Source organism: Brachybacterium alimentarium, from assembly GCF_002332425.1.
In the GTDB taxonomy this organism is placed as follows: Bacteria; Actinomycetota; Actinomycetes; order Actinomycetales; family Dermabacteraceae; genus Brachybacterium; species Brachybacterium alimentarium.
Genome location: NZ_NRGS01000004.1, coordinates 1 through 115,343, shown reverse-complemented (window position 1 = coordinate 115,343; position 115,343 = coordinate 1). Strand labels below are relative to the sequence as shown.

The window sequence follows — 115,343 nt, the reverse complement described above, 5'->3', positions numbered from 1 at the left end:
CACGCGGGGCTCCTCGGGCGCACCAGACGGCGCGGATGCGGCATCGCCCGCGAGTCGCGCTGCCAGACCCGCGCGCAGCTTCGGGACCGCGAGCAGGGAGAACAGCATGCGGGCGCGGCCCAACGGGGCGGAGAGGTCGCGGGAAGCGGTCACGGTGCTCCTTGCATCGGTTGGTGGGTCGTCAGGGCACGTTCAGCATGGCACGTGCGGGGAACGAGATTCCGTGAGGGGTCTTGGGCGTTGGCGGGCAGCGGCCTCGAGGGGTGGACCAAGAGACCCTCCCTCGGGTCTGCGCTGCAGGCGATGATGGGAGGCGACGAGCGAGGCAGCTCGGAATCGACCACGGGAGGAGCACAGCATGGACTACGTGAAGCTGGGGAGCACGGGACTGGACGTCTCGCGGCTGTGCCTGGGCACGATGGGTTTCGGTGACCCGGAGCGCTGGATCCATTCCTGGGTGCTCGAGGAGGACGCCGCCCGACCGGTGATCAAGCATGCGCTGGACGCGGGCATCAACTTCTTCGACACCGCGAACGTCTACTCGATCGGGCGCAGCGAGGAGATCGTCGGCAAGGCGCTCGTGGACTACGCGAAGCGGGACGAGATCGTGCTGGCCACGAAGGTGCACGGCCGCATGCACGAGGGGCCGAACGGTGCCGGGCTCTCCCGCAAGGCGATCCTCGCCGAGGTCGACAAGAGCCTCGAGCGCCTCGGCACCGACTACATCGACCTGTACATCATCCATCGCTGGGACTACACGGTCCCGATCGAGGAGACGATGCGGGCGCTGAACGATGTGGTGCGTTCCGGCAAGGTCCGCTACATCGGCGCCTCCGCCATGTTCGCGTGGCAGTTCCTGCAGGCCCAGCACGTGGCCGAGGTGAACGGCTGGACGACGTTCATCTCCATGCAGAACCACTACAACCTCCTGTACCGCGAGGAGGAGCGGGAGATGATGCCGCTGCTGCGCGAGCTCGGCATCGCCTCCACCCCGTACAGCCCGCTGGCGGCCGGCCGTCTGACCCGCGACTGGGACGCGGACACCGATCGTGCGCGCACCGACTCCACCGCGAAGTCGAAGTACGACTCCACGCAGGAGACCGACAAGGCGATCGTGGAGCAGGTGGCCCGCATCGCCGCCGAGCGCGGCGTGGAACGGGTGCACGTGGCGCTGGCCTGGCTGCTCGCGAAGGATCCGGTGGTCTCCCCGATCATCGGCGCGACGAAGAACGGCCACATCGACGCAGCGCTCGGCGCCCTCGATCTCGAGCTCACGGCCGACGAGATCGCTGCGCTCGAGGGTCCGTACGTGCCCCATCGGGTGGTCGGTGCCCAGTGATCTCGGCGGTGCCCGATCCGGGGACGGTCAGCGCCGTGCCCGGATCAGGTGCCGCGTGGAATGGGCGACGAAGGAGCCGTCGCGTCGGATGATCTCGTCCATCGCGCGCAGGCGGTCCCGGTAACGGTCGACGGCGAAGTCCGGCACCCACCACACGCACTTGCGCAGGATCCACACCACGGCCCCGACGTCGAAGAACTCCATGCGCAGGCGTGCGGTCCGGAGGTCGACGACCTCGAGCCCCGCGGCCCGGGCCTCAGCGGTCTCGTCGTCGGGGTGGCGGCCCCGTCGCTGCTGCGCCGTCGTCGGCCCGATGAAGTGCTCGATGAGCTCGAAGGCGGAGGCCGGGCCGACATGTTGGGCGAGGTATTCACCGCCCGGGGCGAGCACGCGAGCGATCTCCGACCAGTCCGGCTGCACCGGATGCCGCGAGGTGACCAGGTCCGCGGTGCCGTCCGGCACGGGGATCGGTGCGCCGGGCGCGATCTCGTGCACCGTCACTCCGCGTGGACCGAGCAGATCCCGGACCTTCGCGGCGTTCGGCGGCCACGCCTCGGTGACGTGCTGCCGCGCGGCGAGGCGCGGGCACCGGCCGAGCACCTCCCCGCCACCGGTGTCCAGGTCGATCGCGACCTCCGTCGAGGCCACGGCGTCGGCGAGCAGACCGGCATAGCCCCAGCTCGGCCTCTCCTCGGTGGCGCGGCCGTCCAGGTACGCGAAGCCCCAGCCGCCCACATCGGCGACGGCGGCCTCAGCGATCAGGTCGTCGGCGGAGTGCATGGCGACCATGGTGCCGTGACGTGGTGGCGGGGGCCAGGAGAATGCGCGGAACGGCCGCATGCTCCGCTGCCCCGTGCGCTCTGCACCTGATCACCTGCGGTAATCTGGGGCGACGACGAGTCTGCGGCGATCTGCCGCATGATGATCATCCGGGCCTCCTGGCGGTGTCGTGCGCCGGTGTCGCCCCGACGTGGTCTGCGGGCCCGCCAGTGGCACTGAGCGGCATCAGCCGGCGCGCCACGAGGACGAGAAGGGGACCGACGATGTCTTCAGCGCTCTCCGTCGAGGCAGGTGCCCGATGAGCACCCTCACCTTCCTCCTGATCCTTCTCACGGCCCTCCTGACCCTCGCGACGATGATCTCGATCCACCTCACGGTGGTGACCGCGCGGAACAAGAGCATCCCGCGCTGGATCTTCGTGCTCGGCGGGCTCGACCTCGTCCTCGCCACGCTCGCCGTGTTCTCCCTGATCTGACGATCCGACGGCTCACGGCCCCGGACGGCTCGGGATCCGGACGCTGATCTGCACCGTGCCCTCATCGGGGTCCTGTCGCGCTGAGGTGCGGCCTCCCAGCTGCTCGGTCAGCGTCTGCACGATCGAGAGGCCCAGGCCGCTGGTGCGCCCGGTGCGGGAGCTGTCCGCGGTGTAGAAGCGGTCGAAGAGCCGTGCCGCATCGAGCTCGACGCCCGGCGCCACGCCGTTGGCGACGCGGAGCTCGAGGCCCCCGTCGGTGCGCAGCGCCTCGACCGTGAGCAGGCCGCGACCATGGTGCACCGCGTTGCGGGCGAGGTTCTGCACGATCCGGGTGACCTTCTCCCGGTCGGAGGCGACCACGAGACGTACGGGTGGATCGAACGCGACGTCGAGGCCCGCGCCCTCGATCTCGGTGGCCATCCCCAGCAGGAGCTCGCCGACGAGCACGCCGATGTCGAGGGGCTCGATGTCGAGGGCAGGCTCCTCATCGAGCAGGTACGCGTACTCGTAGAGACGGTCGACGAGGGCGCCCAGCTCCTCGGCCTGCCGGAGCGCCACCGCGAGCTGTGCGCGCTGTTCGTCGTCGAGGTCGGTGCGTCCGAGCAGCTGCAGGTATCCGCGCACCGTGGTCAACGGGGTGCGCAGGTCGTGCGAGATGTCGGCGATGAAGGACCGGATCCGACGCTCCTCCTCGCGGGTGCGCGTCGAGGCAGTCTGCGCCTGGCGCACGGTGGCGTTGACCTGCGCGGTCAGGGCCTCCAGCTGAGGCACCACGAGGGAGAGCGTCACAATGCGGGGGGAGTCCTGGCTGAGCTGTCGTTCCAGCTGGCGGCGCACGCCGTTGATCTGTTGCAGCACGATCACCAGGTAGACGGCGGTGACCAGCAGCAGCACACCGAGGATCACGGTGAGGGCGGTCATGGCACTCCCGAGGTCGCGGGTGATCGAGGCATCGCGTGGAACTGCTCGTGCCCGGGACGTGGGGCACGCTCTCCGCGAGAGTCTACGGAGTCCTCATGCCGTCGGGCGGGCGCTCAGGCCGCCGCACGGAGGCTCACGCTGCGTGCGGCGGCGCGGAGCGTTCTCACGGCGCGCTCCCACGGGCCGTGGTCACTTCACGTCGGCCCGACGGAAGATCGCCCATGCGACCGCACCCATGAGGACGATGAAGACGACCGACACCGCGACGGTGCTCCACAGCTCTCCGCCGGTCGACTCCGGCCCGGGCAGGTGCTCCGCGGCCAGCGGCGTGAGGCGCACCAGCGCGTCGAGGCCGCCGATGTCGGCCGCGGCAGTCGCCACCAGGTCCGCGACGAAGGACCACACGAATCCGATCGCCATCACCACCAGCGGCCGCTTCAGCCAGATCGCGAGCGGCAGGCACACCGACAGCTTCGCGGCCATCAGCAGCGCCCCGGTGATCGTCACCGCGAGGATCGTCCCGACCTCCGCGCCGGTGAGATCCCCTCCGGCGGAGAGCAGCTGCGAGAAGGTCGTGGGGATCGCAGGTGCGAACTCCGCGCCGGTCGCCCGGCCTACGAGCACGGCCAGCCCGTACGGCACTGACAGGCCCGTGACCAGCAGGGACGCGATCACCGTCTTGGAGGCGACGAAGGAGCCCCGCCCGGAGGCGAGCAGGGCGTCGTGCACGGACCGCGTCTCGAAAGGCTGGGAGACGACCACTCCGAACAGCAGCGGACCCAGCAGCGAGACCAGCAGGATGTCGCTGAGCCCCTGCACTCCCTGGGCCGAGGTGGCGCTGAGGTCCCCGACCGCCAGGCTGTGCTGCAGCCAGGTGTAGAGGATCGCCGCGATGGCGGCGGCGAGCAGGCACAGGGCCGCGGTGGCGCTGTGCCGCATGACGTAGAGGTCGGCGCGCAGCTGGTTGATCATGACCGGTCACCTCCGATGACGGACAGGAAGAAAGATTCGAGGCTCTCGCCCTCGCGGGCCAGCCGGGTGGGCCAGACGTCGGCATCGACCAGGGCGCGGAGCACCTGTTCGGCCTCGTCGGCGTGGTGGGGAAGGCGCACGGTGCGATCGGGCATCACGCGCGCGTCAGCCTCCGGGAACCGCTGTTCGAGCACGGTGACCAGGCGTTCGGTGTCCGCTGCGGAGACCTCCAGGGACTGCTGGGTCTGCGCCTCGAGCTCGTCGAGGGTGAGGGTCATCCGCAGCTCGCCGGCCTCGATGATGAGGTAGTCGGTCGCGGTCTGGAACAGTTCGGGCAGGTTATGGCTCGAGATCAGCACGGTGATGCCGCGCTCGGTGGCGAGGTCCCGCACCAGACGGCGCACCTCGACCACGCCGAGCGGGTCGAGTCCGTTGACGGGCTCATCGAGCACCAGCAGCTGCGGGTCGGCGATCAGTGCGAGCGCGATGCCGAGGCGCTGCCGCATCCCGAGGGAGAAGTCCCTGACACGCTTGCGCCCGGTGTCGCCGAGCCCCACGAGGTCCAGCAGGGTCTCCTCGATTGCCGCGTCCGGCACACCGCGCATCAGACGGTGCAGGTGCATGTTCTGCCGGGCGGTCATCGCACCGTGCAGGGTGGGCGACTCGATGAGGGTGCCGATGCGCGCGAGGTCCTGCTGCCGAGGGGCCTCGACGCCGGAGCCGAACAGGGTGATGCCGCCGCTGGACGGGATGCTGAGCCCGGAGATCAGGCGCATCAGGGTGGTCTTGCCGGCCCCGTTGCGGCCGATCAGCCCGTACACGCGCCCGCGCTGCAGCCGCAGATCCATCGACTGCACGGCGGCGTGGCTGCCGTAGCGTTTCGTGAGATCCCGGGTGACCAGGACGTCCTCGGACATGGCTGCTCCTCTCGTTCGATGGCTCGACGCTACGGAGCAGAAGTCGGGCCGAGGTCGGGATCCGGGGCGAGAAGGTCAGGAAAGTGTGAGGTCCGTGGTCGCCGCAGGGGCTCAGTCGCCCGCCGCGGGCAGTGCCCGAAGGCGGTAGCCGAGCCCCCAGACGGTCTCGATCGGGTCCGAGTCCGGTGCGGCGTCGCGCAGCTTGGTGCGCAGATTCGACAGGTGGGTCTTCACTGCGGCGTCCTCGCCTGCGAACGGTTCGTCCCAGACCCGCTCGTAGATCCGTGGCCGTGAGAGCACCTGGCCGGGCTGCTCGATGAGCAGGTGCAGGATGTGGAACTCGGTGGCGGTCAGCGGCACGTCGGTTCCCGCGATGCTCGCTCGCACCGTGGTCGGGTCGAGGGTGAGAGCGCCATGGGTGAGGACGCGCGGGGCGGGAGGCGTCGTGGAGGACCGGCGCAGGAGCGCCTGGATGCGGGCGGTGAGCTCGGTGAGGTCGAACGGCTTGGTCACGTAGTCGTCGGCGCCCAGACGCAGGATGTCCACCTTCGTGAACACCGCATCCTTCGCAGAGAGCACGAGGACCGGCAGATCATGGTCGCGGCGGATCTCCGCGAGCAGCACAGAACCGTCGACATGGGGGAGCATCAGATCGAGCACCACGAGATCGGGCAGCCCCGGCGATGCGTCCGTGGGGGTGCGCCGTTCCTGCCCGTCGGCCGACAGCGCTCGGCGGGCGGCGAGCCCGTCGTGCACCCCGCTGACCTCATGGCCCTCGGCGCGAAGCGTCTCCACCAGCAGGGCATGGACGTCCGGGGAGTCCTCGACGACGAGGATGCGGGCCATGGGATCCTCCAGGTGCGTGCGGTGCGGCCAGACTATGTCGAACTCAGCACGATGCGCCGCCGGACGCGGCTGGCTCCGCGCGGAGGCTGCGGGAAGCACTGGACGCGGGGCGCGCTCAGCCGCCCAGCTCGAGCACCCGGATCGCGAGCTGCACCCGGTTGGTGACCTGCAGCTTGTGATAGAGCCTGCCCAGGTGGGTCTTCACCGTCGCGACGGACATGAACAGCGCTTCGCCGACCTCCGGGTTCGCGAGCCCCTGGGCCACCAGTCGGCCCACTTCCCACTCGCGCTCGGTGATGCCCGGCGGGGCAGGGCTGCTGGTGCTGCCCTCCTCGCTCCCACCGGCGCTGGGCCCGGCCGGGCTTCCGTCGGCCCTCGACCGGGCGCCGCCTTCGGCGTCGGCACGGGATGCCGCCGAGCCAGCCGTACCGTCGGCCGAGGCGAGACGCACCAGGCGCGAGAGCACGTCGGGCGAGAACCGGGGGCGGTCGTCGGCCGCGTCGAGCACCGCGTCCACGACCTCCTGGGGCGGGGAGTCCTTGAGCAGGAAGGACACGGCGCCGGCGCGCAGCGCCTCCAGCAGGAACTCGTCGGTGTCGAAGGCGGTCAGCATGACCACCCGCATCTCGCTGTTCTCCTCGCGCAGCGCGCGCAGAGCCTCCAGGCCGGTCATGCGGGGCATCCGGATGTCCATCAGGACCACGTCGGGATCGAGAGCGCGGATCTGCTCGAGCGCCGTGCCCCCGTCAGCCGCCTCACCGATCACCTCGATGCCGTGCGTGCCGTCGATCATCAGCCGCAGGCCGGCGCGCATCAGCGCCTCGTCGTCCACGAGCAGCACCCGCACTCGGCCGTGCCCGGTCTCCGTCGCATGCTCGGTGGTCACCATGGCATCCATGCTGTCACCTCGAAGACGTCTCCGCGCGCCCCGTACTCCGCGTCGCCGCCCAGCAGCCGTGCGCGTTCCTGGACGCCCAGCAGCCCGTGCCCGGTGGAGGTGATCGACGCGGCGCGGCTCGGCGGCACGGGGTTGCAGGCGGTCAGCGAGACGTGCTCGTCGCTGTGGGAGAGCATGACCTCGAGCCTCTCGCCGGGAGCGTGCTTGGCGGCGTTGGTGGTGACCTCGGTGAGGATCCGGGCGAGGGTGACGACGGTGCTGCGATCGTGCTCCTCGAGGTCCTCCGGGGCGATGCCGTACCAGGTCAGCTCCACCTCCTGGCCCTCTTCGCGGCAGCGTCCCACGATGTCGGAGAGGGTGGGTGCGGTGGCGAGAGGCGCATCGCCGTCGGTGGTGCGCAGGGTCATCAGCACGGTGCGCAGCTCGCGGTTGGCCTGCTGGGCGGCGTCGCGCACGGTGCCGGCGGAGCGGCGCAGCTCCTCGGCCGGGAGGTCCTCGCGGTAGGTCATGGCACCGGCGTGCATGGCGATCGTGGCGAGATGGTGGGAGATGCTGTCGTGCATGTCCCGGGCCAGGGCCGAGCGCTCCTCGGCGCGCACCCGGGCGCTCTCGGCGTCGCGCTCGCGCACCAGGGCCGCGGCCTCGCCCTCGGCCGCGACGCGCTCCCGCTGAGCGGTCTCCCGTTCGCGGTCCGCCGACGCCGCGCGCTCCCGCAGGGATTCCAGCAGTTCCCGGCGGGTGCCCATCACATGGCCGATGAGCAGCGGGACCATGGTGACGACCACCATCGTCCCCATGCTGGTCAGCAGCAGTGGATCCGTCTCGTCGCCGCGGATCCGGGAGTCGAGGAGGAGGGAGACCAGGGACACGACGGAGACCAGCACCACCGCGGCGACGTCCAGCACCAGGCGTCGTCGCAGCCCCAGGCGGTACAGGGCGATCGCGGTGGCCGGCAGCCCCCAGATGCTGAGCCCGCTCACGCCGGCGACCAGCAGGTGCAGGAGGCTGTGCCAGCGGCCGGGCGGCACGAACCGCAGGGGCCCGATCACGAGGGTGGCGATCAGCCCCACCGGCGCATCGACGGAATACATCGCGATCAGACCCGAGGGCGGATCGTCGGAGAACTCCTCGAGCAGCATGCCGAAGCTGATGAGGAAGAGCAGCAGGCCCAGCGCCGTGGACACCAGGGTCTGGCCGAGCGCGATCGCCCAGTGCCGCAGGCTGCGCACGGACGGTGCGGCGGCAGGCGTCTGCGCGGTGGAGGTCATGAGGACAGCGTAGAGAGGCCGCGGCGGCCGAAGGATCGGCCGAGCGGCTGACGGCGCAGGGGCGGCATCGGCCGCGCGGCGGGTCCGCACGGCGGAGGGAGCGATGGGGACGGGAGACCGTCAGCTGATGCGGGAGCCCCGGCGCGGACGAGAGGATCGAGCCATGATCGACAGCGAGACCCTTCCCCAGCGGCCGCCGGAGCCGCAGCGACCGCAGGAGACTGAGCAGCCCGAGGCGCGGCCGGGGCCGGAGCCGCGACCGCAGGGCCGGTCGGCGCCGCAGCTCCCGCCGCCGTCCGAGCAGGCCTACCACCGCGCCGCGCGGGCGATCCCGCACCGGCGCTACTGGTGGCGCCCCCTGGTCGCGCTCGGGGTGACCGCGGTCGTGTTCGTCGTGTTGAACATTCAGGTGATGGCTCCGCTGATGATCCTCGGCGAGTACTGGCCAGCCGTGGCGACCAGCGTCTCGATGACCGACCCGCTGAACCCCGCCGATCAGTTCCTGGGCCTCGGGATGCTGGCGCTGCTGGTCCCTGCGGTGCTGGTGGGATCGCTCGTCGGGTACGGGCGCGCCGGGATCGCCCTCTCGGTCCTCGGGAGGTTCCGCTGGGGACTGTTGGGTCGCGTGGCAGTCGTCGTGGTCCCGGTGTATCTGCTGGTGAACCTCGTGCTCAACCTGATCCTGGAGCGGGATGCCGTCGTGGTGCCGCAGCTCGGAGCGGGCGTCATCGTGGCCTGGCTGCTGACCCTCGTGCTCGCCCCGCTGCAGTGCGCGGGCGAGGAGTTCGTGTTCCGGGCGCTGCCGATGCAGATGGTCGGCACCTGGCTGCGCTGGCCGCTCATCGGGATCCTGCTGCCTGTGCCGCTGTTCGTGCTGGGCCACGGGTACACGGGGCTGGGGATCATCGACATCGCCGCCTTCGCGATCGTGATGGGACTGCTGGCCTGGAAGACCGGCGGCCTCGAGATACCGATCCTGCTGCACACCGCCAACAACTGGACCCTGTTCGCGATCGCTCCGCTGATCCCGGGCTTCACCGAGCAGGGCGAGGTCACGGTGCTCGGGTTCCTGCTCGCGATGGTGCCGATGCTGCTGCTCGCCGCCGGGATCTGGTGGTGGTACTCACGGCGCGCCGGACTGGGCCTGTGGGAGCCGCAGCGCGGCTGGGGTCAGGCGCCCTCGTCGGCGCGCGCACCCGTCCCGGCGGCGACGGCCGCGCCGAGCGCCGCCCGCACCTCGCGGCCGCTCTCGGGCTGAGGGGAAACGGCGCAGGCGGCGCGGCAGTGCAGTGCAGTGCAGTGCAGTGCAGCGTAGTGCGGTGCAGAGATGCCGCCTCAGCCCTGCACGCCGGGCACGTCGATCTGCCAGAGCACGCCGAAGCGGTCCTTGACCTGACCGTAGTGATCGCCCCAGGGAGCTTCGGCGAAGGGCATCTCGATCCTCGCCCCGGTGGAGGTGAGCTGGTTGATGAGGGCTTCGGCATCCGCGACCGAGCCGGGCATCACCATGAGCGAGTAGGCGGAGCCGTCCAGCGGCACCGGGCTGTCGCCGATGTCGTCCCCGCCGGCGAGGGTGAGCAGGCCGCCCTGCAGCTGGGCATGCGCGACCGCCTCGGGCGGGGGAGTGAACGGCATGCCTTCCATGGGGTTGTCGCCATAGGTCATGAGATCCAGGGTGCCGCCGAAGATCTCCTGGTAGTAGGGCATGGCCTCGGCGGCGTTGCGGGGGAAGGAGATGTAGGGAGTGGAGCTGGGCATGGTTCCTCCTACGAGGTGCGAGGTCGCTTCGCGGCCTCTGGTGGGAACATCGTGCCACCGGGGGCCGACGGACGGAACGGGCACCGGTGGTCTCCTCGGGGTCGTCGGCATCACCGTGGGCTCCGTCTGCATGCCCGCCGTCGTCGCGACCGCACTCGTGCGCGACGGATCAGCATCGGACCCGTCCGTGGTGGTCGCCCTCACTGCGGCCACAGCCAGGGAGTTCTACAGTGGACAGGCCATGTGCCGACTCTTCGCCCTTCATTCCGACCAGCCCGTGACCGCCGATCTCTGGCTGCTCGATGCCCCGTACTCACTGCTGAACCAGTCCCGGTTCAACGCCGACGGGACCGGATTCGGCTGGGTCGACGAGACCGGGAGCGCGCGCCTGCGCAAGCGTCCCGTGGCCGCCTACGAGTCCGAGACGTTCGCGCAGTTCGCGACCACGCTGCGCTCGCGCTCGATGCTCGCCCACATCCGCCTCTCCTCGGGCACCGGCCATTGCGAGGAGAACACCCATCCGTTCCTGCAGGACGGCATCATCAGCGCCCATAACGGCGTCCTCGAGGTCACCGACGCGATGCGCGAGCGCGTGACGGAGCTCGGTGCCGCCCACCACGTGCAGGGCACCACCGACAGCGAGTGGATGGCCGCCCTGATCACCGGGGAGGTCGCCGCGCACGAGGGCGACCTGCGCGACGGCGTGGTCGCCGCCCTGTCGTGGATCGCGGCGAATGTGCCGGTCTACTCCGTGAACCTGCTGGTCATGAAGGGGGAGGAGCTCATCGCGGTGCGCCTTCCGGCCACCAACGAGCTCTGGGTGCTCGAGCGCACCGCCACCTCCGACGCGCCCCGCGAGGCGCTCGAGCAGTCCTCCGATTCGCTGACGGCCCGCAGCGCCGACCTCTCCGGGGTGCGCTCCGTGGTGATCGCGAGCGAGCCCATGGACGACGACCCTGCGTGGCGGCTCATGGATTCCGGCGAGCTCGTACGTCTCGGGGCCGACGGGACCATGAGCAGCGAGCATCCGTTCGGACCGCTCGCCCGGCCGCTGAGCATCGAGGACCTCGGCCTCTCGGCCGCGGCCTCGCAGGCCCACGCCGAGCAGGATCGAGCCCACGCGGAGCGTCGTCTGCGCCTCGCCGAGGGTCGCCCCGCCAGCACGGATACGACCGACACGACCGACACCACTGATACCGCTACCGGCTCCGCGACTGCGGGGCACGACGAGAGTGCAGACAGCGCCGCATGAGCATCCCTGACGTCGACCACAGCGGACGTCCCACTCCGTACCACCGCCTCGCGACGCTGCGCCCGGCGTGGTCCGCCTGGAGCAAGCCCCTGCTCACCGTGGCCGCGGCCTTCATCGCCTACGTGGTGCTGGCCTCCGTGCTGCTGGTCCTCACGATCCTCGTGCTCGCCCTCGCTCCCGGTGTGAACAGCGCGATCGACGTGACCAGCGGTGACCCGACCAGCCCGCTCGATGTGGGGATCGCGCTCGCGATGGGCGCGATGTGGCTGCCCGCGGGATTGGTGGGCGTGCGCATCGGCGGCTGGCGGCCGCTCGGACCGACCTGGTCGATCGCCGCCCGCTTCCGCCGCGATCTGCTGCGCTCCACGGGTGCCTGGGTGGTGCTCGGCGCCCTCGCGGTGGTCGGGATCGCCGCGCTCGCGGGAGGTATCGCGGTGCTCGTCGGGAGCGGTGCCGACGCCCCCGTGTCCGCTTCGGCCTCCTCCGATGAGGGAGCGTCGGTGCTCTCGCTGATCCTGGTGGTCGTTCTCGTGCTGGTCCTGGTGCCGATCCAGGCCGTCGGCCTCGAGCTGGCGCTGCGCGGGATGGTGCTCCAGGCCGTCGGCACCTGGCTGCGCAGCCCGGCGATCCCGATCCTCGCGGTCGCCGGGATCTCGCTGATCGGCCGCGAGACCACCACCGCCGTCGTCCTGCCCGCCCTGGCCGCCGCGCTCGCCGCCGCGATGCTCGCCTGGAAGACCGGCGGGCTCGAGGTGCCGATCCTGCTCACGGCCACCGCCACGGGATCCGCGCTGATCGTCTCCGCGTTCGCCGCGGGCACCGGGGCCGGAGCCGGCACGTCGGCCCTCACTGCGGCGATCTCTGCCCCCGGCACCTCCGCCGCCACGCTCGCGAGCACCGCGGCGGGTCCCGCGCATGCCGGGGCCGCGCTGGCCGGGGGAGCGGCTGCCGCGATCGCGCTGCTGGTCGTAGCCGCGGTGATCGTCGTGGTGGTGAGCAGGCGCAATGGCCTCCGCCTGCTCGAGCCCGTGGGCCGTGCCGCGAGCGACCCTGCGCCGGATCCCGTGCTGATCTGAGCACGCCCGAGGCGCCGTCCTGACCCCGACGGGTATGGCGACGGGTATGGACAGGCCACGAATTCTCACGTAGGAATATGAGCGGTCGGGCACCGCCGCCCGGCCGTCACTCCACGAAGGACGACGTCGATGACGCCTGTTGCCCGCATCTCCCGCCGCACCCTCTTCGCCTCCGGAGCTGTCTCCGTGGGCGTCGGTGCAGGCCTGCCCACCGCCCACGCCACCTCCGGATACACCAACCCCGTGATCGCCACCGACCAGCCGGATCCGGGGATCCTGCGCGTCGACCAGGGGTATTACCTGTACTCCACCGCAGGAGCTGCGGGGAACATGCCGGTGCTGAGATCCCCCGACCTCGTGACCTGGCGTCGCGTGGGGGACGGCCAGCCCGTGATCGCCCCCTGGGCGAACATCGGCCGGCACTGGGCACCCGAGGTCATCGAGGTCGACGGCAGGTACCACGCCTACTACACCGCCTGGGAGCGGGAGACGGATCGGCAGGCGATCGGCGTCGCGGTGGCGGAGCGGCCCGAGGGGCCGTTCGTCGACTCCGCGGATGCGCCGCTGCTGAGCACCCCGGAGGAGGGCGGATGCATCGACGCCTCACCGTTCCGGGACGAGGACGGCTCGCTCTGGCTGCTCTGGAAGAACGACGGCAACGCCGCGGACCAGGACTCCTCTCTGTTCGCACAGCGCCTCGCGGCCGACGGACTCTCCCTCGAGGGCGCACGCACCCGGATCCTCGAACGGGATCAGCCCTGGGAGATCTACACGATCGAGGGCCCGGCCGTGATCACCGACGGAGGTCGCTACTACCTCTTCTACTCCGCCGGCGAGTACTGGAACGAGACCTACGGAGTGGGCGTCGCGGTCGCCGACGCGATCGACGGGCCGTGGACGAAGCTCTCGGAGCAGCCCGTGCTCTCGGCCAACGAGGTCGCCGCGGGGCCGGGCCACGGCATGCCCGTGCGCACCGACGACGGGGTCTGGTACGTCTATCACGCCTGGCAGCCGGATCGCGTGGGGGAGGACCCCGGCCGCCAGACCTGGATCTCCAGGGTCGACATCGACGGCGAGAGCGTGAGTATCCAGGGGCCCTCGGTCAGCAACCCGCAGCGTCCCCGGACCATCTACCGGAGCTGATCGGGCCGCTGTCACACCTCTGCGACCGGCTGCGTCGGGAGAGCAGGAGCCCTCGGCGTCATGGCCGGCGGCGCGTAGGGAAGGATGCGGGCATGGACCCTCAGGAGAACGTGAGCGGCGACGCGGGAACCCTCGGCGGCGCGGGGGCCCGCGGCGATACGGTCATTCCCGCTGATGAGCTCGCACAGCGGTTCGAGCGGGAGCGCAATCGTCTGGTCGCGCTCGCCGCCAGGATCCTCGGCGATGCGCACGAGGCGCAGGACATCGTCCAGCAGGCGTGGCTGCGGCTGGACGGCACGGATCAGGGCATCGACAACATCGCCGCCTGGTTGACCACGGTGACCACCCGGCTGTGCCTGGACCGGCTCCGTCGCCGCATCCCCGTGCCCGAGGAGGAGCTCGAGGTGGAGGAGACCGCCCCGGACCCTGCCGAGGACGTCGCCCTCGCCGACACCGTGGGCGCTGCGCTGCAGCTGGTCCTGGACCGGCTCAGCCCGAACGAGCGCGTCGCCTTCGTGATGCACGACAGCTTCGGATTCGAGTTCACGACGATCGCCGCGGCGCTGGACACCACGCCGCAGGCCGCCCGCAAGCTCGCCTCGCGCGCCCGCGCCAAGATCGCCCAGCCCCGCCCCGAGGATGCGCTCGCGGACTGGGAAGTGGTCGACGCCTTCATGGCCGCTGCCCGAGAGGGCGACTTCACCCGGCTCGTGCAGCTCCTGGCTCCGGACGCCGTGGTGCGCGGCGATCAGCAGGCGATCGAGACCGGCACTCCGGCCGCGATCGACGGCCGTGAGGACATTGCGAGCTTCTTCAACGGCGCCGCCCACGCCGCACTGCCCACCAGCCTCGACGGACGGGCCGGCTCGGCCTGGTACCACCGCGGCCAGGCGATGGTCCTGTTCGACTTCACCATCGTCGGTGGTCGTGTGGCACGCATCGATTTCCGGGCGGAGCCCGGCGTCATCGCTCGCGTGGTGCGCCGAGACGGCGCCGATCCGCGGTGACCTCCGCTCCGGATCGCGGCGCACAGGTGCACTCGTCGCCCGACCGCGGTCGCCGCCCGGGCCGGCTGTCCGCGGCCACCTTCTCGGCTGGGCCGCGGTCACACGTGCGGCCGGTCGTGCGTCACCACGATGAGAGCAGTACCGGCAGCGGGATCCTCCGCCTGCCGTTCCCGCAGAAGAGGACGACCCGATGAAGACCATGACCTGCCAGCAGCTCGGCGGCCCCTGCGACCTCGCCCACCGCGGCGAGAGCGCGGACGACGTCATCCACGCTCAGGACCAGCATCTCAAGGAGGCCGTCAAGGCCGGCGATGACGCGCACCAGGCGGCCCGCAAAGAGATGAAGTTCCGCTGGCTGCATCCCAAGCAGTCCCTGGGCTGGTACAACGACATGAAATCGGCCTTCGCCGCGCTGCCGGAGGACTGACCGCCTCGCGTGACCTGCACGCGGGTTCGTCGGGGCCGTGCGGGGCCCTGCCTGCCGGATCCGCCCGACCGCGCCTCCGGTCTCGGCCTGCCCGCTCGCCCTCGGACCCAGCGTCTCAGCTGCGGATCGCGTCGATCACCTTGATGCGGGTGGCGATCAGCGCGGGCAGGGCACCGGCGAGCACGCCCACCGCGGTCGCGGCCAGCAGGCCCATCACCACGGCATCCACCGGGAACGGCGGAAGGTCCTGCAGCCCCTGCTCCCGGAAGAAGTCCGTGACGAAGGGGGCTTTGACCAGAGCGACCGCCGCTCCCACGCCGATCGCTCCGGCCAGGACGGTGGCCACCACGGACTCCATGAGCACACCGAAGAAGATGCGCCCACCGGTGGCGCCGTAGGAGCGTCGGATCCCGATCTCCCGCACCCGGTAGCGCACGGTGACCAGGGAGATGTTCACCAGTCCCAGCGCCCCCAGCAGCAGGATCACCACGGCGACGCCGGCCACCGCATAGCCGAACACCTTGTAGATCGACATCTCCTCGACCCCGAAGGAGGTTGGGTACACGTCGAACGCGCCGATGGGGGTGTCCGAGAGCGCCTGGCTGAGCTGCGCGCGCACGGAGTCGGCCTGCTCGGGCGGCACCCACACCAGGTACTCCGAGGTGGTGAGGCTGTTCTCGTCCATGCCGGGCAGCGTCGGCATGCCGTCGGCCGCCATATAGGCCTGCATCCCCCAATCGGTGTTGGGATCGGCGGGCAGGACACCGATGACGATCGCCTGCTCGGACTCCTGAGCCCCTGTCGTCCCGTAGAGCGTGATCGGCTCGGTGCCCAGATCGGGTGAGCCGAGGGCCTCGTACAGCGGCTGGTTCACCACGAGGGCGGGGGCCAGGCGGTGACGGTCCGAATCCGCGAGCCACCTGCCCTGCCCGACCTGCAGGCGGTACATCGTGGCGTAGGCGGGGTCCACACCGTTCACCGCGGTGGTCTGCACTCCCTGGGTGGTCTGGATACGCATGTCGGAGTAGACCTGGCGGGTGCGCTGGGTGATGCCGAGGCGATCGATCTGCTCGAGCACGAGGTCGTCCTGCTCGGCCGTGGTGAGGTCGTCCGACGGGGCAGAGGCACCGATCTCGTTGCCGAACTCGTCGACCTCGAAGGACATATCGCCCATGGGCTGCAGCGAGAGCACGGTGTCGCGGCCGCCGCTCTTCTCCATGGACTGCAGCAGGGCGCCGCCCAGCATGCCGCCCGCTCCCATCACGGCGGTGAGAGCGAACACCGAGAACGCGACCCCGATCAGGGACAGCAGGATCCGGCCCTTGTTCACGCGCAGCTCGCCGTAGGCCTCGACGATCGAGGCGAGCAGACCGGTCATGCCTGCACCTCCCGGAACTGCTCGGTCGCATCCCGTGATGCACCGGTCGGCGCGCCCGTCGAGGCGGCGACCGCCTCCCGACCGGCACGGATGCCCACCGTCGCTGAGAGCGCATCGTGCGCCTGGGAGGTGGTCACGTCGTGCAGGGTCCCCTCGTCCAGCAGGTACGAGCGCCGTGAAAGGGCGGCGACCTGCAGGTCGTGGGTGATCGTCACGAGCGCGGCGTCGGACTCCCGCGCGATCTCGTCCAGCAGTGCCATGACGGCCTCACCGGTGGTGACATCGAGCGCGCCGGTGGGCTCGTCGGCGAGGATCAGCCGCGGCCTGCGCACCAATGCCCGAGCCACCGCCACCCGCTGCTGCTCGCCGCCGGACAGACGTGAGGGCTGCTGCGGGGCGCGGTCGGCCAGGCCCACCCGGTCGAGCATCTCCATCGCCAGGCGCTCACGCCGCCAGAACTGCCCGGGGCTCCCGTACATCAGCGGCATCATCACGTTCTCGAGGGCGGTGCGGCGCTCGAGCAGGTTGAACTGCTGGAACACGAAACCGATCGACGCGCCGCGCAGTCGGGCGCGGCGGCGCTCGCCCAGCCGGGAGACATCGGTTCCGTCGAACAGCAGCTCCCCGCCCGTCTGCCGGTCGATCAGGCCCAGGAGATTCAGCAGGGTGGATTTGCCGGATCCGGAGCGGCCGACGATCGCCACGTGGTCCCCGGGCTCGACGGTCAGATCGATTCCGCGCAGGATGTGGAGTTCTTCGTGGCTGGGCAGACGCACCGAGCGGCGCAGGTCGCGCAGCTGCAGCAGCGGCGCGGTCACCAGCCGCCCATCCCGTCCATGCCCATTTGGTCCTCGGGATTGTCCACCCCGGGCACGAACTGAAGGATCTCCTGACCCTCCTCGAGGCCCTTGGTGATCTCGACGACGCCGTCCCCGCGCTTGCCGAGCGAGACCTCCACGGGCAGCGGCTCCCCGGTCTCCTCGTCCAGTGCGTAGGCGGTGCCCGCCTCGCCCTCGCCCTCGACGGCGGTGGTGGGCACGACGAGCACGCCCTCGGCGGTTCCGAGGTCCACCGCGACTTCGACCGACAGCCCCGGAACGATCCGGGTGCCCTCGGGGACGGGGCATTCGAGCTGGGCCACCGACGTGCCGGAGGAGGTCTCCTCACCGGTCATCGGATCGATCTGCGGCTCCGTGTCCTTCGCGGCGTCGTCGTCGGAGGAGCTGGACTGCTCGGTGATGTCCGGGGCATCGCAGGTGACCGGGTCAGGGGAGGTGGGCAGTGTGGCGGTGGCCTTGATGGTCGTGTCCAGCAGGGAGAGCTGCTGTTCGGGGGTCAGGTCCGCGACGATCGAGTAGGTGCCGGGGGAGATGCTGGCGACCACGTCGCCGACGGCGAGCGACTGCCATTCCTCGACGGCCAGCCCGGTGAGCTTCCCTGAAGCGCTGGCGACGAGGTCGACGTAGGTGTACTCGGTCGCGGCCTGCGGCGACGGCTGCTCGATGGTGTCGCCCGCTGTGCCCGGGGTCGCCTCGTCGGCGCCACCGGCCCCGGCCTTCCCGCCGGCCTGGGCGCTCTCGTCACTCGTGCCTTCGTTGCCGGTGCCGTCGCCACCCGTGCCGTCCGTGCCGGCGCCCTCGTCGATCGTGTCCTCGCCACCTGATGTGGTGCCGGGTAGGACGGGCTCGGGGCCCTGCGGGATGCGCACCTGGAGGATGCGCTGGCCCTTCTCAACGGTGTCGCCCTCGCGGGACCAGATCTTGTTGATCTCGCCCTCCTCGGTGGCCTTCAGATCGGTCCCGGGATCGGATTCCACGACGCCGGACAGCGCCAGCGCCGAGGCGATGTCCCCGGTCTCGACCGGCACGGTCGCGTACTCGTCGAACTCGACAGCGGGAACAGCGGGATCCTCACCATCTCCCGCCTGCGCATCGCCGGGGAAGAAGGCGAGGCGAGCGAGGGCGATCGCGATGATCGCGAAGATCAGCATCCAGATCAGCGGGAAGACGTAGCGACGTACGGCGGCCATGGGCGCCTTTCGGTCTGTTCGGCGGCGGTGCCGAGAGGAGCGTGGGGAAGTGGCGAATCGACGAAGTGCGGAAGCGGCGGACGAACACCTGAGCGTCCCGCGTCCAGGACATTCTCACCTGATGGCCAGAATTTTCCTAGTGGCATGGCGGGAAGTTCATTCCGCGGGACGGCATCCGTCCGCACCAGCCGCCCCTCGCCTGCCCGTCATCTGCGGCCGGCCGCCCGCGCCGTCAGCGGCTTGCGGCAGGGCCGCATGGCGGCAGCGACGACGGCCGGGGCAGCCCGGGGCGCGAGCCGCCGGGGACGCGCGTCGGAACATGGATACCCGGTGACGGGAGCGGGGGAGCGTCGTAGGGTCACGGGATGACCACTGCCGATGCCGCCAGCTCCGACCCCGCATCATCCGCCGCGCCGGCACCCGCCACGGCGGCGGTGCCCGACCACCTCCTCCTGCTGCCGCTTCGCCAGCGGATCGTCGAGCGCGACCTCGGTGTCCGCGCGCTCCACCTGCACCGAGCCGGACGCGACGATCTCTCCCACCGCTTCGGCGACGACACGGTCGAGAACATCTACTCCGTCTCCAAGACCGTCACCGCGCTCGCCGTGGGCACCGCCGCGCAGGAGGGCCTGCTCGACGTCGAGGACCTGCTCGTGGACCATCTCCCGGTTCCTGCCGGCGGGTACGGCGCCGGGATCGAGCAGGTGCGGCTGCGTCACCTGATCACGATGACCTCGGGGTCGCCGATCCTCGGCTTCCTCGACGAGCACCGAGACCACGAGGACCTCACCGGTCTGTTCCTCGGCACCGACCTGGTTGCGGCTCCGGGGGAGCATTGGGAGTACTCCAACGGGTCGATCTTCCTGCTCTCCCGCGTGATCTCCGAACGTTCCGGGCAGACGCTGCGGGATTGGCTCATGCCTCGCCTGTTCGAGCCGCTGGGCATCCTGAACCCGCAATGGCACACCACCCGCGACGGATATTCCTGGGGCGCGACGGGTCTGCACCTGAAGAGCGGTCAGCTGGCCCGTATCGGCCGTCTGCTGCTGCAGGGCGGCGAGTACGACGGGACGCAACTGGTGCCGAGCAGGTGGATCGACGAGATGCACGGCGATGCCGCCTGGGTCGCCACCGGGGATCCCGAACCCGAGGCCGCCCAGTACGGCTACGGGGTCTGGCAGTGCACGCCGGAGGGCGTGTGGCGAGCTGACGGGGCTCTGGGACAGATCATCCTCGTGATGCCACGGCAGCGTGCTGTCCTGACCATCACTTCTCGGCTCGAGGGGCGGAGTGCGGCCGAGACCCAGCGTGCTGTCTGGGAAGAGCTGCTCCCACTGCTGTGATCAGGCCGCCGTCACCAGGCGCGCTCACGGACTCTCGGACTGGCCCCGGATGCGGCGGTCGAAGGCGTCCTGCTCGCGCTTGAGCCGCAGTCCCGTGCGCCAGCCGTACACGGATCCGGCGAGGACCATGAGGGCGGTGATGACGGGAGCCATCGGATCCTCCTCTCGAGAGCACGGGGACGGCCAGTATGTCTCGGGAGCCGTGCTGTGTCTCGCGAACCATGCTGGGCGCGGGAAGCGTGCTGTCCCTCGTGAGCTGCGCGCCGACGCCACGGCCGGTGCTGCGCCGCCATCGCGATGTGGTGAAGCCGCTACGCGGTGATCGGTCCTGGAGCGGGGAGGGCCGGTAGCGTTGCCCCATGGATCCTGCCGTTCTGGTGAACATCGCCCTCGTGCTGCTCTTCGTGCTCATCGGCGGGGTGTTCGCCGGGACCGAGATGGCGATCGTCAACCTCCGCGAATCCCAGGTCAAGCAGCTCGAGGAGAGCGGGACGCGCGGGGAGCGCACCGCGGAGCTGGTGCGCGACCCCAACCAGTTCCTCTCCGCCGTGCAGATCGGCGTGACCGTCGCCGGCTTCTTCTCCTCCGCCTACGGCGCCTCGACGATCGCCCCGTCGCTGGCCCCGGTGCTCGAGGACGTCGGCGTTCCCGCGGGAACGGCCTCCACCGTCGCGCTGATCGGAATGACGCTGGTCATCGCCTATCTCTCCCTCGTCTTCGGTGAGCTGGTGCCCAAGCGTCTGGCGATGCAGAACGCGATGGGCATGGCGAAGGTGGTGGGCCCACCGCTGAGCCTGTTCGGCACGGCGATGCGCCCGGTGATCTGGCTGCTGTCGACCTCGACGAACCTCGTGGTGCGGATGCTGGGCGGTGACCCCCATGCGAACCGGGAGTCCGTCTCCGCCGAGGAGATCCGGTCGATGGTCCGCTCCTCCGATGCGCTGGATCAGGCGGAGTCCCGGGTGCTGGCGGACGTGTTCGACGCTTCCGAGCGCACCGTCGTCGAGGTCATGCGGCCCCGCCACCAGGTGCACTTCCTGGACGGACAGCAGACGGTCGCCCAGACCCGCGAGGAGATCCGTGCGACCGGCTACTCGCGCTATCCGGTGACGGGGGAAGACCTCGACGACATCCTCGGCTTCGCCCACGTGCGCGACCTGCTGCTGGTCGATGACCCGGGGTCCACCCGCATGGCCGATCTCGCCCGACCCATCGAGCACATCCCCGGCACCGTCGAGGTGCTGCAGGCGCTGAACCGGATGCGCGCCCACGCCGACCAGATCGCCGTGGTGGTCGACGAGTACGGCGGCACCGACGGCATCGTCACCCTCGAGGACCTGCTGGAAGAACTGGTGGGCGAGATCTACGACGAGTTCGACCTCGAGTCCTGGCCGGCGCCCGGTGGCCTGGACCGCATCCTCGAGGCCGACGGCACCTTCGACGGCGGCCTGATCCTGCAGGAGTTCGAGGCCGCGACCGAGATCGAACTGCCCGACACCGGCGGCTACGAGACCGTGGGCGGTTTCGTGATGGCCCGCCTGGGCCGCATCCCCGAGGCCGGGGACGTGGTCGCGATCGAGGGCGGCCGTCTCGAGGTGGTCGAGGTGGACGAGCGGCGTGTGCAGCGCGTGCGCCTGGTGAAGGACGAACCGGCGGCGACATCGCTCGACGCCGACGCCTGACCCGCGACCGAGGCTGTTCGGAGCTCCCGGCACCCGGCGGCGATTCGCTTTCGGTGAGAGGACCCGCCCGGTGCCCGACCCCCCTGTCCCACCTCAGCGGGACGGGCCGGTCGTCGGGCACCCGGCGAGCCCTCCACGGCGCCGCGGTCAGTCGTCCGTGGCGGAGCAGTCCGGAGCGTCCTCGGCCTCGCCGAGGTCCTCCACCCGCAGGTTGTCCAGCACCAGGTCGTTCTGCGGACCCTCGCCCTGGTTCTCGATCCCGACCCAGGTCGCCTCGCAGCCGCCGGCGGTGAACTCGTGCTCGAACCGGGCGTCGGCGCCCCGCGCCTCGGGGATCGCCTCGCGCTCGCGGATCGTCGTGGTCGGGTCCTCGCCGTCGGCCGCGAGGGAGTCCCCGCCGACGACCAGGCTGTACGAGCCGTCGAACCCGGTCTGGTGGTCGAACGAGACCCGGTAGCGGTGTCCGTCCTGCAGCGGCAGCGACCCGGTGGTGGTGCGCAGGATCAGCCCGGTGTTCTCCTCATGGGCCATCAGCGACCATTCACCGTCCAGCACGTTGTCCAGCAGCTTACCGCCCTCGACCACGTCGCCGTCGGCGTTCGGGCCGTACCAGCCGGCCTGCGAGTAGGGCGCGTGCAGCTCGGCCAACTGGGTACGAGCATCGCCGCCCATCCCCGCGGAGCCGGTCACGAAGGGCCAGTACCCGGTGTCGACGTTCTCGAAGTCCTCGAACAGCACGGTCTGCTCCGTGGCGTCAGGATCCTCGGGGGCCACGAACGGCACCACCCGCACGTCGTCGACGCGCACCTCGGCGTCGCCCTCGCCGGCGCGGACGGCGAAGGTCACCGGGGAGCCATCGGTGGTGAAGGTGACTCGCGCCCGCTGGAAGTACTGGCCGTGCTTGTCGTCCGACGCGGTCGCGTTCACCGCCATCGAGGAGTCGATGCTGGTGGTCGCCGCGCCGTTCTCGCCGGCCTGGTGGGCGGTGGGCCGGACCCCGTCACCGGTGGCTGAGATGCTCACCTCGCGGGCATCCGACGGGTCGATCTGCACGCTGGCCCAGGCGCTGTAGGTGCCGGCGGGCAGGTCAGCGCTCGGATCGGCCGGGTCGTGGAGCTGCTGCGAGATGCCCGCTGCGTCGGCGCCGAGCACCGCCTGCAGGTTGCGGTTCTCGTCGGTCTCGATGTCGGCCGCGCCCTCGGGGGCCCAGTCGTCGAGGGTGCCGGAGAAGAAGCCGGGATCGGCGACGGGGCTGCCCTCGCCCCACTGCGGATCGACCTTCTGCGGCATGTCGCGCGTGGGATGGAGGACGTAGGCCGTGCCTGCCTTCGCCTCGAGCGTGACCTTGCCCTGGCGCACCGGGACGGTGATGCGCCCGCCGCGGCCGGTGTCGGAGAGCTCGTACATGACCAGGGAGCCCTGATCGGCCCACTCGGGAGTCAGGGTCCAGGTGGTCGTGCCGCCCTCGGGGTTGTAGTGGTAGAGCCGGTCGACCTGCTCAGCGGCGTCCTGGTCGGCGGCGCCCTTCTCGGACCCCTCCTGCTCCGTATCCCCGTCGGCCTCCGCACTGCCGTCGGACCACGGCAGCAGGTACTTCCCGTCCTCGTAGACGGTCGCGCCGCCATGGGTGATGGTGCGATCGGTGGGGATCTCGGTGCCGGTCACGGAGTCGACGTCGGACGTCGCGACGGTGCCGTTCTCGAGCACCACCTGGCCGTCGCCCCACTGCATGATCGGTGCCTGCTGCAGGTACTTGGTGGGCAGGTTGCGCTGCCACACCGTGTCGAAGAAGGCGTTCGCGTCATGATGACCGGTCCAGCCCTCGAACTCCTGCACGTTCGCGTTGGACAGCAGCGGGTCCGGGTTCCAGATGTCCTTCTGATCATTGTCGAGGAACCGGATCACCTGGGAGTTCACGCCCTTGTTGGTGGAGCCGCCGTAGTTCTCGTCGTTCGCCCAGTGCGACCAGGTCGAGGCCCGCGGCATCTTGTCGGCCCACTCGGTGGAGACCGCCCAGCCCTGCGCCTGCAGCTCCTGGGCGAGGCGTTGGCCCTCCCAGCCGTTGGGGTAGTAGACGTCCATGTACAGGAAGGACAGGTTCTCGGGAGCTTCGTCCCGGAATTCCTGGAAGCGCTCGAGCACGTTCCCGGTGCCGAGGTCCTTCGGGCCGTCGATCGCATAGGACTGGTTCATCCAGCCCCAGGCGGGCTTCAGCGGCTGCTGCAGCAGGTCCTCGGAGAAGGCGTGCGCCTCGGAGTAGGACTCGGTGGCGTTGACGTGCACGCCGAACGTGGCGTTCCAGTCCTCCCCGGCGGCGGCAAGGGTCTCGAGATCGTCCAGCCCGCCGGCGGCCTCGTTGTAGTGGCCCGCGTAATCGGGGTGGGCGGAGTCGTGCCCCTCGGCCTGATAGCCCTTGAGCATGACCGACTGGCCGAGCCCCTCGGTGGCCAGCGAGACCCGCTTGGTGTCGTCCAGCGTGCGCAGGAAGGGATGCGTGGCCTGGGAAACGATGTTGAACGGGATCCGCTTGATCACCTCGTTCTTCACGGCGTCGCCCCCGGTCACCTCCTCCTCGATGGCGCGTGCGGCGATCGCGGCGTCCTGCCAGTCCACTGCGCCGTCGTCGTTCGCGTCGGCGGCGAGCCGGACCCGCACGAACGGGTCCGCATCGGCCCCGATGCCCTGATCGGCGGTGGAGCCGCGCACCACGAAGGTGCCCGGGGAGACCGTCCCGTAGGAGGCGCCGTCGCCCTGGGCGAGGGAGACGATGTAGCGGGAGTTGTCGTTCTGCACCCGTTCGGCGGTCTCGCCGCCGGCGGTGTTGTCCTCGACCGCGTTGGTCTCGAACCCGGCGGCGAGCTGGTCGTTGTGCAGCAGCGCCACGTGCGAGGGGTCCGTCAGCGACGTGCCGTCCTCGAGCGAGGCGAGGTCGTAGAAGTGGTCGCCGCTGCGGTCACGGTCCACGGAGAGATCCGCGCCGACCACCTGGGCGCCGCTCTCGGTGCCGTTGGCGGAGGCGAGGTCCAGGCGCGGCACGGAGATCCGGTGGATCGCGTCGGAGGGATCCACGAAGTGCGTGAGCTTCCAGGTGAACACACCCTCCTTCACGGAGAGCACGGCGTCGAAGCTCGTGCCCTCGAGCTCCGGGACCGTGAGGTGATAAGTGGCGGAGGCGCCGTCCTCGGAGAGCTCCGGGGCCGTGACCTCGACGTCGTAGGAGACGTCGTCGATCACCACGGCGGTGTGCGCTGCGCCGTAGCGGCCCGCGAGGGAGGACCCGCCCATGGAATAGTCCACGACCTGCGGGAAGTCGGGGTGCAGGCGCACCGAGAGGTCCCCGTCAGAGATCGTGGCGGTGCCCTCGGGCGGATCCACGACGATCGGGTCAGGGTCCGCCTCGTCCCCGATCACGTCCACGTTCAGCTCGGCGAGGGAGGCGACCTGCTCGGGCGGCGAGGTCTCGGGATCCGAGGCCTTCCCGCCCCAGGAGCTCAGCCACACCACCTTCACGCAGCTCGCCTCGACGGGGGAGTCCAGGGTGATGGTGCGCTCGGTGGTGGCGTCGGCCAGGGAGCCGTCGAAGCTGCCCTCGGCGGCCAGGGTGTACGCGTTCTCCGCGCATTCGGGGTCGGTGGAGGTGTGCACCTCGTAGTCGCCGATGCGGCCCGACCCGTTCGAGTCCTTGCGCGGATCCAGCCGCACACGTGCCACCTCGACGGGAGTCTCGGAGACCTGCACCGACAGCTGGTGCGGCAGCTCGTCGACCTCGTCCTTCCAGGCGGTGTGCCAGATGGTCGAGGTGTCGCCGTCCAGCACGTTCTGCGCGGGTGAGCCCTCCTCGGCGGAGTCCGCCTCCACCACGCTCATCGCGCTCTGCGGCAGCGGCACGTAGGAGGGGTCGGCGCTCGCCGGCACGGTGAGGGCGAGCGGCGCGACGAGCGCACCGGCCGCGATCAGGGGCAGGGCACGCAGCGGCCGACGTCCGGAGCGTCGTCGGTCCCGAGCGGAGCCGCTCGAAAATCCTTTTGCATTTTTCGGGGCGGACGGGGAGGCGGGGTGGCGCGTCATCGGGGCCTTTCGAGGAGGGTCCGGTGCGCGCAGAGCGCTCAGGGGAGACGGCGCGACTGTGCTTTCGTGATGAGCGTTCGTGCGCGATCTGTGACCTGCCGCTCACTACTATGCACGATTCAGGGCGCTGCGGGGGCGGGGTTCGCGCAAGAAGTCGGCGCCGCTTCGCGGCCGGTCGGGTCGGGCCGAGTCGGATCGAGTCGGATCGAGCCGCAGTATCGTGGCCCCATGGATCGGCGCATCGCGAAGAACCTCGTGGTCGGCACGCTCGTCGTGGCCGCCGGGGCGCTGTTCCTCGCGCTCGAGGATCCGCGCGAGGGGGCGGCTTTCGCGGTGGCCGGCGAGATCGCCGTCATCGCGATCTCCGTGTGGTCGGGTCGTCGCGGACGACACACCTCCTGGGCACGCGCACAGGAGCTGCTCGGCTCCGGTCACGCCGTGGTGCTCTGGAAACCGGGCTGCTTCTACTGCGAGCGGCTGATGCTGCAGATCGGCAAGGATGCCCGCGTGACCTGGGTGAACGTGTGGCGGGACGACGCTGCTCAGACGCGCGTCCGCGCCCTGAACGGCGGCGACGAGCTCACGCCGACCGTGCTGATCGGAGAGGAGGCGCTCCGCAACCCCTCGGCCCGCGAGCTGCGGAACAGGCTGGGCTCGGCGGAGCCCGGGCGGGCCGAACGGCCTGCGCAGTCGTAGAGCTGACCTGACGGTCGCCTCCACGCCGACCTGCCGGACTACTCTCGAGGCAACGGACTCGAGTCGGGTGCCAGGCCCGGCTGCCACAACCTCGGGAGGTCACCGATGCCCCGCACATCCTTCGCCCAGCTCCTCGTCACCCAGCTCCGCGACCTCGGGGTCGAGCGCATCTACGGGGTGGTCGGCGACTCCCTGAACCCCGTGGTCGACGCCGTGCGCTCTACCGAGGGCATCGACTGGGTGCACGTGCGCAACGAGGAGGCCGGAGCCTTCGCGGCCGGCGCCGAGGCCCGCCTGACCGGGAAGCTCGCCGTGTGCGCCGGCTCCTGCGGCCCGGGCAACACCCACCTGATCCAGGGCCTGTACGACGCCCACCGCGACGGGGCCCCCGTGCTCGCGATCGCCTCCCACGTCCCCTCTGCCAACATCGGCACCGGGTTCTTCCAGGAGACCCACCCGGAGATCCTGTTCCAGGAGTGCTCCCACTTCTGCGAGATGGTCAACTCCGGCCCCCACGGCGCGACCATGCTCCACATCGCCGTGCAGACCGCGATCGCCAAGAGCGGCGTCTCCGTGCTCGTGCTCCCCGGCGATGTCGCCGACCAGCAGGTGGACGGCCCGCTCACCAAGGAGCTCGCCACGGACCTCGGACGGGTCCAGCCCGCCGCGGGCCCCGTGGGACGCCTCGCCGAGCTGATCGACGAGGCGGACACCGTCACCCTGTTCACCGGGGCTGGCGTGCGCGACGCCCGCGAAGAGGTGCTCGAGCTCGCCGAGCGGGTCAAGGCACCGATCGGCCACGCCTTCGGCGGCAAGGAGTTCATGCAGTACGACAATCCGTACGACGTGGGCATGAGCGGTCTGCTCGGCTACGGCGCCTGCTACGACGCGATGCACGAGGCGGACCTCGTGATCCTGCTGGGCACCGACTTCCCCTACAGCGAGTTCCTGCCCGGCGAGGGCGGCAAGAACGCTCCGAAGATCGTGCAGATCGACGCCGACGCCTCGCGGCTGGGCCGACGGGTGGGCCTGGACCTCGCCCTCCACGGCGACGTGGCACTCACCCTGCAGGCCGTGCTCCCGCTGCTGACCAGCTCCAAGAGCCACCGCTTCCTGCACCGCATGCTCAAGGCGCATCACAAGGCCCTCACCGGCGTGGTCGCCGCGTACACCAAGAACGTGGAGCGAATGAAGCCCATCCACCCCGAGTTCGTCGCCGCCACGCTCGACGACCTCGCGGACGACGACGCCGTGTTCACCGTGGACACCGGCATGTGCAACGTGTGGGGCGCCCGCTACATCACGCCCAACGGCAGGCGCCGACTGTTCGGCTCCTGGCACCACGGCACGATGGCCAACGCCCTGCCGCAGGCCATCGGCGCCTCGAAGGCGTTCCCGGATCGCCAGGTGATCTCGATGAGCGGCGACGGCGGCCTCGGCATGCTGATGGGCGAGCTGCTCACCGTGAAGCTCCACCAGCTGAACACCAAGATCCTCGTGTTCAACAACTCCAGCCTCGGCATGGTCAAGCTCGAGATGCTCGTGGAGGGCCTGCCGGACTACGGCACCGACCATGAGGATGTCGACTTCGCGGCGATCGCGAAGGGCGTGGGCATCGGCTCCGTGCGGATCACCGAGCCCAAGAAGCTCAAGAAGCAGCTGGCCGACGCCCTCGCCACTCCGGGGCCGATGCTGATCGACGTGGTCACCGACCCCGACGCCCTGTCCATGCCCCCGAAGATCACCGCCCAGCAGATCCGTGGCTTCGCTCAGGCTTCGACGAAGATCGTGCTCGGCGGCGGCGTCGGCAAGATGGTCGACATGGCGGCGACGAACATCCGCAATATGCCGCGGTGAGTCCGGGCGGGCCTGCTCCACCGCGCACCTGGTGGATTTTCTCCGTGCATGAGGCTCCGCCACGACTCGTGGGGAGGCCCTCACTCGTCGCTCGAGGTCTCCTGCCCCGCACGTCTCCCGTGGGGCACAGCTCGCATGTGGAATGCTGAGGCGCGGGGTCCGTCGTCGTACGTGGAGGGTTGCACCATGCCGTTGATTCATCCGCACAGCCTGGAACGCTGGGAGGAATGGCGTGCGACGCGTCGTCGTCCCGCCGCACTGCGCGGTGCCGCTGCCCGCGTTCTTCGCCGCTCCGGCTCCGCGGAGGCGAGCACTCCGACCTTCACGCTGCACACGCGCGACGGGGAGGACCGGTCCCGAGTGCTTCTCGGCGTCGACTCAGCCTCGTCGGCGAGTCAGGACAGCCTGCTGTCCGTGCTGACCTACTTGCACGGCACCGTGGACGTGCTCACGCCGGCGGATGTCGATCTGCCGGTGCTGAGCGGACCGGAGTGGGCGCACCGTCCGGTGTTCGAGCCGCGCGCCGCGCTCGCGGGTCGCGGCATCACCGCGGTGCTCACCACGGGCTGGGAACGGCGGGTGGGCCGTGAGGTCCATGCCTGGGCGCAGTACGCCGACGTGCCGAACGCCGTCGTCCAGCACGAGACCGTGACCCCGTTCAGCGCGCCCTTGCCCCCACGCACGACCCTGCTGGCCTGGAACGAGCTGGACGGCGAATTCCGCCGCTCGGGCCGGCGGGAGATCGAAGTGCGCACGGTCGGATCCCAGCGTCTCTGGCAGGCCGCCCATGACGGTTCCGTCGCAGAGAGCGAGCAGGATGAGCAGCCGCTGTTCCTGGGCCAGCTCAGCGCGATCGAGCTCCCGCGACGTCTCACGGCCGGCGCCGCGCAGTCCTTCTGCCGCTCCACGGGGGCGCTCTACCAGCCGAGCCCGGAGGACACTGACAGCCTCTCCCGCGCCACACAGGCGCTGATGCATCGTCGCGGGGTCACCTTCCAGGACCCGCCGATTGCGCCGCGAGAGCTTCGCAGCCCCGTCGTCTCGGTGATGTCCGCCGACATCCTCGAGGCGGCGGTGCGCGGCCTGCCCGCTTGGGTGCACTGCCCGCGCGCCCCGGACTGGCTGCACGAGTACTGGGAGCGCTACGGCATGCGGCAGGTCGGAGGGCCTGCGACGTCGGCTCCTCCGGTGGCGGCCGACGAACCTGCTCGGCTGGTCGCGCAGATCCTCGAGGGTGACGTCTGAGCATGCTCGAGCTGGAGGGGCATCCGCAGCATTACTCCTGGGGGTCGACGACAGAGATCCCCGACCTCCTGGGCCGCCCAGCCGACGGCACCCCGTGGGCCGAGCTCTGGTTCGGTGCCCACCCGCTCGGCTCGGCGACGACGCCCGGCGGGGAGCGACTCGATGACCTGATCGCGGCCGCTCCCGCCGAGATGCTGGGGGAGGGCGTGGGGAGAGCGTTCCAGAATCGTCTGCCCTTCCTGCTGAAGGTGATCGCGGCGGAACGGCCGCTGTCGCTGCAGGTCCATCCCACGAAGGAACAGGCGGTGGAGTCCTTCGCCGCGGAGAGCGCTGCCGGAATCGCCCTGGATTCGGCCCGGCGGAACTATCGCGATCCGAACCACAAGCCCGAGCTGCTGTTCGCGCTGACCCCGTTCACGGCGCTGTGCGGCTTCCGCACTCCGCGGCGGGCGGCGGTGATCCTCGAGGGACTCGGCACGGAGCTGACCGATCGGCTGCACGATCTGCTGGTCTCGAACCCCACGGCCCACGGGATGCGCGCGGCTTTCCGCACCCTCGTCTCGACCTCGATGCGCCCGTCCCAGGCTGCGGTGCTCGAGGTGGTGGCAGCCTGTCGGGCACGATCCCGGGCGGGGTCCTCTCCCTCCCCTCGCATCGACGCGTTCGTGTCGCTGCTGGCAGAGCATCACCCCGGTGATCCTGGCGTGGTCGCCGCGCTGCTGCTGAACCCCGTCACGCTGCAGCCAGGGGAGACGCTGTTCGTGCCGGCCGGAGCTCTGCACGCCTATCTGCACGGCACGGGCCTGGAGATCATGGCGACCGGCGACAACGTGCTGCGTGCCGGGCTGACATCGAAGAAGATCCACGTGGACGAGGTGCTCCAGAGCGTGAGCGTCACCGCCACGCCTCCACTCCGGGTAGCCCCCGAACGGCAGAACGCCACTTCGGTCGCGTACTACGCACCCGTCGACGACTTCGAGCTCGCGATCACGCAGCTTGCGGACGAAGGCGGGCCCCCTCAGAAGCTGCATCCGGTGCCGGGAACCGGTCCCCGGATCGTGCTCGGGCTCGACGGCGAGACCACTCTGATGACGGAGACAGGGACCCACACGCTCACGGCCGGCCGCGCAGTGTTCGTCCCGGCCGCTGACGGGGCGCTCCGCGCTGGCGGGGTGGGCCGGTTCGCTCAAGCGAGCGTTCCCTGAGGCGGGCTCGACAGCCACTGGGTCTGCGCGCAGCATCGTGCCGCCAGCGTTGCCGTGACCAGGTCGCGACGGCCCCACGAGGTTACTTCTGGGTTACATAATCGCAGGTCAGCGCATGGTAAGCGGCAAATCGGACATTGTCATAACGTTCGTGCAACAGGTCGGTCGTTTGTGTCGGCGCCGCACACTTCCCGAACGTTGTCTGAGAACCTCACAGGGGTCACTTCTGTGACTTCGTCGCGTCGCTTGTGCCCTCTGCTCGTGTGCGCGACCCACCACCCCTCTCACACGATGGAGCGAATGTGGAACGCCTGCATATACCGCCTCTGTCCGTGACTCGGCGTCGATCGACCTTGTTCAAGGGTCTCGTCGCGTCGGTAGCCACGGCGGGTTTGACTCTTATGTCCGTACCTCCGGCCCTCGCTGCCGAGACTGATCAGTCTGAAGCACTCGGCCGAGTCATCAACACCGACGTGCTCGCTCTGGACCTGGCCAACGCCGGGACCAGTCAGTCGGGCAACCTGAGCGACCCGGGCCCCAACAGCCAGCCGCTCAATGTCGATCTCCTCAACGAGAACCTGGCTCTCGATCTCGGCTCGCTGACCCTTCCGCTGCTCGGCACCGCCGAGGAGCGAGGCCTGCTCGATCTCGGTGAGGCTGGTGCGCTCTCGAGCTACACGGAGTCGCTCGACGCCACGACCTCGACGGCCAGTGCCGGTGCGGTCGGCGACGGCGGCGGTCTGGATCTCGACGGGATCGAGAACGGCACCTACGGCAGCGCGAACGTCGATTTGACGGATCTGCTCGCTCAGGCCGGCGTCGACGGGCTCACGGACGACATCGTCGACGAGCTCTCCCTGCAGCTCGGCGCTCTCGGCTCCACCGCGACCGCCAACGGTGAAGAGGTCACCTCTGAGTACGTGGTCGCGGATGGCCAGCTGGTCATCAGCTCGCCGCTCGTGGGCGACCTCTCGACCGAGCTCAACTCGGCGCTGACCGATGTCGGCACCGTGCTGAACGGCGCGGTGGGGGCGGACGGTGCGCTGGGTCAGGTCACCGAAGCTATCGCTATTGATACCGACCTCGGCGTCGCGAGTGTCAAGGCTGGCGGCGGGACGATCGGTCTCATCGGACTCGACGCTGCTCTCGACGAAGCCAGCACCTCGCTTCTTGCTGAGCCCCTCGAGGATTCGAACGGCCTCGTGAAGATCGACCTGGTCAATGGCACGATCGCCGTGGACCTGCAGGCACTCGGCGGCCCGGACGGCCTGAACGGTCTGCCCGCCAACACGGAGCTGCTGGATTCGGAGACCATCGGGCTCATCACCGGTGCGGTCACCGAGGCTCTCGGCACCGTGACCACCAAGGTCGGCGAGATCCTCGTGGACGACGTGTTCAACAACGTCGGCCTCAGGATTGAGCTCCCCGCGGAGATTCGTGCACTGATCGCGACGGCTAACGTCGATATCGTCGTGGAGACCACGCTTGGTCAGCTTGCCGGCACCGACGACAGCGACCCGACGATCGAGATCGACGGCAACCTGCTCGGCATCCCGCTCGGCTCCCTGCTCAGCGCGCTTGAACCGGTCGTGGAGACTGCGGTGATCACTCCGCTGCAGGGCGTGATCGGTGGTGTCGTGGACACTGCGACCACCGGCCTGACCAGCACTCTCGACGGACTCATCCAGCCCGTCCTGGACACCCTGTCCCCGGTGCTCTCCGGTGTGCTGACCCAGGTTGTCTCCGTGACGATCAACGAGCAGCCCGAGCCCGGCTACCTCGGTGAGGACTCCTTCACGGTCAACGCCCTGAGCCTGGAGCTGCTGCCGAACCTGGCCGCAGTGAATGTTGACCTGGCCTCTTCCACGGTGCGCGTGAGCGACGTCGTGGCCGAAGATCCGGCGCTTTCCGTGGATCCGGGGACAGTCAACGATGGTGACACCACTGAGGTGACCGGCGAGAACTACCCGCCGAACACTGATGTCGATGTCCAGCTGGTTGATCCTGACGGCAATCCCGTCGGCGATCCGGTCACGGTGACCACTGATGAGAACGGCGGCTTCACCGCCGAGCTCCTGGTCCCTGAGGGCAGCGACGCCGGCGACTACACGGTCGAGGGGACTGCTACCACTGGCGAGACCGCCACCACGGATCTTGGTGTGACCAACGATTCCGACGACGACAACGCTGCCGAGAACGGTGACGACAACGATGGCGTGAACGGTGACGACAACGGTGACGTGAACGGTGACGACAACGATGGCGTGAACGGTGACGACAACGCTGCCGACGGTGACGACAACGCTGCGGTCAACGGTGGCGACAATGCTGCGGTTAACGGTGGCGACAATGCTGCGGTTAATGGTGGCGACAACGCCGCTGAGGACGGTACGACCGACCCCACCATCACGGTGGACCCGGACACCGCCGCACCCGGTGACTCGATCACGGTTGACGGCGAGAACTTCCCGCCCAACTCCGAGGTCGAGCTGCAGCTGACCGACTCCGACGGCAACCCCGTCGGCGACCCGGTCACTGTGGTCACTGATGACGATGGCGCCTTCTCCACGGAGCTCGAGGTGCTCGAGGGCACCGAGCCCGGCGACTACACCATCGTCGCTACTGACGAGGACGGAAACTCCGCAACTGCGGATCTCACCGTTACCGGCAGTGGCTCGGGAGCCGATAACTCGGCGACCAATTCCGGCGAGTCATCCACCGGGGGCAGCGGCCTCAGCGGCGGCGGCTCGAACGGTAGTGGGTCGACCGTCAGCGGCTCGTCCGGTGGCTCCGGCAGCCTCGCCCAGACGGGCGCGGCCGGAACCGCTGCGATGGTCGGGCTGGCTGCCCTGCTCGTCGTCGCAGGTGCAGCGGGACTGCTCGTGTCCCGTCGCTCCGCACTCTGAGTGACGCGTAACCATCACTGATGGCCGTCGGGTCGACACTTCGGTGTCGGCCCGGCGGCCATCGGCTCGTCCTACCCCTCCCGGCACACTGCGCAGATCGGACCCCCTCGCATGGCCAAGCCCCGCATCCACCGCCTTCCCGCCGTCGTACTGACCATCGTCGGACTCCTCGCGGCTGGCCACATCGGCGCGACCCTCGCCTTCACCGGCCCCAACACTCCGCTGAAGGAGTCCCTGCAGCCGACGTTGAACAGCTATTTCCGCGGCCCGCTTGACCAGGGCTGGAGCCTCTTCGCGCCTGCCCCCTACTCAAAAGATGAGTACATGGTGGTGAGGGCCTGCCTCAGTGAGTACGACGTGTGTGCCGGGGGAGCCGACGCGGGCGCTGAACTCACCCCGTGGCGCAACGTCACCGAGGATGAGTTCGCGGAGATCGACTACAACATCTTCGCAGACCGCGGAGCCCGCCAGTCGAAGGTCATGCACGGGCGGTTCTGGTCCGCAGCCTCCAATCTCACCGGTGAGCAGCAGACCACAGCTGAGGGGAACCACATCGACGGTGAGCCCGTGTTCGGAGTTGATCTCTACTCCTCCGAGGCGGAGGAAACCTACAGCTCGTCCCAGCTGAGCAACTTGCGGCGCTATCAGCGACTTGAGGACTCGGCCGTGGGCCTCGGCAGCCTCTATATGTACGAAGACTACGGCGACGATGTCACCTTGGTCGAGGTGCGCATGCTCCGTGAAGCTGTTCCCCCTTTCAGCAAGCGCCATGATCCCTCTGCGGAACTATCCCAGTCGTGGCTCAACATCGGATGGCGTCCCGCCACGGAGTTCGATGAGGAGGTGTACGCGGCATGGTCGTGACCGACACGCGCAACTCCACCCCGATTCGCACCTGGGCACGTGGCAATCGTGACCTGCCCGGTCGCCTGCTGGACCGCATCGTGGGATGGTTCGTCACCGACCGGCACGCCGACCACGGGCTTGCGGTCATGCGCATCGCCTCCGGCAGTTTCCTGCTCGGCTGGCTGCTGGTGAACCTTCCGATCGCCTCCCGCATCTGGGGGCCGGGCTCCGCGTACTGGCAACCCTACCGGGGGAATCTCGGTTACAAATTCCCCTTCGACCTGCTGCAGCAGGCCGGGAGCGGGTTCTTCTGGCTCTGGTACGTCGTCACGATCGCGCTCGTCGTCGCCTTCGTGCTGGGTTGGCGCACCCGTATCGTCACGCCGCTGCTGTTCATCGCGTACACCGCGCTGAACGGGCAGAACACGCCGATCTCCGACGGCGGCAACTACTTCATCCGGATCATGCTCATCTACTTGATCCTGGTGGATGTCTCCCGGCGCTGGTCGCTGGACTCGCGTCGCCGTGCGAAGAAGAGCAGCCCCGAGACGCAGACGGGCTCCGTGCTGCACAACATCGGGCTGTGCCTCGTCGTCGCGCAGATCTGCATCGTCTACCTCGAGGCCGGCCTGTACAAGGTCCAGGGCACGCTGTGGCAGAACGGCACCGCCGTCTACTACCCCCTGCAGTCCGAGGCGTACGGGGTGTTCCCACCGCTTGCGGATTTCATGACCCACTGGACGTTCCCGGTGGTCATCGCTACCTACGTCACGGTGCTCGCGCAGATCGCGTTCCCGTTCCTGTTGTTCAACAAGATCACCCGCCGTATCGCCCTGATCGTGCTGCTCGGCATGCACGTGAGCATCGCGATCGCGATGGGCCTGCCGTTCTTCTCCGGGATCATGGCTTCGGCGGATGCAGTGCTCGTCTCCGGCGCCACGTGGATCGCGATCGTCACCTGGCTGCGCACCACGCTCACCGGGAACCGGGCCGCGCAGGCCATCGGCGTCCGTGTCACCGCTATGCGTCGCCGCAGTGGCAAGAAGTCTGCAGGCGCCGACGGTTCCGACTCGGCGGCGGACGGTGGCAGGACGGCCGAGTCCTCGACAGTCGATTCGGAGTCCGAGTTCCCGGTCGCGGACGACACGGATAACTCGACGCAGAGCGCTGACGACTCCGCGACCTCCGACAGCGACGTGACGTCTGACGGCGTGGACGCGTGGTCCGATCCCGCTGAGACGGCAGAAGGGTCGGCATCATCGGTACCTGCAGACGAGCAGAACCTCGTCGACGCGGCGGCCACCGCGCAGAAGACCCCGCGGGGACGGCGCCGAGCCGGCGGAGCCGCTTCGACGATCAGGAAGAAGTGAAATCGGCAGTGACGGCCTTCCCGCCGATCTGATCGCTCGCCACGCATCCTGACGTGGCTTCTCTCGCCGGAGGGAGTGCGCTCAGCGAGTCCTTCGAGGGGGCGCCCATCCTCGGATGGGCGCCCCAACGTTGTCCGGACCTGGAGCGGACGGCCGGTGATCAGTCCTCGGCGACCGGAAGCTCGCCCTCGGCCTGCGCCTGCTGCAGCTGCTCCCAGATCTCGTCGACGAACTCGATCACGGTGCTGCCCCCGCTCACCGGGCCACCGGCCAGGAGCCCGTCGGCCCCCAGGAGCACGGCGCTGGGGGCGCCCCGCCCGCCGAGCGCTTCACGGGCGCTGAACTGGACATCATGCAGGGCATGCTCGCCCACGCGCCCCGTGGTGCGCTCGCGCAGCTGATCCACCGGACGGGACAGCACGGCCTTCACCTGCAGGAAGGGGGAGAGGTCCTCGATCCACCGCGGCATCTGGTCGAGCACCCGTTCGCACGGCCCGCAGCCCTCGCTCACGAACACCAGCAGCGCCGCACGGTGGGAGGCGAGCTGGCGCAGAGTCATCAGGGAACCGTCAGAGCGCTGCAGGACGCCCGCCGGGATCCTGTCCCGCTCGTAGTCCAGCAGCTCGTCCTCCTCCGGGAGCCCGTCGACGTCGTCCGAGTCCGTGAACCGGGCGGAGGCCGCCGCGCCGCCCGCGGACTGCGCGCTGTCCGCGGACTGCGCATCGCTCACAGGCTGCGCGCCGGCGGCAGAGAGCGCGTCGCGCGGGGATCGTGAACCGTCAGCGGCGTGCGCCGTCTCGTCGTCCTCCGGCGTCGTGCCACCGATCGCGAGCGCCGTGACCAGCACCGCGAGGATCAGCACGGTGCCCAGCCCCATCAGGGCCAGGGGCTGACGCACGAGGATGTGCGTCATCAGCCCGGAGCCCGCGGCGATCACCCCCAGGACGCCCAGCACCGAGAGCACGATGTTGCGCACCAAGGTGGTCCGCGAGACGGTCGGCGAGGCGAGCGTGCCGAAGCACGAGCACTCCACGGTCTCCTCCCAGCTCAGCGCCCGCGCGATGATCACCAGATAGGTGAGCATGAGCAACGCGATCACCACCGACGCCATCACCTGCAGCGGCACGAACGGGATCCACACCGCCAGCGCCAGCACGATCTCCACCACCGGAAGCACCGAGGCCACCGAGCGATGGAAGGAGCGCAGCGGGATCCGCAGCGAGGTCATCGCGTCCTCGGTGCCCTGACGCGCCTCGAGCTTCGCCAGCCCGGAGAACAGCAATGTCAGGGACAGCAGGATCGGTGCCGCGATCAGCAGGGTCGTCATCGAATTCCTCCCTCGGCGGTCCGCGCCTCGGCCCGTCGTACGTGTCCATTGTCCGGGATTCGGAGGCATCGTGGAGCCGAGCCCACCGTGTGCGCAATGTGAGCCCTACGCTGAACCCATGGCGACTGACGTGAACTCCTCGACCACCTCCGCCGACCAGCCGGAGACCGCCTCCGATAACGCCCTGCGCGCCCGGATCACCGATGACGTGACCGCGCTGCGCGACTCGTTCGAGGCAGGCACCACCCGCAGTGTCGATGCGCGTCTCGCGCAGCTGAAGGCCCTGCAGCAGGGGCTGCGCGCCGAGCGCGGCCGGCTCACCAAGGCGCTCGCGCAGGATCTGGGCAAGTCCCGGCTCGAGAGCGCGATCACCGAGCTCGGAGTGGTCAGCGAGGAGATCAGCCAGATCTCGAAGAACCTCAAGCGCTGGCTGAAGCCCGAGCGGTTCTCCCTGGGGGCGATGCTCGCCCCGGCGTCGGCCGAACTGCGGCGCGAGCCGCTGGGCACCACGCTGATCATCGCCCCGTGGAACTATCCGGTGAACCTCACGCTGTCCCCGCTGATCGCGGCGATCGCCGGGGGCAACACCGTGCTGCTGAAGCCGAGCGAGGTGGCTCCGGCGACGTCCAGCGCGATCGCCTACCTGGTGGCCGCGCATCTGGATCCCGACTGGGTGCGCGTGGTCGAGGGTGCCGTCGAGGAGACGACGATCCTGCTCGAGCAGCGTTTCGATCTCATCTTCTACACCGGCAACGGTCACGTGGGCCGGATCGTGGCCCGCGCCGCCGCGGAGCACCTCACGCCGACGGTGCTCGAGCTGGGCGGGAAGTCCCCGGTGTTCGTCGACGACGGCGTGGACCTCGCCGTGGCCGCGCGCCGCATCGTCTGGGGCAAGTTCACGAACGCCGGGCAGACCTGCGTCGCCCCCGACTACCTCATGGCCACACCGCGCACCATCGAGCACCTCGTGCCGCATCTGCGCCGGGCATCGCGCGCGATGTACGGGAACCGGCCCGAGCGCGCCCGCGACTACGGCCGCATGGTCAATCGCAAGCACTTCGACCGGGTGCGGGCGCTCATCGACAACGACAAGGCGGTGCTCGGCGGCACCGCCACCGCCGACCGCAGGAACCGTTACCTGCCGCCCACGATCATGACCGACGTGGACTGGGACGACCCGGTGATGGGCGAGGAGATCTTCGGGCCCGTGCTGCCGATCCTCGCCGTCTCCGGACCCGACGAAGCCATCGCCCGCATCCGTGAGCGGGACAAGCCGCTGACCGCCTACGTGTTCACCGCGAAGAAGAAGCTCGAGGAGCGCTTCGCGACGGAGACCTCGTCGGGCTCCCTCGCGATCGGGATGACTCTCGCGCACATCGGCACCCCGGCCCTGCCGTTCGGCGGCGTGGGGGAGTCCGGTATGGGCCAGTACCACGGCCGAGCCGGGCTGGAGGCGTTCACCCACGCCAAGCCCGTCGCCCGCAAGCCGCTCACGCCGGACACGCTGAAGCTCGTGTACCCGCCGTACCGCGGGGCGAAGAACGCCCTGCTGGGCCGGCTGTTCCGCTGAACGGTGCCGGTCATGCACCGTCCGGCTCTCCGCACGGAGCGGGGTCCGACGAGCGGCGAACCCGGGGTCGCCGTTCGGCTGGACTCGCTCCGCCCTGCGTCCATGATCAGCCGCGAAGCGGCATCCAGGGTGGCTCAGCACAGGAACACGGTCTAGCGTCGTGCCGTGACCCACCGCGGGCCGATATACGGAGGAGCCCCTATGACGACGCCACCCCCTGGGCCCCCGTGGCCCTCCACCGACGAGCAGCAGCCGGGCCTCACCGCCCCGAAGGATCCGCACCGCCCCGGTGACCCGACAGTCCTCAACGGCGCCACCGTCCACGGAGTCGTCGGCCGACGCGGAGTCAGGCACCCCTGGGAGCTGTGGCTGCTCGGCGTCGGAGTGGCGCTCGCGGTCATCGGCTATCTCGCCTGGATCACCCTCATCGGCACGACCATCTACCTCTGGTTCGCCGAAGGCCAGGCCACGGTGGACACGCTGTGGCAGTACGTGGGGGTCCTGCCGTTCTTCGTGCAGCTCGCCGTCCTGCTGCCGCTCGCCCCGATCGTCTACTGGTGGATCCGCGCCACGATGTATGCCCAGCTGCGCACCGGCGCGGTGCGGATGAGCCCCACCCAGTTCCCCGAGGGCTACCGGATGGTGGTCGAGGCCGCCCAGCAGTACGGCATGCGGCGCGTGCCGGACGCCTACGTGCAGCTGGGCAACGGCGTCATCAACGCCTTCGCCGCCGGCCACGGCTTCCGGCGCTTCGTCGCGATCAACTCCGACCTGTTCGAGATCGGTGGGAAGGCCCGCGACCCCGAGGCGCTGCGCTTCGTGATCGGCCACGAGGTGGGGCACCTCGCCGCCGGCCACGTCTCCTACTTCCGTCTCGTGTTCTCCACCGTGATCAACATGATCCCGATCCTGGGCCCGGCGCTGTCCCGCACCCAGGAGTACACGGCGGACAACTTCGGCTACTCCTTCGCCCCCGAGGGCTCGCCCGGCGTGGTCGCCGCGCTCTCCGGCGGCAAGTACCTCAACGCCGAGGTCAACGTGCATGAGCTGGCCGATCGTGCCGCGACCGATCCGAGCTTCTTCGTGCACTGGGTGAACCTGATGTCCTCCCACCCGGTCACCACCTGGCGCGCGCACGCCCTGCGCGACCGCACCAAGCCGGGCTCCTTGTGGACCCGCCCGTCGGGCACCGTGTTCCAGTCCCCGCTGCCCCCGGGCCACGTGTGGTCCTCGCACTTCCCGACGCCGGGCGACGCGCTCGGCATGCTCGAGGCGGCGGACCTCTCCCGTCCGGCGGGCTCGGCCGGCCAGTTCGGTCGTTTCCCAGGCGCGGACTACAGCGATCGCCCGGCCACGCGGGCGCTCCAGCTGGCCGCCCCCGAGCTCTCCTCCCGCACCGGGTACAGCTTCCCGCCGGGGCCGTACCGGGATGATGCCCGCGGTCCGCTGGTGGCCGAGTCGATGAATCCCTTCGGGCCGACGGGTCAGTCCGGGCCGGGACACACGGGCCAGCAGCCTCCGGCGCAGCCGCCGCAGAGCTGATCGTCGGCGACGGGTGACGCCCGGTGGCGGGCCCGCCATCGGCCTCACCTGCCGCTGAGCGGCTCCGCGGACGGGCTGACCGAACCTGGTGCCGTGGCCGTGGCCGTGGCCGTGGCCGTGGCCGTGGCCGTGGCCGCGCCGACCGTGCCGACCGTGCCGACCGTGCCGACCGCACGGTCGCTCAGAGAGCACCCCTCGCCCTGATCACGCGGCGACCAGTCGGCGCCTCGGTGGGCACGCGAACAGATCGCCGCGTGCGCTGTCCTTCTGCTCACCACACCCTCCTCAAAAATGCAGTGGATGCATAAGGTGGCGTCGTGATCCCCAACCCCAGCGCACCGACTGCTGCGGTGCGTCGTAAGCCGCTGCTCGCCGTCCTCCTCGCACCCCTGTTCATGGCCCTCATCGCCGTGAGCGTCATCAACGTCGCCCTCACGGCGATCGGCGAGAGCCTCGAGGCGGATTCCGGCGGGCTGCAGTGGGTGATCTCCGGGTACGCGCTGGCCTTCGGCATGCTGCTGGTCCCGGCCGGCCGCACAGGCGATGCCACCGGCCGCCGCCGCATGCTCGTCATCGGCATCAGCGTGTTCACGATCGGCTCGCTGCTCAGCGGCCTCGCCCCGTCGGTCGAGATGCTCAACGTCGCCCGCATCCTGCAGGGCATCGGCTCCGGCCTGCTCAACCCGCAGACCGTCGCCCTGATCCAGCAGCACTTCCGCGGACAGGACCGCGCCCGCGCCTTCGCACTGCTGGCCACCACGGTCGCGGTGGCCACCGCCCTCGGCCCCGTCATCGGCGGCGCCCTGATCCAGCTGCTCGGCCCTGATCAGGGCTGGCGATGGATGTTCCTCATGAACGTCCCGATCGGCGTGGCCGCCATCATCGGCGCCTTCAAGTTCATCCCCGACGACAAGGCCCGCGGCAAGGCCAGACCGGACCTCGACCCGATCGGCGCCATCCTGCTCTGCCTGGCGATCCTCGGGATCATGCTGCCCTTCCTCGAGCGGGGGAACAGCGCCCTGGTGTGGCTGGCGTTCCCCGGCGGCCTGATCGTGCTGGGTCTGTGGTGGGTGTGGGAGCAGCGGTACCGCAGGTCGGGGCGCCCCCCGATGGTGGACACCGCGATCTTCGCGAACAAGGCCTTCCGCAACGGCATCCTCATCGTCTCGGTGTACTTCCTCGGCGTCACCAGCGTGTGGATCATCGTGCCGCTCTACCTGCAGATGCACCTCGGGCACACCGCGTTCGAGGCCTCTCTGATGGGCCTGCCATCCTCGGTCGCAGCAGCGATCTCCTCGCAGGTCGCGGGCCGTTACGTGCTCACCCTCGGCCGACGCATGGTGATCACCGGCTTCGGTGTGGCCTTCTGCGGGCTGGGCGGGACCGCCGTGCTGGTCGGCTTCGTGGAGAGCGGGTCCATCCCGTTCTGGTGGATGGCGGCGCCTCTCATGCTGATGGGGCTGAGCCAGGGCATGACGGTCTCCCCGAACCAGACCCTCACCCTGAACTCCGTGGACCCCCGCTTCGGCGGTGTCGCCGGCGGCATCCTGCAGCTGGGCCAGCGCACCGGCGCCGCCGTGGGCACCGCCATGATCCCCGGCATCATCTTCTCCCTCACCGAGGGCGGCACCGAATGGCTCGAGGCCTTCGTCATCGCCCTGGTGATCATCATGGCGCTCACCCTGGCCGCGATGGCAGTGAGCTTCGCCGACCGCGCCCGCGAGAAGGCGACCCCCGGGGCGCTGTGACATGCTGATCGCCCACAGGGGCGGGCGACGGCGACCGAGCGAGGATGCGAATGGTCAGGGCTGGACGGCGCGGTGAGAGGGCGAAAGCGCTCTCGCTGGGGTGGGGCGAGGACACCGATCCGCGGACCGCGCCCCTTCTGCCCGGTGAGCCAGGGGCGTACGGGACGCACGGCGTGACCCGTGACGTCGCGAGCGGGGACAGTGCGGACCCGAGCGGTGCCGCTTCCGGCCCCCCCCCCCCCCACGCTGACCCCCGCCAGCGCCTGTCTCCGCGCACTCGGCGCGTCCTCGCCATCGGCCTCGCCCTGGCCCTGGTGGGCGCTCTCACCGTGGGCCTTCCTCGGCTGATCTCGACCACGGGCGACCCCGAACAGGTGGCGACCGACTTCCTGCAAGCCATCGTGGACGGAGACATGGAGCAGGTGCGCGCGCACGTGGAGGACGCTCCCGATGCCAGCGACGCGGCGCTGACCGCAGAGATCCTCGAATCCGCGACCGGCCGCCTGGAATACTTCACGGTCGATGACGTCGACGTCTCCGCCGGAACAGCGACGGTCACCGTCACGCTGGGCAACGGCGACCGGACCAGCACCGCCCGACTGGACCTCACCTCGCGCTCCGACAGCGCCTTCGCGCCTGTCCGCTGGGATCTGGCGCCCGTGCACCTGCCGGAGTTCCTCATCGATGTGCCGGTGGGTGTGCAGGAGGTCCTGATCAACGGGGAGCCCGTGTCGGTGACGGACCTCGTCTCCATGGAGAACTCCTACTCGCCGCAGGTCGCGCTGCAGCTCCTGCCGGGCACCTACGAGATCACCGTGGCGGATCCCGGTCCCTGGCAGGAGGCGCCCCGGGTCGCACTCGAGGCGCCGCCGGTGCTGGGCACCTGGCGGAAACCGATCCACGATCTGCAGCTCGATCTCGACGAGGCCGGTCGCCAGCAGGTCCAGGGGCTGATGGGGGCAGAGCTCGAGGAGTGTCTGCGCAGCACCTCGTCCCTCGTCGAGGACTGCCCGTTCGCTGTGTCCGAGCCCGGTGACGGTGAGCCTCCACCTCCCGAGAGCCCGGAGGGCCCGGGAGACCCTGAGGACGAGGAGACGCTGAGAGCTCCGGACGGTCCAGGGACCTGGACACTGCGCGATCCCCCCGAGATCGACGTGCACCCGATGGAGAGCTTCCTCTGGAGCGTGAGTGCGACCGCGGTCGCGGAGTTCACCGCGACGGACGCTGAGGGAGTGGGCGAGGAGTCTGCGGAGCGGGTGCGCATCGATGCCGAGAGCATCGCGTACATCGGTCCGGACGGGCAGATCCGCCTGGAGTCGATGTCCTCCAGCGGCTTCGGCTACACCTACTGCACCGATTCGGAGACCGGGATCGTCAACGGCATCGCGGTCTCGACGATGGCAGGGAAGTGGAACGAGGACACGGATCCCTGCGCGGCGGGGAGCTAGCATTTCGCAGGGGCGAGCGTCGTCCACTGAGGGATACTGGGTACGAGAGCTGCTCCGCCGTAGTGTTCGATCATTGGCGGCCCCGAGGCGCCGCCGCGACCGGGGTGGACCTCTTCCCGACTCCGAGGGTGCTCAGACCCTCACGTTTTCGAAAGCTGGACGATGGCCTCACGCCCTGCCTGCCCTGACCGCGCCAGACGCGGCGGTCGACTCCGTACGGCCGCCGGAGTCCTCGGCGAAGTGCTCCTCACCCTCGGTGCCGTTCTGCTGCTGTTCCTGGTCTGGCAGCTGTGGTGGACTGACGTGGTCGCAGACCGCGACCAGTCCGGCATCCTCGCCGGACTCGAGGACGAATGGGGAGAGGTTGATGCCGAGCGGATCGCTCCGCGTCAAGATGGTCCGCCGCCTGTTCCCGACGTGCTCGGAGAGGACAAGGTGTGGGGCACGATGCACGTGCCCAAGTTCGACCGTGACCGGTTTCCTCTGGCCGAGGGCGTGAGCCTCGAGCGCGTCCTGAACGTCAAGGGCGCCGGCCACTATCCGGAGACCGCCCTGCCGGGCCAGGTGGGCAACTTTTCTGTGGCCGGCCACCGCAACACCTATGGACGCGTCTTCGAAGGCATCGCGCGCCTTGAGCCGGGCGACCCCGTCGTCATCGAAACCGCTGACGCTTTCTATGTCTACGAGGTCACCGAGTCCCTCATCGTTGACCCCAGCGCGGCCGAAGTCATAGCGCCCACCCCTGGCCAGCCAGACATCGAACCGACCGAACAGATGATGACGCTGACCGCCTGCCACCCGATGTACTCAGCGCGCGAGCGATACATCGTCCACGCAGAATTCGCCTATTGGACCATTCGTGACGATGGCATCCCTGAAGCTCTCGCCACCGACGGTTCCCAGCAGGGTGACCCCGATGCCAGTGCAGCTGCATACAGCCCCTCGCTCCTCGCGGCCGCGTCCGGTGACGATGCCGAGACCGCGGGCGCTTCCCCAGAGCTCGGTGCAGCCTCCACCGCGGAGCCGACATGGAACACCGCGCTCAGTTCGTCTCTCGCGCCGAAATCCGTATCCCGAGAGGAGCGCATCTGATGTACGCCTGGATGTTCCGACACCTCCCCGGCACCCTATGGGTGCGTATCGCCATCACCGTGCTTCTCCTCGCGGTGATCATCGTCGCGCTGTTCGGTGTGGTCTTCCCTGCCATCGCGCCCTACATGCCCTTCAACGACGGCCTCGTCGAGACGCACGGAGACGCACCGGCTGGGCCATAGACGCGCCTCAGGACATGGCTGCCCGTCCCGCGAGCTCCGTCGGCACGGCGATGGTCATGCAAGTCCATCGTGCTGGCTGTCGTCTCCATCGTGCTGGCTGTCGTCATCGGAAGGCGACACGAAATACCCGGCATCCGTGCAGGCGGGGCCAAGTCGATCCAGGGGCTCCTGAAGGCCATCCGAATACAGATCGCCGTGGAGGGCATCGGTGAACGGCTGCTGAATATCTGTCAGGGCCTCGCGAACAGCATCGTCGTCGACCACGTCAATCTCCTCCTCGAGGAGATCTCTGGTGGCCTGCACCTCGTCGATGCGGTCCTCGGGGACTGTCATGGCGCTGCGTCCGACCAGCTTGAACATGTTCGACGTCAGGACGTTGGCGTTATGAAAGATCGTCAGCGTCGAGGGTGTATCGAAAACATCTGCGCAGACGAGCGCGGCGGGCTTCGTGCTGGCCTCGCCGTCCCCACCGACCCATGCTGCGGCCTCCGAAGACGGTGCGCAGGCGGAGGCCAGCCCGGCCCACGCGTCCTCGAAGGCGTCCAGATCCGCGTCGCTCCCTCGCGCAGGCTGCTCGCGCATCCAGGTCGCCAGCGGGTCGGCAGCCTCTCTGATCGGCGCAGGCGCCTCCGAGAACTCTCTCTCAACGTCTTCGCCGGTCAACGCATAGAAATCAGGATCGCTGGGGCCAGCTGACGGCGCGGTCGCCGCCCGGTCGAGAACATCCCTGGACAGCCGTGCACCATAGTTTGGGTCGCCCCAGAACGACCTGCAGGACGAAACGGTCGCGGGGTCCTCACTTGGCGAGCTCGTGGAATCGTCCGTGGCGCCACTCGAGGAGGTGGACGGAACGTCGCCGGCCGGGGCCTGAGGCGTGCACCCTGCAACGCACACGGCTCCAAGAAGAAGGACGGCGACGACCGTGTTCTGCGCGCGCCGGTGCCAGCGCGGCTCAGAGACGTTCCCCGAACGATTCCGCGGGTGCCGATCAGGGGATCGGAGCGCTCTGGGGCTGCCCGCCGTGCGACGTGCGACAGGGGATCGACGCGGTGTGGGAGGGGTGTCCGCCGTCGTCGGCTCAGATGGCTGGTCTTTACGCACGCTCCATCATGGCATGCACCCACGGGCCGGTGGCGAAGGTCCGCCGTCAGCCGGCGGCGCCCGGGCCCTCCGAGGACCGGACGTCCGGTCCCTCGGAGCTCTTCGGAGCCTCCGCAGCAGCGACCGGCGCGTTCGCGGCGTCGGCCGGATTGCGGCGGATGAACAGCGCGATCACCACGGTCGCAACGCCGAGCACTGCCGAGAGCGTGAACGCCACCGAGGTGCCGCTCGCGATGCCCTCGAGGTGGGTGCCGCCGTCCGCGACGGTTCCGGAGGCGACGCGCGACATGATCGAGACCATCAGCGCGGCGCCGGCGGCGCCCGCCACCTGCTGCACGGTGCCGACGATCGCCGAGCCGTGCGGGTACAGACGCTTGGGCAGCGAGCCCAGGGCAGTGGTCATCAGCGGCGTGAACACGAAGGCGAGGCCCAGGGACATCACCACGTGGCCCACCACGATCAGCCACGCCTGCTCGGGCACGCGAGACATGATCCCGATGCCGATCACCACGGCGATCAGGCCCGGGACCAGCAGCGGCCGCGGCCCGACCCTGTCGAACAGGCGGCCCACCAGCGGGGCGAGCAGGCCCATCGCCAGGCCACCCGGCAGCATCATCAGACCCACCTGGAGGGTGGACAGCTCCGCCACGCGCTGCAGGAAGATCGGCAGCAGCACGACCACGCCGAACATGGCGCCCATCATCACCACCATCAGCCCCACCGCGACGCTGAAGTTGCGGGTGGCGAAGGTGCGCAGATCCAGCAGTGCGCGCTCGACCTTCTGCAGCAGCACCTGGCGCCACACGAACAGCGCGAGCGAGACGACCCCGATGACGAGGCAGACGATCGCCGCGGTCGGCGCCCCGCCGGAGACGGCGTCGGACGCGGCGTCGGCCGCTGCGGACTGGTCCTGACCACCGGAGATGCCGGTGAGCCCGTACACCAGGGTGCCGAAGCCGACGCCGGACAGCGCCACGGACAGCAGGTCCACGGGTTGGGCGGTGGCCTCGTCGACGTTCTCGATGCGGCGCAGCCCGAACAGCAGGGCGATCACGGCGATCGGCAGCACCAGCAGGAACAGGGCGCGCCACGGCGCGAACGACAGGATCAGCCCGGAGATCGTGGGGCCGAGCGCCGGGGCCACGGAGATGACGATCGAGATGTTGCCCATGACCATGCCGTGCTTCGAGGGCGGCACCAGGTTCATTACCGTGGTCATCAGCAGCGGCATCATGATCGCGGTGCCCGAGGCCTGCACGATGCGACCGGCCAGCAGCGGCAGGAACGACGGGGAGACGGCGCAGATCAGGGTTCCCACGGTGAACGTGGTCATCGCGATGGTGAACACCTGACGGGTCGAGAAGCGCCCCATCAGATATCCGGTGGTGGGGATGACCACGGCCATGGTGAGCATGAAGCCGGTGGTCAGCCACTGCGCGGTGGTCTCCGCGAGGTCGAGGTCGTCCATGATCGGCGGCAGCGCCACCGACAGGATCGTCTCGTTGAGGATCACGACGAACGCGCTGACCAGCAGCAGGATGATCACGCTGCGGCTGCGCGGGTCGATGGCGTCCGACGTGCGCGCCGGGGCGGATGCGACCGGGGCGCGGGCATCGTCCGCGGAGAAGGATTTGGGGCGTGTCATATCGGTGTGCTCGGAGGCGTCGGGGTCGTGGTGCACCGGAGCAGACTAGGCCCACGGGGCGCTGGCGGCCAGGGAATATGGGCCCTGTGATGCCATCGCTGCTCGAGAGCGGTCAGGGCCAGGTCCCGGCCGGCCCGGCGCGCTGCCCGCTCCAGGACCCAGCCGAAGGAGGCCTATCCGGCGATTTGTGGGTACAGGGTGCGTCGGCGGTCATCGAACGCTCCGCCCATGACGCAGGTGGGCGCCGATCAGGATGATCGTGGCCGCTGCGAGCAGCCACAGGACGAGCTCGAATCCCGTGGAGGCCAGGAAGCCGGGAAGTCCCTGCTGGACCGATGCCTGATTCCCGACACCCGCCTGGTCACCGGCGTCGCCGTGGACGGAGCCCTCGGGCCCCTCGGCAGGCCCGGAGCCAGCGCCGGACCCGTCGGAGCTCCCGAGAGGACCGTCTGAGCCGTCCGAACCGTCGGATCCGCCCTCGCCGGAACCGTCGCCGCCGGAACCCTCATCGTCGCCCCCGGGTGGTGTGGCGCCGATGTCCTCACCGGCCCCTCGGGCGTGCAGGCGCAGCGATCCGGCGAGTGCCTGCGCAGAGTCGGGGGCTTTCGGGGATAACGTCACCCTGACCGCCAGCCAGTCCTGCGAGGTGGTGTTCTGGCTGCCCAGGTCGATCGTGCGGCCTGCGGTGGGGGCGTGCTCCTTCACCAGCGTGGTCGCATCCGGGCAGGCGTCCCCGGAGGGGCGGGAGGCGCAGGACTCGACGCTCACCAGCACGTAGGGGGCCAGGGCGCCGTCGACGACGAGCGTGCGGCGGATCATCCCGTCCTCGACCCCATCTGCCGAGACCCCCACGGTCCACCGGGCGCTGTCTCCGGGGGAGAGGTTGTCCGCGTCCTCCGACATCGACGAGACGATTTGCAGGTAGCGGCCCTGCACGATCTTTTCGGGGCCGGCCGCGGAGGCGAGGGACGAGGCGCCCAGCAGCAGGGCCAGTGCAGCGCCGAGGAACAGTGCAAGACGTCGGTTCCTGTACATCACCGCCTCCTATCCCTCGGGTGGGGCCACCATCCCCCGATGACGAACGCAGCGGCGACCACACCGAGCGGAGCCAGCATCCGCGAGGTCCCCAGCTGGGCGATCAGCTGCGCGACGCCCGATACCGAGAAGGCCCGTCTGCTCACCTCCGACATATCGTACGGGGCGCGTTCGCTCGCGGCACTTGCGTCGCCGCACGAGGTAGGGAGCGGGCAATGGGGCCCTCCTGGATCGACTCGCTCCCCCTGGGACTTACCGGTTGCTCGGCGGTGCCACGCACTGCAGGCCTGGCCGTCCGTCGCTCAGCCGGCGAACCGGATCTGCTGTCGGCGGTGCTTCCGGCTGCCTCCCAGCTCGCGCCAGCGCTCCAGCGGCAGGAACGCCGCCCAGCAGATGACGGTGGGCAGGAAGTGGATGCCCAGCAGCACGAGGGTGGCGAGGTGGAAGCTCATGTACACGGCGATCGCGACGTACAGCGCGCGTCCGCGCAGGAAGAGCACGACGGGGGAGAGGGCCTCCAGCGCGACGCCGCCCCACTGCGCGGGGACGAAGATCCAGGGCACGTTCTCCACCAGCCAGTGCGCCAGCACGCTGCCGCGGCGCAGCGATGCCCAGGTGAGGATCGCGCTGTTCGCCCAGGCCGCGAGGGAGCCCGTATAGAGGATCTTGGGCACGATCGAGAAGAAGTAGGTGGCCACCACCGCGATCTGGATGCAGCGCAGCGCCCAGCCGGCCGCCTCGCTGCGCGGCTCCTCGCCGACCGTGCCCCCGCCGACGGACCCGTCGGCCGCGGATCCCGCCGGACGGCCGGCTGCGGAGCCCACCGACCCGCCGTCGCCGAAGAGCGGGGGCGTCGCGACCGTCGGCAGCACCGCGACAGCGACCATCAGAGCCATGTGGTCGTGGGCGACGTAGCCGTATCCCTGGCTGTAGAGCATCCACACCCAGTAGCCGATCGCGACCACGGCACCGGTGATGCGGGGCGTCACGCCGGCGACGGCGGCCACGCAGGCCACGATGATCAGCGCCCGCAGGAGCTGCGCGACCAGTGAGGTCATCGCCGGAAGATGCAGGATGCGGGCCAGCAGCAGCGGCGTGTAGTACTCGGCGTTGCCGGCATGGGCGACGACGTCCCCGGAGAGGGTGAGGATGTCCAGGATGACGAAGGCGTACACGATGACGCGGAGCACGTGGATCCGCGCGGTGGGCAGCGTGGGGAGCAGGATCGATCTCATGTGGCCGTCCACCTCGTGACCTCCACGAATTCGACCTCACCATGGGCCGAGCCGTCCCGCAGCGTCGTGATGCGCTGGCACAGCACGAGCACGCTCAGCGGCTCCTCGTCGAGGTGGCGACGGTCGTACTCCGCGGCGAGCGGGGCCAGCAGATCAGGGTCCGCCTCGATCGCGGGCAGGGTGTTCTCCACATCGGCTCGCGCGATCCCGACGCTGCGCGGGCCGAAGTCGATGTCGAACGGTGCGCCGCCCTCCCGCTGACCCTGCAGGCAGGTGTTGACCACTTCGCCGTCGGGATCGGTGCCGCTGGAGAACTGATCCAGCACACCGAAGGGGAAGAGGTCGTTCGAGCGGAGGAACTGGCCGGTGACCAGCACTGCCAGACAGGCCAGCAGTGCGAGCACACGCCAGGCGGCTCCCAGCGGGGTCAGGGCACGGGGGACGGTCACCCGCACGATCCTAGAACGTTCCGGGGCACCCTCGGCTCGCCGGCTCGCTGGCTCGCTGGCTCGCTGGCTCGCTGGCTCGCTGGCTCGCGCTCAGCGCAGCAGTGCGGCGAGCTCCTGCAGCATCATCGGCTGCCACCACGCCCAGTCATGGCCGCCGCTGTGCACGGCGAGGGTGGCATCGAGCCGGTCATCGGTGCCTGCGCCTGCGGTGAGCCCGTCCAGCAGGGCCGCGGCCCGCGCGGGCATGGTGCCCTCGAAGCGCCCGGCATGCAGGCGCAGTCGCAACGGGTGCTGCCGGGCCGCCCGACGCAGCGGCTCCACGAGCGCCCCCTCCTCGTAGCGCCACAGGGACACCGACTGCGCGATCGCGGTACCGATCAGCTGCGGTGCCCGTGCCACGGCGAACAGTGCGGTGAGCCCGCCGAAGCTGGAGCCGGTCACGATCGTCCGCGAGGCCTGATCGGTCAGCGGCACGTCTCCGGTGCTGTCGCGGAGGCCCTCCTCCCGCAGCCGCGGCGCCAGCTGCTCGGCGATCCAGCGCGCGTGACCGCCGGGCACCCCCAGCACCTCGCTGCGGGACGGCCCGGACTCGACGAACACCGCGGCCAGCGGCGGCAGGATCCCGGCCGCCACTCCGCGGCGCAGCCGGGAGGGTGTGCCCAGCTGGTCGACGTGCTGCAGGCCGTCCGTGACGATCAGCAGGGGGAGGGGCGCGGAGGGATCCAAGTCCTCGCAGCCCGGATCGCCGGGCCGTGAGGCCCACCACCGGGTGACCGGCTCGCCCTCGCGCGTCGCCAGGGTGTGCAGGAGAGGGGAGGGCTCGCCGTCCCTCACCAGGCCCGGGGTGAACGGTCCGTCGTCCGGCACGCAGATCACCGCGCGCTGCGCGCCTCCGCGCGCCGCCCGATGGCGCCGCGGATTGGACAGGTCCGAGACCACGGGGGCGCCGGGATCCTTGAGCCCCGACTCCCACCAGGGCGGGTCGCCGTCCTCCTCGTGCTCGACATACCCGTAGGTGGCGCGCCAGTCCGCGGGGACCTCGAAGGTGCCCTCCCACCAGCCGTTCCCCGTCGGCCGCAGATCGCAGGCCTCCCGCGGCTCCGGCCGCCACCAGCCGTTGGCCTGCAGCGCCACCGCCGTCGCCGCGCGGGCAGCGTGCCGGAAGTGCACCAGCGCCGTGTCGCCGCCCCGCGAGATGACCCGGGGGCCCTCCCCGAACGCCGGGCCGGCGCCAAGGGGCGAGCCGTCGGCCGAGGCCGCGGCGGTCTCTATCCCCAGCTCGTCCCGCCGTGTGATCGGCAGCGGCTCCTCCGGGCCGCCGGAGCGAGGGCGGGGCTGCCACAGCGCGGCGGGGAACAGCAGATCGTCGGAGGCGGGCAGAGGCATCGGCAGCTCCATCGGGAGGCGGGACGTCGGGCAAGCGGCAGACGGGCAGGGCTGACCGGGAGACGGAAGAGAGGGAAGAGAGGGAAGAGAGGGAAGAGAGGGAAGAGAGGGAAGAGGGACAATGGAAGCACAAGGCAATCACATCGCGAGCACGCAGTCATCGGCCGCCGCGGATCCTGACCACCGGGATGCGCGCACCGGGCCCGCCGCCGCAGGACAGGAGACGCTCCCATGAGCACCGACTTCACCGGACAGATCGCCATCGTCACGGGCGCAGCGGCCGGGATCGGCCACACCGTCGCCGCCCGGCTCGCCGAGCAGGGCGCCCGGATCGTGGGGGTCGACATCGCGCCCGCGCTCGCCGACGCCATCGGCGGCCTTCCCGGGGAGGGCCATCTCGCCGTGAGCGCGAACATCGCCGACGCCTCGGAGGCCGCCGGCGCGGTGGATCGTGTCGTCGCCGAGATCGGCGCCCCGACCATCCTCGTGAACTCCGCCGGCATCGGCCGCTTCGCTCCCGGTGAGGACCTCTCCGAGAAGGACTGGAGCTCGACCCTCGCCGTGAACCTCTCCGGCAGCTTCTTCATGGCCCAGGCTGCCGGCCGCGCCATGCTCGAGGCCGGCTACGGACGCATCGTCAACATCGTCTCCCAGGCCGCGGAGATCGGGCTGCCCGAGCATGCCGCCTATTCCGCGAGCAAGGCCGGAGTCCTCGGATTCACCCGCGTGCTCGCCGTGGAATGGGCAGACCGCGGGGTCACCATCAACGCCATCTCGCCGACCATCGCCGATACCGCGCTCGCACGGGAGATCTGGGTGGGGGAGAAGGGCGAGAACGCCCGCGCGCAGATTCCTGCCGGACGTTTCGTGACGCCCGAGGAGATCGCCTCGCTGGCCCTCTTCCTGGCCGGGAAGGACTCCGCGATGATCACCGGGGAGAACGTGCGCATCGATGGGGGCCGCTCCGTCATCTGAGCCGGTGAGAGCGGTGAGAGCGGTGCGAGCGGTCGGATGCGGACTTGTACTCGGTAAATCCACCGGTGTTGTTCTCGAAAATCGTACTTTCGGCAAAACCATGACAAAGAATGCGGCCCGAGTTGGTCTGACATCTCTTTCCCGGGGTGAGTCCGGGGCACGCTACAGACAGCGAACCGCGGGCGCGCAGGTTCTTCACCTGCGACGCAGCGAATGATCGGCGACATCGTCCCGATCGGACGCCTCCCGTTCCGCGCCTTCCCGTTCCCCTCCCCAGGAGTTCCCCGATGTCCGCACTGCACCGCACTCCCACTCATCGCGCCGACGGCTCGCCCGTGTACTTCCGCGGCGTGCGCGTGGCCCCGAAGGTCGCCGCCGCGACCGGCGGTGCCGTCGTCGCCGCCGGCCTCAGCGTGGCCGGAGCCGGCGTCGCGAGCGCCGAGCAGTCCGTCTGGGACAAGGTCGCCCAGTGCGAGTCCGGTGGGAACTGGTCGATCAACACCGGCAACGGCTACTACGGCGGTCTGCAGTTCTCGAGCTCCACCTGGAAGGCGTTCGGTGGCACCGCCTACGCCGCGACGGCGAACACGGCCTCCAAGGCCGAGCAGATCGCCGTCGCCCAGCGCACCCTCGCCCAGCAGGGCCCCGGCGCCTGGCCCACCTGCGGCCAGCGCGCGGGCCTGACCAAGGCCAACGGCGGCGCGGACGCGAACGCCCAGCCCGGCGGCTCCTCCTCGGGCGGGTCCAGCGCCCCCTCGACCTCGGGTGATCTCGTGGTCGACGGCAAGTTCGGCCCCGCGACCACCCGCGCGCTGGAGAAGTGGATCGGGGTGAGCCAGAACGGCTCGCTGTCCACCGGTGACATCAAGGCCCTGCAGTCCAAGGTCGGGGCGAAGGCCGACGGCAAGATCGGGTCCGAGACCACCGCCAAGCTGCGTGCCGCCATCGGTCAGAAGAGCAACGGAGCCTGGGACTTCCGCTCCGACTCCTCGAGCGTTACGGCGCTCCAGCGGTTCCTGAACAGCGGCGCGCCCGCCGCGAGCACCCCCGCTCCCTCCACCGGCGGCTCGACCGGCGGCTCCTCGTCGGCCGGGAAGCTCGTCGTCGACGGGAAATTCGGTCCCGCCACCACGCGCTCCCTGCAGTCGTGGATCGGGGTGACGGCCGACGGCTCCCTGTCGACCTCCGACATCAAGGCCCTGCAGTCCAAGGTCGGGGCGAAGGCCGACGGCAAGATCGGGTCCGAGACCACTGCCAAGCTGCGCGCGGCGATCGGCCAGAAGAGCAACGGGGTCTGGGACTTCCGCACCAACTACGCCACCGTCAAGGCGCTCCAGCAGTACCTCAACGCGAACTGACGACCGATTCGTCACAGAGCCGGTGCGTACGACGTGGCACGCACCGGCTCTTCGGTCCGGTCCACGCGGATAGGTAAGCGCGCCGCAAAGTGCTTGAAGGCGTTTGACGAGCGAAACCCATGAAACGGCCACCATGCTGCAACGAGGGTCGCCAGGAAGATGAGAGTCGGCCGCTCACGAGGATTCGATGAGGGTTTCTGGCTCAACGCCGTGATCGTGGCGCAGTGCTCGACGCCTTGGTGCGGCGGGGCGTGCTGACGAATCCTCAGGCGCGGGCGGCGGCCAGCAGCCGGTCCACGATCGGCAGCAGGTCCATGGCGGAGAACACGTCCTCGCGCTCCGGGTCCGTGCCGCCGCTGAGTGCGGCGTCGAAGTAGAGGCCGTCGCCGAGCAGCAGGATCGCCTGGGCGGTGACCTCCTCGCCCACCTCCTCCCGGATCAGGTCCAGCCAGCGCCGGCGGGCGCGGTTCATCGCCTCGCGGGCCCCCGCGTGAGCCTCCTGAGCCAGCTGCGAGACCGCGACGAAGGCCCGGTCGAGGGCGCCGCCGGTCCATACCGAGGTGCGCACGTAGTAGCGGGAGGGTCCGTCCGCCGCGGAGGCCATCTCGGCAAGGTCCTCTCCCAGCAGCTCGTCGAGCCGCTCCAGGAGGCCTTCCGCGAGCGCCTCCTTCGAGGCGAAGTGGTAGAGCAGGCCGCCCTTGGAGACCCCGGCCTCGGCGGCGACGGCGGTGAGGGTGGTGGCGCGCTGACCCTCGGTGAGGAGGAGCGACTGATAGGCGTCGAGCAGTGCATCGCGAGCTGACATGAGACCGACCTTACTGGTGAACCGCTCCGCCACCCCTTGAACTGTACCGTCCGGACGGTTTAGCTTAGGTCGGGTCGCGAGGCCGCCAGCGCCCTCTCGACCTCCTGACCGACACCCTGACAGACCCGCTGATCGAACTCCCCGCCCGCGCCCGGAGGTGCCTGTGCTGCCCGATCTCGAGAGCTCCGCGCCCGCCCGCGCCACGCGATCCACCTGGGCGGCGCTCGTGGTGCTGATGCTCCCCGTGCTGCTGATCTCCGTGGACAACACGGTGCTGTCCTTCGCGCTGCCGGCGATCAGCGAGGCCCTCGCCCCCAGCGGCCAGCAGCTGCTGTGGGTCGTGGACATCTATTCGCTCGTGCTCGCCGGGCTGCTGGTCCCCATGGGCTCCCTGGGGGACCGCTTCGGTCGTCGCCGCCTCCTGCTCGTGGGCAGCGCCGGCTTCGCGGTGGTCTCCGCACTGGCCGCCCTCTCCCCGGATGCCGGCACCCTGATCGCAGCGCGCGCGCTGATGGGACTGTTCGGGGCCGTGCTGATGCCCGCCACGCTCTCGCTGATCCGGAACCTCTTCGCCGACCCCACCCAGCGCCGCACCGCCATCGCGATCTGGGCGGCGGCCTTCTCCGGCGGTGCGGCGCTCGGCCCGGTCGTCGGCGGCCTCCTGCTGGAGCACTTCGCCTGGGGTGCGGTGTTCCTGCTGGCCGTGCCCGTGATGCTGCCGCTGCTGATCCTGGGCCCCGCCCTCATCCCGGAATCGAAGGATCCTGCCCCGGGTCCGGTGGATCCGCTGAGCGTGCTGCTGGTGCTGGGCGCCATGACCCCGCTGGTGTTCGCGATCAAGACCCTCGCGGCCAGCGGTCCGAGCCTGCCCGTGGTGGCCTGCCTGGCGGTGGCCGTCGCAGCGGGTGTCGCCTTCGTGCGCCGGCAGCTGTCCCGGCCCTCGCCGATGCTCGACGTCTCCCTGTTCACACGGCCGGTGTTCACCGGAGCCGTGCTCGCGAACCTGCTCAGCGTGTTCTCCCTGGTCGGCTTCCTGTACTACATCTCCCAGCACCTGCAGCTGGTCAGCGGGCGCTCACCGATGGACGCCGGGCTGGTGCTCGTGCCCGGGCTGCTGGTGACGATCGTCGCCGGACTCCTCGTGGTGCGGATCGTGCGCCGCGTGCCCGTCCATGTCGTGATCACCTGCGGCCTCGCGCTGAACGCGGTCGCCTTCACCCTGGTGGCCGTCACCGGCACCTGGGGGAGCGACCTGGTGCTGCTGGGTGCCTTCTGCCTGCTCGGCGCAGGGATCGGCGCGGCCGAGACCCTCAGCAACGACCTGATCCTCGCCGCGGTGCCGCCGACGAAGGCCGGAGCTGCCTCGGCGATCTCGGAGACCGCCTACGAGACCGGCGCCGTGCTCGGCACCGCCGTGCTGGGCAGCCTGCTCAATGCGGCCTACGGTCACCACATCGCGCTGCCCGCCGGTCTCACCGGCACCCAGCGGGAGGCCGCCTCCGAGACCCTCGGCGGGGCCACCGCCGTCGCCCGGGACCTGCCCGAGCACATCGCCGGGCCGCTGCTGGAGTCCGCACGCACCGCCTTCGACTCCGGCGTCGTGCTGACCAGCACCATCGGTGCGGTCCTCATGGTGATCGCCGCCGTCCTCGCCCATCGGACCCTGCGTCCGCGCGTCTGAGCCGCCTCGGGCCGCTGTGCCGGGTTGCCGTGCCGGGCCGCCGTGCCGGGCTGCCGTGCCGGGCCGCCGTGCATGATCCCGGATGACCCCTGCGCATCGGCCGGTCGAGTCCTGCTTCGCGGGGGTTCATACGGGAACATCTTCCTTCCCTTCGTGCCGGGCGCGACCGTAGCTTTCCGGGCATGTCCGCGACCACCACGCTGCCCGAGCTCGAACGCACCGCCCCGGTGCGCCACCGTCCTGCGCTCAGCTACGAGCTGTTCCCGGCGCGGTCGGACGTGTCCTTCGAGCGGCTCCGCGAGACCATCCGCCACCTCGAGGCCACCGCGCCGGACTACGTCTCCGTGACCAGCCGGGCCGGCCACGGCAACCTCGCACGGGTCCTCGAGGTCACCGAGCACGTCCTCGCCGAGACCGCGCTGCGACCGCTCGTGCATCTCACCTCGATCGGCTCCACCCGGGCCCAGCTGACCACGATCATCCATGCTCTGCTGGACCGTGGGGTGCGCGGCATCCTCGCCCTGCGCGGAGACCAGCCCGAGGGGCACCGGCTCGAGGACGACGAGATCCCCTTCGCCCGCCCGCTGGTCGAGCTGATCCGCGAGATCGAGCGCGAGCGCACCGCCACCCTGGCCGGCGGTCGCGTGAGCATCGGGGTCGCCGCCTACCCTCACCGCCACCCCGAATCGGCCACCACCAGCCACGACACCGAAGTGCTGGTGGCCAAGGAGCGGGCCGGCGCGGACTTCGCGATCACCCAGGTGTTCTTCGACGCCTCCGCCTACTGCCGGCTGCTGGAGCGGGCGCAGACCGCCGGCATCCGTCTGCCCCTCGTGCCCGGCTTCGTCCCCGCCACCAATCCTCGACGTCTCGAGCGCCTGGCCGAGATGAGCGGCGTCGAGGCGCCGCGCGACCTCCTCCACCAGCTGGAGATCGCCTCCGACGACGTCGAGCGACGCCGCATCGGCGTGCGCTTCACCGTCGACCTCGCCCGTCGGGTGCTCGACGCCGGCGCCCCCGGACTGCACCTGTTCACCTTCAACTCCCACGGCGACGCGCTCGACGTGCTCGACCACCTCGACCTGGACCGCTGGTCCACCACCCAAGGAGAGACCCGATGACCGCCCAGACCACCCCGCTTCCCGCCGCGACCCCCGTCGGCTACCCCCGGATCGGCCCGGGCCGTGAGCTGAAGAAGGCCGAGGAGGCCTACTGGGCCGGTCGCATCGACCATGCCGAGTTCGCCCGCCGCACCCGCGAGCTGCGCCGCGCCACCCGTGCCCGCCTCGCCGAGCTCGGCCTCTCCGCCGCGGCCGCCGCACCCGAGTCGTTCTCCCTCTACGACCAGGTGCTCGACGCCGCGCTCGCCGTGGGCCTCGTCCCGGACCGTTTCGCCTCGGTGATCGGGGCCGACGGCACGGTCGACGACGACGGCTACTTCGCGCTCGCCCGCGGCACTGCCGAGCAGCCGCCGCTGGAGATGACCAAGTGGTTCGACACCAACTACCACTACCTGGTCCCCGAGATCGGCCCGGACACCGACCTGCACCTCGCCTCCGCCCGCGTGGTGGACCTCTTCCGCGAATCGCTCGAGGACGGCGCCGGCACCCGCCCCGTGCTGGTCGGCCCCCTGACCTTGCTGCTGCTGGCCAAGGCGCAGGACGGTGCGCCCGAGGGCTTCGACCCGCTCGAGCGCCTCGACGACGTCGTGGGCGTGTATGCGCAGCTGCTCGCGCAGCTCGCCGCCGCCGGAGCGCCCTGGGTGCAGCTGGACGAGCCCGCGCTCGCCGCCGATCAGCGCCTGTCCGCCACCGAGCTGGCCGACGCCCTGCAGCGCTCCGTCGGCCGCCTCGCCGAGGGCGCCGACCGCCCGCAGCTGCTGGTCACCACGCCCTACGGCGGCATCGGGGACCTCCTTCCCGCACTGCTGGCCACCGGCGTCGAAGCGGCGCACATCGACCTCACCCGCGGCGACCTGCCCACCACCGACCAGCTCGCCGGCATCGGCTCCACCCAGCTGGTCGCGGGTCTCGTCGAGGGCCGCTCCGTGTGGCGCACCGAGCTGCCCACGGCCGCCGCGCGCCTGGCCGAGCTGCGCTCACGGGTCGCCGAGGCCGGGGGAGCGGCCGACACGATCTCCGTGTCCACCTCCGTCTCCCTCCAGCACGTCCCGCACACGCTGGAGCTCGAGACCTCGCTGGCCGCGGAGCTCGTGGCCACCCTCGCCTTCGCCGACGAGAAGATCGCGGAGATCGTCACCCTGGCCGGCGGCCAGGTCGAGGCCGGCTCCGTGGACGGTCCTCGGTCCGTGCCGCGCACCTTCGACGGCGTGCGCGTGGACTCCGTGCGGGAGCGCGTCGCGGCGGCCGGACCGGCCGACACCGAGCGCGACGAGTACGCCGTCCGCGCCGAGGCGCAGCGGCGCACCCTCGGCCTGCCGGACCTGCCCACCACCACGATCGGCTCGTTCCCGCAGGTCGGAGAGGTGCGCGCGGCACGTGCAGCGCATCGCCGGGGCACGCTGGACGACGCCGGCTACGAGCAGGCCATGAAGGACGAGATCGCCCGCGTGATCACCCTGCAGGAGGAGATCGGGCTGGACGTCCTCGTCCATGGCGAACCCGAGCGCAACGACATGGTCCAGTACTTCGCCGAGAACCTCGAGGGCTTCGCGACCACCGAGCACGGCTGGGTGCAGTCCTACGGCTCCCGCTGCACCCGCCCCTCGATCCTGTTCGGCGACGTGCACCGCCCCGCCCCCATCACGGTGGGCTGGTCGACCTACGCCCAGTCCCTCACCCCGCACCCCGTCAAGGGCATGCTCACCGGCCCCGTCACCATCCTGGCCTGGTCCTTCGTGCGCGACGACCAGCCCCTCGGCGACACCGCCGCCCAGGTGGGCCTCGCCCTGCGCGACGAGGTCACCGACCTCGAGGCCGCCGGGATCCGCATCGTCCAGGTCGACGAGCCCGCCCTGCGCGAGCTGCTGCCCCTGCGCACGGCCGAGCACGACGACTACCTCGACTGGTCGGTGCGCTCCTTCCGCCTGGCCACCTCCGGGGTCGAGGCGGCCACGCAGATCCACACCCACCTCTGCTACAGCGAGTTCAACGTGGTGGTCGGCGCGATCGACGCCCTGAACGCCGACGTCACCTCGATCGAGTCGGCCCGCTCCCGCGGCGAGATCCTCGAGGCGATCGACCCCGGTGCCTTCCCCCGCGGCATCGGCCCGGGCGTCTGGGACATCCACTCCCCGCGCGTGCCCGGCGCCGAGGAGATCGCCGACCAGCTGCGCCGCGCCCGCGCGGCCGTGGGCCCGGAGCGGCTGTGGGTGAACCCCGACTGCGGCCTGAAGACCCGCGGCTACGCCGAGACCGAGGCCAGCCTGCGCCACCTCGTCCAGGCCACCCGCGAGGTGCGCGCCGAGGTCGAAGCCCCAGCCGCCCTCTGACACCCGACACCAGGCGCCTGCCTCCCGACGCCCGACGCGGCACGACCCGACGCAGCACGACCCGACGCGGCACGGCCTCACGCGGCACGGCCTCGCGCAGCAAACCGGCCCTCCGACGCCTGCCGCCCGACGCGGCACGGCCTCACGCGACAAATGTGAGCTGTGGACCTATCCAGCCCGAGCGGATAGGTCCACAGCTCACATTTGCTCCCGGCCTGGCCTGGCCCGGCCTGGCCCGGCCCGGCCTGGCCTGGCCCGGCCTGGCCCGGCCCGGCCTGTGGCGAGGCAGAGAGGGCGCGGCGAGCTGCCCCGGTTCTTGGGCACCAGCACCGTGTCCACCAGCACCGTCTCCACGAGCACCGTGTCCACGAGCACCGCGTCATGGCAGGCTGGACCCATGAACCTCCCCGCCGACAGCCACGTGCACAGCGAGTTCTCCTGGGACACGGGCGGCCCCGACTCCGATGCTCGCGGCACCATGGACGCCACCTGCGCTCGCGCCGTGCGCATCGGCCTGCCTGCCCTGTTCTTCACCGAGCACCTCGACCTCGAGGACGCCTGGTTCAGCGATTCCGAGGACTTCGGCGCACACGAGGCCCATCTGCTCGGGGACGACGGGATCGTCACTGTCCCGCGCTTCGACGTGGACGGCTACTTCGAGAGCATCGAGCGCTGCCGTGCGGCCTACCCGCAGCTGCGCATCGGTACGGGCCTCGAGTTCGGCCAGCCCCACCTGCGCGTCGGGGCTGCTCGCCGGCAGCTCGACCTTTCGCGCTTCGACCGGATCATCGGCTCTCTGCACACCCTCGAGTTCGAGGGCCGTCGGGCCGAGCCGAACACCCTGTTCCGCCGACTTCCGGCCGACGAGGTGGTCCGCCGCTACCTCGCCGAGATCCCGGCCCTGGTGGCGGGTGACGAGCCTTTCGAGGTCGTGACCCACCTCGACTACGCCCTGCGGTATTGGCCGGAGGAGGCCCGCGGCCCCCTCGACCCCCGGGATGTCGAGGAGGAGTTCCGGGCGGCGATGCGTGCGATCGCCGAGAGCGGACGGGCGCTCGAGATGAACACGCGCCGACTGTGGCCCTGGATGCCGCAGTGGTGGAGCGAGGAGGGCGGGCGCGCGATCAGCTTCGGCAGCGACTCGCATGCTCCGCACAGCCTCGCCCACGGTTTCCCCGAGGCCGTCGCCATGGTCGAGAGCGTCGGGTTCCGGGCTGGCTCGGATCCTCGGGACCTCTGGACGCGCTGAGGCTCACCGCCCCACGCCTCAGGCTTCGCGCCGTTCGCAGCGTTCGCGCCGTTCGCGCCGCCCGCTCCCGCACCTGTTCGTCCCCCGCTGCCAGCCCTGCCAGCTGTCCCGCCGTCAGCGCTGCCACAGCGAGGGTGAGGAGCGCGTCCCATCGGGCGGTGACCCCTTGGCCTTCTGGTCGTCTGTCGATAACCTGAGAGCGGCGTGGGGGCCATCCGGATAAAACCTGAGTACGAGAGTGCGACGGGTGCTGCCGACGGGCCAGCTCTGGGGACCACGTCGATTCGAGACATTCGACGACCCGGAGGGGAAGCACATGACTGTGCCTGGTGAGGAGCAGGGTCCGCAGGATCCGCCGCAGCACGACGGAGGCGCAGGGCAGTCGCCGCAGTATCCACCGTCGACTCCGCCGGAACAGGCTCCGCAGAATGCGTCGGCGCCGTATGAGTCACCCGCCCCTTATGGATCGCCCGTACCCTATGGGTCACCCGCACCCTACGGCTCGTCGGCACCCTATGGGTCTCCGGCTCCGCAACAGGCCTCGCCCGCCCCTTATGGATCGCCGGCACCCTACGGATCGTCGGCTCCGCAACAGGCTTCGCCGGCGCCCTACGGCTCGTCGGCCTGGGCGGGGTCGCCCGCCCCGCAGGGCGCCGCCGGCCCCACCTCCGCCGAGCACACCGCCCCCGCCGCGCCAGCCCCCGGCATGACGCCCGAGGAGATCACCCGGAAGCTCGGCGAGGTCGGCCTGGTCAATCCGCTGCAGTCCCTGGCCGTGGGCGCCATCGCATACGCCGGGGCGTTCCTGATGGCAATCGTCGCCGTGGTGCTGTCGGTGGTCGCCATCGTCGTCAACGGTCTGGGCAACCCGGTGGATTCGGCGCTGGAGTCCGTGGACATGGACCAGGCCGAGGCGGGGAGCGGCGTCGCCTCCCTGCTGCGCCTGCCCTTCCAGCTCGTCGCCATGGCGACCTTCGGGTCCTTCGACGTCGACGGCACCATCGAGGGCGTGAGCTTCGGAGCGGGTCTCCGCATCCTCCCGTTCGGGATCACCCTGGTCATGGTGCTGCTGGCCTTCTACGGCGGGCGCTTCGTGCAGAAGCGCCAGCGGGCCGGTCTCCTCGGCATCTGGACCACGTCGGTCCTCACCGGCTTCGGGGTGGCGCTGTTCACCGTGCTCTCCGCCTTCATCCTCGCCGAGCGCGTCCCGGCCGAGGCGGGTGCCTCGATCAGTCTGCACGCAGCCGGATTCGACACCTTCTTCGGCGCCTTCGCCCTGATCACCCTGTCGCTCGCCCTCGGTCGGCTCACCGTGCGCGCGCGCCGGAGCTGGTGGCCGCTGGTCGCGGACCTCCCGGCCGCCTTCAAGCTCGCCGTCTCCCACGCCCTGATCGTCACCGTGCTCGGCCTGTGCGGGGTGACCATCGTCAGCACCATCCAGGCACTGATCGACGGCGAGACGCCTCCGATGATCTACGTGCTCCTGCTGCTGCCGCTGATCGGTGGCCATGTCCTGTCGTTCGTCACGGGTCTGGACATGCTGTCCGCGGCCACCGCGAACATCGACGGTGCGGGCGCGTTGAGCTACCTCATGGACGGGATGAACGGGACGGAACGGGCGACGATGTTCTCCCTGCCCTGGTACACCTGGCTCGGCGGGCTGCTCCTCGGCGGCCTCGCGCTGCTGCTCGCCTCCCTGCTCTGGCAGCATCAGCGCCGGATCGTCCCGCATCACGTCGTCTCGCTCGGAGTCTCGTGGATCGCGCTGCCCGCCGCGTACTTCCTCGGCGGTCTCGTGCTGCTGGTGCTCTCGCAGGCGTCCGTCGCGGCCCGGCTCTCCGGTGGGGGCTTCTTCTTCGGCGACATGCGGATCGGGGCCTCCGTGGGCCTGGCCGCGTGGACGCCGCTCCTGGCGATGATGGCCGGCGTGATCGTCGAGCTGCTGAGCCGCTTCGTCGCCCCGTTCCTCACCCCGTTCCTGCCGTCCGCGGCACTGTCCTGGTTCCGCAGGCCGCTGGCTCCCGCCGCCGCGGGCGTGACCTCGGGTGCCGTCGGCGCGGCGGGCGCCTCTTCGGCAGCCGGTCCGGCCGGCTCCGGGCCTCTCACGTACTCCGCACCTCTCGCAGGGGCCGCACCCGACGGCGGTTTCTCTCTCGCGCCCTCGGCGCAGGGGATCCCGACGGATATCAACGCCGACGGCGTCGTCGAGGCCGGAACCGTCTCCGCCCAGCATGCCGGGCAGGCTCAGGCGCACGAGGCCGTGCCGACGTCGGCCGACGGAACCGCTGCCGCCGGGCGCTATGCCACGATGCCGATCGGAGCCACCGCCGGGGCACTTTCCTTCGCGGGTGCTGCGGGTGCTGCGGGTGCTGCGGGTGCTGCGGGTGCTGCGGGTGCTGCGGGTGCTGCTGGTGCCGCTGGTGCCGGTGGTGCCGGTGGCGCTGCAGGGGCCGACGGTTCGACCGCCGAGCCCGGCGCCGCCGGGAACTCCACCGGGAAGATCACCGCGGCCGCCGCGTCGCTGTCCCCGAGGACTCGGAAGCTGGTCCTCGCCGGGGCGGTCGTCGTCGGCGCCGGGATCGTGCTGGTCATCGGCCTGATCGTCACCTTCGTGGTCCTCTCGAACACCGTGTTCTCCCCGGAGAAGCGCGTGGAGGCCTACCTCGGCGCCGTCCAGGCGGGCGACGCCGAGCAGGCGCTCGAGATCGCTGCGCCGAACGTGCCCACCGCGCAGCAGGCGCTGCTCACCAACGACATCGCGGGCGCTGCGGAGAACCGCATCAGCGACTTCGAGATCGTCGGCTCCGAGGAGAGCGGCTCGAAGAGCGCGACCGTCACCGCGAAGGTCACCCAGGACGGCGTGACCACCACGCGCACCTACCGGGTCGACCGCAGCGGACGCACCGCGGTGGTGTTCCCGGACTGGACCATGGCCGAGACCGAGTACGCCACGCTCGCCCTGATGATCCCGGACGGGGCGGCCACCCTCCTGGTCAACGGCCAGGAGGTCGCGGTCTCCGATCTCGACACCTCCGAGGGCTACTACGCACCGGCGGCCGTGCTGCCCGGGCAGTACACGGTGACGCTGCCGGAGTCCTCCGAGCTCGTCGCCGCCGTCGAGAGCGTCGCCTACGTCTCGGCCGATCCGGACGACTGGTACGAGCTGTACGCCGCCCCGGGCTACAGCCTCTCCGAGTCCGGCATGGAGGAGGTCCAGACCCAGGTCGACGCGCTGCTCGACGAGTGCGCGACGAGCACCGAGGAGAGCCCCGACGGCTGCCCGTTCCGCGCCTACGCCTACGGCGTCGTGGAGGACAGCGGCTCCTGGACGATCGACTCCTATCCCACGGTGGAGGTCGAGGAGGGCGAGGAGGGCTGGTACTTCGGCTCGTCCTCGTCCGCCGGCGCGGCCACGTACTCCTACCAGAAGGAGGGCTGGGGGTCCGACGACGAGCCCACCGACGAGACCGACGAATCCTCGTTCTCGGTCTCGGGCACCGTGACCGTCGGCGAGGACGGCACAATGGCCGTGGAGTTCGACGACGGCTGGTGGTGACCCGGCCTGACCGGACCCGAGCGGCCATGTCCCCGCCGGGTCGCTCGGACCCGGCGGGGCTGCCGAGCGGGTCTGCTCAGACCGGCACGACGAGCGGGCGGCCGGTGACCGGGTGCGCGAGGACGGCGACCTTCTGCCGGTAGACGTCCTCGATCCGCTCCGGGGTCAGCACCGACTCGGGCGCGCCGAGCGCGGCGAGCCGTCCTGCCGAGAACATCGCCACCCGGTCGCAGAAGCGGGCCGCGAGCGACAGGTCGTGCAGCACCACCAGCACGCAGCGCCCCTCGTCGGCCAGCTCGCGGGCCCGCTGCATGAGCAGCTCTTGGTGCCGCAGGTCCAGCGGCGCCGTCGGCTCGTCGAGCAGCACGATGGCGGCGCTCTGGGTGAGGGTGCGGGCGAAGACCGTGCGGGCCAGCTCGCCGCCGGACAGCGTGGTCACGTCGCGCTCGGCGAGGTCCGCGATCTCCGCATCGACCAGGGCCGCGGCGACGATCTCGTCGTCCTCGTCGGAGGCGTCGTGCGGAGCGCGGCCCATCTCCACCAGCTCGCGCACGGTGAAGGAGAAGGCCTGGCCGTGCTGCTGGGTCATCACCGAGCGCTCGCGGGCCAGGGCCTTCGCCGTCCACCGATGCGGTGCGATGCCGGCCAGGGTGACCTCTCCCGTGGTGGGCACGAGGTCCCCGGCCAGCAGCGCCAGCATGGTGGACTTCCCGGCCCCGTTCGGACCGACCATCGCCACCAGTTCTCCGGGGGAGGCGGTGAAGGAGACGTCCTCGAGCAGTCGGGCGCCGTCGATCGTGAACCCCGCGCCGTGCACCTCGAGGCAGGGAGTGGGCGAGGGCCGGGGACCCGACGGCGGACCGTCCTGGGGCACGGGGCCGTGCTGACGCGCGCTCACAGCTGCACCGCCCGGGACCGCATCACCAGGGCGAGGAAGAACGGCGCGCCCATGAGCGCCGTGAACAGGCCGATCGGCACCTCCGCCGGGGGAGCGACCACCCGCGAGAGGGTGTCGGCCACGACGATCAGCAGCGCCCCGAGCACTGCGGAGACGGGCAGCAGGGCGCGATGGCCCGGCCCGCACAGCAGGCGCACGATGTGCGGGACCACGAGGCCGATGAACCCGATCGTGCCGGTGAAGGCGACGGTCGCGCCGGTGAGCAGCGCGGTGATCACGATGACCAGGCGCCGGGTGGAGTTGACGTCCAGTCCGAGGTGCTTGGCCTGGCGCTCGCCGAGGGTCAGCAGGTCCAGCCGCCGTGCGAGGCTCATCAGCAGTCCCAGCCCGAGCAGAACCGGGAGGGTCACGATCGCCAGGCGCAGCCAGCTGATCGAGCCCAGCGAGCCCATCTGCCAGAACACGACGGACTCGAGCTCGTCGTCGTCGGCCGCGAAGGTGAAGAACCCGGTCGCGGCGCTGAACGCGGCGCCGACGGCGATGCCGACCAGCAGCAGGCGCGCGGTGCCGGTCCCCGCCGACGGGCGGGCGAGCGCGTAGATCAGGGCGGTGGCGAGCAGGCCGCCGACGAAGGCGGAGGCTGGCACCACCCACGCCACCAGGGCACCGGTGATCGGGGGCAGCATCACGATCGCTCCCACGGCACCGGTCGAGGCGCCGGCGCTCACGCCGATGATGCCGGGATCGGCCAGCGGGTTCCGGAACAGGCTCTGCAGGGCCGCACCGGAGACGGCGAGGGCGGCGCCGGTGAGCGCGCCGAACAGGACCCGCGGCATCCGCAGGTCCATCACCACGGTCGTCTCGAGCGGCCCGGCGCCGGGGCCGAGGCCGAGGATCTCGTGACCGGCGACCGCGAGCACGGTGCGCGGGGTCAGCTCGATCGGTCCGGAGCCGATGGCCACCACGATCGCGATCGCCAGCACGACGGCCACCACCGGCAGCGCCGCGCCCAGCGGGACGCGGCGTGTGCGCTCGGTGAGCGCTCGCTTCACGCCGCGAGGTCCGCCAGTGCGGCCGCGAGCGCCACGGCGCCCGCGCCGACCGCGGAGCCGGAGACCTTGATCTGCTCGCTGGGCATGAGCACGAAGCTGTTCGCCTGGCCGGCCGGGGTCTGCGCGAGGGTCGGGAAGGCCTCCAGGAACCCCTCGAAGCCGCCCCACTCCTCGAGGTCGCCGGTGCCGGTGATGATGACGTCCGGGGCGAGGTCCAGCAGGCCCTCGTCGCTGAACTCGACGGAGTAGCCGCGCAGCCCTGCCTCGACCCCGCAGTTCACGGCGCCCACGGCCTCGAGGATGTCCGCGGCGGCGGTGCCGGTTCCCACCACGGCGTTCGCGCCGCCCGCACCGGAGGAGGTCACCACCAGCACCCGCAGCGCCTTGGCGCCGTCACCGGCGGAGTCGGAGGCCTCGGCCAGCTGCGCCTCGACCGCGGCGGCCAGCTCCTCGCCGGCCTCGGGGTCCCCGATGAGCTCGCCGATGCTGCGGATCTTGTCCACCACCGCCTGCTGGTCGTCGACCACTGCGGCGGAGAGCCCCGCCGAGCGGAACTGCTCGGCGACGTCCCCGTGACGCTTGACGTTGTTGCCGATGAAGCAGGTGCCGTCCACCGAGAGCAGGCCCTCGGTGCCGGTCTGCTGGGAGAACTCGTACTGCTCGGGAGCGTCCAGAGCGGCCTGGGCCACGGAGTTGGTGGGGGCGGCGTAGATCAGGTCGGCGAGGCCCAGAGCGGCCATCATGTCGGCCACGTCCTCGCCGCCGACGATGGTGCGGGAGAGATCCTCGATGGTGACCTCGGTGCCGGTTCCGTCGGTCACGGTGACCGGGAGCGACGGGGAGGCGTCGGCGGTGGGGACGTCGGTGCCCTCCACCCAGGTCCAGCCGTCGGGCAGGTCCGCGGGAGCGCCCGGCGCGACCGCGCCGCCGCCCGCATCGGAGGCGCCGGAGCTCTGCTCGCTCGCGGAGGAGCTGCATGCCGCGAGGGAGGCGAGGGCGGCCAGGGCCGGGACGGTGGTGACGAGGCGACGACGGGAGAGGTGCACGGGGGTCCTTGTGCTCGGGCATGCCGGAGACCTCTGAGGCGACGGCACGCGAAGGCTGATGCAGGGGAGACCTTGGAGGTTAGGCAAGGCTGGCCTCACTGTAAACGTGTCACCGTGATGAGAGTCGCGTACCACCGTCGAGCATGGCGCACGTCACCCTCCCAGGCGCATCCAGGCGTCACCGCGCACGCGCAGCCCCAGGGTCACCGCGCGGGCGATGAGGAAGATCAGCGTGCACGCCACCCACAGTGCGGCCAGCGCCCACGGCCCCTGCCAGCCGGAGACGTACACGAGCGCCGCGAAAGGCAGGGTGACCGCGGCATTGAGCACGCCCACCCTGGCGAGGTACGGGGCGTCGCCGGCGCCCATCAGCACCCCGTCCAGCACGAACACGTATCCGGCCACCGGCTGGGCGACCATGAGCACCCACAGCGCCGCACGCAGGTTCTCCTGCACGGCGACGTCCGGGGTGAACAGGCCCGGGATCACGTAGCTGGCGGCGAGCAGCAGGACGCCGGTGACCACGCCGCCGCCCACGCCCCACAGCATCAGCCGACGGGTCACGGCGCGCACGGCGACGGCGTCGGCCGCACCCAGGAACCGCCCGGTGAGCGCCTGCCCGGCGATCGCGAGGGCGTCCAGCGCGAGGGAGAGCAGGGTGAAGACGGTCAGCGCGATCTGATGCGCGCCCAGCTGCACGTCCCCGAGCCGGGTGGCCACGAGCGTGCCGGCCAGCAGCACCACCCGCAGGGAGATCGTGCGCACGAACATCGGCACCGACTCGCGGCCCGCGGAGGCCACCTGCCCCAGGTGCGGGCGCAGCGGCACATCGTGGTGGCGGGCCGCCCGCGCCACCAGCACGAGCAGCACGATCGCCATGCCCCACTGGGCGATGACCGTGCCGATCGCGCTGCCGGCGATCCCCAGGTCCAGTCCGAAGATCAGCAGCCAGTTCAACGGGATGTTCACCACCGCGCCGGAGACCGCGACCACGAGCGGCAGCCGTGCGTTCTGCAGGCCGCGCAGCAGCCCGGTCGCGGACTGCACGGTGAGCATGGCCGGCACGCCCAGCGCGCTGAGCCGCAGGTAGGTGACGGCTTCGGAGAGGACCTCGGCCGACGGGCCGAACAGGGACAGGATCCAGGCCCCGCCCAGCAGCAGCACCAGCACGGCGCCCGCGCCGATCATCAGCGCCAGCCAGCAGGCGTCGACCCCGCGGGCGATCGCCTCGCGGCGCCGGCCCGCCCCGAACGCCCGAGCGACCGAGGCCGTCGTGGAATAGGCGAGGAACACCGACAGCCCGATGACGGTGGTGAGGATCGCGGAGGCCAGGCCCAGCCCGGCCAGCGAGACGGTGCTCACGCGGGCGATGAAGGCGGAGTCCGCCATGAGGAAGAGCGGTTCGGCGATCAGGGCGCCGAGGCTCGGGACCGCCAGGCTGAGGATGTCGCGGTCCACTGCCCGGCGCGCGGCAGCGGGGGAGACGGGCGGTGGAGCGGAGGCGGAGACGGGCACGGACCCATTGTCGGCCCCGTCGGCGCACACGTGTCGACCGGGAGCCTCGTGCCGGGCTCGTCCGTGGTGGCGGGCGCCACTGCGCACAGCGTGCAACGAGCCGTCCGCCGGTGGGCTCCCCGCCAGAGAGCACCTGGCTGTCGGGTATTTCCCAGGCCGGGGGACGAATCTCCTACGGAGGTCGTATATCTCGATACGGGCTCGTATGGAACAGTGCGTCGGAGGGCTCGGTGCCGTGCCCTCGGACGCGGGATGTCGCCGTGTCGACCCCGCCCGCAGCATCTCCCGAGGAGCAGGATGAACCGCCTTGCCCGTCTGAGCCTGAACAACAGGTCCTTCATCGCCCTGGTGTGCATCGCCGTGTCGATCATCGGCGCCTTCGCGATGACGACGATGCGCCAGGAGCTCATCCCCTCGGTCTCGCTGCCGCAGGTGCAGGTGATGACCAGCTCGCCCGGCTCCTCCTCGGAGCAGGTCCAGGAGCGGATCAGCCGTCCCGTCGAGCAGGCCGTCAGCGGGCTCGAGAACGTCGAGAGCACCTCCTCGACCTCGCAGGCCGGCGTCTCCATCGTCACGGTCGAGCTCACCTACGGCACCGACACGGCACGCTCCTCGAACCAGATCGAAGCGGCCCTCAGCGGCATCTCCGACGACCTCCCCGAGGACGCGGACCCCGACGTCATGGCCGGCGGCACGAGCGACCTCCCGGCCGTCGTGCTCTCGGTCTCCTCCGACCTGGAGCCCTCCGAGCTCGGCGCCCGCCTGGACTCCGTGGTCACGCCCGACCTCGAGCGCGTGGACGGCGTCTCCTCCGTCGCCGTGATCGGCGCCCCCGAGGAGATCGTGCAGATCACCCCGGACGAGGCGAAGCTCGCCGAGAACGGCCTGACCGAGGACGACATCTCCACCGCGCTGGACGCCAACGGGCTCTCCCTGCCCGGCGGCTCCGTGACCGACGGCGACCGCACCATGGACGTCGTGCTCGGCCAGTCCATCGACAGCCTCGAGAGCCTCGAGGGCATCATGCTGATGCCCCAGGAGGGTGATGCGGCCGACGGGCAGCAGGCGGGCCAGCAGCCCTCCCCGGTCGCCCTCTCCGACGTCGCGACCGTCGAGCGCACCACCGAGGACCCCACCTCGATCTCCCGCACCGACGGCCGCGAATCGCTCGTGGTCATGGTGACTGCCACCGCCGACGGCAACGTCGTGGACATCTCCGACGGCGTCGACGACGTCCTGGCGGACACCCTCCCCGGCGTCGGCGGGAACGCCGAGAGCGCGATCGTCTTCGACCAGGCGCCCTTCATCCAGGAGTCGATCCTCGCGCTCGCCGAGGAGGGCCTGCTGGGCCTGGTCTTCGCCGTCGGCGTGATCCTGCTGTTCCTGCGCCGCGTGCGGCCCACGGTCGTCACCGCGATCTCGATCCCGACCTCGCTGCTGATCGCCTTCATCGGCATGCTGGTCACCGGGTACACGCTGAACATGCTGACCCTCGCGGCGCTGACGATCTCCATCGGCCGCGTGGTCGACGACTCGATCGTGGTGATCGAGAACATCATGCGCCACCTCGCCTACGGCAAGACCCGCATGCGCGCCATCCTCGACGCCGTCGGCGAGGTGGCCGGAGCGATCACCGCCTCGACCCTCGCGACCGTGGTGGTGTTCCTGCCGATCGCGATCGTCTCCGGCATGGCCGGCGAGCTGTTCCGACCGTTCGCCCTGACCGTCGGCATCGCGATGCTCAGCTCGCTGCTGGTCGCGCTGACGATCGTGCCCGTGCTCGCCTACTGGTTCCTGCGCGCCCCGAAGAGCCAGGGGGTCGTGGACCCCGACGACGCCGAGCAGGTCGCCCGGATCCGTGCGGAGGCCGAGGCGACGGAGGAGCGCTCCTGGCTGCACCGCCTCTACGCGCCGCTGCTGCGTCTGGTCACCGACTCGCTGCCGCGCCGCCTGCTCACCGTGGGTGCCGCGATCCTCGTACTGGTGGGCACCGCCTTCCTGTACCCGCTGGTCAACGTGAACTTCCTCGGTGACACCGGACAGAACATCGCCTCGCTCACCCAGTCGCTCCCGGCGGGCACCAGTCTCGAGCAGTCCGAGGACAAGGCCGAGGAGAGCGAGCAGGCCCTGATGGACCTCGACGGCGTCGAGACGGTCCAGACCACCATCGGCGGCGGCCAGTTCGGCATGGGCGGCGGCGGCGCCGAGAACGAGGTCAGCTTCTCGATCACCACCGATCCCGATGCGGACCAGACCGCCCTGCAGGAGTCGATGGTCGCCGCGCTCGAGGACCTGCCCGATGCCGGCACCATCGAGGCGGCGGACGTCGCCTCGCCCACGGGCTCCAGCTCGATCGACATCCTCATCACCGGTCCCACGGCCGAGGATCGCAAGGACGCGAACGACGCGATCCTTGCCGAGCTCGACCCGGTCCCCAGCGGCGTCACGGAGGTCACCAGCGACCTCGAGGCCGACAAGCCCACTGCGGTCGTCACCGTCGACCGCGAGAAGGCGGCGCAGCTCGGGCTCACCGAGGAGGCCGTGATCGGCATGGTCGCCGGGCAGATGTACCCGGGCGCCATCGGCACCGTCACCCTCGATGACACCGAGCTGAGCATCTACGTCGAGCAGGGCGACGGCATCGAGACCTTCGACGAGCTCACGGACATCGAGCTTGCCGGGGGAGTGCCGCTGACCGATGTGGCCTCCATCGACGAGGTGGCCTCGCGGCCCTCGATCGCCACCCAGGACAGCCTGGAGACGGTGACCGTCTCGCTCGCGCCCGACGGCGAGAACGTCTCTCCCGCGACCGAGGCCGCGAACGCCGCGATCGAGGATGCGGACCTGCCCGAGGGCGTCGAGGCCAGCGTCGGCGGCACCGCCGCGGACATCGACGAGACGTTCGGCCAGCTCGGCATCGCCATGCTCGCCGCGATCCTGCTGGTGTACGTGCTGCTGGTGTGGATCTTCAAGTCCCTGATCCAGCCGCTGATCCTGCTGGTGTCGATCCCGTTCGCGGCGACCGGCGCGCTCGGCCTGCTCATCATCACCGGCGTGCCGCTGGGCCTGCCCTCGATGATCGGCCTGCTGATGCTGGTGGGCATCGTGGTCACCAACGCGATCGTGCTGATCGACCTGGTCAATCAGTACCGACGTCGCGGGATGGGCCTGGACGAGGCGCTGCATGCCGGCGCCGCCAAGCGTCTGCGCCCGATCCTCATGACCGCCGCCGCGACCATCTTCGCGCTGCTCCCGATGGCGCTCGGCATCACCGGCAACGGCGGATTCATCGCTCAGCCGCTCGCCGTGGTCGTGATCGGCGGTCTTATCTCCTCGACCCTGCTGACCCTGCTCATCGTGCCGGTGCTCTACCGTCTCGCCGAGGGCCCGGGCGAGCGCCGCCGTCTCCGTCAGGAGGCCCATGACGCCGAGCTGCGCGACGCCCGTGAGCAGGCGGCCGCCGAGAAGCGTGCCGCCCACCGCGCCGAGCAGGAGCGGCAGCGGGAGGCAGCGGTCGCGCCCGAGGAGGCGCAGGCCGTCACCGCCCCGGACGCCACCGGTCCGGACGGGCCCGGCCACCACGGCCGGCGTCGCTCGCTCAAGGAGCGCGGAGGGATCGTCGGCGTCGTCCGGCGCCGCTTCCGCGGTGAGTGATCCCGACCGGTCCGGGTAGGTCGCCTACGATGCGCTCATGGCCGTGACCAGGACCCGCGACGCCGTCGCCGAGCGCGTCGCCGATTCGTCGCGGCGCGGGTGGACCGTGCGCACCCGTGTGCTCGCCACGGTGCTGGCCTTCATGGTGGGCGGCGTCGCGATCATCGGCGTGCTCACCTATGCAGCCCAGTTCCGGGTGCTCGACGAGAACGTCGAGGCAGATCTCCACCAGGAGTACCGCGAGCTCGATCTCGTCGCACACGAGAAGCAGGCGGACGGCAGCTTCGTGCACACCACGGTGGACTCCGTGCTGAGCACGGCGACCGGTTCGGCCGCGCCCTCGGATCACGAGTCCGTCCTCGCCCTCGTTGACGGACGGCCCGCGCACAAGCCGTACTCCCAGAGCTTCGAGCTGGTCCCTGACCAGTCCGCGCAGTCCCAGCAGGTGCTCGAGGAGCTCATCGCCGCGCACGAGCCGGGCGGCACCGTGACCACGTCGATGACGGTCGACGGCCGTGAGCTGCGGCTGCTGATCGCGTCGGTCGCCGTGGCGGGGGACGACACCGAGGGCATCTACGTGATCGCCAGCGACATCGGGGCCCAGAAGGCCGATCTGTGGCGGTCGGTGCTGACCTTCTCCGCGCTGTCCGTGGTGACGCTCCTGGTCGCGGGGTGGGTGGCGCACGGGGTGATCGGGCGACTGCTGCGCCCGCTGGTGTCGCTGCGGTCCGCCACCGAGCAGGTCACCGTCGACGACCTCGAGCACCGCATCCCGGTGCCCCGAGGGCGGGACGACATCTCCGCACTGGCCCGGAACTTCAACCGCATGCTCGAGCGCATCCAGGCGGGCTTCGCCGAGCAGCGGCGCTTCATGAGCGACGTCGGGCACGAGCTGCGCACCCCTCTGACCATCGTGCGCGGCACCCTCGAGACGACCGACGTCGAGGACCCGGCCGATGTGCGCGAGGCGCACGAGATCGCGATGGACGAGCTGGACCGCATGGGCCGTCTGGTGGGCGACCTCTCCGAGCTGGCCGCCTCGGTGCGTCCGGATTACGTGCGGGCGCGCCCGGTCCAGATGGAGGAGTTCGCCCGCTCCGCCTTCGCCCGCATCGAGCACATCGCCGAGCGCGAGTGGGTGCTCGCCCGCACCGCGTCCGTGCCGGCAGACGCCGACGAGCAGCGCCTCACCCAGGCGGTCGTCCAGCTGGCCGCCAATGCCGTGCGCTACAGCGACGAGGGCAGCACGATCCGCTTCGGGGTGGACCGGGTGCTGGGGCCGTCGGGGCCCGAGATCCATGTCAGCATGGAGGACGAGGGCGTCGGCATCGCCCCGTCGGACCAGGAGCGGATCTTCGAGCGCTTCACCCGCGGGGACGGCTCGCGCGGCCCCGGCTCAGGACTGGGGCTGCCGATCGTGCGCGCGATCGCCGAGGGGCACGGCGGCACCGTGCGTCTCCACTCCGAGCCCGGGCACGGCTCGACCTTCACCCTCGTCCTCCCGCAGTTCGTCGAGCGGGCGGCCGACGTCCCGCGCGAGCCGACCGACCCCGACAGCACCCCGAGGAGCAGTTCATGAGGATCCTGATCGCCGAGGACGAGGCGCGGATCTCCCGATTCGTCGAACGCGGGCTGAAGGCCCACGGCTACGCGTGCACCGTGGTCGAGGACGGGATCAGCGCGCTGGACCTGGCCTCGAGCGGCGACTTCGACCTGCTGATCCTCGACGTCGGCCTGCCGCGGATGGACGGCTTCCAGGTGCTCAAGGCGCTGCGGGAGATGGACGTGCAGATCCCGATCCTCATGGTCACCGCGCGCACCGGCGTGGACGACACCGTGCAGGGGCTCGAAGGAGGCGCGAACGACTACATCGCCAAGCCCTTCCGCTTCGAGGAGCTGCTGGCCCGGGTGAAGCTGCGCGCCCGCGAGGCGACCTCCGGGGCCGGTGCGGTCAGCTCCGACGCGCTTCGGCTCGGCGACCTCCAGCTCGACCTGCGTACCCGCATCGCGACCTTCTGGGCCGAGACGGAGGAGCGCTCGGTGGAGCTGTCCTCCCGCGAGTTCACGATGGCGCGGGTGTTCCTGGAGAATCCGAACCAGGTGCTCACCCGCGACCTGCTGCTGTCCAAGGTGTGGGGGTTCGACTACGACGGCGCCTCCAACGTGGTCGACGTGTACGTGGGCTACCTGCGCGGGAAGCTCGGCGCGAAGCGCCTGGTGACCGTGCGCGGCGCCGGCTACAAGCTCGTCGACCCCGCTGCATGAGGCCCGTCGATGCCGGTCCCCGGCAGATGAGAGACCTCTCATGACGGGTTCACGGCCATCTCATCGAGGAATCGGAGGATGACCCGCATGAAGGCTCTGCGCACTGCCGGGATCATCCTCGCCGTCGCCCTCGTGGCGATCGGGGTCGCCCTGCTGCCCTCGGCCGACGACACCCCGGCCGCCCAGCCGGGCATCGTGGTCGGCGGCGCCTCGGCGGCGTCCGACGCGGGCGGTGACGTGCTCGCCGGCGGGGACGCGGTCTCGCTCCCGTCCGTCAGCGACGGCGGAGCCGACGGCGCGCACCCCGACAGCGGCTCGGCCGGCATGGAGTACGAGGCCCCGGCGTCCCCCGAGCCCCCGGCCACCACCCCCGCACCGACCACCCCGGCCCCGCCGACCAGCTCCAGCGCGCGCGATGGCTCCGCGACCGACGACGGCTCGGGAGCCACGCCCCAGAAGCCCCGCAGCACGTGCGAGTGGGACGACGACGACGGCTGGGAATGCGACGACGACGATGACGATGACGATGACGATGACGACGACGATGATGATGACGACGATGATGACGACTGATCGGCGCCGCTGAGCGGGGTGCCCCGGGCCGGGCCGCTGGGCTCAGGCGGGGATGCCGAGGCGCGCGAAGGCGTTGCGGAAGATCGTCAGGCCGTCCAGGCCCGGCAGCTTCTGGACCCGCTTGTCGAGCTTGTCGAGCTCGTCGGACCGCCCGGCGAACAGGTGCCCCATCACGTGCTTGACCTCGGACTCGTCCATCATGCCGCTGCCCACCGGCTTCCAGACGCGGCCCATCACCAGGCGCACGATCTTCTGCGCCGCCTCGGAGGCGAGCAGCCGCTCGCGGCCCTGGGTGGTGTAGAAGGCGACGTGCCGGGTCTCCTGCTGGGCGATGCGCTTGAGCAGCGGGGAGAGCACGGGATGGTCGGTCATCGCGGAGAGCCGACGATAGGCCGCGACCGCGGAGAGCTCGTTGGCCGCGCCCCACACCATGTGCACGGCGACGAAGTCCTTGCCGGCCAGGTTGCTCATGACCGACTGCTTCAGCGGACCCAGGGCGTTGCTCCAGCCGAGCTTCACGCGCTTGGCCTTCAGCTCGTCGTAGTCCACGACGATGCCGTGCTGGGCGAGCACCTTCGCGAGCGCCTCGCCGTGCCAGAACTCCTCACGGTTCCACATGGTCATGAAGCCGCCGGCGGCCTCCTCGCGGTGCGAGGGGGTCACCAGCAGATCACGCAGGAAGCACGACGTGTGGTACTCCACGTCGCACATATACCGCAGGGAGCGCAGGGTCTGGGCATCCAGAGGCTGGGTCTCGAAGAGGGAGAAGTCGAGGTCCTCGTACTTGACGGGGACCGACGTCTCGGCGAACTGGTCGAGGTCGAAGGCCATCTCACGCTCCTGGTCGAGATAGGGCGGACAGCAGCGGGTCCGGCAGGTCGGGTCCCGGCAGCAGCCGGGTGATCTCGTAGCGCGCCCGGTGCAGCGCGGCACGGTCGCGCACGTCGGCCCCGATTGTCGCCAGCGCGGCGCGGATGTCCGCATCGGCGCTCCCGCCGCCGTCGAGCGGGGACGTCAGGGCGAGCACGAGGCGGGTGGTGGCGGCCTCGCCGCGGGACCGGGTGATCCGGGCGATCGCCTCGGCGGTGAAGAACTCGACCGCCGCGTCGTGGCGGGCGGCGACCTCGTCGAGCACCCGTCGGGCCTCGCCGTCGAGCCGTCGGGACAGCGCCACGAGCGCACCGCGGAGGGAGGCCTCCTGGATCGCCATGCGCCCCATGTGCGCGGCGGTGATGCCCTCGCCGGTCACGGCTCCCCACAGCGGGGACAGCAGCGGCTGGACACGGTCGACGTGGATGCGGCGCAGCGCGCGCAGCGGGTGCAGGCGGTGGTGCTGCTCGGGGCGGTCGACGGGGTGATCACCGGTCAGCAGGTCGCGCAGCGCGCGGGACTGCCAGAAGCGATCGACCAGCCAGGTCGCGAGGAAGGCGGTGATCCGGGCCTCGTGGCCGGTCGCGGTGGCGAGCATCGACCGGGATTCGGCCAGCGCCGAGGACTCCAGGCGCTGCAGCGCACCGAGGGCGAGGCGCACGTCCTGCGGGAGCGGGGTCTGCTGCGCGTGCAGGGCGCTGTCCACGGGCAGGCGCGACGTGCCGCGCCGGGTGTACGCGGCGACGTCGAAATCGGTGACCACCACGGGCGTGATCGAGTCGTCCAGATGGAGATGGCCGGGATGGGCCCCCGTCGATCGTGGCGTCGATTCCGTGCCCGGAGCAGCACTGCTCGTGCCCACAGCCGCACCTAGGACCACGCTTCACCTCTCCCGGCCGTACGCGGGCGAGGACAGTGCGTCATCGCCCTTCAGGGCCGTGAACAGTGTAATGAGTACGGCCGAGCGGCGCATGGGACGGGGCGCCCTCTGTGGCGCACAGCCCATGCTTGGTAGGTTTCGCTCCGTGGACATTTCCGGTGCGGCCTCCCTGTCGGGTCTGGAGGTTCGGCACGACCAGGGCGAGCTCCCCGGTCTGGAGGAGCTGAGGGTGGCGCTGCGGCCGCCGGCTCTGCCGCTGCCATACCCCCGGGAGGTGATCGAGGCGGCCCGCCGGGCTGGTGATCTGCTGCACGCCGAGAGATATCGCGATGCCCGTCGACTCGTCGACGCCTTCCGCGCGCGCCCTGCACCGTCGGCCGACCGGCTGGCCCTGCTGCATGCCGGTCTGCGCGGTGCGCTGCGCGTCGCGGACCCCGAGCAGGTCGAACGCGACGTGGGGGACATGGTCGCGCTGCTCACCGACGACGGATATCGCGAGCTGGCCTCCGCGCTGGTGACGGTGCTGCACGAGCGCAGGGCCCTGCCGGGCGGCGCCTCGGCGGTCCCGCGGGGCCGACGACGGGGCCGGCCGACGGAACCTCCGGCCGAGCTGCTCGCCGTGGTGCGGGGCCTGGACGACCACGCCGTGGCGGGCGAGGCCGGGACCCGCGGCGGGGACGTCGACCCACGCCGCCTGGTGGCCGGGCTGCGCACCGCGCTCGCCGCTCTGCCCGCGGTGCGCGATCAGCTGCCCGTGGATCCGGAGAAGGCCCTGCGGGTGAGCCTCGCCCAGGCCCTTGAGCTGCAGGGGGACCGGGCCGGAGCCATCACCGAGGCGCTCGACGTGCTCGAGCGGATCGAGCAGGAGGAGATCGCGCTCGAGGACGCCGTGCAGGACCCCCGTCGCACCGCGACCGCCGCGCATGCGGTGCTCGCTCGCGCGCTCGGCGTCGACCACCCCGTGCAGGGCGCTCGGCACGCGCTCGATGCCCTCGCCGCCCTGCACGAGGTCGACGACCCGCCCCTGCGCGTCGGCCTGATCAGCCATCTGCTGCGAGCCCTCATGGCCGCCGGGGCGATCACGCAGGCCTCCTTCACCGCAGGCCGTCTCGCCTCCCTGCAGCGCACCCTCCAGCGGGATGCGCTGCGCACGGCGCCGCTGCTGGCGATCGCCGCCCAGCGCGTGCAGGCAGAACGCTACGAGGCCGCCTGGGTGCCCCTCGAACAGGCCCGACGGATCGCGTGTGACCAGCGCGATCACCGCTCCTCGCTCGAAGCCTCGCGGCTCGCGGCGAGCATCCACGAGCGCACCGGTGATCACGACAGGGCGCTGCACGAGCTGCGCCGGCTGGCCTCCGAGGCGCGCTGGCTGGCCGACGACCTGGCCACCGAGCGCGCTCACCGGGCGGAGCTGGTGCGCATGGAGCTCAACGCCCAGGCGCTCGTGATGCGCCGGGCGCTGGATCTCGGCCGCACCGAGCTCGTCGAGGAGGCCGGGGAGGGGATAGAGCACCGCGCCCGCCCCGAGGGCGGCCGCCCGCTGCTTCCCCCCGAACTGCTCTGGGACCACCGCGTCGACGCCCAGGTCGCTCGCTTCATCGCCGCCGGCGAGGCCCTGAACCGCGGCGAGGAGGGGGCGACCACCGCGCTCTACGAGCGTCGGCGCCGGGCGGCGATGCAGGTTATCGACGGGGTGCCGACGGGGCACGACCACCGCGCCCGGTATTGGGCCGCGTATGTGGATGACCGCCACGCGCAGATGCTCGCCGACCGCGGCAGGGTCCTGCCCGCGCTGCGCGCCGCCCGTCGGGTCCGTGCCGGCTGGGACCATCTGGCGCGCCCCGACGACGTCGCCCGGGTGGACCTGCTGATCGCCCACCTCGAACAGGACTGACCCCGGCCCGCCCTGTCGCAGGTCGTCGGCCGTCCCGTACGGTGGAATCATCGGCCGGAAGGAGCCCGCGCCATGTCGATCGACCCCGATGATCACCGACACGACGGAATCGACGAGCAGATCGCCGTGCGCGACAACCCGGCCGCCGGGCGCTACGAGGCCGTGCGGCGCGGAACGGTCGTGGGGACCTTGATCTACGAGCGCACCCGGCGACGCATCGAGCTGATCCATACCGTCACCGATCCCGCGCATCGCGGCGAGGGCGTGGCCTCCGTGCTCGTGCGCACCACGCTGGCCGAGGCGCGGGCGGCCGGCCAGCAGATCCTCGTGATCTGCCCGTTCATCGAGAGCTGGCTGCGACGACACCCCGAGCAGCGCGAGGGCGTCGTGGTCGAGGACTGACGTCCGGTCCCTCGACGGCGTAGCGTCGAGCCATGGATGCTCTCGACGTTCTCCGTGACCTCACCTCCCGCCCCCGCGATGCCGCCGAGCGGATGCGCCCGGACCTCAACCCCGTCTCCCTGAACGCCCGGCCCGGCGGCCATGACAACTCCGTGGCCTGGCTGCTGTGGCACAGCGGTCGGGAGATCGACGCCCAGCTGGCCGATCTCACCGGGCAGGAGCAGCTGTGGACCGCGCAGGACTTCGCGGGGCGCTTCGCCCTGGGATCCGCGGGCGACGGCGTCGGCTACGGCCACAGCGCCGAGGAGGCACGGCGGATCCTCGTCGACGACCCCGAGCTGCTGCTGGGCTACCTCGGCGCCGCCCTCGACGCCGTGGACACGTACCTCGACGGCATCACCGCCGCCCAGCTGGACGACGTGATCGACGAGGACTGGGATCCGCCGGTCACCCGCGGCGCCCGCCTGGTCAGCATCATCGACGACGCCATCCAGCACCTCGCGCAGGCGGCCTACGCGCTGGGGATGCCCCTCGGCGACTGACCGCCCGCTCCCCGGATCAGCTCTCCTCGGAATCCGGCTGCTGCCCGCCATCCGGGCGCTCGCCGGAGCCGGGACCGCCGCCCATGCCTGCGCCCATACCCCCGCCGAGGTCATCGGCCGAGGTGATCTCGGTGCCGTCGGCACTGAGGGTCGCTCCGTCGAGGGTGATCTCGCCGTTGGCGTCCACTGGGGAGTCGCCTCCGTTGTCGGCGCTGGAGATCGTGATGTCTCCGCCGGTCAGGGCGACGCTCCCGTTGGAGTCCAGGCCGTCGAAGTCGGCGTCGATCGTGAGCGTCCCGCCGCTCACCGAGAGCCACGAGCCGTCGTCGCTCTCCCCGCCGCCCATCTCGCCGCCAGCGCCCGGGTCGGAGCCGGTCTCGTCGGCGTCCTCCTCGGCGGTGGTCGCCGCGGTCGCGTTGACGCCGTCGTCCGAGGCGGTGATCGAGACGGTTCCGCCCTCGAGCATCACGTCCTGCGCCTCGATGCCCTCGACGGACTCTGTGATGTCCACCGTGCCGTCCACGATCTCGACGGCCTGCTCGGCGTCGATCCCGTCGTCACCGGCGCTGATCGAGAACTCGCCGGCGGTGATCAGCACCCAGCCGCGGTCGGTGTCCTCGTAGTTGTCGGACTTCACCGCGTCGCCGCCGCTGGTGAGATCGAACGTGCCGCCCGAGATCGTCACGTAGTCCTTGCCGCGGATCGCGTCGTCGGCCGCGGTCACCGTCAGATCGCCGCCCAGGATCGCGAGACCGTCCTTCGAGGAGATGCCGTCGTTGCTGGTGCCGGTGACGGTCAGGGCGCCGGAGCCCGCGATCGTGAGATCCGAGGCGGAGGCGATCGCGGCCACCGGGGTGGCGTCGTCGGCGACCTCGTATCCGGAGCCGTCGCTCACGGCGTTCTCGGTGCCGTCCTCGAGGAACACGGTGACCTCGTCAGCGCTGTTCACCGCGATGCCGGTGCCGGAGCTGTTCGTGATGGAAGCGTCGTCCAGGACCACGGTGACGGTCTTGTCGTCCCGAGCGGCGACCACGAGCTGACCGTCCGAGAGGTTGCCGGAGACGCGGTAGACGCCACCTGCCGTGATGGTCACGGTCGAGTCCTCCACCGTGACGTCGGAGGAGCTCGAGCCGGATCCGGAGTCCGCGAGATCGATGGACTGCTCCTCGGCCGCGTCCCAGGTGAGGTCGTCCTCGTCGGCATGGGTGTCCAGGCTGGTGAGATCGAGCGAGGAGAGCATCTCGTGGGAGACCTCGGCGGCCTCCGCGACGGACGTCGAGCCGGTCTCCGCGGTGGCGGCGCCGCAGGCGGCCAGAGCGAGCGTCGCAGCGCCGGCGACGACTGCGGCGGGAAGCCGACGCAGGCCGCGGCGGCGGGAGGTCGAGGGATCGGTCGTGATCGTGGAACGCATGGTGTGTCCTTTCAGAGGCGTTCTGCGGGTGGCGGCGGGCTGTGGGCTCAGGTGCCGCGGGATACCGCGCGCACGGTGCGGTGCCACCGGTTGGCTGGCAGATCCGCGTCCAGCAGCGCCAGCCCGGTCGCGTATTTCGACAGCCGCTGCGGACGGTGACCGGCGCGCCACAGCACCCGGTCGACGCTGCCGGCCCGGGTGCCGGACTTGGTCTCGACGACCACCTGGTCCCTCAGCTGCCGGGCACGGCCGGCGGGGTCGCTCCAGACGAGCGCGTCATCGAGGGTCAGGCGGGAATCCTCCGCAGCGACCAGGAGGGTCGTGCGGTCGTAGGCGGTGGTGAGCACCGGGAGGAGGGGAGCGGTCGGCGCGACGCAGTCGGCGTCGGCCAGGGAGGTGCGCACGAAGTCGAGCGGGGCGCCTCCCAGCGGCGGCGCCGCCTGTTCACCGGTGTCGGCCCCGTCGTCATCCAGCGCGATCCGCAGCTTGGAGGACTCCCCGCGGCCGGTGCGCGTCTTGACCTCGAGGAAGGAGACGTCGGTGTCGACGTAGTCGCGTCGGCGCACCTTCCAGCGGCGCCGACGACCGGTGGCCGCAGCGCGGTAGGCCGCGAGGTCGGAGGTGTCGTAATAGGTGGAGCGGTAGGCGAAGCGGCGTCGGCCCCCGATCTCGAGCACCCGCAGGTCGACGGCGAGGTCGCCGATCAGCTCGTCGATCTCGTCGCGGGGCACGAGATACTTGCGATCCACGCGGGTCATGAGGGCCGCACTCTCGGTGAGTCGCGCGAGGTCGATCCCGGGCAGGGTGTCGATGGCGCTCATCGGGTCGCCATCTCGGGTGAGCGGGCCGTGGTCGTGGTCCCGGTGACCGGGCTGGTCGTCGCCTCTGCGACGAGGGCGCGGCGGCGCCCGGCCCGCAGCCGGTATCGGGCGTCGACCCAGGTGGTGTCGCTGACCGTGTCCAGCCGTTGGACGCTGAGCGCGGTCACGTCGGCCCCGAGCATCTCCTCGAGGTGCGCCCGCAGGGTCGGCTCGTCGGCGATGGCCCGGTCCAGCACGATCACCTGACGGCGATGCGCGCCGAGCAGCCGGGGATGGTCGACGACCGTCATGGTCGCCACGATCAGGGCCATGAAGCCGACGGCCGCCCACGAGGGCGCTGCCGAGAGCCCGGCCACGAGGCCGAGAGCGAGCACCGCGAAGTAGTAGGCGATCTCGTGCTGCGCGAGCTCATCGGAGCGCAGGCGGATGATCGACAGCACCCCGAACAGTCCCAGGCCGAGCCCTGCGGAGAGCGCGGAACCGGCGAGCAGGGCGGCCACGGCGAGGACGCCCACGTTGATGCCGAGGAACGCGACCACGAGGTCGCGGCGGCGGTGGCGGGGCCAGTAGACGCCGAAGGTCAGGATGAGGACGGCGACGAGATCGAGGCCGTACACGGCATAGGCGGACATGAGATGCTCCTCCGGATCGGGGTGATGTGAGAAGAAGCCTCGGGTGTCTTCCTTTGGGTCTCCTATGTCTGCCCTGTCGTGCACTTATGTGAGCAGTCGCGCCGCAGCGGACTCGTGGAGAGGTGCCCTACACGGACAGTGACTCCCGGTGCGTCGCCTTCTAGGCTGTGACGTCGTGGACGATGACGGCCGTGCTCCGGCGGGGCTCCCTGAGCCTGCTGCTGCTCGGCCTGCGCCCTCCGTCACGGGCGGTCCAGCGGCCGATCGGACCCCCGAGCTGCTCTTCCCTTCCTGCCCCGAACCTCTGGACCGCTCGTCGGTCCCGTGCGAGGAGAGATCGTGAACATCGAGATACCTCTGCTGATCGTCGCGGACCTGATCGCGGCCGTCGTGCTCACCTTCGGACTGTATTGGCGTCGGCATTACCGCCGTGATCTCGTCGTGGCCTTCATGGGGATCAACGTCGGGGTCCTCTCGGTCTCCGCAGTCCTCGCGGACTCCGAGGTGGGCGCCGGCGTGGGGCTCGGCCTCTTCGGCGTGCTGTCGATCATCCGCCTGCGCTCCGACGAGCTCGCCCAGCACGAGATCGCCTACTACTTCGCGATGCTCGCCCTCGGCCTGCTCGGGGGCCTCGACGCGGCGCCGCTGCCGCTGTCGCTGGTGTTCATGGTTCTCGTGGTGGTGACGATGGCCGTGATCGACCATCCGGGGCTGCTGGGCGGCAACCGCAGGCAGGAGATCATCCTGGACCGCGCGATCGCCGATCCGGCCGAGCTGCGTGCGCATCTGGCCGAGCTGCTGGACGCCGAGATCCGAGCGGTCAGCGTGAGCCGTCTGGACCTCGTCAACGACACCACCGTGGTGGATGTCCGTTTCCGTCGCCCCGAGAAGGGAGCTGCTCGCGTCGCGGAAGGAGCGGCGCAGTGACCGTCATGTCCCGCAGCGGTGAGGTGAGCGCATCGGAGGCGCTCGGCGCGGCGTACTCCACGCTGCCGGGCATCGACCTGGCGACGATGGAGCAGCAGGCCGCGCTGATGACGCGGGTCGACCGCAAGTACCTGGTGCCCGCCTCCGTCGCCCTCGACCTCGTCGAGGCGATGGGGGAGGACCTCCACGTGCTCGAGATCGGCGGCGAACGGACATTCGCCTACCGTTCCCTCTATTACGACACTCCTGACCTGGACGCCTACCGCACGGCTGCCACCAAGAGGCGTCGTCGCTTCAAGGTGCGGCGCCGCGAGTACGTCGACGCCGGCTCCGCCTTCCTGGAGGCGAAGACCCGCACCGGGCGCGGGGACACCGTGAAGGTCCGCGAGCAGGTCCCGATGCTCTACGGCGAGGACCTGCCCCTGCCCGGCGGCGAGGCGCTGGCCGGTGCGTCCCTCGAGTACGTGCATGCGCGACTCGCCGATGCCGGCGTCGAGTCCCCGACCCAGCCTCTCCGACCCGTCATGGAGACTGCATACCGGCGCACGACCCTGCTGCTGGGCTCTGAAGGCTCCCGGGCGACGCTGGACCAGGCGCTGACCTGGCGGGGGACCGCACTGCAGAGGTATCGGATGGACGATCTCCTGGTCCTGGAGACGAAGTCGTCGGCGAGCCCGGGCCCGATCGACCGCTTCCTCTGGCGCGCGCACCATCGACCCCAGCGGATCTCGAAGTTCGCCACCGGGATGGCGCTGCTGGATCCGTCGCTCCCGGCCAATCGCTGGCATCGCACGCTCCAGCGGATCAGGCCGCACGTGACTCCGCCGGTCCCGGCGACGGCGCCCGTCTAGACCTCGGGCTCACCCGGGGCGCACGGCGCTCAGGCAGAACGGGTGGCCGACGGGATCGAGCATCACCCGCCAGGCCGAAGGGTCGGGCTGCACGCCGGCTTCGCGAGCACCGATCCTCCGCGCGGCGGCGACCGCATCCTCGAGATCCGCAGCGGCCAGGTCCAGGTGCATCTGCGCATGCTGCGGGCCGTCCGGCCACTGCGGAGCGACATACTCGTCGGCCCGCATCAGGGTGACCATCGGCCCGGCGCCCGCGAGGCACACCACGCTGCGGTCATCGGCCGCGAAGGCCTCCTCGAGGCCGAGGAGCGCGCTGTAGAAGGGGACGAGGTCATCGGGTCTCGGACAATCGATCGAGATCGACGCGAGCGGGGCGATCGCGGAGGGGGCGCCGCTCCCGTCGTTCTGGGTGTTCTGGGTGTTCTGGGTGTTCTGGGTGTGCTGGGGCATGCGGCGACCGTAGCGACAGGTGCCGACATTCCTCCCCACGCAGCCCTCCCTCCCCACGCAGCCCTCGTCCCCAGCGGGCGCAGATCACGTCCCGATGGTCAGCCAGGGTTCCTACACTGGCCCGGTGACATCTACCGAGGCCTTCGAAGCTGGACCTGACCGCAACCTGGAGCGCATGCCGCCCCAGGACCTTCCTGCCGAGCGCGGCGTGCTGGGCGGCATGATGCTGTCCAAGGACGCCATCGCCGACGTCGTGGAGACGGTGCAGGGCAACGACTTCTATCGCCCTGCGCACGAGATGATCTTCGAGGCGATCATCGATCTCTACGGGCGCGGCGAGCCCGCCGACCTCGTCACCGTCTCCGACGAGCTCTCCAAGCGCGGTGAGCTCGCACGGGTGGGCGGCGGCGCCTATCTCGCCGACCTGATCGACATGGTGCCCACCGCCGCGAACGCCGGGTTCTACGCCGAGATCGTGGTCGAGCGGGCGCAGCTGCGTCGTCTGGTCGAGGCCGGCACCCGCATCGTCCAGCTCGGTTATGCGGCCGACGGCGGCGAGGTCGACGAGGCCATCAACGAGGCTCAGGCGCAGGTGTACGCGGTGACCGAGCGCGGTGCGTCGGAGGACTTCCTGCCGCTGGGCGAGGTCATCGACGAGACCCTCAACACGATCGAGGCGACGCAGAACCGCGGCGGCCAGGTCACCGGCGTCCCGACCGGCTTCGCGGAGTTCGACGACCTCACCCAGGGTCTGCACGGCGGCCAGCTGATCATCTTCGCCGGCCGCCCCGCCATGGGCAAGACGACCCTCGGCATGGACGTGCTGCGTTCCGCCTCGATCCACAACGGCGAAGCCAGCGTCATCTTCTCCCTGGAGATGGACAAGACCGAGATCACGATGCGTCTGCTCAGCGCCGAGGCGCAGGTGCCGATGAACCGTATGCGCGACGGCTCGATGGATGACCGCGACTGGCAGGCCATGGCTCGCGCCATGAGCCGTATCGCGGACGCCCCGCTGTTCATGGACGACTCGGCGAACATGTCGCTCATGGAGATCCGCGCGAAGTGCCGTCGGCTGAAGCAGAAGCACGATCTCAAGCTCGTGGTCATCGACTACCTGCAGCTGATGAGCTCGGGCAAGAAGGTCGAATCCCGTCAGCAGGAGGTCTCGGAGTTCTCCCGTGCCCTGAAGCTGCTGGCCAAGGAGATCGAGGTGCCGGTCATCGCGATCTCGCAGCTGAACCGTGGCAGCGAGCAGCGCACCGACAAGACTCCGATGATGAGCGACCTGCGCGAGTCCGGCTCGATCGAGCAGGATGCCGATCTGATCCTCCTGATCCACCGCGAGGACTACTACGAGAAGGAGTCCGCTCGCGCCGGCGAGGCGGATCTCATCGTCGCCAAGCACCGCAACGGCGCCACCAAGACGGTCCCCGTCGCCTTCGAGGGCCACTACTCGCGGTTCAAGGACATGGCGGGCACCGGCGGCTTCAGCAGCTGACTCGTCGCGCCTGCTCAGGCGGCGAGCTCCATGACGTGGTGGCAGAGAGCGTCCACACAGTCCGCGAGGCGGAATCCGGCGCCTCCGGTGGTGGCGGCGATCCGCTCCGGATCGCGCGTCACGTCGATCGCGGGCCCGGTGATGCTGCGCACCGTGACCTCCTCGAGCATGGCGGGCCAGCGTGCCTGCACGGACTGTCCGTCGGCATCGAGCACGAGGAAGCGCCGGTGGTGCGGCGCCGTGCGGAAGGGGTCCAGGACGAGCCGCAGGCCGCCCTCATGGACCAGCACATGGTGACGGCGGCACAGCAGCGCGAGCCCGTCGATGTCCGTCGGCCCTCCCTCCGACCAGGGGACGATGTGGTGCGCATCGAGATGCCGGGACTGATGGCAGCCGGGGAAGGTGCAAGTGGTGTCGCGCAGCCGCAGCGCCCGACGTTGAGCCCGTGTCGCAAGCCGCTGTGACCTGCCCAGATGCAGTATCTCGCCCCCGGCGTCGGTGATCGCGATCGCCACCTTGCCCGTGCACGCCAGGCGTTCCGCGGTGCGAGGCTCGAGCGGCCCCATACCCAGCACTCCGCATTGCCCCGCCGATTCTGCGGAGCGAGAAAGCGTTCCCGCGGGAACGTCGATGCTGACGGGCCCGTCGTCCGCGGGCTGCGCATCCGTTCCCGCGGGAACGTTCTGGGTGAGAGCTTCGGCGCTGACCTGCACGATCACCAGGTGACGATCTTCGCCCGAGCGATCATCGGGTTCCGTGTCGAGGAAGGTGCGCGCGACGCTGTGCAGGGCGTCGGCCCTGCGCTGCTCGAGGGACGGCGTCGAGGTGACCTCGGCGGCGCGCTCGATGGCGTCGTCCGCCCAGGGAGGCTCGGTGCCGTCGCGGTCCAGGGCGAGCTCGAGGGCGGTGACCACCTCGGCGCCCATCTCGGCAGGGAGCACCGCACGGACCTCGACCATGCCGTCCTCGCGCACCTGCCAGCGCGCCTGGCGCACGGCGTCCTGACCGAGCCGGCTGCCGTCGACTGCGCGGAACGAGGAGATGGTGCGCGCCAGCTGTGAGGCGGTCATCGAGCGTGCGAGGTCGACGAGGACGTCCTCGTCGACGCGATCGGCCACGCGGGTGATCTCTCGGACCTTCGAGTACGACAGACGCCCGGCGCGGAACGCGGCCACGGTCGACGGCATCTCCGGCAGCGCCCGGGCCACCCGGACGTGCTCGCGGGCCGTGCCCGGAGACATCGAGCAGGCCCAGGACAGCCAGTGCGCGGTGGACTTCAGGCCGCCGAACCAGCCGAGCCCTCCGCGGGCATCGAAGTCGCCGACCATGAGCAGCAGCTCGCACGTGGCCTCGGCGATCACCGCTGCCTGCTGCTGGATGCGCTGGCCGAGAGCCTCGGCCTCGGCGCGGTCGAGCGGGGCAGGGGGCTCGCTCTCGGGAACTCTCGGGGGCAGGGGCGGGGGCATCACACTGAGGGTCATCGCGGTCTCCAACCGACATCGGCTCTGATCGTCGGTCCCAGTCCATCAGAGGGGTGTGACAGACGAAGCGCCGCGTCCCTTCGCCTCCTCATCATGCGTGCCGATCCGGTCGGTGAGGTCGGTGAACACCTCTCTACTTGTCTGAGGAGTTGTGATAGAACTTTACCTGTGATGCAGCAGAATCTCCTCCTTCGTCGCCACGGCGGGGCCCTGTAGGACCGGCTCCCCTCCGCGGTGTCGAGACGTGCGCCGGCCCGCCCCTCCTACTGAGCAAGGACCGAGCATCATGACTCTCACCGAGCATCCGATCACCATTCCGGCTCCGGCCTGGAACCGCCAGCAGCCCTCCCCGATGCCCTCCCACCGCTACTCCGGCGCCCACGAGCGCGTCGAGGTTCCGGCGACCGAGCACCGATGGGCCGACCGTCGGATCGGCGTTGCGCCGCTCTGGGTCCCCGTGGACCTGCGTGACGGGAATCAGGCTCTCGCCGAACCGATGGATCCCCAGCGCAAGCGTCGGTTCTTCGAGCTCATGGTGGCGATGGGGTACAAGGAGATCGAGGTGGGCTATCCCTCCGCGTCGCAGACCGATCTCGACTTCGTGCGCCTGATCGCCGAGAGCGACATCGCCCCTGACGACGTGACGATCGTGGTGTTCACCCCGGCTCGGCGGGATCTCATCGAGCGCACCGTCGCCTCGATCCGCGGGATCACCAATCCCGTCGTCATCCACCTCTACACCGCAACCGCGCCGATCTGGCGGGAGACCGTGCTGCGCAAGGACCGCGACGAGCTGCGCAACCTCATCCTCGCCGGCGGGCGCGACGTCCTGGAGCTCGCCGGACACCTGTCGAACGTGCGCTTCCAGTTCTCGCCCGAGGTCTTCAATCTCACCGAGCCCGACTATGTGCTGGAGGTCTGCGATGCGATGACCGAGCTCTGGGATGCGAGTCCCGAGCGTCCCGTGATCCTCAACCTCCCTGCCACCGTCGAGATCGCCACGCCCAATGTGTACGCCGACCAGATCGAGCACATGGACCGACATCTCGCACGTCGTGACAGCGTGATCCTGTCGGTCCACCCGCACAACGACCGCGGCACGGGGATCGCGTGCGCGGAGCTCGCTGTGCTCGCCGGGGCCCAGCGCGTCGAGGGATGCCTGTTCGGCAACGGCGAGCGCACTGGGAACGTCGACCTCGCGACCCTCGCGCTGAACCTTCACGCCCAGGGAGTGGACCCGATGATCGACTTCTCCGACATCGACGAGGTTCGCCGTACTGTCGAGCACTGCAACCGGCTCGAGGTGCATCCCCGCCATCCCTATGTGGGCGACCTGGTCCACACGGCCTTCAGCGGCACGCACCAGGATGCGATCCGCAAGGGGCTCGCGGAGCATCGCGCTCGCGCCGCCTCCGAGGGCCGGTCTCCGCGCGACGTGGATTGGCGTGTGCCGTACCTGCCGATCGATCCGGCCGATATCGGCCGGAGCTATGACGCGGTGATCCGCGTGAACTCGCAGTCGGGCAAGGGCGGGATCGCCTATCTCCTCGAGGAGGAGTACGGCCTCGAGCTGCCGCGCCGGCTGGAGATCGACCTCAGCCGCCACGTGCAGGAGCACGCGGATCGATCCGGCGGCGAGGTGAGCGCGGAGAGCCTCTGGGATGTGCTGCACCGGGCGTACCTGGCCGACGGCGAGGTCGGCGACCGGTTCGCCCTGGTCGCCTGCGACACGGCCGACGGGGATGAGGGGTCGCGCACCCGGATCGTCCTGGCGCTCGACGGGGTGGAGTACCGCACCGAGCACGCGGGTGTGGGCCCGGTGGAAGCGCTCGGTGCTGCGCTGCACGAGCTCGGAGCCGACGTCGATGTGCTCTCGCTGCACCAGACCAGCGTCGGGGCCGGGAACGACGTGGAGGCTCTGACGTTCGTGGAGTACCGTCGCCGGGGCGAGTCTGCCTGGGCCGGCGGTCGTGATCGCTCGGTGCTCCGCGCGAGCGTGGTCGCTGTGCTCGCCGCGGCGAACCGCCTCGCCGCGGTTCCGGACCCTCCGGGCGGGGACGGCCACGAGCAGATGCGCAGGACGACTCAGGAGGAGGCAGATCGGTGACGGTGACCAGCGCTGACCACATCAGCAGCACGGGCGGGGCAGAGGTCCTGTGCCTGGACGCGCTCGACTTCGTGCGCGGGGGCACCCCGATCCTCAGCGGGATCGACCTGACCGTCCGCGCGGGGGAGCACTGGGCGCTGATCGGGGCCAACGGCGCCGGCAAGAGCACGGTGCTGAGCCTGTGCGGCGCTGTCGAGCATCCCACCCGCGGGACCGTGCACGTGCTCGGGCATCAGCTCGGTCGCGTGTACGTCCGGGAGCTGCGCGCACTGATCGGACACGTCAATCCGCGCCACCCGCTGGCCTCGCCGCTCACCGCACGGGACGTGGTGCTCACCGGGGCGACCGGGACCGTGGAGAAGGTGCCCCGCTGGGAGCCCGACGCCGATGTGCTGGCCCGCGCCGATTATCTGATCGAGGCGCTGGGCCTGGCGCACATCGCCTCCTCCAGCTGGCTGACCATGTCGCAGGGCGAGCGGGGCCGCGCCCTCATCGCGCGCGCCCTGCTGCCGGATCCCGCGCTCCTGCTGCTCGACGAGCCGTCCACGGGGCTCGACGTCGCGGCGCGGGAGCAGTTCCTGCAGACCCTCGACGACCTCCACCGCACCCAGCCCACGCTCGCCACGGTGCTGGTCACGCATCATCTCGAAGAGCTGCCCGAGAGCACCACCCATGCGGCGCTGCTGCGTGACGGGCACCTGCAGACCGCCGGGCCCGCGACCGAGGTGCTCACCACCGAGCAGATCACCGAGTGCTTCGCGTATCCGATCGTCATCGAGCGCCGCGAGGGCCGGTGGCTGGCCCGCGCCGGGGCGAGGGTCGCCGCGTAGGCGCGCTCACCGTGCCACGGGGGCCTGCGCCGCGCGACGCAGCGCGGTGCCGGTCATACCGGCGGGCTCGTCGGCGATCGTGGCCGGCGCGCCCTGGGCGACGATCCGCCCGCCCTTGTCTCCCGCGCCCGGGCCCATGTCGATCACGTGGTCGCTCTGGGCGATCACCCGCTGATCGTGCTCGACGACGACCACCGTCTGCCCGGCGTCCACGAGCCGGTTCAGCTCGCTCACCAGCAGGTCCACGTCGGCGGGGTGGAGGCCGGAGGTCGGCTCGTCCAGCAGGTACAGGCTGTGGCCGCGCACCGAGCGCTGCAGCTCGGTGGCCAGCTTGATCCGCTGCGCCTCGCCGCCGGAGAGCTCGGTCGCCGGCTGCCCGAGCGTGAGATAGCCGAGCCCGATCGCCGCGAGGGCGTCCAGCGCCCGGGAGATGCGGGGATCGCCCGTGAACACCTCTCGAGCCCGGGCGACGGACAGTTCGAGCACGTCCGCGATGGTGAGGCCCTTCCAGCGCACCTCGAGGGTCTCGGGACCGTAGCGGGTGCCGTGGCAGCGCGGGCAGGTCGCGTACGAGCCGGGCAGGAACACCAGCTCGACCTCGATCTGGCCGGTGCCGTGGCACTCGGGGCAGCGCCCCTCCGTGACGTTGTAGGAGAAGCGGCCCACGCCCCAGCCGCGCCGACGGGCCTCGGGGGTGTCCGCGAAGAGCCGCCGCACGCGGTCGAAGAACCCGGTGTAGGTCGCCAGGCACGAGCGCGGTGTGCGTCCGATGGGCTTCTGCGTGATGTGCACCAGGCGGTCGATGCCCTCGGCGCCGCGCACCGCACCGTGGTGCACGGCGTCGTCGTCCAGGAGGGACCCGCTCGCCTCGCCGGGGTCCGGGGCGCGATCCGTCTCGGCCGACGGATCGGGCTCGTCCGCCACGGTGGTGCGCACCCGCTCGCCGAGGATCGTGCCCAGGCACTGCGTGACCAGCGTGCTCTTGCCCGCCCCGGAGACGCCCGTGACCGCGGTGAAGGAGCCCAGCGGCAGGCGCAGATCGACGTCGCGCAGGGTGCGGGCGGTCAGGGCGTCGATCTCGAGCAGACCCGAGGGCTCGCGCACCTGCGCGGCGTCCTGCAGGACGAGGGGGCCGGCGCCGAGGTAGCGGGCGGTCACCGAGTCCTCCGTGTCGACGAGCCCGTCGACCACTCCGGAGTAGAGGATCTCGCCGCCGTCGGTGCCGGCGCCGGGGCCGACGTCGACGATCCAGTCCGCGTCGGCCACCAGCGTCATGTCGTGCTCGACCAGCAGCACCGAATTGCCCTCGGCGAGGAACGATTCCAGCAGATGCTGCAGCACGCCCTTCTCGCTGGGGTGGAGTCCGGCCGACGGCTCGTCGAGCACGTAGGCCACGCCGAACAGGCCCGAGCGCAGCTGCGCGGCCAGGCGCAGGCGCTGCAGCTCGCCGGTGGACAGCGTGCCGGCCGGGCGGTCCAGGGCGAGGTGCCCGAGGCCGAGGCCCACGATCGTGCCCAGCACGGGCAGCACCGTCGGCAGCAGGAGGCGTTCGGCCTCCTCCTCGGGGGTGCCCTCGCGGTCGGGGAGGGCCTCGGAACGATGGGTCAGCCGGGCCAGCACGTCGTCCAGGGGCATCTGGGCGAGCCGCCAGATCGGCACCCCGACATAGGTGACGCGCAGGGCATCCGGCCCCAGGCGGTGGCCCTCGCACAGCGGGCAGGTGGAGACCGAGAAGTGGGTGAGCGCGCGGCGTCGGGAGGATTCCGCCGCCGAGCTCGACACCGAGTCCCGCAGGTAGCGCTCGACACTGCGCCACCGGCCCCGATAGGGGCCCTGGGTCTGCCCGGGCTCGCGCTCGGGATGCACGGTGACCACGGGCTGCTCGTCCGTGTGGAGGACCCAGTCGCGGGTCTCGGGAGGCAGGTCGCGCCAGGGCCGGTGGAGGTCGACGCCGAGGGTGCCGAGGATGTCCCGGAAGTTCTTGCCCAGCCAGGCGCCCGGCCAGGCCGCGATCGCGCCCTCGGCGATCGAGAGCGAGGGGTCCGGGACCATCGAGGACTCCGTCGGCTCCCGCAGCACGCCGGCTCCGTGGCAGCGGGGGCACGCGCCGTCGGGCGTGTTTGGGGAGAAGAAGTCCGAGGTCAGACGGCCGCTGTGGAGTGCGGATCCGTGCTCGAGGACATCGGCGGGATGGTCTCCGGCCCGTGAGTACAGCAGGCGGATCGCGTTGGAGAGGTTCGTGGTGGTGCCCACGGTGGAGCGCGCGCCGCCCGCGCTGGTGCGCTGTTCGAGGGCCACCGTCGGCGGCATGCCGGTCACGGATTCGACCTGAGGATCCACCGCGCTGCCGATCAGCCGTCGGGCGAAGGGCGCGACGGACTCGAGGTACCGCCGCTGGGACTCGCCGTGGATCGTGCCGAAGGCGAGCGACGACTTCCCCGAGCCGGAGACGCCGGTGAACGCGACGAGCCTCCCGCGCGGGAGGTCCACGCCGACGTCCCGCAGGTTGTGCAGGTGGGCGCCGCGCACGTGCACGAAGCCGTCGTCCGCGCCGAGCGGGGAGAGATCAGGGAGAGCCATCCGGCCAACGTAGCAATGCGGTCCTCCCCGAGCGTGCCTATGGCATGGATCACTGCTGCTAGGGTCACCTGGAGCCCGGGAGCCCCCTTGCCCGGGCAGCAGAGCAGAACGAAGGAGTTGTGCCCCGTGTCCACCCCTCCCCAGGGATCCTCAGGCCCCCGGCCGGACCCTCTCGACGGCCAGGACGCCGTCGACCCTCGATCATCCGCCGGAACGTCCGAACCGACTCCCGAGCAGTTCCTCGCCGTCCAGCAGTCCGAGGAGTTCAGGGGGCTGCGCCGCAGCTTCCGCGGCTTCGCGATCCCGATGACCATCACCTTCCTGGTCTGGTACCTCACCTACGTGCTGCTGTCCACGTATGCCGAGGGCTTCATGTCGATCCACGTGTTCGGCAACCTGAACCTCGGGATCCTCATGGGATTCAGCCAGTTCCTCATGACGTTCCTGATCACCTGGCTGTACATCCGCCACGCGAACAAGTCCCTCGATCCCGTCTCCTCCCGGATCCGTGACGAGCTGGAAGGGGCCCTCTGATGGAGTTCGGCAATCCGATCCTGAACATCGCGATCTTCCTCGCCTTCGTGGTCGTCACCCTGGTGGTCGTCATCAGGGTCTCCCGCACCACCACCAAGGCCAGCGACTTCTACCACGGCGGTCGCAGCTTCTCCGGCCGCCAGAACGGCATCGCCATCGCCGGCGACTACCTCTCGGCCGCCTCGTTCCTCGGCATCGTCGGCTCCGTGGCCCTGTACGGCTACGACGGCCTGCTGTACTCCGTCGGCTTCCTGGTGGCCTGGCTGGTGGCGCTGCTGCTCGTCGCGGAGCCGCTGCGCAACACCGGCAAGTACACGATGGCCGACGTCCTCTCCTTCCGCATGAGGCAGCGCCCCGTGCGCACCGCCGCGGCAACCTCCACCCTCGCCGTCACCTTCTTCTACCTGCTCGCCCAGATGGCCGGCGCCGGGGCGCTGGTGTCCCTGCTGATCGGCATCGAGGGCCGCGTGGGCCAGTCGCTGGTGATCGCCGTGGTGGGCTTCGTGATGATCGCGTACGTGATGATCGGCGGGATGAAGGGCACCACCTGGGTGCAGATCATCAAGGCGGTCCTGCTGATCACGGCCGTCGGCGTCACCACCGTGTGGATCCTCGCCCTGAACGGCTTCAACCTCTCGGCCGTGCTCGGCCAGGCGGTGAACTCCCATCCGGACGGGACCGCCATCCTCGAGCCGATGCTCCAGTACGGCACCTCGGGCTCCTCGAAGCTGGGCTTCGTCTCGCTCGCGATCGCGCTCGTCTTCGGCGCCGCCGGGCTGCCGCACGTGCTGATGCGCTTCTACACCGTGCCCACGGCCAAGGAGGCCCGACGCTCGGTGGTCTGGGCGATCGCCCTGATCGGGTTCTTCTACCTGTGCACCCTGGTGCTCGGCTTCGGCGCCGCGTACATGGTGGGGGTGGATGTGATCGCCGGGCTCCCGGGCGGATCCAACTCCGCGGCTCCCGCGCTCGCGTACGCCGTCGGCGGCACCGTGCTGATGGCGATCATCTCGGCGGTCGCCTTCGCGACGATCCTCGCGGTGGTGGCGGGCCTGACGATCACGGCCTCGGCGTCCTTCGCGCACGACATCTACAACGGCGTGATCAAGCACGGCCAGGCCGACCAGAAGAAGGAGGTCGCCGTCGCCCGGCGCACCGCGGTGGTGATCGGTGCGGTCTCCATCGTCGGCGGCATCCTCGCCGCCGAGCAGAACGTGGCGTTCCTGGTCTCGCTCGCCTTCGCGATCGCGGCGAGCGCGAACCTGCCCTCGATCCTGTACTCGCTGTACTGGAAGCGGTTCAACACCCGCGGCTCGGTGTGGAGCATCTACGGCGGACTGTTCAGCGCCCTGTTCCTCATCACGTTCTCCCCGGTGGTCTCCGGCTCGGAGACCGCGATGATCCCGGGCGTGGACTTCGCGTGGTTCCCGCTGACGAACCCCGCGCTGGTCTCGGTGCCGCTGGGCTTCTTCCTCGGCTGGCTGGGCTCGGTGACCTCCTCCGAGCACAACGAGCTCAAGCAGGCCGAGATGGAGGTGCGCTCGATGACCGGTGCCGGGTCGGAGAAGGCCACCGTCGAGCACTGAGAGTCGTCGAGGTCAGGCCAGGGCGAGCCCCGAGTCGTGCCGGGTGGCGCGGTCGTGCAGGTCGATGATCTGCTGCTCGACCTCCGTGGGGGCGGGTCCGGTGGCCGTGAGCAGGCGGCACACCGCGACCTCCCGCGAGGCGGCGCGGTAGCGCTCTACCCAGTCGGTGTGGACGCTGTCCTGCGCGGTGCGGCTGCCGAGCTGTTCGAAGCGGTCCACCTCGATCCGCCAGGGCTTGGGGGTCAGGCGTGCCCGGTAGCTGTCGTGCACGCGGCTCAGCAGCATGTAGAGGCGGTCGCTGTGCAGCTCGGCCATCAGCTCCTGGGCGCGGTCGCCGGTGGGCTCCGCCCCGGCGCCGGTGAGCAGCACACGGAATCCGTTGCGGGTGCGATAGCTGCGCATCCCGAGCTCGGGATGCGCCTGCGCGAACCCCTCGATGCGCTGGACGATGCGGGAGTGCGCGTCGCCCCGTTCCCCCGGGCCGGGCAGGCCGAGGGCATCAGGATCCGGTTCGGCGGCCGCGTCGGCACCGCCGCCGCCGAACAGGCGCGAGAGCAGTCCGCGCTTCCCGCGGGCGGGCGGGCGTGAGGAGGCGGGCAGATCGATGTCGCTGATCAGCACCGCATCGGTGTTCAGCACTGCGGCGCCGTAGCGGTTGCGGGTGATCGCGGCGATCAGGGCGCCGCTCGGGGCGTGGATCTCCTCGAGCAGCTCCTCGGGCAGGCGGCGCGCGGGGTAGTACTCGATGTCCGAGCCGACCGCGGCCCCGGGGCCTCCGGAGGCGATCAGGCGCTCGAGGCGCTCCTGGGCGTCGCGGCGGGCGTCCTCGGGCGAGACGTCCGAGGAGCCGTGGATCGTCAGGTCGAACTCGCGGCCCTCGGAGGTGGTGCGGACCTCTCGGACCGTGGCCCAGTGGCGGGGGATCGGCTGCATGCTACGACTGTAGACGGTCGGGTTCCTCGCCCGGCCTGTCCTCGTCCTCGTCCTCGTCGACCGCGGCCGCGCCGTGCCGCATCCGCTGGTACTTCCACCGTTCGGCGATGGTCGCCTTCGACGACGCCCGGTTCGTGGGGGTGCGGGGGTCCTTCCCCAGGACCGGGTCGTCGCCCACCTGGTAGGTGTCGGTCCAGACCTGGATCACCGCCCATGCCACGGCGGTGAGGGGGACGGCGAGGACGGCGCCGAAGAAGCCGCTGACGATCGTGCCGACGGCCAGCGCAAGCAGCACGACGAGGGCGTGCAGGCTCAGCGCACGCCCCATGACGATGGGCTGGAGCAGGTTGCTCTCGAGCTGATTGACGAGGACGACGATGGCGATCACGACCAGGGCGATGAGGGGGCCGCTGGTCACGAGGGCCACCAGGGCGGCGACGGCTCCTGCGACGGTGGCTCCGACGATCGGGACGAAGGCGCCGACGAACACGATGACGGCCAGGGGCACCGCGAGCGGCACCCCGAGGAAGGCCAGCGGTACCCCGATGAAGAGGGCGTCGACCGCGGCGATGGTCGCGGTGCCGCGGACGTATCCGCCCAGCAGCTGGACGGTCCGGTCGCCGGATTCGGCGAGTTTGGCGCGGGTCGGGCCGTGGAACCAGCGCAGCGTGAAGTTCCACAGCATCGGGCCGTCCTTCAGGAAGAAGAACAGCACGACGATCATCAGCACCGCGCCGGTGACGAATCCGGTGGCCGCACCGAGCCCGCTCAGCGCGCCGCCGAGGAACGTCCCGCTGGTGATGAAGGAGGTGACCTGCTGCAGCGCGGAGTCGATGGAGGCCGTGTCGACGGGCACGGGGCCGGTGCGCAGGACGCGCTGGAGCTCCTGCCAGCCGCCGACCGCCGAGCTGGACAGCTCGTCCCAGTCGCTGCGCACGGCGAAGACGACCCCGGTCACGACCCCGCCCAGGACGACCAGCGTGCCCAGGAAGGTGGCGATGGTGGCCAGCAACGGGGACCAGCGCTTGCGGACCAGCCAGCCGACCAGCGGGCGGACCGCGGAGGCGAGGATGAGCGCCACGAGCGCGGCGACCACGACCAGGGCGACCCGGGCCAGGAGCCACAGCAGGCCGACGACCACGGCGGCGACGACGTCGACATGGTCAGGAGGCTACGCTCCGAACATGTCCTCCGCCGGGCCTTCCGCCGACCACGCAGCGATCGTCTACAACCCGGTCACGGTGCCCCTGGACCGGGTGCGCGGTGTCGTCGAGGAGGAGGAGCGCCGCCACGGCTGGGGCGCCTCGCAGTGGTTCGCGACGGCTCGGGAGGACTCGGGTCGCGGCGCGGCGGCCCGCGCGCTCGCCGGTGCCCCGTCGGTCGTGATCGTGGCCGGGGGCGACGGGACCGCCCGCATCGTCGCCGAGGCGGCGCTGGGCAGCGGGACCCCCTTCGCCCTGCTGCCTTTCGGGACCGGCAATCTGCTGGCGCGGAACCTGGGCCTCCCGCTGGGGGAGCCCACCGCGCCGGTCGCCGCCGCGTTCTCCGGGGCGACGCGTCCGGTCGACGTCGGGGTCGCCGAGCTCGAGGACGAGGCGGGGGAGTGGACCACGCGGATGTTCCTGGTCATGGCCGGTATAGGCCTCGATGCGGAGATGGCTCGCACCACGAGCACGCTGGCGAAGCGGATCATCGGCTGGCTCGCCTATGTGCCGCCGATCGCGCGCTCGCTCCTCGCGCACCGGCCGCTGGACCTGCGATATCGGATCGATGGCGGGCGCATCCGGACGGCTCGCGCCCACACGGTCATCATCGGCAACTGCGGCACGCTGACCGGCGGCATGCTGCTGCTGCCGGAGGCCGCCCTCGATGACGGCCTCCTCGACGTGGTCATGCTGCGCCCTGCGCGCCGCCTGGGATGGGCCCGGATCGGGGCCCGTCTGACGGCGCAGGGAGTGGCGCACCGGTCGCGGTTCGGCCGGAGCATGCTGCGGCTCGCCCCCGGGCTGCACGCTCTGGTCTACGCCCGGGGACGGACGTTCGAGGTCCGCTTCGGGACGCCCTACGGGGTGCAGCTCGACGGCGACAGCGTGGGCCTCGCCCGCAGCGCCCGGATCGGTCTCCGCCCCGGTGCGCTGCGCGTGTGCGTCGCCGGCGGCTGAACCGCGCTCCGAGGTGTGACGGCCCCGGCAGCCCTGCTCCTATTGCAGCGACTCGAACTTGCGGACCCAGGCCGTGCCGATGGGATTGGCGTCGGCCACCATGATCCCGAAGCGGTCCCCGGCGATCTCGGCGACCTCGGTCAGCGCCACGCGGCGCTCGTGCTCGAGGGAGTGGTCCAGGCGGCGCACGCCGTCGGCGATGATCTTCGCGAACGAGTCGGTGCGACCGAGGTAGGAGACGAAGGGCATCGAGAACTTCTCGGCGTACCGGGCCGAGAGGTCGCGCACCGCCTCGACGTCCTCCTCGGTGAGGTTCTCCAGCGCGAAGGAGCCGACGTCCTGGCTGATCACGCCGGCCTGCTCCTCGGAGGCCGTCATGAGCGTGGCCATGTCTGGATAGCTCTCCACGAGGGCGTCCTGCTGGGAGCGGTCCGCGGTGAGCACGGCGTCCTCGATCGCGGCGCGCAGGGCGGGGGCGTCGGCGAAGGGGCGCGACTCCCAGGCGCGCTCGAGAGGCCAGGTGGCGCCGTTGAAGAGGGAGCCGAAGGTGGACACGAAGGTCTCGCGCTCCATCTCGCCCACCTCGGAGATCCCGATGCGCTCGCCGGCGGCCGTGGTGGTGACCATCGCACCGCGCTGGCGGCCGATGTGGAAGAACAGGATGTTCAGCACGATCGCGGAGATCGCGCCGACGGTCACGCCCGAGGAGACGAACACCTGCGCCCACGAGGGGAACACGCCGGCGATGTCCGGCTTGAAGCTGACCAGCATGGCCAGGCCGAGGGAGGTGCCCACGATGACCGAGTTGCGGTTGTCGGTGAGGTCCACCTTGGACAGGGTCTGGATGCCCACGAGCGCCACCGACGCGAACAGCGCGAGCGAGGCGCCGCCGAGCACGGGGGAGGGGATCGCCTCGACCACCGCGCCGGCCTTGGGCAGCACGCCGAGCACGATCATGATCACGCCGGCCCCGGCGACCACCCAGCGGGACTTCACACGGGTCAGGCGCACCAGGCCGATGTTCTGCGCGAAGCAGGTGTACGGGAAGGAGTTCAGCACGCCGCCCAGCAGCGTGGAGAGGCCGTCGGCCCGGACCGCCTCGGCGATGTTCCGGGGCCGGATCCGCCGGCCGACGATCTCGCCCGCGGCGAAGACGTCGCCGGTGGTCTCGACCATCGTGATCAGCATGACGATGATCATCGAGATGATCGCGGTCAGCGAGAAGGTGGGGACGCCGAAGTAGAAGGGCGTGGTGACGCCGAAGGCGGAGGCCTCGGTGACTCCGCCGAACGAGGTGTCGCCCAGGATCAGGGCCACGGCGGTGCCGATCACCAGCCCCAGCAGCACGGCGATGGTGCCCAGGAAGCCGCGGAAGAACCGCTGCACGAGCACGATGATCCCCAGCGTGCCCAGGGCGTAGGCGATGTCGCGGCCCGCGGGGACGCCCTCGGCGTAGTTGGTGATGTCCCCGGCGGAGACGCCCAGCAGCGTGATGCCCATCGTGGTCAGCACCGTGCCGATCACCACCGGCGGGAAGAAGCGCAGGATCTTCGCGAAGTACGGGGCGACCAGGAAGGTGAACAGGCCTGCGACGATGATCGAGCCGTAGATCATCGGCAGCCCCTCGGCGCCGCCCTCGCCGCCCGTCGCGGCCAGACCGATCGCGATGATCGGGCTCACCGCCGTGGTGGTCACGCCCTGGATGATCGGCAGGCGCACGCCCACCTTCCAGAAGCCCACCGACTGGATCAGCGTCGCGATGCCGCAGGTGAACAGGTCCGCGTTGATCAGGTGGATGGTCTGCTCCGCCGTCAGGCCCAGGCCCGAGGCGATCAGCAGCGGCACGATCACCGCGCCGGCGTAGAACGCCAGGACGTGCTGGATCGACAGCACGCCGAGCCGGGCAGGCGGTGGGACCTGGTCCACAGGATGCTTCGGGGAGGTCTCGAGCGCGGGGGAGGCGGTGGTCATGGGCCGTCCTAGGGAAACCATCGGGTGGGGAGCGGGGCCGCTGGGCAGCGGGCACCAGCGTAGGGCCACGGCTGCGGCCCACGCCCGAAGGGGTCGCATCATGGCTGGTCAGTCGGGCCGGACGAGAGGCACTCCACGCCCGGCCGTCCACAGTGTGGGACGCTGCGGGCCCGTGAGGCGCCGGCGCATGACATGCGAGGCAACCAATGGCCAGCAGGGGGCGCGGCAGGGTACAAGGGACGGGTGAGCAGCACCCCCACCCCACCGCCCACCGTCCGTCCCGAGCCCGGCGCCCGGCCTGCGCGCGCGACCGCCGTCGGCGGCGTCCTGGCCGTCCTCGCCGTCGGGCTGATCGCGCTGAACCTCCGTCCCGGGGCGACCTCGCTCGGCCCGGTCATGGAGGACGTGGTGGGCGCCTACGGCCAGGGCGCGATCGCGTCCGGTCTGCTCACGGCGCTGCCCTGCATCGCCTTCGGCATCTTCGGCTTCCTCGCCGTCCCGATCTCCCGACGGCTGGGGCTGACCGGCACCGTCGTCGCCTCGTTCGTGCTGGTCGCGATCGGTCTGCTGCTGCGCCCCACGGCCGACAGCTTCGGCATGTTCCTGGTGCTGTCACTGCTGGTGCTGGTGGGGCCCGCGCTCGGCAACGTGGTGGTGCCCGCCTGGATCAAGCAGCACGGCAGCGCGCACACGGTGGGCCTGATGACCCTGTACAGCGTGATGCTCGCCGTCGGCGGCTCGGCGGGCGCCGCGCTCGCGGTCCCGCTCGCCGGAGGGGCGGCCGACGGGTGGCGCGGCTCCCTGCAGCTGTGGGCGCTCGCGGCCGCGGTGCCGGCGGTGATCTGGGCGTTCGTGCTCACCCGCACCGGCCACGACTTCCCGCCCGCCCCCGCGGAGGGCGATCTGCCCGGATCCCTGCTGCGCTCGCCGACGGCGATCGCGCTGACCGTCATGTTCGGCGTGCAGTCCGCGAACGCCTACACCCAGTTCGGGATGCTCCCGCAGGTCCTCACCTCCTCCGGGATCAGCCCCACACGAGCGGGATTCCTGATCGCCGTGATCTCCGGCTGGGGCTTCGTGGGCGGCCTGGTCATGCCCACCGTCATCGCCCGCTTCCGGCACCTGCCGTGGCTGGTCGCCGGCTTCGGGGTGCTCACCACGATCGGCTATCTCGGCCTGTGGCTCGCCCCGGCCGCGAGCCCGATGCTGTGGGCCTGCGTGCTCGGGATCGGCGGCTTCGCCTTCCCCACCGCGATCGCCCTGCTGCCGGCCCGCACCCGCAGCGCCCGGGTGACGGCTCGCCTGGGCGGGCTCGCGCAGCCGCTGGGCTATGTCTTCGCCGCGCTCGGCCCCATCGCGGCCGGCACCATGCTGGACCTCACCGGATCGTTCCCCGCCGTGCTGGTGTTCCTCGCGATCACCGGGATCGTGCTCGCGATCGCCGGATACCGGGCGGCCCTGCCGCGGTACGTCGACGACGAGATCACCGCCTGAGCCCGCTGCCGCACAGCGCTGCCGCGCACGAGGTGTCGGCACCGCGAGGACCTGCCCGGAGAATCATGGGAAGATGCCCCCATGAGCATCGTCCGCACGCTGCGCATCCTCGCCTCCCAGCGCCCGTCCCTGCCTCCCCGCGCTCTCGCGGCACCGCGCAGGGTCGCGCGTCGTCGGCACGGGAACGTGCCTGTGACCTGGATCGACGCTGACCTCTCCTCGACCGCCACGATCGTGCACCTCCATGGTGGGTCCTATGTCGCCGGTGAGAAGACGGCGCACTGGGAATGGCTCGAAGAGGTGGGGCGGCGCTCCGGGGCCGCCACCGCGATGGTCCACTACCGGCTGGCGCCGACATACCCGTACCCCGCTGCGATCGAGGACGTCCTGCACGCGATCGATGCGATGGGCGAGCAGGCCCTGCTGCGCCCCGGGCGCTGGGTGCTCTCCGGGGACGGCGCCGGCGCGGGGCTCGCGCTCGCCGTCGCCCAGACCCTCGCCGCCGCCGGCGGGGACGCCCCCGCCCTGCTGCTGCTCGAGTCGCCCTGGGCGGACCTCACGGAGTATGCGGCCACCACCGGCGGGCTCTCCCATGCCGCTGCGCGCCTGTACGCCGGCGCGGTCCCTGCGGAGAACCCCCGCATCAGCCCGCTCCGCGGCGACCTCGGCTCCCTGCCGCCGGTTCACCTGGTCACCGGCACCGAGGACGAGGTCGTGCAGGATGCGCGCCGACTGCGCGAGGGCATCGCCGCCGGCGGCGGCACGGTCGAGTACGTGGAGATCCCCGGCGCAGGTCACAGCGTAGCCCTCACAGGCGCGACGACCGACGCGCAGTCCGCGCGACGCACCCAGATCGCCGCCGTGCGACAGGCCGTCGGCCTCGACGCGGCACCCGCGCCGTCCGCCTGAGGCGACCCGGCATTCATCTCGCCGTGTGAGGATGACGCTGTAGCACCGGGGCCCGGGTGCGGGTCGCGGAGGAGTCGATCGGAAGGCGAGAGATGATCCTCGAGAGGCTGTACGACACCGACCTGGCGCAGGCCAGCTATCTTCTCGCCTCCGCGGCCGCGCGACGCGCGATCGTGGTGGATCCCCGCCGTGACGTGCAGGTCTACCTCGACCTCGCGGCGGCCCACGGTGTCCAGATCACCGACGTCACCGAGACCCACCTCCACGCCGACTATCTCTCGGGCTCGCGCGAGCTGGCCGAGGCCGCCGGCGCCGCGCTCCACGTCTCCGGGCACGGCGGGGCGGACTGGAGCTACGGCTACGACGCGCAGCTGCTGCGCGACGGGGACGAGATCGAGCTCGGGGAGGTGCGCGTGCGCGTCCTGGCCACCCCCGGCCACACCCCGGAGCACCTCAGCTTCCTGATCACCGACGGCGGCATGACCGACCAGCCCGGCTACCTGCTCTCCGGGGACTTCGTCTTCGCCGGTGACCTGGGCCGGCCGGATCTGCTGGACGAGGTCGCCGGCGGCGAGGACACCCGGGAGGACTCCGCCCGCGCGATGTTCGCCTCGCTGCGCGACCGCTTCGTGACGCTGCCGGATCACGTGCTGGTCCTCCCCGGCCACGGGGCGGGCTCCGCCTGCGGGAAGTCGCTCGGCGCGGTGCCCGCCACGACCGTCGGCTACGAGAAGCGCGTGGCCTGGTGGGCGCCCTTCGTCGAGAGCGGCGACGAGGCGGGGTTCATCGACCGTCTGCTGCACGGCCAGCCCGAGGCCCACGCCTACTTCGCCCGGATGAAGCGCCAGAACCGCGACGGGCCCGCGCTGCGCGGCCCGGCCGAGCCGCTCGCCGAGCTCTCCCCGGCCGACGTCGCCGCGCAGCTCGCGGACGGCAGCGCGGTGCTGCTGGACACCCGCGAGCTCGCCGACGTGCGCCGCCGCTCGGTGAGCGGCGCGCTCACCGTGCCCGCCTCCTCCAAGCGCTCCACGTTCGCGGCCTGGAGCTACGATCCCGAGCGCGAGGACACGCCGCTGATCCTCCTGGCCCGCGACGCCGAGCAGGCCGAGGAGCTGCGCGACAACCTGCTCCGGGTCGGCATCGACGAGGTGGCCGGCTATGTGACCACCACCGAGGGCCTGCGCTCCTTCACGCCCGAGACCGTCGCCCCCGCCGACCTCGCGGCCTACGAGCATGACCTGCTGCTCGACGTCCGCGGCCGTGAGGAGCACGCCCTCGGCGCGGTGCCCGGATCCGCGCAGCTCCACGCGGGCCGAGCGTTGTGGGAGCTCGAGCAGCTCGAGGCGCTCCATGAGGGCGGCCGCATCGTCGTGTACTGCCAGTCCGGGCTGCGGGCCGGCATCATCTCCGCGGCCCTGCGCCGTGCCGGCTGCGAAGTCGCCGAGCTCGAGGGCAGCTACGCGGGCTGGTCGCAGTGGGCGGCGGCCCGCTGAGGCCGGATCAGAGGGGGTGGGATCAGGCGCAGAGCACGTTGGTCGCGTCGTCCCCGGACAGCAGCGGGGACCCGGGATCCAGCAGGTCCTCCTGCGTGAGGCGCGGGGAGGCGATGACCGAGTCCGTGGTCTCCTGCTGCGCCGCGTGATGCTCCGCGGTGTCCGCGAGCGCGGGCACGACGAGCCCGTCGGCCTCCCGGACCCCGCAGGTGTCGAGCCCGTGCACGGTCACCCGCAGGGTGGCCGAGGTCGCCGCTCCGAGATCCTCCCCGGTGTCGAGGTGCGCGACGATGCCGGTGCGATAGGCGACCACGCCCACCTCATGACTGTCCACGTCGACCACGGACCAGGCGATCGTCCCGCCCAGCAGCAGCACGGGAGCGCCCTCGAGCTCCGCCCGGTACCAGTCCATCCCCAGCGCGGGCCGGCCGATGGTCGCGAAGCCGGGAGCCAGGGCGAAGCCGTGCACGTGGCGCTCGCCGTCGTCCCAGGCCTCGGCCAGCTGCTCGCGCCAGTACGAGGGCGCGGCGGCGCTCACGAGCTCGAGGGCGGCGGCGGGGTCGAGACCGGCCAGCGCCTCGGGGGAGAGATAGGCGGTCTCCAGGAAGTCGATCAGGGCTGTCCGGGTCGGGTCGAGGACGGCGTCGTCATCGCCCAGCGGTTCCCACGAGTCCAGCTCGGCGGCGTCGCCGCGGATCGGCAGCGCGAGCACGTCGGCGGCGGTGCGCCCGTCCCAGCGCACCTCGTCCAGGTGGGCGAGCGGATCCCGCGGGACGTCGTCGGCGGTGGCGACCGCGGCCGGCCCCCGGGCGCAGCCCGCCCCGAGGAGCACGGCACCGCAGGACAGCAGGCCGCCGAGGTCACGGCGCCGCAGAGGTGCAGCCAGAACCACGAGAACCCCCTCCGGTCGTGGCGCCGCGGCGCCCGGGCTCGTTCCCGGGTCCACAGAGATCGAGGTCAGCATAACGGTGCCCCACCCGCCGGTTATGCTGAGGCCGCTATGGCTGATGTGATTGTCGGGCGCTTCGCCCTCATCGACCTGATCGCCAAGGGCGGTTCCGGGTCCGTGTGGCGAGCCTGGGACTCGAAGGCCGGGGAGCTGTGCGCGGCGAAGGTGCTGAGGCAGCGCGACTCGGCCGATCTGATGCGGTTCGTGCGCGAGAAGGGCGTCAGCTTCGACCATCCCCACCTGCTCACCCCCTACGGCTGGGGCGCTGAGGACGAGCACGTGGTGATCGCGATGCCGCTGGCCGCCGGGGGCACTCTCGACTCCGTGGTGCGCACGCGCGGCGGGCTCGCCGAGCCCGCTGTGGTGGTCCTGCTCGATCAGCTGCTGGACGGGCTGTCCCATGTGCACGCCGAGGGGTGGATCCACCGCGACGTGAAGCCGGCGAACATCATGTTCGAGCCGCACGGCCGTGCCGCGCCCGTCTCGCGACTGGCGGACTTCGGCATCGCCGTGCACGAGAGCGATGTGCGCTTCACCCACGTGGGCATGGTCAACGGCACCCCCGGCTACATGGCGCCCGAGCTGTTCGCGATGGCCGAACCCCATCCCTCGCACGACCTCTACGCCGCGGGAGTGGTCGCGCTGGTCGCGCTGAACGGCAGGATCAGGCTGCACGACGGTGCCTTCCGGCCCGACGAGCTCGCCCAGCACCTGCGCGGCGTGACCCCCAAGCTCTCCGCGGTGATCCGCACCCTGCTCGCCGCTCAGCCGGAGGAGCGCTACCAGGACGCCGACACCGTGCGCCGTGACCTGCCGCGTGTCCCGCCGGGCTACCCGCTCACCCACGCCGACGGCGCCCCGCTCGACCTGGTCGACACCCTCGACCCGCTGCCGCCGGATGCCCCGGGCGCCGTGCGCCCGGAGCGGCCCGTCCCCGAGCTCGCGCCGTCCTCGATGGAGGCGATCCGGGCGGGCCAGGTGCAGCAGGGCTTCTCCTCGGGCTCGCCCTCCCCGCAGACGGGGCCGCCCGGCCACGGCCCGCAGCAGGGCGCGCCGGGTCAGTACGGCGGAGGTCCTGGGCTCACGCCGCCGAGCCGGAGCTCCCCGCAGACCACCACCTCGGCCCAGGCTCCCGCCGGTCCGGTGGCCGCCCGGCCGGCGGGGACCCACCGCAGCACCCTGATCGCGGCGGGCATCGGCATCGCCGCGGCCGTGCTGCTCGGCGCGATCGTCGCGGTCACCCTGCTGTGGGTCTTCCCCCGCCCCGGCTCAGCGCTGCCCGGCACCGAAGGGACCTCGCACAGCAGCATCGATCCGTCGTTCGCCGAGGTCGAGGCGGGGCAGGAATGCGCGCCGACGGATGAAGGGGTCATCGCCCTCACGCCCGACGGCGCCTACGTCTCCTGCACGGCGGCCGACGACGGCGCCGTGCACCGCTTCGCCTGACCGGGGCGTGAGGTCAGCGGGGGACGACCGCCGTGGTGTCCAGGGATTGGATGAGCGCCTCGCGCCGCGGATCCATCAGCAGATCGATGCGCAACGACGGCGTGCTCGCCTCGCCCTTCCCGGATCCCGGCAGCACCCAGCGCAGCTGCGCCCGGCTCAGCACGGTCGCGTCCTCGACGCGCAGAGCCGCCACGGACTCCTTCGTCAGGCCGGTCGCCACGAGGGCGGTCTCCAGGCGGCGCCGACGCTCCGTCCGTGACGTATCGAGGTCCATGTTGTCAGCGAACCAGGCGTCGGCCACGGCATCGTCCGCAGTGCGCAGCCAGGTCAGAGCACCGTCGGCGGCCTCGAGGGTGCGCGGCGCAGCGGTCGTCGGCGCGGGGGTGAACAGGGCCGGTGACTCACGCTGCAGGATCCGCAGGGCCTGCATCGACAGCGGCACGGCCGGCGCGTACTTGGAGTTCGCGAGCGCCACGATGCCGACGCCGGAGGCCCGGCTCCACACCATGAAGGAGCCGTAGCCGGGATAGCCGCCGGAGTGGGAGATGACGTCCCCGAGGTCGGGGAACTGCTCGACGACCAGCCCGAAGCCGTAGCCGCGGATCCGGTCGAAGCCGGGGGAGTGGCCGTCCTCGCCGGCGGGGAGCGCGCGCAGCGGATGGTGACGCTTCAGCTGCTGCATCTCGCGGCGGGAGGCGGTGGACAGCAGCTCCTGGTCCCGGTCCGCGGCGTCGGGAGCGTCGGCCGCGGCGAGGAAGCGCATCCAGGTGGCGACGTCGTCGACCGTGGAGAACAGCCCGGCCATCGCGCCGTAGACGCCGGGGGCGTCCAGCGGCACCGGCTCGAAGCGGGTGGCGTCGGCGCGGTCGCCCAGGCGGTGCCCGGTGGCCAGATGCGCGGTGTCGATCTCCTCGGCGGACCATCCGGTGGCCTCGAGCCCGAGCGGGTCGAGGAAGCGGCGGCGGATCTCGCCGGCATAGTCCGAGCCGGTCACCTCGTCGATGACCCGGCCCAGCAGGGCGAATCCGGTGTTGGAGTATTCGAAGCCGGTGTCGGGGCGGTGCACGTGGCCGAGGCCGCCGGCCAGGGTGTCCGCGAACTGCTCGGGGGTCATCGCCTCCTGGCGGTCGCCCCACGGGTTGTCGGTGACGAGGCCGGCACCCATCGTGAGCAGGTGGCGCAGGGTGATCCGGGGGTCGTCGGAGGCGACCTCGAAGGCGTCGGCCGCCTCGGGCACGTACTGCGCGACCGGGTCGTCCAGGCGCACGGCGCCCTCGTCGCGCAGGGCGAGGATCGTCGCGGCGGTGAAGGACTTGGTCATCGAGGCGATGCGGGAGACGGTCGCGCGGTCCAGGGGCGAGGAGCCGGGCGCCGGGGAGCCGTCCTGCAGCTCGTGGTGGCCGGCGGCGCCATGGGCCAGCACGGCCTGCGCATCGCCGTGGCCTCCGACGATCGCCCAGGTCACCCCGGACGTCCGGTGCTGTGCGACGGCATCGTCGAACAGTGCGGTGATCTCGGTGAGGGCGGACTGGGGAAGAGCGGTGGTGCGGGTGGGCATGGCTCTCACTGTAGGTCGTCGGGCGGGTGGTCGTCAGCGGCGAGGTCCTCGGACCCGGCGCGATCCTGCGACCCGTAGAACGCCGCGATGATCTGCGCGGGCCCGGGACCGATCGCGGCGGCGAGCAGCTCCGGGTCGGTGCGGGCGGGGTCGTAGGCGGGGAGCGGGGGTGCCGGCTCCTCCTCGCGGTCCGCTCCGCCGGATCCCGCGGTCTCGCGCGGGGCGACGAGGTCCTCGAGGGTGAGCCCGCGCAGGGTCAGCAGGTGCACGGGATGCTCGTCGACCGCTTCGACCAGCACGTACGTGAGCGCGGCGACGTGACGGCAGGGACCGGGCCAGTCCAGGCAGGAGCAGTCGTGGCTGAGCTCGGAGGCGTCGCGCGGCAGCAGGGAGAGCTCGGAGCCGGCGAGGGTGCGCTCGAACTCCTCGGGGTAGATGCCGCCGGCGAGGCGGGCGGGCAGCTCGGGCCGGGACCGGGCGATCCGCACGAACTCCTCGCGGTCGTCCGGCGAGTACGGGGGGAGGTCGAGCCGGGCCTGGTGGAGCTCGCCGTCGGCATCGAGCACGTCGCCGCGCGCGGTCCCGGCCTCCACATCGAGCCATTGCACGCGCCCGGCGCGGGCGTCGGCCTTCCCGCTGCCGGCACGGCCCACGCCCAGCAGGCGCTCGGCGGCGTCGCGCAGGGCGGCCGCATGCCAGCTCTTCCCGATCGCTCCGCGGCGGGAGACGAGCCTGATGCTCATGAGTCCTCCTCGTCCAGGCGGAGCAGACGCAGCAGCCGGTCGTCGTCCAGGGAGGAGAGCCAGTCCTCGCCGGGGCTGATCGTCATATCGGCGAGGGACTGCTTGTCGGCGAGCACCGTGTCGATCTTCTCCTCGACCGTGCCGGCGCTGACCAGCTTGTGCACGGTGACGTCCTTGCGCTGACCGATCCGGAAGGCGCGGTCGGTGGCCTGGTTCTCCACCGCCGGGTTCCACCAGCGGTCCAGATGGACGACGTGGTTGGCCGCGGTCAGGGTGAGCCCGGTGCCGCCCGCCCGCAGGCTCAGCAGCATCAGGCCCGGCCGGTCCCGCTGCCCCTGGAACTCGGCGACCATCTGATCGCGGTCGTGCTTGGAGACGCCGCCGTGGAGGAAGGGCACGCTGATCCCGTACTCCGCGAACCTCTCCTCCCAGTAGGGGACGAGCAGCCGGCCGAAGGTCGTGAACTGGGTGAACAGGATGGCCTTCTCACCCTCGGCGAAGGCCGCCCCGAGCACGTCGTCGATCAGCTCGAGCTTGCCCGAGCGGTGCTGGCCCTCCCGCAGCATCGGCGTGCCGTCGCCGAGGTAGTGGGCGGGGTGGTTGCACACCTGCTTCAGACGGGTGATCGTCGAGACCACGAGGGTGCGACGGGCCTTCTCGTCGGCCCCGTCGATCTTCACCATCAGGTCGTCCACCAGCGCCTGGTAGAGCCCGGCCTGCTCCGGGGTCAGGTTCACGACCTGGGTGAGCTCGTTCTTCTCCGGCAGGTCCTTGATGATCGAGCGGTCCGTCTTCACCCGGCGCAGGATGAACGGCGAGGTCACGAGCTTCAGCCGGCTGAGCGCTCCGCTGTCGCCGTCCTCCTCGATCGGGGTCGCGACCCGGTCGCGGAACGAGGCGGCGCTGCCCAGCAGGCCGGGGTTGGCGACCTCCATGAGGGAGTGCAGGTCCGCGAGCTTGTTCTCCACCGGGGTGCCGGTCAGGGCCAGGCGATGCGGCGCGGTGAGGGTGCGGGCGGCGCGCGTGACCTGCGTGCCGGGGGTCTTCACGTGCTGCGCCTCGTCCAGGACGATGCGATGCCACGGGACCGCCGAGAGCACCGCGAGGTCCCGGGCGAGCAGGGAGTACGTGGTGATGACCAGGTCGAGATCGGCGGCCCCGGCCACGAAGGACTCATCGCGCAGCCGGTTCCCGCCGTGATGCACGTGCACCGAGAGCTCCGGGGCGAAGGTCGCCGCCTCCCGCTGCCAGGCGCCGACCACGGACATCGGGCACACCAGCAGGGTGGGGCCCAGGGAGCCCGGTGCCGGGGCGGAGGCGACATCGGGGACCTCATGGGCTTCGGCGTCGGGTCGCTCGCGGCCGAAGGGGTGGGTGCCCTCGCGCTCGCGGCACAGCAGGGCGAGCACCTGCATCGTCTTGCCCAGTCCCATGTCGTCGGCGAGGATCCCGCCCAGGCCCATCCGGTCCAGCGCCCACAGCCAGTTCACGCCGTCGAGCTGGTACGGGCGCAGGGTCGCCCGCAGGCTGCGGGGCGGGGGATGGGGGAATGCTCCCTCGGCTCCCGGCAGGAGCCGTGCCAGCCCGTGGCGACCGCCGGAGACCAGGGCGGACATCCCGAAGTCCACGTCGGCCGCGTCGGGCGAGAGGATCATCGAGAACATCTCCAGCCAGGGCGCCCGGCCCTCGACCTCCGCCGGCCGCGGCGGCAGGTCCGGCAGTGCGGGGGCCGACGAGCCGGCGGGAGCGTGCCGGGGCGGGAGGCCGCTCGGGGTCGGCGCGATCCCGTCGGGCCCGGTGGCCAGGCGCGCTCCGCGGGTGCGGGAGGCGAAGGCGTCCAGGAAGCGTTCGGCGGCGCGCAGCGTGGTCGGGTCCAGCCGCACCCACTGCCCGCGCAGCAGCACCAGCTCGCTCTGGGCCTCGCGGATCTCCTCCATCTCCTCCTCGGTGAGCTCGGTGTCGCCCACGGCGACCCGCCAGCGGAAGGAGGCCATCGCGCCGAGCCCCACCCCGGAGGCCTTCTTCTCGCGCTCCTGGCCGTTCTCCTCCTCGGCCTCCTGGGGGCGCAGCGTGGTGCGCTGGGTGGTCCAGTCGCGCGGGAGCAGCACCGTCACCCCGGCCTCCTCGAGGGCAGGGGTGTCCCGGGAGAGGAACTCGCCGGCCTCGGCCGTGGTCAGCAGCCAGTCCACCCCGGTGTCGTCGACCGCGGCGTCGCGCACCGTGGGGGCCAGCCGCATCACGGCGGCCGACGTCTCGGCCGCGCCCGCGGTGGTGAGGTCGCCGACGGCGCGCAGGTCCGCCACGGGGTGCACGGCCCCGCTGGGCTCGCGCAGGCAGGTCTGCAGCGGCCAGGCCGTGCCCACGGGCGGCTGGAAGAGGCGCACCACGAGTTCGCTGTCGGTCGAGGCGAGCTGCACGCCGGGCCGGCCGGAGTCCACGAAGGCGTCGAAAGCGGCGGTGAGACGACGCTGGGCGGGCAGGTCGGCGCGCAGCTCCCCGTCGTCCGCCAGTGCCCACAGCACTCCTGCGGCGTCCTCCGCCGGGGCCGGAGCCTGCCGCAGGTGCTCGGCGAAGGCCGGGCGGGCGTGACCGTCGACCAGGGCGTGCAGCAGCTCCGGGGCGTCACGCTCCGGGGCCCGCCATTCGAGCACGGGGCGGCCGAACCGTTCGCGGGCCCGCACCCGCATCGCCCGGCCGTCCACCACCTCGCGGGCGCGCAGATCCAGCACGATGGCGGCGAGCAGATCGGGCATGGCGACCAGCTCGCCGGTGAGGCGGGCGGCGGCGCCGTCGGTGAGCAGGGCGGAGAGCTGGGCGGTGAGATCCTCGCCGAAGCGGATGCGGAGCAGCTCCGCGGCGGCGCCCACGAACGCGGTCAGAGAGGTGCCGGCGAGCGGCAGGGCGGGCACCCGGCGGTCGCCGTCGCGACCGGGGATCCTCACCCGATGACGCAGGTGGTCCGGGGCGTCCGCCAGGGCCTCCGCGATCGCGGGCGGGGCGTCGGCGCGCAGGCCGGAGAGGTCCTCGAGCGCTCTCGCCCGGCCCGGCGCGGTCTGCTCGCGCACCCAGAGGGCGGGGCCCAGGTCGTCGTCGACGACGAGGCTCAGACGACGCAGGGGCATGGGATCCAGCCTAGGCCTCGCGGCTGACAGCCGCTGGGCGGGACCCGGCGCTGTGGACGACGCGCCGGGCCGGGCCCCGGGCTCAGAGTCCGTCGATGATGAGAGCCGTGGCGTCGAGCCAGGCTTCCTTGGTCTTCGGCGAGATCCGGCCCCAGTCCAGGTGCGAGCCGTCCACGAACTGCTGCTCGTAGGGCACCTCGGTGACGGCGCGCGTGTGTGCGCCGAAGTGGGCGATCAGGCGACTGCGCAGGGTGGGGTCGAACTTGCCCTTCGAGGAGTGCGACAGGATCGTCACCGCGTGATCGACCTGCTCGGCCAGGCCCGTCGCCCGCAGCTCGTCGATCATCCAGGCGGCCGCGTTGAAGGTGTCCTCGCGCACGGTCGAGACGATGACGAGCTGATCGGCGTTGCGCACGGCCGCCAGCCAGTTCGAGGCACGCACGTTGTTCCCGGTGTCGATGACCTTGATCCGGTAGAAGCGCGAGAGGGCGTCGTTGAGCTCGGCGAAGGCGTTCTCGTCGATCGAGGCGGCCGAGCCCGGGTCCTCGTCGGAGGCGAGGATGTCGAAGCGCATCTCGCCCTGGGGGCGCACGTACGGATCCAGGTCCGCGTTGCTCGCATCGGGGGCGCGCAGCGCGTCGATGTCGGTGAGCAGGTCCACGGCGGTGCGGTGGTGATCGGTGGGCACCCCGCGCCAGCCCAGCGTGCCGCGCGTCTCGTTGTTGTCCCAGGCCAGCACGTTGCCGCCGCGGGTCACGCCGAGCGTCGCCGCGATCATCAGCGAGGCGGTGGTCTTGTGCGCGCCGCCCTTGAGGTTCACGACCGCGATGTTGCGCGGCCCCTCGAGGGGCCGACGGATCCGCTCGAGGCGCTCGGTCTCGAGGCGCTCGCGCCGGTTCGGGCGCGGGGAGATCGCGCCTCCGGTCACCTTGGTGATGAAGCCGGGGAAGCCGAGGGTGGCCTTGACCTTCTCGGGCTTCGAGGTGGAGGACTGCAGATCCTGCAGGGTGGGGCGGGAATCCGCGGTGGGGACCGTGCGCGGGGGCAGCGGTCGCTTCTCGGTGTTGCTCATGGGGTCCTGGCGTGAGGAGGGCGCGGTGGGCGCCGAGTGTGCGGGGGAAGCGGAGTCCGCGGAGGGGGCCTCCGCAGCGGAGGGGGCGGAGGGCGCGGACCCGGCGGAGGGGGCCGACGCGGCGGAAGGAGCAGTGGGGGCCGACGGTGCCGACGCTGCGGACGTCGCCGAGGCGGGGGAGAGCGATGAACCGGCCGATGCCGCGGAAGGAGCCGAGGACACGGAGGAGCCGGACGTCGAGGAGGAGGGCAGCGCGGCGCGGCGACGACGAGCACGATGGGAGTGCATCGCGGGGAGCTCGCCGGTGGCCGGGCTGGGCGCGGACTGCCCGAGAAGGGCGGCATCGAGCGAGCTGAGATCCACGGTGTCGTCCGTGGGCAGCTCGTCGAGGGACGGCGCGATCAGCGGCGCATCGATCGCGGGGCCGAACAGGGGGCGGTCGTCGGACGCCCGACCGACGATCCGGCCGGTGGGCTCGACGCGCAGGTGGTGGCGCACGTCGGGCTCGACGATCACCACGTCCACGGACTCCTCGCCGGTACGGGCGGCGGTGATGAAGACCTGCTTCACCCGGTTGCGGATCTCCGACAGATCGACCCCTGTGACCTCGACGGTCTCGTCGGAGAGGTGCACGGTGGCGGTGGTGTCGGAGGTGATCCGCGCCTGCGCGATCATCAGTGAGTCCCTTCCGGATCCTGGGCTCCGCACGTCCGAGGACGGCCGCACGGCATGGTGGTTCGGCCCCACTCTACGGTCGCTTCCCCGGATATGTCCCTCGACGGGCACGAGACCTCTGCCTACAGTGGCGACGTGCACATCATGATGCTGTCCGACCCGGCGATCCCCGGGGCCGACGAGGACGCGGCCGGGGCGCTCGGCGACGTCGCCGTGCTGCTGGACGGAGCCGGGCTGCCTCAGCGCTTCCGGGCCGGGTGCCGGCACAGCGTCGCCTGGTTCTCCCACACGCTCGCCGCCCATCTGCTCACCGCCGCCCAGGATCCTGACGTGCCCCTCAGCCGGGCTCTGGCCGCCGCGATCCGCAGCGTGCGCGCCCTGCACGAAGGGGAGTGCGATCTGGCGGCGGGCTCCCCGTCGGCGACCGTGGTCGCGGTGCGACGCGTCGGTGAGATGCTCGAGCACCTGGTGCTGTGCGACTCCTCCCTGCTGCTGCGCCGTCGCGACGGGAGCGTGGAGCGCCTCACCGACCTGCGGATCGACGAGGTCGTCGCCGCGGAGCGCACCTCCGAGGCGATCGAGGCCCGGCGCAACACAGAGGGCGGATTCTGGGTGGCCCGGCATGAAGAGGAGGCGGCCGCCCAGGCGCTGACCGGGCAGGTGCCGATCGCGGAGCTCGCTGCGGCCCACCTCGTCTCGGACGGGATCACGCGGGCGATCGAGCTGCTGGGCCAGCACGACAGCGTCTCGCTGGCCGGGGCGCTCGCCGAGGAGCCGCGCGCTGTGATCGCGCGGCTCCGAGCGGGGGAGCGGGCGCTTCCGGCGGCACGGAGGCCGCGGAAGCCGCACGACGATGCGACGCTGCTCACACTTATGCCGTGAGTGCGGGAGGGCCGCGGGCGCCGGCCTGGGAGTCAGCTGACCGATCCGGTGGCGATGATCCGGGCGGGAGCCGGTCAAGTCCCTGGAAGTGGT

General features: G+C 71.0%; 92 protein-coding genes (1 of these 92 running past the window's edge). 50 read left to right on the top strand and 42 right to left on the bottom strand.

What is annotated here, in order from left to right; genetic code table 11:
• Window positions 1–153 carry the beginning of a DUF2087 domain-containing protein gene (locus tag CIK71_RS02650; RefSeq protein WP_096163627.1) on the bottom strand. It extends 357 nt beyond the left edge of the window, so only the first 153 of its 510 coding nucleotides appear in the window; the start codon lies at window positions 151–153; its stop codon lies beyond the left edge, outside the window.
• A 205-nt stretch (window positions 154–358) separates the two neighbouring features.
• Between CIK71_RS02650 and CIK71_RS02645 the strand changes: the two genes are divergently transcribed.
• Entirely contained in the window at window positions 359–1,339 is a 981-nt protein-coding gene (locus tag CIK71_RS02645; RefSeq protein WP_096163626.1) for an aldo/keto reductase, read from the top strand.
• Window positions 1,340–1,366: 27 nt separating this feature from the next.
• Here CIK71_RS02645 and CIK71_RS02640 read toward each other — a convergent pair whose 3' ends face one another.
• Entirely contained in the window at window positions 1,367–2,119 is a 753-nt protein-coding gene (locus tag CIK71_RS02640; protein WP_096163746.1) for a class I SAM-dependent methyltransferase, read from the bottom strand.
• A 298-nt stretch (window positions 2,120–2,417) separates the two neighbouring features.
• Here CIK71_RS02640 and CIK71_RS17635 point away from each other — a divergent pair, with 298 nt between their 5' ends.
• Window positions 2,418–2,594 carry a hypothetical protein gene (locus tag CIK71_RS17635; RefSeq protein ID WP_158541960.1) on the top strand — a complete coding sequence of 59 codons (177 nt, stop codon included), beginning with the start codon at window positions 2,418–2,420 and terminating at the stop codon, window positions 2,592–2,594.
• A 12-nt stretch (window positions 2,595–2,606) separates the two neighbouring features.
• On the opposite strand, the gene CIK71_RS02635 is transcribed toward CIK71_RS17635, so the two are convergent.
• The 6 genes from CIK71_RS02635 to CIK71_RS02610 all read right to left on the bottom strand — a co-directional run bounded on the left by CIK71_RS02635 (window position 2,607) and on the right by CIK71_RS02610 (window position 8,416).
• Window positions 2,607–3,515 (bottom strand): sensor histidine kinase, encoded by a 909-nt coding sequence (locus CIK71_RS02635; protein ID WP_096163625.1) that lies wholly within the window; start codon window positions 3,513–3,515, stop codon window positions 2,607–2,609.
• Window positions 3,516–3,704: 189 nt separating this feature from the next.
• Window positions 3,705–4,487, bottom strand: a complete 783-nt coding sequence (locus CIK71_RS02630) for a hypothetical protein (RefSeq protein WP_096163624.1) — start codon at window positions 4,485–4,487, stop codon at window positions 3,705–3,707.
• Entirely contained in the window at window positions 4,484–5,404 is a 921-nt protein-coding gene (locus CIK71_RS02625) for an ATP-binding cassette domain-containing protein (protein WP_096163623.1), read from the bottom strand. Before CIK71_RS02625 ends, CIK71_RS02630 begins: the two co-directional genes overlap by 4 nt.
• Window positions 5,405–5,515: 111 nt before the next feature.
• The gene (locus CIK71_RS02620; protein ID WP_096163622.1) at window positions 5,516–6,250 is read right to left on the bottom strand and encodes a response regulator transcription factor; all 735 of its coding nucleotides are present in this window, start codon (window positions 6,248–6,250) and stop codon (window positions 5,516–5,518) included.
• 115 nt (window positions 6,251–6,365) lie between these two features.
• On the bottom strand, window positions 6,366–7,148 hold the full coding sequence (locus CIK71_RS02615; RefSeq protein WP_096163621.1) for a response regulator transcription factor: 783 nt from the start codon (window positions 7,146–7,148) through the stop codon (window positions 6,366–6,368).
• The gene (locus CIK71_RS02610) at window positions 7,133–8,416 is read right to left on the bottom strand and encodes a sensor histidine kinase (RefSeq protein WP_096163620.1); all 1,284 of its coding nucleotides are present in this window, start codon (window positions 8,414–8,416) and stop codon (window positions 7,133–7,135) included. The genes CIK71_RS02615 and CIK71_RS02610 overlap by 16 nt, the downstream gene beginning before the upstream one ends.
• 163 nt (window positions 8,417–8,579) lie before the next feature.
• On the opposite strand from CIK71_RS02610, the gene CIK71_RS02605 reads away from it, so the two are divergent.
• A complete protein-coding gene (locus CIK71_RS02605; RefSeq protein WP_096163619.1) occupies window positions 8,580–9,674 on the top strand; it encodes a CPBP family intramembrane glutamic endopeptidase in 1,095 nt (364 codons plus the stop codon).
• A gap of 77 nt (window positions 9,675–9,751) precedes the next feature.
• Here CIK71_RS02605 and CIK71_RS02600 read toward each other — a convergent pair whose 3' ends face one another.
• Window positions 9,752–10,174 (bottom strand): VOC family protein, encoded by a 423-nt coding sequence (locus CIK71_RS02600; RefSeq protein ID WP_096163618.1) that lies wholly within the window; start codon window positions 10,172–10,174, stop codon window positions 9,752–9,754.
• 130 nt (window positions 10,175–10,304) lie between these two features.
• Between CIK71_RS02600 and CIK71_RS02595 the strand changes: the two genes are divergently transcribed.
• The 5 genes from CIK71_RS02595 (at window position 10,305) to CIK71_RS02575 (ending at window position 15,079) form a co-directional block, all read left to right on the top strand.
• Window positions 10,305–11,426: a class II glutamine amidotransferase gene (locus tag CIK71_RS02595; RefSeq protein WP_245857264.1), complete on the top strand. Its 1,122-nt coding sequence runs from the start codon at window positions 10,305–10,307 to the stop codon at window positions 11,424–11,426.
• Window positions 11,423–12,502: a CAAX protease gene (locus tag CIK71_RS02590; RefSeq protein WP_096163617.1), complete on the top strand. Its 1,080-nt coding sequence runs from the start codon at window positions 11,423–11,425 to the stop codon at window positions 12,500–12,502. Before CIK71_RS02595 ends, CIK71_RS02590 begins: the two co-directional genes overlap by 4 nt.
• A gap of 129 nt (window positions 12,503–12,631) precedes the next feature.
• On the top strand, window positions 12,632–13,645 hold the full coding sequence (locus tag CIK71_RS02585; RefSeq protein ID WP_096163616.1) for a glycoside hydrolase family 43 protein: 1,014 nt from the start codon (window positions 12,632–12,634) through the stop codon (window positions 13,643–13,645).
• Between the two features lie 92 nt (window positions 13,646–13,737).
• On the top strand, window positions 13,738–14,652 hold the full coding sequence (locus tag CIK71_RS02580; RefSeq protein ID WP_096163615.1) for a sigma-70 family RNA polymerase sigma factor: 915 nt from the start codon (window positions 13,738–13,740) through the stop codon (window positions 14,650–14,652).
• A gap of 190 nt (window positions 14,653–14,842) precedes the next feature.
• Window positions 14,843–15,079 carry a hypothetical protein gene (locus CIK71_RS02575; RefSeq protein WP_096163614.1) on the top strand — a complete coding sequence of 79 codons (237 nt, stop codon included), beginning with the start codon at window positions 14,843–14,845 and terminating at the stop codon, window positions 15,077–15,079.
• Between the two features lie 115 nt (window positions 15,080–15,194).
• On the opposite strand, the gene CIK71_RS02570 is transcribed toward CIK71_RS02575, so the two are convergent.
• The 3 genes from CIK71_RS02570 to CIK71_RS02560 are packed head-to-tail and all read right to left on the bottom strand — an operon-like array spanning window position 15,195 to window position 18,486.
• Window positions 15,195–16,457 carry an ABC transporter permease gene (locus CIK71_RS02570; RefSeq protein ID WP_096163613.1) on the bottom strand — a complete coding sequence of 421 codons (1,263 nt, stop codon included), beginning with the start codon at window positions 16,455–16,457 and terminating at the stop codon, window positions 15,195–15,197.
• Window positions 16,454–17,275, bottom strand: coding sequence for an ABC transporter ATP-binding protein (locus CIK71_RS02565; protein ID WP_420807326.1), 822 nt, complete (start codon window positions 17,273–17,275; stop codon window positions 16,454–16,456). The genes CIK71_RS02570 and CIK71_RS02565 overlap by 4 nt, the downstream gene beginning before the upstream one ends.
• Window positions 17,272–18,486: an efflux RND transporter periplasmic adaptor subunit gene (locus tag CIK71_RS02560; RefSeq protein WP_096163612.1), complete on the bottom strand. Its 1,215-nt coding sequence runs from the start codon at window positions 18,484–18,486 to the stop codon at window positions 17,272–17,274. The genes CIK71_RS02565 and CIK71_RS02560 overlap by 4 nt, the downstream gene beginning before the upstream one ends.
• Before the next feature lie 365 nt (window positions 18,487–18,851).
• On the opposite strand from CIK71_RS02560, the gene CIK71_RS02555 reads away from it, so the two are divergent.
• On the top strand, window positions 18,852–19,829 hold the full coding sequence (locus CIK71_RS02555; RefSeq protein ID WP_096163611.1) for a serine hydrolase domain-containing protein: 978 nt from the start codon (window positions 18,852–18,854) through the stop codon (window positions 19,827–19,829).
• A gap of 24 nt (window positions 19,830–19,853) precedes the next feature.
• On the opposite strand, the gene CIK71_RS18140 is transcribed toward CIK71_RS02555, so the two are convergent.
• Window positions 19,854–19,982 carry a hypothetical protein gene (locus tag CIK71_RS18140; RefSeq protein WP_255411059.1) on the bottom strand — a complete coding sequence of 43 codons (129 nt, stop codon included), beginning with the start codon at window positions 19,980–19,982 and terminating at the stop codon, window positions 19,854–19,856.
• A 206-nt stretch (window positions 19,983–20,188) separates the two neighbouring features.
• Here CIK71_RS18140 and CIK71_RS02550 point away from each other — a divergent pair, with 206 nt between their 5' ends.
• The gene (locus CIK71_RS02550; protein WP_096163610.1) at window positions 20,189–21,511 is read left to right on the top strand and encodes a hemolysin family protein; all 1,323 of its coding nucleotides are present in this window, start codon (window positions 20,189–20,191) and stop codon (window positions 21,509–21,511) included.
• Between the two features lie 147 nt (window positions 21,512–21,658).
• On the opposite strand, the gene CIK71_RS02545 is transcribed toward CIK71_RS02550, so the two are convergent.
• A complete protein-coding gene (locus tag CIK71_RS02545; protein WP_096163609.1) occupies window positions 21,659–25,579 on the bottom strand; it encodes an endo-alpha-N-acetylgalactosaminidase family protein in 3,921 nt (1,306 codons plus the stop codon).
• 228 nt (window positions 25,580–25,807) lie between these two features.
• Here CIK71_RS02545 and CIK71_RS02540 point away from each other — a divergent pair, with 228 nt between their 5' ends.
• The 7 genes from CIK71_RS02540 (at window position 25,808) to CIK71_RS02510 (ending at window position 35,704) form a co-directional block, all read left to right on the top strand.
• Entirely contained in the window at window positions 25,808–26,275 is a 468-nt protein-coding gene (locus tag CIK71_RS02540; RefSeq protein ID WP_096163608.1) for a glutaredoxin family protein, read from the top strand.
• A gap of 105 nt (window positions 26,276–26,380) precedes the next feature.
• The gene (locus CIK71_RS02535) at window positions 26,381–28,132 is read left to right on the top strand and encodes a pyruvate dehydrogenase (RefSeq protein ID WP_096163607.1); all 1,752 of its coding nucleotides are present in this window, start codon (window positions 26,381–26,383) and stop codon (window positions 28,130–28,132) included.
• 186 nt (window positions 28,133–28,318) lie between these two features.
• Window positions 28,319–29,377 carry a hypothetical protein gene (locus tag CIK71_RS02530; protein ID WP_096163606.1) on the top strand — a complete coding sequence of 353 codons (1,059 nt, stop codon included), beginning with the start codon at window positions 28,319–28,321 and terminating at the stop codon, window positions 29,375–29,377.
• A 2-nt stretch (window positions 29,378–29,379) separates the two neighbouring features.
• A complete protein-coding gene (gene manA, locus CIK71_RS02525) occupies window positions 29,380–30,582 on the top strand; it encodes a mannose-6-phosphate isomerase, class I (protein ID WP_096163605.1) in 1,203 nt (400 codons plus the stop codon).
• 401 nt (window positions 30,583–30,983) lie between these two features.
• Window positions 30,984–33,488 carry a choice-of-anchor G family protein gene (locus CIK71_RS02520; protein ID WP_096163604.1) on the top strand — a complete coding sequence of 835 codons (2,505 nt, stop codon included), beginning with the start codon at window positions 30,984–30,986 and terminating at the stop codon, window positions 33,486–33,488.
• Between the two features lie 111 nt (window positions 33,489–33,599).
• Window positions 33,600–34,352: a DUF5819 family protein gene (locus CIK71_RS02515; RefSeq protein ID WP_096163603.1), complete on the top strand. Its 753-nt coding sequence runs from the start codon at window positions 33,600–33,602 to the stop codon at window positions 34,350–34,352.
• The gene (locus tag CIK71_RS02510) at window positions 34,343–35,704 is read left to right on the top strand and encodes an HTTM domain-containing protein (RefSeq protein ID WP_096163602.1); all 1,362 of its coding nucleotides are present in this window, start codon (window positions 34,343–34,345) and stop codon (window positions 35,702–35,704) included. Before CIK71_RS02515 ends, CIK71_RS02510 begins: the two co-directional genes overlap by 10 nt.
• Before the next feature lie 160 nt (window positions 35,705–35,864).
• Here CIK71_RS02510 and CIK71_RS02505 read toward each other — a convergent pair whose 3' ends face one another.
• Entirely contained in the window at window positions 35,865–37,031 is a 1,167-nt protein-coding gene (locus tag CIK71_RS02505) for a MauE/DoxX family redox-associated membrane protein (protein WP_096163601.1), read from the bottom strand.
• Between the two features lie 118 nt (window positions 37,032–37,149).
• On the opposite strand from CIK71_RS02505, the gene CIK71_RS02500 reads away from it, so the two are divergent.
• The 6 genes from CIK71_RS02500 to CIK71_RS02475 all read left to right on the top strand — a co-directional run bounded on the left by CIK71_RS02500 (window position 37,150) and on the right by CIK71_RS02475 (window position 44,613).
• The gene (locus CIK71_RS02500) at window positions 37,150–38,601 is read left to right on the top strand and encodes an aldehyde dehydrogenase family protein (protein ID WP_096163600.1); all 1,452 of its coding nucleotides are present in this window, start codon (window positions 37,150–37,152) and stop codon (window positions 38,599–38,601) included.
• 201 nt (window positions 38,602–38,802) lie between these two features.
• Window positions 38,803–40,143, top strand: a complete 1,341-nt coding sequence (locus CIK71_RS02495; protein ID WP_096163599.1) for a M48 family metallopeptidase — start codon at window positions 38,803–38,805, stop codon at window positions 40,141–40,143.
• A 317-nt stretch (window positions 40,144–40,460) separates the two neighbouring features.
• Window positions 40,461–41,891, top strand: a complete 1,431-nt coding sequence (locus CIK71_RS02490; RefSeq protein WP_096163598.1) for an MFS transporter — start codon at window positions 40,461–40,463, stop codon at window positions 41,889–41,891.
• 314 nt (window positions 41,892–42,205) lie between these two features.
• Window positions 42,206–43,339, top strand: a complete 1,134-nt coding sequence (locus CIK71_RS02485; protein WP_141393682.1) for a hypothetical protein — start codon at window positions 42,206–42,208, stop codon at window positions 43,337–43,339.
• 162 nt (window positions 43,340–43,501) lie between these two features.
• On the top strand, window positions 43,502–44,431 hold the full coding sequence (locus CIK71_RS02480) for a class E sortase (RefSeq protein ID WP_255411058.1): 930 nt from the start codon (window positions 43,502–43,504) through the stop codon (window positions 44,429–44,431).
• Window positions 44,431–44,613, top strand: coding sequence for a hypothetical protein (locus tag CIK71_RS02475; RefSeq protein WP_096163596.1), 183 nt, complete (start codon window positions 44,431–44,433; stop codon window positions 44,611–44,613). Before CIK71_RS02480 ends, CIK71_RS02475 begins: the two co-directional genes overlap by 1 nt.
• A gap of 54 nt (window positions 44,614–44,667) precedes the next feature.
• On the opposite strand, the gene CIK71_RS02470 is transcribed toward CIK71_RS02475, so the two are convergent.
• The 6 genes from CIK71_RS02470 to CIK71_RS02445 form a co-directional block, all read right to left on the bottom strand.
• Window positions 44,668–45,276, bottom strand: a complete 609-nt coding sequence (locus CIK71_RS02470) for a hypothetical protein (protein ID WP_096163595.1) — start codon at window positions 45,274–45,276, stop codon at window positions 44,668–44,670.
• Between the two features lie 484 nt (window positions 45,277–45,760).
• Window positions 45,761–47,359, bottom strand: coding sequence for an MDR family MFS transporter (locus CIK71_RS02465; RefSeq protein WP_096163594.1), 1,599 nt, complete (start codon window positions 47,357–47,359; stop codon window positions 45,761–45,763).
• 210 nt (window positions 47,360–47,569) lie between these two features.
• Window positions 47,570–48,394, bottom strand: a complete 825-nt coding sequence (locus tag CIK71_RS02460) for a hypothetical protein (protein WP_096163593.1) — start codon at window positions 48,392–48,394, stop codon at window positions 47,570–47,572.
• Window positions 48,395–48,696: 302 nt separating this feature from the next.
• Entirely contained in the window at window positions 48,697–49,629 is a 933-nt protein-coding gene (locus CIK71_RS02455) for a hypothetical protein (RefSeq protein WP_096163743.1), read from the bottom strand.
• Window positions 49,626–50,078, bottom strand: a complete 453-nt coding sequence (locus tag CIK71_RS02450) for a hypothetical protein (RefSeq protein WP_096163592.1) — start codon at window positions 50,076–50,078, stop codon at window positions 49,626–49,628. Before CIK71_RS02450 ends, CIK71_RS02455 begins: the two co-directional genes overlap by 4 nt.
• A gap of 90 nt (window positions 50,079–50,168) precedes the next feature.
• Entirely contained in the window at window positions 50,169–51,464 is a 1,296-nt protein-coding gene (locus CIK71_RS02445; protein WP_176485505.1) for an alpha/beta hydrolase, read from the bottom strand.
• 231 nt (window positions 51,465–51,695) lie between these two features.
• Here CIK71_RS02445 and CIK71_RS02440 point away from each other — a divergent pair, with 231 nt between their 5' ends.
• Together CIK71_RS02440 and CIK71_RS18135 are read left to right on the top strand one after the other, a co-directional pair.
• Window positions 51,696–52,439: a GolD/DthD family dehydrogenase gene (locus CIK71_RS02440; RefSeq protein ID WP_096163590.1), complete on the top strand. Its 744-nt coding sequence runs from the start codon at window positions 51,696–51,698 to the stop codon at window positions 52,437–52,439.
• A 287-nt stretch (window positions 52,440–52,726) separates the two neighbouring features.
• Complete coding sequence (locus tag CIK71_RS18135; RefSeq protein ID WP_096163589.1) at window positions 52,727–53,797, top strand: transglycosylase family protein; 1,071 nt, start codon at window positions 52,727–52,729, stop codon at window positions 53,795–53,797.
• Window positions 53,798–54,062: 265 nt separating this feature from the next.
• On the opposite strand, the gene CIK71_RS18130 is transcribed toward CIK71_RS18135, so the two are convergent.
• A complete protein-coding gene (locus CIK71_RS18130) occupies window positions 54,063–54,602 on the bottom strand; it encodes a TetR/AcrR family transcriptional regulator (protein WP_096163588.1) in 540 nt (179 codons plus the stop codon).
• A 235-nt stretch (window positions 54,603–54,837) separates the two neighbouring features.
• Between CIK71_RS18130 and CIK71_RS02425 the strand changes: the two genes are divergently transcribed.
• The 5 genes from CIK71_RS02425 to CIK71_RS02405 all read left to right on the top strand — a co-directional run bounded on the left by CIK71_RS02425 (window position 54,838) and on the right by CIK71_RS02405 (window position 64,539).
• On the top strand, window positions 54,838–56,283 hold the full coding sequence (locus CIK71_RS02425; protein WP_176485513.1) for an MFS transporter: 1,446 nt from the start codon (window positions 54,838–54,840) through the stop codon (window positions 56,281–56,283).
• A 182-nt stretch (window positions 56,284–56,465) separates the two neighbouring features.
• Window positions 56,466–57,404 carry a methylenetetrahydrofolate reductase gene (locus tag CIK71_RS02420; protein WP_096163586.1) on the top strand — a complete coding sequence of 313 codons (939 nt, stop codon included), beginning with the start codon at window positions 56,466–56,468 and terminating at the stop codon, window positions 57,402–57,404.
• Window positions 57,401–59,734 (top strand): 5-methyltetrahydropteroyltriglutamate--homocysteine S-methyltransferase, encoded by a 2,334-nt coding sequence (gene metE / locus CIK71_RS02415; RefSeq protein WP_096163585.1) that lies wholly within the window; start codon window positions 57,401–57,403, stop codon window positions 59,732–59,734. Before CIK71_RS02420 ends, metE begins: the two co-directional genes overlap by 4 nt.
• A gap of 397 nt (window positions 59,735–60,131) precedes the next feature.
• Window positions 60,132–60,983 (top strand): PHP domain-containing protein, encoded by an 852-nt coding sequence (locus CIK71_RS02410; RefSeq protein WP_096163584.1) that lies wholly within the window; start codon window positions 60,132–60,134, stop codon window positions 60,981–60,983.
• A 706-nt stretch (window positions 60,984–61,689) separates the two neighbouring features.
• Window positions 61,690–64,539: a hypothetical protein gene (locus tag CIK71_RS02405; RefSeq protein ID WP_096163583.1), complete on the top strand. Its 2,850-nt coding sequence runs from the start codon at window positions 61,690–61,692 to the stop codon at window positions 64,537–64,539.
• Window positions 64,540–64,615: 76 nt separating this feature from the next.
• Here the strand turns inward: CIK71_RS02405 and CIK71_RS02400 are convergent, their stop codons facing one another.
• The 4 genes from CIK71_RS02400 to CIK71_RS02385 form a co-directional block, all read right to left on the bottom strand.
• Window positions 64,616–65,437, bottom strand: a complete 822-nt coding sequence (locus CIK71_RS02400; RefSeq protein ID WP_245857263.1) for a heme ABC transporter ATP-binding protein — start codon at window positions 65,435–65,437, stop codon at window positions 64,616–64,618.
• Window positions 65,434–66,489, bottom strand: coding sequence for a FecCD family ABC transporter permease (locus tag CIK71_RS02395; protein ID WP_241964062.1), 1,056 nt, complete (start codon window positions 66,487–66,489; stop codon window positions 65,434–65,436). Before CIK71_RS02395 ends, CIK71_RS02400 begins: the two co-directional genes overlap by 4 nt.
• Entirely contained in the window at window positions 66,486–67,535 is a 1,050-nt protein-coding gene (locus CIK71_RS02390; protein WP_245857262.1) for an ABC transporter substrate-binding protein, read from the bottom strand. Before CIK71_RS02390 ends, CIK71_RS02395 begins: the two co-directional genes overlap by 4 nt.
• A 153-nt stretch (window positions 67,536–67,688) precedes the next feature.
• Window positions 67,689–69,050: an MATE family efflux transporter gene (locus tag CIK71_RS02385; protein ID WP_377802354.1), complete on the bottom strand. Its 1,362-nt coding sequence runs from the start codon at window positions 69,048–69,050 to the stop codon at window positions 67,689–67,691.
• 297 nt (window positions 69,051–69,347) lie between these two features.
• On the opposite strand from CIK71_RS02385, the gene CIK71_RS02380 reads away from it, so the two are divergent.
• The 4 genes from CIK71_RS02380 (at window position 69,348) to CIK71_RS02365 (ending at window position 75,542) form a co-directional block, all read left to right on the top strand.
• Window positions 69,348–72,704, top strand: a complete 3,357-nt coding sequence (locus CIK71_RS02380; protein WP_096163581.1) for an efflux RND transporter permease subunit — start codon at window positions 69,348–69,350, stop codon at window positions 72,702–72,704.
• Window positions 72,705–72,741: 37 nt separating this feature from the next.
• Complete coding sequence (locus tag CIK71_RS02375) at window positions 72,742–74,283, top strand: sensor histidine kinase (protein ID WP_096163580.1); 1,542 nt, start codon at window positions 72,742–72,744, stop codon at window positions 74,281–74,283.
• A complete protein-coding gene (locus tag CIK71_RS02370; RefSeq protein WP_096163579.1) occupies window positions 74,280–74,969 on the top strand; it encodes a response regulator transcription factor in 690 nt (229 codons plus the stop codon). Before CIK71_RS02375 ends, CIK71_RS02370 begins: the two co-directional genes overlap by 4 nt.
• Window positions 74,970–75,047: 78 nt before the next feature.
• Window positions 75,048–75,542 carry a hypothetical protein gene (locus tag CIK71_RS02365; RefSeq protein WP_245857261.1) on the top strand — a complete coding sequence of 165 codons (495 nt, stop codon included), beginning with the start codon at window positions 75,048–75,050 and terminating at the stop codon, window positions 75,540–75,542.
• A 42-nt stretch (window positions 75,543–75,584) separates the two neighbouring features.
• On the opposite strand, the gene CIK71_RS02360 is transcribed toward CIK71_RS02365, so the two are convergent.
• Together CIK71_RS02360 and CIK71_RS02355 are read right to left on the bottom strand one after the other, a co-directional pair.
• Window positions 75,585–76,373 (bottom strand): ferritin-like domain-containing protein, encoded by a 789-nt coding sequence (locus tag CIK71_RS02360; RefSeq protein ID WP_096163578.1) that lies wholly within the window; start codon window positions 76,371–76,373, stop codon window positions 75,585–75,587.
• 1 nt (window position 76,374) lies between these two features.
• The gene (locus tag CIK71_RS02355; protein WP_245857260.1) at window positions 76,375–77,274 is read right to left on the bottom strand and encodes a hypothetical protein; all 900 of its coding nucleotides are present in this window, start codon (window positions 77,272–77,274) and stop codon (window positions 76,375–76,377) included.
• A gap of 163 nt (window positions 77,275–77,437) precedes the next feature.
• On the opposite strand from CIK71_RS02355, the gene CIK71_RS02350 reads away from it, so the two are divergent.
• From CIK71_RS02350 to CIK71_RS02340, 3 genes are all read left to right on the top strand, one after another.
• Window positions 77,438–79,186, top strand: coding sequence for a hypothetical protein (locus tag CIK71_RS02350; RefSeq protein WP_245857259.1), 1,749 nt, complete (start codon window positions 77,438–77,440; stop codon window positions 79,184–79,186).
• Between the two features lie 72 nt (window positions 79,187–79,258).
• Entirely contained in the window at window positions 79,259–79,588 is a 330-nt protein-coding gene (locus tag CIK71_RS02345) for a GNAT family N-acetyltransferase (RefSeq protein ID WP_096163576.1), read from the top strand.
• A gap of 32 nt (window positions 79,589–79,620) precedes the next feature.
• Complete coding sequence (locus tag CIK71_RS02340; RefSeq protein WP_096163575.1) at window positions 79,621–80,130, top strand: mycothiol transferase; 510 nt, start codon at window positions 79,621–79,623, stop codon at window positions 80,128–80,130.
• A gap of 16 nt (window positions 80,131–80,146) precedes the next feature.
• On the opposite strand, the gene CIK71_RS02335 is transcribed toward CIK71_RS02340, so the two are convergent.
• Genes CIK71_RS02335 through CIK71_RS02325 form a run of 3 tightly spaced genes read right to left on the bottom strand, consistent with a single transcriptional unit; the run spans window position 80,147 to window position 82,994 of the window.
• Entirely contained in the window at window positions 80,147–81,541 is a 1,395-nt protein-coding gene (locus CIK71_RS02335) for a carbohydrate-binding domain-containing protein (protein ID WP_096163574.1), read from the bottom strand.
• 47 nt (window positions 81,542–81,588) lie between these two features.
• Window positions 81,589–82,362, bottom strand: coding sequence for a VTC domain-containing protein (locus CIK71_RS02330; protein ID WP_096163573.1), 774 nt, complete (start codon window positions 82,360–82,362; stop codon window positions 81,589–81,591).
• Window positions 82,359–82,994, bottom strand: coding sequence for a DUF4956 domain-containing protein (locus tag CIK71_RS02325; RefSeq protein WP_096163572.1), 636 nt, complete (start codon window positions 82,992–82,994; stop codon window positions 82,359–82,361). The genes CIK71_RS02330 and CIK71_RS02325 overlap by 4 nt, the downstream gene beginning before the upstream one ends.
• Before the next feature lie 339 nt (window positions 82,995–83,333).
• Between CIK71_RS02325 and CIK71_RS02320 the strand changes: the two genes are divergently transcribed.
• Window positions 83,334–83,921, top strand: coding sequence for a DUF4956 domain-containing protein (locus CIK71_RS02320; RefSeq protein WP_096163571.1), 588 nt, complete (start codon window positions 83,334–83,336; stop codon window positions 83,919–83,921).
• Between the two features lie 5 nt (window positions 83,922–83,926).
• Entirely contained in the window at window positions 83,927–84,772 is an 846-nt protein-coding gene (locus tag CIK71_RS02315; protein ID WP_096163737.1) for a polyphosphate polymerase domain-containing protein, read from the top strand.
• A 9-nt stretch (window positions 84,773–84,781) separates the two neighbouring features.
• Here CIK71_RS02315 and CIK71_RS02310 read toward each other — a convergent pair whose 3' ends face one another.
• Complete coding sequence (locus tag CIK71_RS02310) at window positions 84,782–85,222, bottom strand: VOC family protein (RefSeq protein ID WP_158542042.1); 441 nt, start codon at window positions 85,220–85,222, stop codon at window positions 84,782–84,784.
• 124 nt (window positions 85,223–85,346) lie between these two features.
• On the opposite strand from CIK71_RS02310, the gene dnaB reads away from it, so the two are divergent.
• Window positions 85,347–86,723, top strand: coding sequence for a replicative DNA helicase (gene dnaB, locus CIK71_RS02305; protein ID WP_158542043.1), 1,377 nt, complete (start codon window positions 85,347–85,349; stop codon window positions 86,721–86,723).
• A 14-nt stretch (window positions 86,724–86,737) separates the two neighbouring features.
• Here dnaB and CIK71_RS02300 read toward each other — a convergent pair whose 3' ends face one another.
• A complete protein-coding gene (locus CIK71_RS02300; protein WP_158542044.1) occupies window positions 86,738–88,204 on the bottom strand; it encodes an HNH endonuclease signature motif containing protein in 1,467 nt (488 codons plus the stop codon).
• A gap of 286 nt (window positions 88,205–88,490) precedes the next feature.
• On the opposite strand from CIK71_RS02300, the gene CIK71_RS02295 reads away from it, so the two are divergent.
• Window positions 88,491–90,311 (top strand): 2-isopropylmalate synthase, encoded by a 1,821-nt coding sequence (locus CIK71_RS02295; protein WP_245857258.1) that lies wholly within the window; start codon window positions 88,491–88,493, stop codon window positions 90,309–90,311.
• Entirely contained in the window at window positions 90,308–91,141 is an 834-nt protein-coding gene (locus CIK71_RS02290) for an ABC transporter ATP-binding protein (protein WP_245857257.1), read from the top strand. Before CIK71_RS02295 ends, CIK71_RS02290 begins: the two co-directional genes overlap by 4 nt.
• A gap of 6 nt (window positions 91,142–91,147) precedes the next feature.
• Here CIK71_RS02290 and CIK71_RS02285 read toward each other — a convergent pair whose 3' ends face one another.
• Window positions 91,148–93,721: an excinuclease ABC subunit UvrA gene (locus tag CIK71_RS02285; protein WP_096163569.1), complete on the bottom strand. Its 2,574-nt coding sequence runs from the start codon at window positions 93,719–93,721 to the stop codon at window positions 91,148–91,150.
• 126 nt (window positions 93,722–93,847) lie between these two features.
• Here CIK71_RS02285 and CIK71_RS02280 point away from each other — a divergent pair, with 126 nt between their 5' ends.
• Both CIK71_RS02280 and CIK71_RS02275 read left to right on the top strand, forming a co-directional pair.
• Window positions 93,848–94,255, top strand: a complete 408-nt coding sequence (locus CIK71_RS02280; RefSeq protein WP_096163568.1) for a DUF485 domain-containing protein — start codon at window positions 93,848–93,850, stop codon at window positions 94,253–94,255.
• Complete coding sequence (locus tag CIK71_RS02275) at window positions 94,255–95,841, top strand: solute symporter family protein (RefSeq protein ID WP_096163567.1); 1,587 nt, start codon at window positions 94,255–94,257, stop codon at window positions 95,839–95,841. The genes CIK71_RS02280 and CIK71_RS02275 overlap by 1 nt, the downstream gene beginning before the upstream one ends.
• Before the next feature lie 12 nt (window positions 95,842–95,853).
• On the opposite strand, the gene CIK71_RS02270 is transcribed toward CIK71_RS02275, so the two are convergent.
• Window positions 95,854–96,774: a hypothetical protein gene (locus tag CIK71_RS02270; protein ID WP_096163566.1), complete on the bottom strand. Its 921-nt coding sequence runs from the start codon at window positions 96,772–96,774 to the stop codon at window positions 95,854–95,856.
• A gap of 1 nt (window position 96,775) precedes the next feature.
• On the bottom strand, window positions 96,776–97,915 hold the full coding sequence (locus tag CIK71_RS02265; RefSeq protein WP_096163565.1) for an AI-2E family transporter: 1,140 nt from the start codon (window positions 97,913–97,915) through the stop codon (window positions 96,776–96,778).
• 43 nt (window positions 97,916–97,958) lie between these two features.
• Here CIK71_RS02265 and CIK71_RS02260 point away from each other — a divergent pair, with 43 nt between their 5' ends.
• Window positions 97,959–98,936 (top strand): diacylglycerol/lipid kinase family protein, encoded by a 978-nt coding sequence (locus tag CIK71_RS02260; RefSeq protein ID WP_096163564.1) that lies wholly within the window; start codon window positions 97,959–97,961, stop codon window positions 98,934–98,936.
• A 39-nt stretch (window positions 98,937–98,975) separates the two neighbouring features.
• Here CIK71_RS02260 and CIK71_RS02255 read toward each other — a convergent pair whose 3' ends face one another.
• Complete coding sequence (locus CIK71_RS02255; protein WP_096163563.1) at window positions 98,976–100,907, bottom strand: solute carrier family 23 protein; 1,932 nt, start codon at window positions 100,905–100,907, stop codon at window positions 98,976–98,978.
• 243 nt (window positions 100,908–101,150) lie between these two features.
• On the opposite strand from CIK71_RS02255, the gene CIK71_RS02250 reads away from it, so the two are divergent.
• The 3 genes from CIK71_RS02250 to CIK71_RS02240 all read left to right on the top strand — a co-directional run bounded on the left by CIK71_RS02250 (window position 101,151) and on the right by CIK71_RS02240 (window position 104,803).
• Window positions 101,151–102,401 (top strand): MFS transporter, encoded by a 1,251-nt coding sequence (locus tag CIK71_RS02250; RefSeq protein ID WP_096163562.1) that lies wholly within the window; start codon window positions 101,151–101,153, stop codon window positions 102,399–102,401.
• 81 nt (window positions 102,402–102,482) lie between these two features.
• On the top strand, window positions 102,483–103,310 hold the full coding sequence (locus CIK71_RS02245) for an alpha/beta hydrolase fold domain-containing protein (protein ID WP_096163561.1): 828 nt from the start codon (window positions 102,483–102,485) through the stop codon (window positions 103,308–103,310).
• Between the two features lie 92 nt (window positions 103,311–103,402).
• A complete protein-coding gene (locus CIK71_RS02240) occupies window positions 103,403–104,803 on the top strand; it encodes an MBL fold metallo-hydrolase (protein WP_096163560.1) in 1,401 nt (466 codons plus the stop codon).
• 22 nt (window positions 104,804–104,825) lie between these two features.
• Here the strand turns inward: CIK71_RS02240 and CIK71_RS02235 are convergent, their stop codons facing one another.
• Window positions 104,826–105,695 (bottom strand): hypothetical protein, encoded by an 870-nt coding sequence (locus CIK71_RS02235; RefSeq protein ID WP_096163559.1) that lies wholly within the window; start codon window positions 105,693–105,695, stop codon window positions 104,826–104,828.
• 108 nt (window positions 105,696–105,803) lie between these two features.
• Here CIK71_RS02235 and CIK71_RS02230 point away from each other — a divergent pair, with 108 nt between their 5' ends.
• Entirely contained in the window at window positions 105,804–107,198 is a 1,395-nt protein-coding gene (locus CIK71_RS02230) for a serine/threonine protein kinase (RefSeq protein WP_096163558.1), read from the top strand.
• A 13-nt stretch (window positions 107,199–107,211) separates the two neighbouring features.
• Here CIK71_RS02230 and CIK71_RS02225 read toward each other — a convergent pair whose 3' ends face one another.
• From CIK71_RS02225 to CIK71_RS02210, 4 genes are all read right to left on the bottom strand, one after another.
• The gene (locus tag CIK71_RS02225) at window positions 107,212–108,756 is read right to left on the bottom strand and encodes a serine hydrolase domain-containing protein (protein ID WP_096163557.1); all 1,545 of its coding nucleotides are present in this window, start codon (window positions 108,754–108,756) and stop codon (window positions 107,212–107,214) included.
• Window positions 108,757–108,761: 5 nt separating this feature from the next.
• Complete coding sequence (locus CIK71_RS02220; protein WP_096163556.1) at window positions 108,762–109,499, bottom strand: SWIM zinc finger family protein; 738 nt, start codon at window positions 109,497–109,499, stop codon at window positions 108,762–108,764.
• The gene (locus tag CIK71_RS02215) at window positions 109,496–112,621 is read right to left on the bottom strand and encodes a DEAD/DEAH box helicase (protein WP_096163555.1); all 3,126 of its coding nucleotides are present in this window, start codon (window positions 112,619–112,621) and stop codon (window positions 109,496–109,498) included. The genes CIK71_RS02220 and CIK71_RS02215 overlap by 4 nt, the downstream gene beginning before the upstream one ends.
• 82 nt (window positions 112,622–112,703) lie before the next feature.
• Window positions 112,704–114,368: a MinD/ParA family ATP-binding protein gene (locus CIK71_RS02210; protein WP_096163554.1), complete on the bottom strand. Its 1,665-nt coding sequence runs from the start codon at window positions 114,366–114,368 to the stop codon at window positions 112,704–112,706.
• Window positions 114,369–114,512: 144 nt separating this feature from the next.
• On the opposite strand from CIK71_RS02210, the gene CIK71_RS02205 reads away from it, so the two are divergent.
• On the top strand, window positions 114,513–115,250 hold the full coding sequence (locus CIK71_RS02205; protein ID WP_241964179.1) for a protein phosphatase 2C domain-containing protein: 738 nt from the start codon (window positions 114,513–114,515) through the stop codon (window positions 115,248–115,250).
• Window positions 115,251–115,343 lie beyond the last annotated feature (93 nt).

Excerpts from the sequence above, each read along its gene's own strand:
- CIK71_RS17635 (WP_158541960.1), top strand. The coding sequence starts at position 2,418 with ATGAGCACCCTCACCTTCCTCCTGATCCTTCTCACGGCCCTCCTGACC.
- CIK71_RS02340 (WP_096163575.1), top strand. The coding sequence starts at position 79,621 with ATGGATGCTCTCGACGTTCTCCGTGACCTCACCTCCCGCCCCCGCGAT.
- CIK71_RS02405 (WP_096163583.1), top strand. The coding sequence starts at position 61,690 with ATGACGCCCGAGGAGATCACCCGGAAGCTCGGCGAGGTCGGCCTGGTC.
- CIK71_RS02335 (WP_096163574.1), bottom strand. The coding sequence starts at position 81,541 with ATGCGTTCCACGATCACGACCGATCCCTCGACCTCCCGCCGCCGCGGC.
- CIK71_RS02465 (WP_096163594.1), bottom strand. The coding sequence starts at position 47,359 with ATGACACGCCCCAAATCCTTCTCCGCGGACGATGCCCGCGCCCCGGTC.
- CIK71_RS02570 (WP_096163613.1), bottom strand. The coding sequence starts at position 16,457 with ATGACCGGTCTGCTCGCCTCGATCGTCGAGGCCTACGGCGAGCTGCGC.
- CIK71_RS02360 (WP_096163578.1), bottom strand. The coding sequence starts at position 76,373 with ATGGCCTTCGACCTCGACCAGTTCGCCGAGACGTCGGTCCCCGTCAAG.
- CIK71_RS02530 (WP_096163606.1), top strand. The coding sequence starts at position 28,319 with ATGCCGTTGATTCATCCGCACAGCCTGGAACGCTGGGAGGAATGGCGT.
- CIK71_RS18135 (WP_096163589.1), top strand. The coding sequence starts at position 52,727 with ATGTCCGCACTGCACCGCACTCCCACTCATCGCGCCGACGGCTCGCCC.
- manA (WP_096163605.1), top strand. The coding sequence starts at position 29,380 with ATGCTCGAGCTGGAGGGGCATCCGCAGCATTACTCCTGGGGGTCGACG.
- CIK71_RS02315 (WP_096163737.1), top strand. The coding sequence starts at position 83,927 with ATGTCCCGCAGCGGTGAGGTGAGCGCATCGGAGGCGCTCGGCGCGGCG.
- CIK71_RS02210 (WP_096163554.1), bottom strand. The coding sequence starts at position 114,368 with ATGATCGCGCAGGCGCGGATCACCTCCGACACCACCGCCACCGTGCAC.
- CIK71_RS02510 (WP_096163602.1), top strand. The coding sequence starts at position 34,343 with ATGGTCGTGACCGACACGCGCAACTCCACCCCGATTCGCACCTGGGCA.
- CIK71_RS02475 (WP_096163596.1), top strand. The coding sequence starts at position 44,431 with ATGTACGCCTGGATGTTCCGACACCTCCCCGGCACCCTATGGGTGCGT.
- CIK71_RS02625 (WP_096163623.1), bottom strand. The coding sequence starts at position 5,404 with ATGTCCGAGGACGTCCTGGTCACCCGGGATCTCACGAAACGCTACGGC.
- metE (WP_096163585.1), top strand. The coding sequence starts at position 57,401 with ATGACCGCCCAGACCACCCCGCTTCCCGCCGCGACCCCCGTCGGCTAC.
- CIK71_RS02500 (WP_096163600.1), top strand. The coding sequence starts at position 37,150 with ATGGCGACTGACGTGAACTCCTCGACCACCTCCGCCGACCAGCCGGAG.
- CIK71_RS02220 (WP_096163556.1), bottom strand. The coding sequence starts at position 109,499 with ATGAGCATCAGGCTCGTCTCCCGCCGCGGAGCGATCGGGAAGAGCTGG.
- CIK71_RS02635 (WP_096163625.1), bottom strand. The coding sequence starts at position 3,515 with ATGACCGCCCTCACCGTGATCCTCGGTGTGCTGCTGCTGGTCACCGCC.
- CIK71_RS18140 (WP_255411059.1), bottom strand. The coding sequence starts at position 19,982 with ATGGCTCCCGTCATCACCGCCCTCATGGTCCTCGCCGGATCCGTGTAC.
- CIK71_RS02310 (WP_158542042.1), bottom strand. The coding sequence starts at position 85,222 with ATGCCCCAGCACACCCAGAACACCCAGAACACCCAGAACACCCAGAAC.
- CIK71_RS02515 (WP_096163603.1), top strand. The coding sequence starts at position 33,600 with ATGGCCAAGCCCCGCATCCACCGCCTTCCCGCCGTCGTACTGACCATC.
- CIK71_RS02275 (WP_096163567.1), top strand. The coding sequence starts at position 94,255 with ATGGAGTTCGGCAATCCGATCCTGAACATCGCGATCTTCCTCGCCTTC.
- CIK71_RS02215 (WP_096163555.1), bottom strand. The coding sequence starts at position 112,621 with ATGCCCCTGCGTCGTCTGAGCCTCGTCGTCGACGACGACCTGGGCCCC.
- CIK71_RS02425 (WP_176485513.1), top strand. The coding sequence starts at position 54,838 with ATGCTCCCCGTGCTGCTGATCTCCGTGGACAACACGGTGCTGTCCTTC.
- CIK71_RS02615 (WP_096163621.1), bottom strand. The coding sequence starts at position 7,148 with ATGGATGCCATGGTGACCACCGAGCATGCGACGGAGACCGGGCACGGC.
- CIK71_RS02370 (WP_096163579.1), top strand. The coding sequence starts at position 74,280 with ATGAGGATCCTGATCGCCGAGGACGAGGCGCGGATCTCCCGATTCGTC.
- CIK71_RS18130 (WP_096163588.1), bottom strand. The coding sequence starts at position 54,602 with ATGTCAGCTCGCGATGCACTGCTCGACGCCTATCAGTCGCTCCTCCTC.
- CIK71_RS02295 (WP_245857258.1), top strand. The coding sequence starts at position 88,491 with ATGACTCTCACCGAGCATCCGATCACCATTCCGGCTCCGGCCTGGAAC.
- CIK71_RS02555 (WP_096163611.1), top strand. The coding sequence starts at position 18,852 with ATGACCACTGCCGATGCCGCCAGCTCCGACCCCGCATCATCCGCCGCG.
- CIK71_RS02300 (WP_158542044.1), bottom strand. The coding sequence starts at position 88,204 with ATGACCCTCAGTGTGATGCCCCCGCCCCTGCCCCCGAGAGTTCCCGAG.
- CIK71_RS02285 (WP_096163569.1), bottom strand. The coding sequence starts at position 93,721 with ATGGCTCTCCCTGATCTCTCCCCGCTCGGCGCGGACGACGGCTTCGTG.
- CIK71_RS02540 (WP_096163608.1), top strand. The coding sequence starts at position 25,808 with ATGGATCGGCGCATCGCGAAGAACCTCGTGGTCGGCACGCTCGTCGTG.
- CIK71_RS02550 (WP_096163610.1), top strand. The coding sequence starts at position 20,189 with ATGGATCCTGCCGTTCTGGTGAACATCGCCCTCGTGCTGCTCTTCGTG.
- CIK71_RS02225 (WP_096163557.1), bottom strand. The coding sequence starts at position 108,756 with ATGCCCACCCGCACCACCGCTCTTCCCCAGTCCGCCCTCACCGAGATC.
- CIK71_RS02330 (WP_096163573.1), bottom strand. The coding sequence starts at position 82,362 with ATGAGCGCCATCGACACCCTGCCCGGGATCGACCTCGCGCGACTCACC.
- CIK71_RS02455 (WP_096163743.1), bottom strand. The coding sequence starts at position 49,629 with ATGAGATCGATCCTGCTCCCCACGCTGCCCACCGCGCGGATCCACGTG.
- CIK71_RS02590 (WP_096163617.1), top strand. The coding sequence starts at position 11,423 with ATGAGCATCCCTGACGTCGACCACAGCGGACGTCCCACTCCGTACCAC.
- CIK71_RS02600 (WP_096163618.1), bottom strand. The coding sequence starts at position 10,174 with ATGCCCAGCTCCACTCCCTACATCTCCTTCCCCCGCAACGCCGCCGAG.
- CIK71_RS02255 (WP_096163563.1), bottom strand. The coding sequence starts at position 100,907 with ATGACCACCGCCTCCCCCGCGCTCGAGACCTCCCCGAAGCATCCTGTG.
- CIK71_RS02270 (WP_096163566.1), bottom strand. The coding sequence starts at position 96,774 with ATGCAGCCGATCCCCCGCCACTGGGCCACGGTCCGAGAGGTCCGCACC.
- CIK71_RS02420 (WP_096163586.1), top strand. The coding sequence starts at position 56,466 with ATGTCCGCGACCACCACGCTGCCCGAGCTCGAACGCACCGCCCCGGTG.
- CIK71_RS02505 (WP_096163601.1), bottom strand. The coding sequence starts at position 37,031 with ATGACGACCCTGCTGATCGCGGCACCGATCCTGCTGTCCCTGACATTG.
- CIK71_RS02205 (WP_241964179.1), top strand. The coding sequence starts at position 114,513 with ATGATGCTGTCCGACCCGGCGATCCCCGGGGCCGACGAGGACGCGGCC.
- CIK71_RS02260 (WP_096163564.1), top strand. The coding sequence starts at position 97,959 with ATGTCCTCCGCCGGGCCTTCCGCCGACCACGCAGCGATCGTCTACAAC.
- CIK71_RS02520 (WP_096163604.1), top strand. The coding sequence starts at position 30,984 with ATGTCCGTACCTCCGGCCCTCGCTGCCGAGACTGATCAGTCTGAAGCA.
- CIK71_RS02640 (WP_096163746.1), bottom strand. The coding sequence starts at position 2,119 with ATGCACTCCGCCGACGACCTGATCGCTGAGGCCGCCGTCGCCGATGTG.
- CIK71_RS02245 (WP_096163561.1), top strand. The coding sequence starts at position 102,483 with ATGAGCATCGTCCGCACGCTGCGCATCCTCGCCTCCCAGCGCCCGTCC.
- CIK71_RS02380 (WP_096163581.1), top strand. The coding sequence starts at position 69,348 with ATGAACCGCCTTGCCCGTCTGAGCCTGAACAACAGGTCCTTCATCGCC.
- CIK71_RS02495 (WP_096163599.1), top strand. The coding sequence starts at position 38,803 with ATGACGACGCCACCCCCTGGGCCCCCGTGGCCCTCCACCGACGAGCAG.
- CIK71_RS02545 (WP_096163609.1), bottom strand. The coding sequence starts at position 25,579 with ATGACGCGCCACCCCGCCTCCCCGTCCGCCCCGAAAAATGCAAAAGGA.
- CIK71_RS02480 (WP_255411058.1), top strand. The coding sequence starts at position 43,502 with ATGGCCTCACGCCCTGCCTGCCCTGACCGCGCCAGACGCGGCGGTCGA.
- CIK71_RS02560 (WP_096163612.1), bottom strand. The coding sequence starts at position 18,486 with ATGGCCGCCGTACGTCGCTACGTCTTCCCGCTGATCTGGATGCTGATC.
- CIK71_RS02345 (WP_096163576.1), top strand. The coding sequence starts at position 79,259 with ATGTCGATCGACCCCGATGATCACCGACACGACGGAATCGACGAGCAG.
- CIK71_RS02595 (WP_245857264.1), top strand. The coding sequence starts at position 10,305 with ATGCCCGCCGTCGTCGCGACCGCACTCGTGCGCGACGGATCAGCATCG.
- CIK71_RS02630 (WP_096163624.1), bottom strand. The coding sequence starts at position 4,487 with ATGATCAACCAGCTGCGCGCCGACCTCTACGTCATGCGGCACAGCGCC.
- CIK71_RS02365 (WP_245857261.1), top strand. The coding sequence starts at position 75,048 with ATGACCCGCATGAAGGCTCTGCGCACTGCCGGGATCATCCTCGCCGTC.
- CIK71_RS02325 (WP_096163572.1), bottom strand. The coding sequence starts at position 82,994 with ATGTCCGCCTATGCCGTGTACGGCCTCGATCTCGTCGCCGTCCTCATC.
- CIK71_RS02580 (WP_096163615.1), top strand. The coding sequence starts at position 13,738 with ATGGACCCTCAGGAGAACGTGAGCGGCGACGCGGGAACCCTCGGCGGC.
- CIK71_RS02605 (WP_096163619.1), top strand. The coding sequence starts at position 8,580 with ATGATCGACAGCGAGACCCTTCCCCAGCGGCCGCCGGAGCCGCAGCGA.
- CIK71_RS02535 (WP_096163607.1), top strand. The coding sequence starts at position 26,381 with ATGCCCCGCACATCCTTCGCCCAGCTCCTCGTCACCCAGCTCCGCGAC.
- CIK71_RS02240 (WP_096163560.1), top strand. The coding sequence starts at position 103,403 with ATGATCCTCGAGAGGCTGTACGACACCGACCTGGCGCAGGCCAGCTAT.
- CIK71_RS02375 (WP_096163580.1), top strand. The coding sequence starts at position 72,742 with ATGGCCGTGACCAGGACCCGCGACGCCGTCGCCGAGCGCGTCGCCGAT.
- CIK71_RS02440 (WP_096163590.1), top strand. The coding sequence starts at position 51,696 with ATGAGCACCGACTTCACCGGACAGATCGCCATCGTCACGGGCGCAGCG.
- CIK71_RS02230 (WP_096163558.1), top strand. The coding sequence starts at position 105,804 with ATGGCTGATGTGATTGTCGGGCGCTTCGCCCTCATCGACCTGATCGCC.
- CIK71_RS02445 (WP_176485505.1), bottom strand. The coding sequence starts at position 51,464 with ATGCCTCTGCCCGCCTCCGACGATCTGCTGTTCCCCGCCGCGCTGTGG.
- CIK71_RS02585 (WP_096163616.1), top strand. The coding sequence starts at position 12,632 with ATGACGCCTGTTGCCCGCATCTCCCGCCGCACCCTCTTCGCCTCCGGA.
- CIK71_RS02460 (WP_096163593.1), bottom strand. The coding sequence starts at position 48,394 with ATGTACAGGAACCGACGTCTTGCACTGTTCCTCGGCGCTGCACTGGCC.
- CIK71_RS02575 (WP_096163614.1), top strand. The coding sequence starts at position 14,843 with ATGAAGACCATGACCTGCCAGCAGCTCGGCGGCCCCTGCGACCTCGCC.
- CIK71_RS02410 (WP_096163584.1), top strand. The coding sequence starts at position 60,132 with ATGAACCTCCCCGCCGACAGCCACGTGCACAGCGAGTTCTCCTGGGAC.
- CIK71_RS02610 (WP_096163620.1), bottom strand. The coding sequence starts at position 8,416 with ATGACCTCCACCGCGCAGACGCCTGCCGCCGCACCGTCCGTGCGCAGC.
- CIK71_RS02620 (WP_096163622.1), bottom strand. The coding sequence starts at position 6,250 with ATGGCCCGCATCCTCGTCGTCGAGGACTCCCCGGACGTCCATGCCCTG.
- CIK71_RS02645 (WP_096163626.1), top strand. The coding sequence starts at position 359 with ATGGACTACGTGAAGCTGGGGAGCACGGGACTGGACGTCTCGCGGCTG.